We start from the raw sequence: 93,270 nt of genomic DNA, 5'->3' as shown, positions 1-93,270 counted from the left end.
AATAAAGTAAGCACTATTATTGTTGGTAATAAATTCTTTAAATAATATTTAACAACAGATTTAATTTAAGATTGGCTTCTCTATTTGAGTAGAACAACTTATAACTTAATAAACTCGCTCAGGCGGGTTTTTTTATGCCTGGAGAGTATTATGGCAGAACAAATTACATCGCTAACGTTAAAAATTAATGTTAAAAGTGTTACAGAAGTAAATAAAAAATTGGATGATTTTACGAAAAAAGCTGATGCAGCTACCGTAGCATCAGATAGATTCAGTAATGCACAGTTAATGATGAATAGTAAATTTTCTCAAATAACTAAAAGCATTGACTATAGTCGAATTAGTTTAAATGAGTATCAAAAAAGCTTAATTTTTAGCAGTAATACAACAAGAAGTTTAATAGAATTTAATGATAAATTATTTAAAAGCTTTAAAAATCAGATTGATAGTGTAAGAAATCTAACCTCAGCTTCGAAAGAGTTAAAAAATGCCAGAAAAGATCTTTCGGTAACAAACACAAATCAGAGCAAAGAAACCACTCCATCAGTCGGAAATAGTTTTGCTAATAAAATTAAAACCGAAATAGGTAAGTCATTTAATAACTTATTGACCACGATTAACCCAATAAATATTGGTATTTCTGCATTATCTAGTTTTTTAACAGGTTTAGTACCAAAATTATTCGAAACTGAATCAGCAACAGAAAAACTAGCCGCAGCACAAGATCGTTTAAATAAAGTATTGGACACAGATAAAAACACAGGATTTACTTTTTTATCTGATGAAATGATGAATTTACTTGGAAGAAATAGAGCGTTGGTTGAAGCCATGGTTAAATCAAGTAAAATAGATTTAGATACCATTATTTCAGTTATCAAACAACAATTGCATCATGATATAGAGAACGCGACAGATGGCTTAGTTGATCTGGTTAATTCAGCGAATTCAATGGGAATGAGAGCTGAAACAAATTTAAATTCAGTACTTAATAGTATAGATAAACTCAAATCCGGAAGCAAAATTGATTTGGATGAAATTGAAAATATTGAACTAAAAACAAAAAAATTAGCTGAATATTATGGAATGAGTTATGAAGGCGCTAGAAGAGTATTAGAACAATTAGCTGATATAAGGTCTGAAACTGATTCAATTAAAGTAGAAGAAAAAATTAACAATTTAATAGAAGAACTAAGCCATCTTTACCTTACTTCCGAAAATAGTTCAAATAAATTCAAAATGTTGATTGATAGTTTGTTTGAAATTGAAAAAAAAGCGAACGATGCATCACTTAAACTAAAATCTTTAAAATTAATTACAAATTTAGATCAAGCACAAGATCCTAAAAAAAGCCCATTCTATCAATACGAAAGAATGATCATGAATCCACGTCAGCGTACAAAAGCTGAACTTGATGAAATGAATAGACTGGCAGATGCAGCTAATAAAATTTTTAAAAAAGATCAACCTGGTTATGTGACAGAAGATAAAAGAAACGCTGTAGCAGCTGCAATTGAAGCGAGTAATTCGAGCAGAGGAAATTCAACAACAAATTTATTACAAACATCCCAACAGCAAGAAATAAGTCTTAGAAATCAACTTCAAGAATTACAAGAGCAAAGTTTAGCAGTAGAAGCAATTACATCTGAACGTAGAAAATATCTGGATCTACAAAACCAAATTCAAGTATTAGAAAGCAGTAATAATAAAAAGAGACTTACTGAAGAAGAAAAATATGTTTTAGCGCACAAAGAAGCGTTACTTACTCAGTATGCAAAAAATGCGGCTATTGGTGATGAGATTGCTAAATACGAAGCAGCAGCTAAAGCTATTCAAAAAATGAAAGAATATACAGCAAATTTATCTGTTGACGGGCAAATTAAACAAGCAACATTTGGTATGTCATCAAAAGATGCTGCAAGACAAGCTCAATTAAAGCAACTTGATATAAATAAACAAAATGAGTTGGATAAAACAAAAGATCCAAGCCAGATAGAAAATTTAACAAACCAATATGATCAAGCTAAACAGACATTACAAAAAAGTTGGCAGCAAGATGATGCTAATCAAGGTAATTGGTTAATGGGGCTAAAAGTGGGACTTTTAGACTATGCTGATACTGCACAAGACGTATTTAGCGCAGCCAAAGGGTTTGCACAAAATACCATGGGCTCTATGGCAAATATGATGACTCAATTAGTGACGACTGGAAAAGCCAATTTTAACGAGTTTGCCCGTTCTATCTTAATTAATATTATTGAAATTATTAATAAGCTAATACTAGCCAGAGTAATTCAAACTGCTTTAGGGTGGATGAGGTTTGGTGGTGGAGCAAGTAAAGCAACGGGGGGGCTTCAAGATGCTTACAGTGGCGGTGAAATTCGTGGTTATGCAAAGGGTGGTAATGTTGGATATGCGTTAAACCCAGGGGGCTTTACCGGTCGAGGTAATAAATATCAACCAGCCGGTATTGTTCACAAAGGTGAATTTGTTTTCACTAAAGAAGCAACCAAACGTATAGGGGTAAATACTCTTTATGCATTAATGAATGATAAAAAACAAGAGTATGCTAGTGGTGGATATGTTGATGTTGGTCAGGCTTCACCCATTGCTTTTACTCGTCAATCAAATCAATCAACAAGTGCTGTAAATGTATCGGCAAATATTGCTGTTAATATGTCATCAGAAAACAACTCAGTAACAACGACAAAAAATAATATTGATGCAAAAACTGTTGAGGCTCAAGTTGGTGCCGTTATACAGCAACGCATGAATGAGATGATGAAAAAACTTGTTTCACCTGGTGGTGACTTATATAACGTGATGCATGCAAGGTAAGTGATTGGAGAGGTTATGGCAGTAGATAAATTTCAATGGAAAACAATGGGAAATCCAAAAGTTTCGGATCTATCCAATATTAATGAAATTAGTTTTGGTGATGGTTATACACAATTATCAAGTACGGGCATTAATAGTACTACAGAAGAGTGGCAATTGACTTATATGGGGCAACAAAGCGAAGTTAAACAAGTTCGCGCTTTTTTAAATTCTCATATTATCAAATCTTTCAAATGGACTAATCCCTATGGTGAAGAAAAGTTATACCGAGTCGTAAATAAATCTATCGAATCAGAATTTATGGGGGGAAATGTTATTTCACTATCATTCAAATTTATTCAGGCTTATGCACCATAAATTATTATTACCTATTCAATTAACCACCTTAGGTGGTTTTTTTATGTCTGGAGAACATAAATGCCAATAACACAGGACTTACAAGCACTTGAAGGCAACGAGTTAATTCAACTTATTGAACTTGATGGTAAAAAATTTGGATTAGATGAAGTCCTTCGTTTTCATGCGCATAATGTCTCATCAGAGGGTTGGGCCTCTTTTGTTGTTGATAATTTACCTTCTATTAAATGGCAAGGAAAAGAATACTTACCTTACCCTTACGAACTAAAAGGTCTTGAGTTAAGTAGCACAGGCGCCCAACCGACACCAACGTTATCAGTTGGCAATATTGAAGGAAAAGTGACAAGGCTTTGCTTGGATTATGCAGATTTAGTTCAAGCAAAAATCAAAATCCATACCACAATGGCTAAGTATTTGGATGCGGCCAATTGGATTAAAGGTAATCCAAATGCAGATCCAGCTCAAGAACGCGTACAACTATTTTATGTAAATAGCAAAAAAACAGAAACCAAAACTATGGTTGAGTTTGAGTTATGTTCACCTTTTGATATCCAAAATCTACAGCTACCAACAAGGCAAATTACCACTGTTTGCACTTGGTGTATGCGTGGCTGGTATCGAAGCGGTACTGGTTGTGATTATGCTGGTAATAAATATTTCACCAAAACTGGTGATCCAACGGATGATCCAGCAAAAGATGTATGCGGTGGACTTTTAAAAGATTGTAAAGCAAGGCATGGTAATGCTTCGCTTCCTTTCGGTGGTTTTCCAGCAGCTAATTTACAGAGTAAGTAATATGAGACAAAAATTATTAGATGCCATAAAAAATCATGCAGAGAGTCAATACCCAAATGAAGCCTGTGGATTGATTATTGATACGGGTAAATCACAAAAATATGTTCCTTGTCAGAATATTTCTGATAATCCTAAAGAGCATTTTTTGATTGCTGTAGACGAACAATTACAAGCCGAAAAGTTGGGCGAAATTATCATGATTATTCACTCTCATCCTGATGTTGTATCACTAGTGCCATCTGAATTTGACCGTATTCAATGTGATCATTCAGGTATTGAGTGGGGCATTATATCTGTACCCGATGGTGATTTTTGCACAATATCACCGCGCGTAAATCGAGATTATACCGGACGCCAATGGCTACTCGGGCATGCTGATTGTTGGTCACTGATTATGGATTATTATCAGCGAGAATATCATATTGATTTAAATAATTATTCGGTTCCAAGACAGTGGTGGGAAAGCGGAACAGAACATCTTTATGATGAAAATTGGCAAGCTGAAGGATTTGTTGCAGTCAACATCACTGAAATGCAAGTTGGCGATATCATCATGATGCGTATTGGTGCGCAAGTGACCAATCATGCTGCTATTTATGTTGGTGACAATCTTATTTTACATCATTTATACGGTCAATTATCGACTCGTACACCTTACGGTAAATATTTTCGAGATAGAACAGTTCGCATAGTACGACATAAGGAGTTATTTCATGCTCAGTAATTTAACACTAAAAGGTGCAATGGCTAAGCAGTTTGGTAAAAATCATCAATATGATGTACAAAATCTTAAAGAACTATTACGCGCACTATGTGCAACGATCAAAGGATTTGAAAAGTACATGTGTTCAGCACATTTAAAAGGTATTAAGTTCGCTTTTTTTGTTGATGGCAAAAATATTGGTATTGATGAGTTTGATATTAATGCGAATGGTAAAAATTATATGATTATGCCAGTTACACAAGGTGCAAAAAGTGGAGGTATGTTTCAAATTATTATTGGTGCAGTTGCATTAGTTGCCGCTTTTTTTACAGCAGGGGCAACATTAGCTCAGTGGGGAACTCTCTTGACGGCTAGTACGATGAGCGCAACATCTATTCTAACAGGAATTGGTATTAGCATGATGTTGGGGGGCGTGGTTCAACTACTGACTCCACAGCCTAAATTTAATGCAGGTAAATCATCGAGTGCCGAAAATAAACCTAATTATGGATTTGGTGGGCCAGTGAATACTAATGCTGTTGGCTATCCTGTGCCTGTTTTGCTTGGTGAACGTGAAATTGGTGGCGCGGTAATTAATGCCGGTATTTATTCAGAAGACCAACAGTAGGTGAGTTATGCAATTGATAGAAGGGCAAAAAGGCGGAAGTAAAAAACAACATACGCCATATGAACAACCTGATAATTTACTGTCAAACGCCAAACTTAAGTTGTTATTAGCGTTAAGCGAAGGTGAAATTCAGGGGCATTTAACAGAGCAAGATATTTTTATTGATAACACTCCGCTGGCTAATTTAGATGGTTCTCGTAACTTCAAAGGCGTTAATTGGGAGTTTCGCAATGGCTCGCAGACGCAAGACTATATTCAAGGTATACCCGAAATTAGTAATGAATTGCGAGCTGGTTTCACTGTTAAAGCGGATAAACCGTGGGTGCGTGCATTTTCGAATTTAGATCTGGATGCAGTTCGTATTAAATTGAGTTTACCGGCTCACGTTGAGTATAAGGATAATGGTGATTCAGTTGGTACGGTTACCAAATATGCTATCGAATTATCAACTGATGGTGGTGCTTTTCAAACTGTGATAAATGGGACGTTTCAGGGTAAAACCACTTCAGAATATCAGCGTGATCACCGGATTAATTTACCGAAAGCTATGGATGGTTGGGCTATACGAGTAAGACGATTCACTCCTGATTCAAAATCGAGTAAATTGGTTAATGCATTTGGCGTGTCATCCTATGCTGAAATAATTGATAGCAAACTACGCTACCCAAATACGGCTTTACTTTACATCGAATTAGATGCAAGTCAATTTAATGGTTCCATACCTAAAATTAGTTGTAAAGTTAAAGGTAAAGTTGTTCAAGTTCCTGATAATTACGATCCAGTGAGTCGAACATACATTGGCACATGGACAGGTGGCTTTAAAATGGCTTATACCAATAACCCTGCTTGGCTTGCCTATTACTTAATGCGCGATGAAATAGCAGGAATGGGGTTAAGAATTGATGCCAGCATGCTTGATAAATGGTCTATCTATCAACTGGGTCAGTATTGTGATCAGATGGTATCTGATGGGCGAGGCGGAAAAGAACCACGTTTTGTTTGTAATGAATATATACAAAGTCAGGAAGAAGCCTATACTGTTTTAAAAGATCTGGTGGCTTCATTTCGTGGCATACTATTTTGGGGTAACGATCAAATCTGTCTAACGGCGGATATGCCACAAGATGAACCTGATTTTATTTACCATCCTTCAAATGTTGTTGGTGATTTTACCTATTCAAGTGGTTCATATAAAAATCGCTATACATCATGTTTAGTGGCCTATTCAGATCCGAATAACCATTACTGTGACGATGTTGAACCCGTCTGGGATTATGACTTGATGCGTCGTTATGATGTTAATGTCATGAAGTTAACCGCTATAGGCTGTACATCGCAAGCCGAAGCCCAAAGGCGTGGACGATGGGCTTTGCTTTCAAATGCGAAAGATGAAGTGGTTGCGTTTACCGTCGGATTAGATGGTTATATTCCTTTACCAGCCAGAATTATTGGTATCGCCGATCCCTCACGTTCAGGTAAAGAAAACGGCGGACGAATACAATCAGTTACTGGTCGAAAAATCACACTTGATAGAAAGATAGATTATCAAGTCGGAGATCGTTTAGTGATTAATTTGCCCGATGGTACCGCGCAAAGTCGAACGATTAGATCAATTAGTGAAGATCGGCAAACAATTACGGTGACTGCAAACTATAAAATAACACCTGTCGCTGGAGCAATCTGGTGTATTGACAGTGATAATGTTGCTATTCAATATTTTCGGGTTACCTCAATATCGGCAAGTGAAAATGGTAAATTCAACATTACTGCTGTGGAGCATGACCCCAATAAATTCAACTACATTGATAATGGAATCCGAATTGAGCCTAAGCCAATTACTGTGGTACCGCCGACAGCGGTATCATCGCCAAAAAATATTAGTGTTTTTGAAAGTAGCTATATCTCACAAGGACTGTCTATTTCGTGTTTGAATACTCAGTGGGATGCCGTTGAAGGTGCAACAAATTATATTGCCCAATGGCGAAAAGATAATTCATCTTGGATTAATTTTGGCAAAACTAATGGAACTAACTTTTCCATTGAAGGTATTTATTCGGGTACATATGATGTGCGTGTTCGCGCTGTTAATGCGCTTGATACTTCATCACCTTGGGCATATTCACAATCAAAATTCATTAAAGGCAAAGTTGGAACACCCGAAAAACCTGTCGGCTTTAGCGCAAGTGATGATGTGATATTGGGTATAGATTTAACTTGGTCCTTTCCTAAAGGCGCGAGCGATACCAGCCATACCGAAATTCAATATTCCAACAATGAAAATGAAGAAGATGCAAGATTACTTTCTAACGTTAGTTATCCTAGTTGCAGCTATTCACAAATGGGACTTGCAATTGGTCAAACCTTTTTCTATCGTGCTCGTTTAGTTGATAAAATTGGTAATGTGAGTGATTGGACCGATTGGGTGCAAGGTATTTCCAGTACCAATACCAATGACTTAACCGATCATATTTTTGAGGAAATAAAAGAGACTGACGCATGGAACTCATTAGTAGAACAAACAAATAATAACACCAGCTCTATCACAGACCATACTACTATGCTGGCTGAAAATACACGTTTATCAATCGAAAATGCTAAGTCCATTATTGAAAACGCTTTAGCAAATGATGTTGATTCTCAAAGGTGGCGAAAAGAAATCGGTAATGCTCATGCTGAAATAAAAGAAACGAAAGCTTTGGTTGTAAATGAAAGTGAGGCAACCGCAGTTAAATTGACCGAAATCTCATCAAATCTAAATGGTGCCAATGCTAGTATCAATGAACTTAAACAAACGACTGTAAAACAAGGTGAATCGATTGAGTCTCAAAGTAACATTCTAACGCAATTATCATCATCAATAGATAGTGTAAATTATAGTGTTAAAAATAATGCAACAGCCATTAATCAAATGGATACAAAAGTTACTCAACAAGGTAATGTAATTACTTCACAGGCTAATAGTATTAGCTCAATTAATACCAATATCGGTAATGTGTCTGCGCAAGTTAATGATGTGTCAAAAGCCATCCAAGACACCAATGGTAAATTATCTGCCTACCGCACAATGAAAGTGGAGATTGATAATAATGGAAGGCAGTATGTTTCGGGTATGACCATGGGGGTTGAAAATACCTCAGCAGGCATGCAATCAAATGTTATCTTCTTGCAAGATCGATTTTCAATTATGAATCATGCCAACGGTAACCCTCAAATGGTATTTACCACACAGGGCAATCAGGTGGTTATTAATGATGCAGTTATCGGTAATGGAACAATTACTAATGCAAAAATCAGAGATGCGTCAATTGATAGTGCAAAAATTGGTAATGTCATTCAGTCTGATAATTACCAATATGGGGTTTCTGGTTGGCAATTGTCAAAAAACGAAGGGAAACTCACTGCGGTGAATGCTGATATAACAGGAAAGTTAAAGGCAACATCAGGAGAGTTAAATAATGTTGTAATTAATGAAAACTGTAACATAAAAGGTGTTCTCAACGTTAATCAAATTAAAGGGAATATTGTTTCTGCTAAATTTTTCCAAAAAAAAGTTGGTTTGTACGAGCGTAATCCAAACGAAAATAAATTCGTTATGAGTATTGAAGGTAATGGATTACCGCAAACTTTAGCATTTCTTGGTGACATTAAAATTAATGTATACGACCAATTTTCCAGACCCCAAAATTATATCAGAGGTAATATCCGATTATTATTTAATAACCAATACCCATTTAGTTTAAATGAATTTTATCGTGATGGAAAAATTGAAAATTTATGCCTATCAATTCCTCCGTTTAGTTTAGGTGAACGGATCGATGTATCAGTAACAGTCAATAAACCAGATCAAGGAACATTCACATATATTTTTGGCTTTAATTCAGTGGTGTTGCTGACAAATAACTCTAGCGGGTTTATTGATTAACTAACAAAAATTATTAGATTTTTATATTCAAATTTCGAGGAATACTATGTCTTGGTACAAAACAGGTACAATCAATGTAACAAAAGGCAGTAACATCGTGACAGGGATTGGCACTAAATGGGCTAATCAGTTGTTGGGTATTTCTGCTGGTAGAATGTTATTGCTACAATCATCTAATCAAATTGAAATTTATGAGATAACATCCGTACAGTCTGATACGCAATTAACGTTGGCTGATAATTATGGAGGAAATACAGCAAAAGGAATAACATATAAAATTCCAACATCGCCAACCATTTCTATTGAACAGTTTGCGTTGGAAATATCATCTTCACTATCATATTATCAAAAACAATTAGACGGCTGGCAAAAAATTCTAACAGGCACGGGGGATATTGAATTAACTGCCCCCGATGGTAGAGTTGTTACGATAAAATCACAAAAAGCTTTAACAGAAGCTGTTAATAATTCCGTAAAAGTAGGCTCGGAATTTCATTATTACGGTTATCTTGGGGTTACGAACATTAGCAACTTTGGGGGTATTCAAAAAGGAGTTTATTGTCAGAATCTTGGCGAATATGCGCTGTTGACGAGGGGGTATCCGATTCAAGATGCTGGCTCATTAGTTATTTATCCAACTTATGCGATGGGTGATCAGGGGTGCGTTCAAGTATACACAACATTCAAAGGGGCACGGCAATTTATACGTAACTATATAGGCGGTTCGTCAAATGGCTACTGGGAGCCATGGGTAGAGCAAATCACAACGACAAATATTGGAAAATACATTCCGATTGGAGATCAACGTTTAATGCCGTTTCGACGTGATGAATTACCATTTGGTTGGTATTTCCGAAATGGCGATAATTACTTATTAAGTTCACCTCAAGGGCAGGTTTTAAATGGTTTATCCATTAATTATAAAAACGACCATCGCATTACGATTAAAACTATAAATGGACAACAATATATTAATGTGCCAACGGCATTTTCTGCCGATGGGCGTGGTTTTTTTGAGCGAGCCGCTGATGGAGCTAGCCGACAAGTAGGTAGTGTTGAAGATGATGCTATCCGAGAAATTTGGGGGCATTTCGATTCTGGCGTAGTGGCAAATCACAACGAGTATGCGAGAGGTGCATTTAAAGGTACACGAGCAATTAATCCTACAAACGCGGCGTTTTTAACAACTAGAGATTACGAAGTATGGGGGTATGACTTTTATGCATCACGAGTAGTACCAACAGCAAATGAAAATCGCCCACTTAACATTGGTATGACACCTGTAATTTACCTTGGAGTTTGATATGATTAATTATTATTATGATAATACAGATGACCTTAAACCGTACACACATCAATTAGAGGCTAACGACGACACAATGCCACCTGACAATGCGTTACGGATTGCTCCTGAATTTAAAGATGGGTTTTGTCCGTGTGAGCAAGATGGTAAATGGGTTTTAGTCGAAGATAACCGCGAAAAAACAGCCTTTAATATTGAAACAAAAGACGCCGTTAAAATTGACTACCTTGGTGAACTTAAAGCAGGATTTACGTTATTTGAACCATTCGAATTTTGCAAATGGAACGGGAAAAAATGGGTGAAAGATAAAGTAGCTGAAAATAACGCTACCATTGAACAAAATCAAATTATGAAAAATTCACTAATAAATCAAGCCAATGAAAAAATAGCGGTGCTTCAAGATATTATCGATCTAGATATGCAAGAATCTAATGAAGAGGAACAGCTGAAACAATGGAAAAAATATCGCATATTATTAACTCGCATTGATGTATCTGATACGAATATTTCATTTCCAACTAAGCCCGAATAAATTAAACAAACACTACCAATTTTTTCCATTCACCTTATCCTTCCTTTTCTATAATTAAGCAGATAAGCTTTCTTTTTGATTAATCCTATAAATTATCTCGCTTTATTCATTTTATTGATAATAAACAATTAGTTGTAAATATCAGGGCATCATTCCTTTCAAAATTGGTAGTGTATTATTTGTTATCATTTTTACACTTAAAATTCTCCACTACACTAACAGAATAATTATTAATTGATTTACTTGATCTCGATTGAATACCTATTTATCGTTTTTTTGAATAGTGTTACTTGATTTTGTGATTAATTTTGTCACTTTGTTATTAGAATAAACGTCATTATTATTGTAGAAACTTCATTTGATCTGTTTTACAAATTTGCTGATGAAATAGGCAAGTTAGCGTTAAATTTAAACCTATATTTCAAGTGACACTCCTTTATTTAATCGATAAAATAGTCGATATTTATCCAAAATTAAATAATGCTAAGAGTAAATAGGAATGGCAAAGCAAATCAAAATAATTAAGTGCCCAAATTGTGGTAGCATACAAAAAACTGAAATTAAACCCGATCATTATCGTTGTGAAAATTGTCATACTGAATATTTTTTAGATAGTGATGATATTAATGTTAATGTCACTTATGATAATAAACAAACTAATTTAGATAATGAGTATTTTGGTGATTTTAAATTAAAAATAATTGTTATTCTAGGCTGTATCGTGGTTGGCTGCGTTTGTGTTGGTTTGCTCAATATGTTTTTTAAATCGAAGCCTTCTTATGATGCCCCAGCCGCAACTACGCAAATACAACAAAATCAGACTACTACCACGAAATCAGTATCGGCCAATCCGCAAATTGCGCAAAGTAGTGGTACATTGCGTGTTAATTATAATTTTTGCTCATTAGTTTTAGTCGATAATAAACCTTTTGTGATGGGAATCATTAATCGTTCCAATGGGTTACCCTATGAACAAAAGTATTATTTTACTGTGTATGATTTGCTTTCTGAAAAAATTGTGCAAGAAAGCCCAATTGCTAATGTGAAATTTGATAAGTTTGGTAAAGTTAATTGGACTTCATATGACTTTACTAAAGATAAAACCTATCTAGTTGCAAACAAACGCACTGTTTTTTTACTTGATAAAAAGAATTTTACCCTAACTGATGTGACATCTTCGTTATTGCAAAATTATCCTCAATTTGATAAAGGCATTGCCTCAGTCAATATCACGACCGCACAAGGCGTCGTTGGCCACGTTTTACATATACTGACTGATGATGGGCAAAAGATCTATTATTTCCCTTTGCAGGATAAAGCTTTTGTTGATAATAATGATTTTTATATGACAATTAAAGATTTTGAGCGGAGTGCAGATGATACCAGTAAACACACTGCTTTTAGCTTTGCCAATAATTATGGTGAGGATTTTAAGTTAATTAAATTTACTTTTATTAGTCCTGATGGTAAAAGCCATTACACTTTTACATCAGCTAAAGTTGGTGATCAAAATACTGATGGTTCTGGCAAGTCTACTGATGCGGCAAGCGCCTATAATTACAGTCTTCCTTATTACAATAATCCAAAATATCAACTGGTTTCTCATCAAAACCTTACTCCGGATAGACTTTACTTTAATCCTGAAATTATCTATTTTGACGATAATACATTAATTATAAAAACCAGAACTAGTGCAAGTCCTGATTCAAATTATAATTATCAACGATTGGATATTAATAACGGTAAAGTGATTTGGACATTATCAAGTGATGATATCACCATAAAAGAGATCATGCCTTTTAATGATGGATTTATCATTAAACAGAGTTGCGATAAGTATGCGCAAATAGCTTCTGATGGTACTATCATTAAAAAACTAACTTTAGTAAATGAAAAATAATAAGTATGACTAGTATAAGGAATATGATATGGGATTAGGCAACTTTTTTAAAAGACAACTAAAAACAGTAATAGAGTGGAAAAACCAAGAGCAAAATGTTTTATTTTATGAGTTTCCAACTCCAACTAATGAAGTAAAAAATGCCAGTAAATTAATTATCAATCCGGGACAAGGCTGCATTTTAGTTTATAAGGGTGAAGTGATCGATGTGATGACTAAATCGGGTATTTATGAACTTTCTACATCAAATCATCCTTTCATTACTAACTTTGTTAAAATACTACAAAGCTTGGAAAGTGAACATAAAATGCATGTGTATTTTTTCCGTTTAGCAAGTTTGGTTAATCAAAAATGGGGTACATCAACGCCGATAAAATATATTGATAGTGTATATCAATTTCCAATTGAACTTGGTGCTTATGGAACCTATGCAATTAAAATTGAACAAGCTCAGCATTTTTTTACCGAAGTAGTAGGTAGTAAATCAGTTTATACCGCAAACGATCTGAGTCAATTAATGATTTCGCGTATCATTCCAACTATCACCTCACAATTAGCAACGGAAAGTTATTCTTATCAAAATATTGATTCGCAATTGGTTAAATTATCTGACCAAATTAAACATAGTTTGCAAGCTATTTTTGGTAAATTAGGTCTTTTGTTAGAGGATTTTCAAATTGAGTCCGCCACATTTAGTGAAGAGACTTTGGAGCGCATTAGTAAAATAGCTAATTCAAGAACGGATGCATTAGCTGCCAAAGAGGTCGGTTTAGATTATGTCGAGCATGAAAAACTCAAAGCATTACGCGATGCAGCTCAAAATGAAGGGGGACTTGCAGGAGCAGGGTTACAACTTGGTGCAGGTTTAGATTTAGCAAAATCATTTGATTTAAATAAAAATAATGCCACAAATACCGCAGCGTCGGCTAATAATGAACAAATTATTAACCAATTAAAACAGCTCAAACAACTGGTTGATGAAGGTATCTTGACTCAAGATGAATTTAACGCGAAAAAAGCACAGTTATTGGATAAGCTGTAAACTAATATGCTAATTACTAAAACTAGCATTTAATTTACCAGTCATTTATGACTAAAATTTAATGATAACAATTTGCATTGGCTACAGGTTATTATTACCACTAATCAGTGGTCAATTTATTAATAAATGGTACTTAACGCAGTGTTATTGCTAGCTATTTAAAAAGTAGCAATAATGCTTGTTATAAATCGTGATGTTGATAATACGCTTAGAATTTAAATAAAAAAACATTAGCCATATACGCTTATTAAGCTGTAATAAATTTATAACTCAATTACAATTTTTTGTATCATAAAGCTATAAGTTCATCTAACTATATCATTGTTTAACAGTGGTCTAATTTGATATAAATAGGTAATATCAAAAATAGTATGTTTATTGCTGATATTACCTTGTATTGTGATCTATTTGGCAATAATTTCAAAATACTTGAATTTACCTTTACCACTTATTGCTTGTTTTGCTTCGCTGGCAGCAAAAATACCCACTTTCGCACCAACCCATTTGCCTTTGCCTGCCGCAAAATCACGGCTGATCTTTTGCCACGCTTTATTGGTATCTTGATAATAAAATTGGCAAATACCGTTTAATCCGACCTCAACTTTTAATTGGCAATTCGGTGAATCCAGTTCAGTAATCGTTTCTTGATATTCATCAACTATCCCAGCATCTTTCATCCAACCATATCGATAACATAAAAAATAGTGATTATTTTTATAACAGAGGGTTAGGGCCGCATAACGTTCTCCATAAATGATCAAACCTGCAAAATCACCCGAATTGTTTGGATTGAGTTCTAATGCAGTTTCAGCGGTAAATTGCCATGACGAAAATTTTTGTAATAACAAATTAGGAGCGAAATAGAGTGTTTGCTGTTTGTTATGTATTGGTAATGGGTAACAATTTAACGTTAAGCCATCGCTCTGTTCTGCAAGCCAATTTTTTTGAGGATTGGCTTGCCATTGCCACTGTAAACCGATCTTGCCTTGCTTAAAGTCATCGCTCGTTTGCATGGTATAATCATCTGAATTACAAGTGGTTAATGGTTTTGGATATGACACAACAGGTTGACCGCAGTTATCATCGATGGCGGTTCCGATTCTTGGCCAATCATCATCACCCCAGTGCATTGGTTGTAGATGTACGATTCGTCCATATAAATTGGCATCCTGAAAGTGTACAAACCAGCATTGATTATTATCAATTTCAACCCAGCCGCCTTGATGGGGACCGTTAATAGCGGTATTACCTTGAAATAAGACATTACGTGCAGTCCAAGGTCCCTCTAAGTGTTGACTACGCAATACGGTTTGCCAACCGGTTTCAACGCCGCCAGCTGGCGCAAAAATATAATACCAACCGTTTCTTTTATAGAGTTTTGGGCCTTCAAGTGTTGGCAAGTCGGCTGTGCCATCATAAATAATTTTTCCATCGCCAATTAAAGCCGTTCCATCATTAGTCATACGAAATAGCTGTAATTTATGCTTGATGCCAGAACGGCTTTGTGCAAAAGCATGAACTAACCAAGCTTGACCATCATCATCCCAAAATGGACAAGGGTCAATCCAACCTAATGCAGGTTTTACGCAATGTGGTTTGCTCCATTCGCCCCACGGATTATGCGTATTACACATAAATATCCCTTCATCGGGCGTACTGAAAAATACCCAAAATTTTTGATGATGATAACGGATTGATGGTGCCCAAACCCCTTTACCTGGTTGCACACAATCATAACCCGGTAAATCAAGAGACGAAAATACATGATTTATAATTTGCCAATTCACTAAATCTTTAGAATGCAAAATCGGCAGTGCTGGCATATGATTAAAGCTAGATGAAACCATAAAGAAGTCGTCTTTCACTCTAACGATATCTGGATCAGAATAATCAGCACAGATGATGGGATTGTTATAATAATCAGAACGCATATAATTACCTTTTACATTACGCCATTAACGTAACTTTTTATCCTAGTTATTGTTTTCAATATTTTTTTGTCTGGCAAGTAAATCTTGTTGAATTTTTTCCATCATTTTGTCATCTAATTTATAAAAACGCATAAGCCACCAAAGTAACAAATATGAAAACGCAGGCCCTATAGTTAACAGTCCAATAATGCCCATCGTTGCCAGTGGCGTTTGTACTTCAACACCAGCTTGATAACCCAATAAGCCTAAGCAAATACCAACCAATGCGCCCGCAATTGCCATACCTAATTTAAGTGCAAATAAGTTTCCAGAAAAAGACAAGCCTGTTGCGCGTCGACCAAATTTCCATTCACCATAATCGGCCGCATTTGCCATCATATTCCATTTGAATGGTTGATACATTGAATGAAAAAAGCCGATTAAAAAATAAAGAGGAAACACCACCGCTAACCAAACCGGCGGAATAAAAAACATAATTACGCCAATGGCAAATAAAATTAAATTAATATTTTTAAATAATTGAATCGCGGTAAAACGTTTAGCAAAATATCCGGCAGCCATCGCACCTAAAATAGTACCGATTACAGAGGTTGACACAAAAGCAGACTTCATAGCCGTTCCCGCTGCCGAACTAATACCGCCCATCATTAAATAAGTTGCATAATAGAGCGTTGCTGAACTACGCATTACGCCAGCCATGCTTGAAAAGAACGTAATAATGGCAACAATGCACCACTGATCATTAGCTAAAAGGCATTTTAAATCTTTTTTTATGCTGACATTTTTATCTTCAATTGGTGTCACGCGTTCTTTGGTTGTTGCAAAGCAAAACACTAACATTGCAATAGCAATAACGCCCATCACAGCCATTGTCATTTGAAAGCCTAGTTGCTTATTCTCTTTACCAAACCAATCGACCAAAAATAGAGTACCAATTGATACCATTAATCCAGCCGCTGATGAGATGGTAAAACGAAATGATTGTGCAGAAAGACGATCTTTTTCATCACGTGTAATGACTCCACCGAGTGCACAATAAGGAATGTTAATAAAGGTATAGCAAAGCATCAACAACGCATAAGTAATGTAGGCATATAAGAGTTTACCGGAGTAACCAAAGTCAGGTGTAGTATAGGTCATGACTGCAAGTACAGCGTAGGGAATGGCAAACCAAATTAACCAAGGTCGAAATCTTCCCCAGCGAGTTTTAGTTCGATCTGCTACCATACCGGTAATAGGATCGATAATGGCATCAAAAATTCGTGTTGCTAAAAACATGATCCCGACTGCAGCAGCTGATAGTCCATAAATATCGGTATAAAAGTAGGTCAAAAACATGGTGACTGATGAATAAACGATTCCACATGCTGCATCACCCATTCCAAAGCCTATTTTTTCCATGACTGATAATCTTTTATTATCCATCATTATCTCCTTATAATTATATAAACACACTGTTTTCTAAACAGTTTTTAAGCATATTTGTTTCTATTTCGAATTATTGAAAATAAACAACGATGGATTGAGTGTATAAAATTCATTATCAAAACAATATTATGATTTTGCGTACTGAAATTACGATATATGGTTAATGTGATAAATATCACAAATTTTATTGTGATATTTAATTATCTAGCGAATGATAAAAAGTAAAGCTATGGAAAATCATCTAATAACTAATTGAGTAATTGAAGGAATAATCGCGCTTTTTTAACGCTATCAATCCTTGAAAAGTTAGTTATTACAAAAGTTAATTAGTATAAATTTATGCTATTACAATTTTGGGACATTATATTAATGTGAAAAATTTAGCTGTAACGATGCCTTGTGATTTAAAGTGAACCAATTTTAAGGCTTAACTAAATTATCTTCAAATTGACAAACGACAAAAAATTTTTTGTCCATTTCTTGCTTGTAATAGATAATATGTTTTCAGTCGCTTCATCGCTGTGTGTTGAATAGTTGTTTTCGACATAGTTATTTATAAGCCAATAAATCCAGCCGGTAATTAATTTATTTTTTATTACTTAAAAAAGCGTTTTATTCAATGTATTTCGCTTAACAATAGCAGGATTTTTATGTTTGCATTTGATTGGTGATTGAAATATTGGGATTTTTTTATAGGCCTATAATGCTGTTAATTTTGAAAACTGTTGTTAATGTGCTCATAGTCGAAATGATACCAAGATATAAACACAATTTGATATTGATATGATAATTCAACGTTAATTGATGTCTGCCATAGAATACTTCGGATATTATTCATAAAAAATAGGGGTATTCATTGTGCTGCGTTACTAACAATATTTTGCTGGATTTTTATAATTTGAGTATATAAATTTGGTGGACTCCTGATTAACTTGTTACTCACGCAAAGCCCAATAACTGTATTGGGTTTAAATTGTTATTAGCGTGTTGAAAATAAAATAGTAACAAAATGTGTGATGAAAAACTTATTTAATCAAAAAATGATTTATTTAAAACGATAACTTATGTTACCTTTGAACAGAGTTTTACTAGTGGTTAATAACAAATTTTGATAACAAAATTCAAATACCTTTAGCTGATAATTATATAGTCGTTAGTTAAATCCTAATTAAAGCAGTCGTTATCATGAACAATTAAAATAGTTTAATTAGATAACTTATAGTGAATTGTGTTTTTGATGTCGCCATAGCCATTTACCACTGACTAATCGATAGTAGAAAAATATACTTCTAATGATCCAATCAAGAAACATTCCAAACCACACGCCAATTACGCCAAAGCCAAAATAAACACCAAATAGATAACCAACGACAATTCGGCACATCCACATACTACCGATTGCGACCCACATAGTATAACTGGCATCTTTGGCACCTTTAAACCCATAAGGTAACACAAAAGAAGAGGCCCAAAATGGGGTAAATAGAGCATTTAACCACAATAAATGTTTTGATATTTGGATCACTTCAGGATCATTGGTGTAGAGTGAACTGAGAAGGCCAGCAAAGGGCATTGTTACAAATGCAATCAAACAGAGTAATATATTGGTAAACTGAAAAATAAATTTTAGTTGTCTGGTTGGTTGGTAGATTTGCCCCATACCAAGGCGTTTACCAACAATAATGGTTGAGGTTGCTCCTAAAGTCCCTCCCGGCAAATTAAGCAGTCCTGCAATGGAAAATGCGATAAAGTTAGCGGCAATAGTTGATGTGCCCATACCGGCAACAAACGTTTGCGTCAGTAATTTGCCAACATTAAACATAACTGATTCAACACTAGCTGGAATACCGATGCTGAGAATATCAACCAAAATTTTAGCATTGAATGAATGGAAGTAACTTCTAAATGGAATAAATAGTGCTCGACTTGGCTTAATAGTTAGTACTAATAATATAAAAAACATACCACAATAACGTGAGGTGGTCAGACCAATGCCAGCACCGATAAAACCTAAACCTTGCCAACCGCCTATACCATAGATAAGTACATAACTAATCGAGATATTCAGAATATTCATAATGATGTTTAGGTACATTGGCAGTTTGGTATTGCCTGCGCCTCTTAATGCACCACATCCCACTAAAATAAACGCTAAAGCTGGGTAACCTAAAACTGTTAGCCTAAGAAAAGTTAATGTCAGATTTTTAACTTCGGGATCAGCTTTTCCAGCAATGATATCAACAATCCAATAGCCCGAAAATTCGACAAAAACAAATAGTAACACGGATACTAATACCAATAGGGTAATGGATTGTCTGGCGGCGAAAACCGCTTTTTTACGATTATGACGACCTAAGCTAAACGCAACGACTACAGAGGTTCCTAATGCTACAGCCATAAAAAATGACATGATAATCATATTAAAGCTTTCAGCTAAACCGACAGCTGCCATTTGTGCTTTACCTATCCAGCTAACTAAAAAAGTACTAAAAATACCCATCAATATCACTGAAAGATTTTCTATAAAGATTGGCATAGCTAATGGGTAAATTTCACGCCATAGTAGTACACTATTTGAATGTCTTTTTTTATATAATTGCAGGTTTTTTAAACGGTTAATGAGTTGAACATTCAATTGGAAGCCTAAATCTTATAACTGAAAATTATTGTGATAATTATAACTCCTTTATTGAACAAAAATGAATGCGTGTTTTAAAAAATAACATAATAATAAAACTAACTTTTATTATATTGACGCTAAAAAGAATTAAATGCATGCTTGGATTAAGAAAGCGATATTTTTAATAAGTTATTTTTTTCATCTTTTATACTATTTTGATGACTGGAGATGTAATAACAAATAGTGTAGCTGTTAATCAGTGTTTACTATTACTGATAACGGTTACCGATTTATTTCTTGTTCATTGGCAGTTAAAGTTTGGTAGTCTTGCTAGTTTTAGGGTAAAGCGTGTTAAGTCGAAAAAAGATAAGGAAAAGTATGAAAATTCTTCATAATGATGATTTAAAAAATGCATTATTAAAAAAGGGCAATAAAAAAATCAGCATTGTTTCTGCTTTTGCCGTTCATACCGAAATGGTAGTAGAACAGTTACTTGAAGATAACAATATCGAGTTGGAACTGATTATTAGTACCATTAATGCTTTTAACTCGTTTGATTTTATTAAGTTTTGCCAGCAAAAAGCGCAAGATTGTGATAAATTCAGTTTTTATGTGGATTTTCGCTATAATCAAAGTGTCCATTGGAAACTCTATTTGATTCAGGCTGAAGCAGAGCCTGAAACGGTGATTATTGGTAGTGCAAATTTTACTAACACAGGTATCGGACTTACTCGTGACACATGTGTAATGATACAAAACAAAAAACTGTATGCAGATTATTTAGTTGATGTCGAACAATTCAAACAATTACCAGAAGTGGTAAAGTCAAGTGATCAAAAATTTGATCGATATTTACAGAATTATAAAACCCTACATCAAAGTATTACAAAAGCATCAATTCCAACTTTAGCCAATTATTTAGCAATAAATCCACTGATTGAATTAGGACTTTTGGTTTGGGATTCTTATCTAAGCGATGAGGATGAACAAGTGGCTGAAGAAGTCGTCGCCAGAGAGCATCCAACTATAAAATTTGATATGAACCGCGATTGCTTACTAGTTGAAAAAAAATATGAAAAGGATTTTAGCGTAAATCAGCTAATTTTATGTATGAATAACCAAGGTAAAGAGATTGAGTTTTTTTATTGTCTAGGCATCTATCCTAGCCAATCGCAAAAAGATGTGTTTCTTTTTAATTTTTCAAAAAAAGCCATTCGTCCATTTAAATTAAGTCGATCACTCAAAACAGCATTGGCAAAGCAAGCGGCAAGCTGGTGTAAAAGCAATAAGCATAAGTTAACTTATGAAGATCTATTAGCACTATGCGAAAATAGTTAACAAATATTGAACTCACTTTAGGTAATAAATTTGCCGGAAAGTTTAAGGAAATATATGTGTTTCAGTATAAAAACTGGTGTGTTTATCTTGACGTAAATCTATAACGCTATATTATAGCGACCAATAATGACTACTATCATCAAAATAATAAATGAGTCCTCATGTTAATTAATGCGAAAACAATTCTTGATAAATTAAATCCACATAATAAAGTTAATTATGATTCCGTTTTAAAAGAAGTCATTGCCGATTGGCAGTCTGGTGCGGTTCGTCCTAAATTATTAATTCACAGCTGTTGTGCGCCTTGTAGTACTTATGTGCTGGAGTATTTGGCACAATATGCGGATATTACTATCTATTTTGCTAATTCTAATATTCATCCACGCGTTGAATATGAATATCGAAGTGTGGTGCAACAAAAATTTATTGCTGATTTTAATCAAAAGACGGGAAATAACGTGCAATTTTTAGAAGCACCTTATCAGCCAGCAGAGTTTATTAAGCAGGTTGGTCATTTGCGAGATGCCCCCGAAGGCGGTGAGCGTTGCCATATTTGTTATAAAATGCGTTTAGATTTGGCGGCAATTAAGGCGCAAGAGTTAGGATTTGACTATTTTGCTAGTGCATTGACGCTCAGTCCTAAAAAGAATAGTCAAAAAATTAATGAATTAGGATTTGAGATCCAAGAGATCTTTTCTGTTAATTATCTCCCTTCTGATTTTAAAAAGAACAATGGCTATAAACGTTCTATTGAGTTATGCAAAGAATACGATGTTTATCGTCAATGTTATTGTGGCTGTATTTTTGCTGCTAAAGCTCAAGGTGTCGATTTAAAAAATGTGATTACCATTGCTAAACAAGGTTTAGAAAAAGCGCTTTAAGCCGTTGCAAACTCATTAGATTACTGATTATTTTATATTTGTTATGACCTGTATTTGTATGATATGGGTTAGATTCCGATTAGTTTTAGACAGAATTACAAATCACATCAAGCCTTCTTAAGATAAATTATTATTGTGTATTACTTTTGTTTTAGGGGATTTTTTATCCATCCCTATTAAAAAGAACCAAGAATTGGTTATAATGATTTATATAAAAATAAAATTAATAATTTGAGATTTATTACATATCTTGTAATAAATTAAATCTAAATTAATAAGATGTGAGTTTATTATGTCAAAAATATATAGGCTCGGATTGGATGTGGGTTCAACTACAGCAAAATGCGTTGTGTTAGATGAGCATGACAATTTTGTTTATACTAATTATGTGCGCCATAATACGCATATTGTGGCAACAGTACTTGAATTGCTGAGTGAAATTAAACAGAAGCTTGGCGATGATATACTCCTTTCCGTAAAAGTGACGGGTTCTGCCGGGATGGGCATTTCCGAAAAAGCCGATATCGCTTTTATTCAAGAGGTGGTTGCGGCATCGGAAGTGGTACAACGCAAATATCCTGAAGTACGAACGTTGATAGATATTGGTGGTGAAGATAGTAAGATGATCTTCTTTTTTCCTGATCGACCACCCGATATTCGAATGAATGGTAGCTGTGCAGGGGGAACCGGCGCATTTATCGATCAGATGGCAACTTTGCTTAATACGCCTGTTCAGCAGTTTGATGCGCTTGCTCAAAATCATGACCAAATTTTTCCTATCGCTTCTCGTTGTGGTGTTTTTGCCAAAACCGATGTCCAAAATTTAATTAGCCGTAATGTCTCGAAAGAAAACATCGCTTATTCGGTTTTACATGCTGTATGTATTCAGCTAGTCAACACTTTGGCTCGTGGCTATGATATTGTGCCAAAAGTGATGTTAATTGGTGGTCCTTTCTCATTTATCCCAACGTTAGGTAAAGCAGCACTAAATACGTTAAAATTAACGGATGATCAGGTTGTTACCACTGATCATCCGACCTTACTTTCCGCTTGGGGGGCGGCAATTCATATTATTGAGCGAACCGAGCTTTCGTTGACAGATTTTATTGCACGATTAAATGCTTCTACTCAAATTAAAGTTAATGAATCATTTAGATTAAAACCGCTGTTTAATGAGTCGTTGTCATTTGATAATTGGAAAAAGAAGCGCAAATATATCGAAATTGCTAGATGCAATTTAGCCGATTATCAAAAACAGAATGCTTTTTTAGGCATTGACAGTGGCTCTACTACCACCAAAATTACGCTTGTTAGTGAAGACAATGAGTTGTTATTTACACATTATGCACCAAACAATGGCCAGTCGATTAGCGCTTTAATTCATGGCTTAACTAAATTAAAAGATGAAATTACTGCATCAGGTAAAGAGATTATTATTGCTCGCACAGGTGTGACCGGTTATGGTGAAGAACTATTAAAAGCCGCTTTTGCTATTGATGACGGTTTGGTCGAAACCATGGCGCATTTTGCTGCGGCTAAACATATCGATCCTGATGTCAGTTTTGTGATGGATATTGGCGGTCAAGATATGAAAGCCATTTTTATTGCTAATGGTGTGGTTAATCATATCGAATTAAACGAAGCTTGTTCATCGGGTTGTGGATCGTTTATTGAGACTTTTGCCAAATCACTTAACTCTAATACTATTGATTTTGCTGATGCCGCGTGTAAATCTTCTAATCCATGCGATTTAGGTACACGCTGTACTGTTTTTATGAATTCTAAAGTGAAGCAGGCATTGCGTGAAAATGCCTCCATGGGTGATATTTCGGCAGGACTGGCGTTTTCTGTGATTAAAAATGCCATTCATAAAGTGCTGAAACTGCATGATATGCGTAAACTGGGTGATCATATTGTGGTGCAGGGCGGTACTTTTAAAAATCCTGCAGTATTTAGAGCATTAGAACAGTTAACTGGTGCGCAAATTACCAGTTCTAATATTCCTGAGTTAATGGGGGCTTATGGGGCAGCGTTGGTCGCTAAAAACCATTATCTAGCGCAACCTACAGCTTCGCAATTTATTGGTTTAGATAATCTGCACAAAGCTGAAGACAATAAAGCTAAACCGTCTCGCTGCAAAGGTTGTGAAAATAAATGCGATATTATCATCTATCGATTTGCCAATGGTCAACGTTACTATTCAGGTAATAAATGTGAACGTTTTTTAAGTAATAATCAATATCGCGATAATAGCTCGTTTAATATGTTTGATTATAAAAATGATCTGCTATTTAAACGTACTAATGTGGTTAATGCAGATGCTAAAATTAATATTGGTATTCCTCGTGTATTAGGACAATATGAAAACTTCCCTTTTTGGCATACATTATTGACACAAAGTGGTATAAACGTGACACTTTCACCTTTTTCGACACAAAATATTTATGAAAAAGGGGCTGGAACGGTAATGTCTGATAGTATTTGCTTTCCGGCAAAATTAGTGCACGGTCATATCATGGAGTTGATTGAGCAGAAAGTCGATCGTATTTTTATGCCGATGGTTGTGTTTGAATCAGCCCAGTTTGACAATGCTGTGAATAGCTATAATTGTCCAATTGTCAGTAGTTATGCTGAAGTGATTCACAGTGCGATCAATCCCGAAGAAAAATTTAACATACCATTAGATTATCCAGTTATTAACTTTACCAATAGTAAGTTACTTAGAAAAGGCTGTATCAATTATTTAACTTCGTTAGGTATCGACAAGAAAGTTGCCAACAAAGCGTTTGAAGCTGCATTAATTGCGCAAGCTGAGTTTAAACATGATTTATACAGCAAAGCGGTTGAAGTACTCAATAATGCCAAACAAACCGGGCGCTATGTCTTTATTTTAGCTGGACGACCTTATCATAGTGATAGTTTAATTAATCATAAAACACCAGAAATTTTAAATGCGCTCGGCTGTGATGTCATTACCGAAGATTCGGTATTAGGGGCCATTAATCAATTATCGCCAGAACTGCAAATTTGTTCGCAATGGAGCTATCCAAACCGTTTATATGCTGCGGCTTCATTTGTTGCACAGCAACCGAGTAATATTCAATTTGTACAACTCAATTCATTTGGTTGTGGGCCTGATGCGATTGTCACTGATGAGTGTAAAGCAATTTTAGAATCGAAAGGGAAAACTTGCACCATTATTCGTGTAGATGAGATCACCGCAACGGGTTCTGTCCGTTTACGCTTACGATCGATTATCGAATCAATTCGTATGAATCAACATCAACCATTGAAAACCGTAGAACGTAAAAAAACGGCAGTTTTCAGTAAAAAGGATAAACAGCGTCGTACTATTTTAGCGCCATTTATTTCTGATTTTTATTCACCATTGTTACCGCCGATTTTTGCATTATCAGGTTATAAGCTAGAAACTTTGCCAAAACCAGATAAAAGCTCGGTTGAATGGGGATTAAAGTACTGTAATAACGAAATTTGCTACCCTGCAACGATTATTGTTGGCGATGTGATAAAAGCGTTACGATCAGGTAAATATAATCGTGATGAAGTGGCAATCGGTATTACGCAAACGGGTGGACAGTGTCGAGCGAGCAGTTATCTATCATTGATCAAAAAAGCCATGATTAGTAATGGTTTTGAAGATGTGCCGATTGTGTCACTTAGTACCGATAATATGAATGCAAGTGAACAACCTGGCTTTAAAATTAATTGGCTTAAAACTTTGCCAACTACTTTTTTTGCTATGCTATTTGCTGATTCACTATCGAAAATGTATTACGCAGTCGCACCTAGAGCCAAAGTAAAACAACAGGCTAATCAACTCAAAGAGCTGTATCTTAGAAAGCTAGAGCAGCTACTTAATGAGCAGAAAGGGCATAAAGCGATTTATGCGTTATTGGCGCAAGCTGTTGAGCATTTTAATCAGGTTGAAACCGTCAATAAAGATTGCCCACAAATAGGGATTGTTGGTGAAATCTATGTAAAATATAACAGCTTTGGTAATCAGCATAGTGTCGAATGGTTAGTCGATCAGGGGATTGAGCCAGTAATTCCACCCATGATTGAATTTTTTGCTCAAGTGTTTGTCAATTATGACAGTAATATTGATAATCATCTTTTACCAAAAAGTTATCTATCATCTTTATTGTTCTTTTTTGAAAAAGTGGCTCAACGCTATATTAATAAAACTAATCAAATTTTATCGCATTTTAAATATTATCAGCCGTTTCATAATATTCGTGATATCGCTAAAAAAGCCGAGCAAATTCTTAACTTGGCCAATCAATTTGGCGAAGGTTGGTTGATTCCTGCCGGTATTATGACTTTTGCTGAATATGGCATTAATAATGTCATTAGCTTTCAACCATTTGGTTGTATTGCTAATCATGTGGTGTCAAAAGGTGTTGAAAAACGGATGCGCGATTTTAATCCTAAGCTTAATTTGCTCTATTTGGATTTTGATGACGGCGCCGGTGAAGTCAATGTACTCAATCGTTTGCATTTTATGGTGAGTTCGTTAAAGTATACACAATTGCAAAGAATTGTTTAATAGATATAAATAAATTGTTATTAAGGGTTTTGGGTATTAAATAAAGCACTTATTAAGCATTCAAAACCAGAAATACTTTAGTCTTATTGTTTTTAAAATCGTGACTCGTAACTGTCTGTGATAAAACGATGCCTCATTATTATGACGACACTTTATTTAGATAAAGTGTCTTTTTTCAATTGTTTTAATTTCAATTATCGCGTAAAAATGAACAAATAGCTTTAATACAATCATTTGTATAGCTCTATTTATGGAGCTCAAAAGCATTGATTATTTATGATGATATTTAAAATTCTGGCAAAAATATAATTTTAATCGATATACTACTTAGTCTAATCGTTTCTCTTTTTTGATATATTGAATTTAACAAAATACTAAAACACAGATAAGCGTACAATTTCGCTATATAATTAATATAGATTTTAGCTGATCATCGTATAGTTAATTTTTTAATTTTTTTATCAAAATTTGTATGCAAAAAAAGAGCAAAATAACTCAATTTATGATATAAATACCATTCATTGTATTAACGTAAAGATATAAATAAGGACTTTAGTATGTTAAAAGAACAAATGGTAGTAAAAAATTCAACTGGTCTTCATGCTCGCCCTGTTACCACGCTTGTTAAATTAGCAGGTCGTTACAAATCATCAATTGAACTTGTTTATAATGACAAAGCAATCAAATTAAAAAGCATGATGGGATTACTTGGTGCTGGCGTTAAAGGTGGTTCAACTGTTGAAATTATTTGTGATGGTGAAGACGAACAAGCCGCAATGGATGAAATTCGTGAATTATTTGCTAGTGGTTTTGGTGAGTAATCGGTTAAACAAATAGTCACGATTACAAGATTATTATTCCGTCGACTTAAGTCGACGGAGTTGTTTTAAAAGGGCAGTAACTAGATACTTTAAAGTAGACCAATTTATAAGAACTTAATCTTTGATGATTGAATTTAATTCATGATGATCAATCGATGGCAATAAAGCAGTAAAGCCTTTAGTTAGATAAAGTAGATAGAAAAATCCAATTGCTAACCAAACTAAACCAACAATCATCGCCGTTGCATCAAGGCTGGTCCATAGCCATAGTGAAAGTAAAACACCAATTGCAGGCAATAATCCATATTTAAATAGCAGTAATACTGTTTTCGCTTTTGAATCACCTAAGTAACTTTTAATCACGCATAAATTGACAAAGGTAAAAGCCACTAATGCACCAAAGCTTATCATCGAAACCACTAAACTAAGATCTAATACTAGCGCTAACAATGAAAAACAGGCGACAAAAATAATCGATAAATAAGGTGTTCTATAGCGAGGATGAATTTTATAAAAGATTTTTTTAGGCAAAACACCCTCACGTCCCATCGCATAAAAAATTCTTGATACACTGGTTTGCGCTGTCATGGCTGATGCAAAAACACCAGTTAAGTATGCAGCTTGGAAGAAGTTATACATAAAATTACCGCCTAATTGGCTTATATCACCCACTCGACGAACGACGACTAAGCTGGCTGTATCTTTATTATCTACAAAATCTGTCCACATAGGATAAGCTAGATGAGCACAATACGATACAACTAGAAAAATACAACCAGCAATTAGGACTGTCCAGATAATTGCTCTTGGTAATGATTTTTGTGCATCGTTAGATTCTTCGGCTAAAGTTGCTATGGCATCAAAACCTAAAAAGGCAAGACATAATATTGCCGCTCCAGACATTAAGCCACTAAAATCTCCAGCATTAACTTGCAGAGGTTTCATCATTGCCTCAGGAGTAAGATTAACATTAGTTAAAGTTAAAAAGATAAATAACCCTATAAAAATCATTTGTACAATAATCAATGTAAAGTTTACAGAGTTAATCAGCTTAATCCCCAAATAATTTAAAAAGCTTACACTGATTAATGAACCCAATACAAACACATAAGCAGGAATGCTTGGAAATGCTTCATTCAGGTAGATACCTAAAACCAAATAATTCAATATTGGTAAAAATAGGTAATCAAGGATTTGTGCCCATCCCACCAAAAATCCAACTTTTCCACCAAAAGTATGTTGTACATACGAATAGGCAGAGCCAGCAATCGGCAGTTTATTTGCCATTCGACAATAACTCAATGCTGTAAAAAAGATCATGGCTAAGGTGATGATGTAGGCTATAGGTAAGTGACCATTACTATCAACAGTGACTTCCCCATAAGTGGTAAAGATCCCCAAAGGAACCATATAAGCTAAACCAAATGCAATTAATGCAGGTGTGGTTAAAACTCGTTTCATTTTTATTGCGGACATGACTTTGCTCCTCTGTCCCAAAAAACAATAAAAAACTACTAAGTATAGTTTTGCCTTTTTACCCGCTCAAAGCGGCAAGGAATTCTGCCACATTATCATAATTATGCAAGCTAATTTTTAGTAAAAAGGTACTAAAGCGAGCGATTTATAGACTTTAACACACATTAGTCATTATTTTTAAGTTGTTTAGACTGGAATAGCTCGTTAAAACGTAAAATTTAATTATGCATATTTGTGATCTTGCTCTAACTCTTGATAAGACAAAATTAGTGTCACTGAAAATATTTCATTGTATATTTAATACACATAAATGATAAAAATCAGTCGGTTTGAATATCTATATTTAATTAAAGAGGATCTGTTTATGCAGTCAATACCTGTTTTATCGGTTGAGCTTACCAGTGATATCGTTAATCAAAAATCATCGGTTATTCATTTAATGTCCGATGCTAGCCAAAACTATTTAACCAATGTAAAAACTTTTTTTGATGATGTCATGGCTCATGAACAAGAGATGGAAACCGATGTGTTACCCGATGTTGCTTTGCCTCATGCCAAAAGTAGCGCAGTAAAAACGCCATTTATTGTGGTGGGAAAATATCTTGATGGCATCATTTGGAATAATGGCAACCAAGTGAAGTTGGTGATTTTGATTGGTGCACCAGAACATGCCGATAAGGCGCATTTAGCAATTATTGCGAAATTAGCGGCTCATTTAGCTGATGATGATTTTATTGCAACTTTACTTAATAGTGATACCCAGTCATTAGTAGATAAAGTACGAGGTTTGTATGAATAATGGTGCTATTAACAAAAAGAAGATTGTTGCAATTTGTGCCTGTACTGCTGGTATGGCTCACACTTATATTGCTAAGCAAAAGATTGAAAATGAAGCCAAAAAACGGGGATGGGATTGTAAAGTCGAAACTCAAGGCGCTGCTGGTATTGATAATCCATTAACCGAACAAGATTTAAAAACAGCAGATGTGATCATATTAGCCACTGACATTTCAATTGAAAATGCCGAGCGGTTAGAACCGTATAAAAACGTCATTAAAGTAAGCACAGGCGAAGCCGTGAAAAATACGGTCAACATTTTCAATAATGCCGAACAAATGTCAACTAAAGTAGTGAAAGACAGTATTGGTAAAGAAATATTTCGTGCATTAAATACCGGAATCAGCAAATTTTTACCCGTTATTATTGCTTCAGGTATTCTTTTTTCGATTGTCTTAATGACGGGGAATGTAACCAACGATACGATTTTGCCAAGTAATCAGTTTTTTGCTGATTTACAGCAAGTAGCTATTTATGGGTTTGCTATGATGGTACCTGTGCTTGCAGCTTATATGGCGTATTCTATTGGCGGTAATGCGGCGTTGGCGCCTGCGTTTATTATGGGTTATGTCGTTAATAACCCAATTGGCGCTAATCATGTTAGTACGGGTTTTATTGGCGCGATGATTTTTGGTGTTTTGATTGGTTACTTTGTTAAATGGTTTAAAACCGTTAAAGTCCATCCTGTCATTGCATCAGTAATGCCTGTCATGATTATTCCAACAGTGACCATATTGGTGATGGCGCCCATTTATATTTACGGACTATCTTACCCGTTAGATTGGTTCGTAAAAGCAATGGTTACTACGTTAAAAGGCATGTCAGAAGTCAATGCAGCGTTTTTAGGCATTGGTATTGGTATTCTTGCAGCACTAGATATGGGGGGACCATGTAGTAAAGCGGCAACGGCCTTTACTTTGGCTGCTATGGCGGAAGGTGTTTATGGACCAAATGGTGTGTTTCGTATGTGCTGCGCAATTCCACCATTAGGATTAGCTATTTCATCATTAATTATTTCTCGTTCTAAATACACTAAAGAAGAGAAAGAGTTTGGCATTACCGCTTTCTTTTTATCATTAGCCGGTATAACCGAAGGTGCAATCCCATTTGCCGCTAAAGATCCGAAACGTGTGATTATCGCTATTGTTGTCGGTACGGCAGTGGCAGGTATGTTAGGCATGATTAATGGCATTGAGTCATTAGTTGCGTTTGGTGGACTGGTTGCCTTGGGCGGCGTAACCAAAGGCGCAATGTGGTATGTTATTGATATGTTTATTGGCGCATTGATTATTGCTGCAATACTGCATTTTACTAAAAAGAGAGCCGTAGAAAGTGCAGAGCCAATTGAAATCGAAGCTGAATAATTGCTTATCACGACGCTACCGTTTTATTGGCGTCGTGATAAATAACTCAACTTTTTAGATTAACAATTACGATGCTTGATATACCGTTTTACCACCAACGATAGTGGTTAATACTTTAACATTTTGTATATCGGTTGCCGGTATGGTAAATGGATTACGATCTAAAATAATCATATCGGCAAATTTACCTTTTTCGATTGAACCAATGTATTGCTCTTGCTTCAATATATAAGCGGCTCCAATAGTTGCACAACGCAGCACTTCTGTTACCGTTAAATTACGATCACTGTTTAAACGAGGGTGGTCTGTATCTATTTGTCGGGTCATCGCCACTTGGAAATCGTACCATTCATTTAATGGATCGATTGGCCAATCACTACCAAATGCACAATTCACACCAGCATCGATATACTGGCCATGTGCTTCTAATCCATTATAACGTTCTGGACCAAAAAGCGTATGATATTGTTCAACCATTGTTGCGCTGCATCCAGCCCATTGGAACGAAAACACCACACAAGCTTTTAACTTTTGATAACGTGCAAATTGATGTGCAGCACTAAGCTCATTGTGAGCAGTACTTGGTCTTATATCTGCATCAGGCAATGCTTTTCGCATTTTTTCAATAGCATTAAGTACCACTTCAATTGCACCTTCTCCTACTGTATGCATATGTGGGTGAAAGCCTGCTTTTGCTGATTCAAGGATTAACGCATCGAGCATTTCTGTTGAATAGTAAAGATCGCCGTAACGATCTTTTTCGTGTTCAAGTTGATAAGGTTTTAACAGCCGTGCTGTCATCAATGGTGCTTGCATAACACCATCAACAAACAATTTAGTATGCGAAATTTTAATACCTGGTTTCGGTTGCCAGTTTTTATCATCATAATGGTGAGCAAATTCCTTAACTTTGTCCAATAACAGCGGAATTTGATTTATTGAGGATACATCATCGGGCGGTAACTCATGTGCACCAAATAGGCGTATTGAAAGTGCGTCTTGTTGCTTAAGGGTCAAAAAAGCATCAGCAATGGTTTCGGTAATGCGAGCATCCATCACTGCCGTTACTCCTTGTTTATTCAATTCTGCTTGTGATAATTTTGCAATATTCACTGCTTGCTTATCGGTCAGTTTAGATATGCTGTCAAATGCACGCATCGCCGGTGCATCTTCTAAAATGCCATTAAGTTCGCCATTATTAGTTCGACCAATCTTACCATCTGATGGCTCAGGCGTATCTTTATTAAGACCAAATTTTTCTAATGCCAGACTATTGGCAACGAGTGTATGGCAATCATTTGAAAACAAAATTACCGGGCGCTGGGTATTAAGTTTATCGAGATCGAAACGTGTAATATCGGTACCTATTGGCAACACTTCTTGACGTAGCCATCCTCGTACTTGTAACCAATTAGTCTCATTATCGTTTGAGTCCTGATCTAAATATTTTTGAATAATAGCTAAAGTTTGGTCAACGGTTAAACTTTGATAATTTAAATTACAAGAAGAGAGCTGCATTCCACCCCAAAAAGTATGCAAATGTGCATCTATAAGACCGGGAATCATCGTTTTTCCTTGTAAATCGTAAACTGTCGTATTATTATCGACATACTGACTGCTATTTATTTGTTGCGTGCTCCCCGTTGCAATAATATAGCCATTTTCGATAGCAATAGCCTGACAAACACTGTCTTGTTTGTCTGCAGTATAAATATAGCCATTAATATAAATAACATCAGCTTTAGCCATTATTGGTGATTTCCTTAAATCAAGTTCTAAATAAAAGTGAACGATAGCAGATTTATAAAAAATTTGTCAAATGCAATAATTTTCTTTATTGTGTGATGAGATTATGCTACAACTACAACCTTTAGTTACAGCGTCACAAGGTGAACAGATGAAATATCAACAACTCGAAAACCTTGAATGTGGATGGAAATGGCACTATCTTGTGAAAAGGCATTTAGAAGGCGAATTGATTACTCGTTATATCGAAAAGAGTGCAGCTCAGCACGCCGTAAATGAATTATTACTTTTAGAACATAATCCAATAGGTGTTGTTGAATGGATAAAACAGCATTTAAACCCTGATTTAGATAATCGCATGAAGCAGACCATTCGTGCGAAACGAAAACGACATTTTAACGCTGAACAACAAAATACACGAAAAAAGTCTATTGATTTGGAATTTTTAGTTTGGCAACGTTTAGCTAATTTGGCAAAACGCCGAGGTTGCACGTTGTCGCAAACCATTACACAACTCATTGAGGATGCTGAGCAAAAAGAGCAATATGCAACGAAAGTATCGACAATAAAAGATGATTTACTGTCATTACTTGATGTGAAGCAAGACAGTAAATAACGTAAATTACAGGATAAAATAGGTTTAATTATGGGAAAATCCCTTGTTATTGTGGAATCACCAGCCAAAGCAAAAACAATAAATAAATATCTTGGCAAAGATTTTGTGGTTAAATCAAGCGTAGGGCATATTCGCGATCTTCCAGTAAGTGGTAGTAGCAATCGAGTTGAAAAAACCACCAAAGATAAAGCTGAAAAAAAAGTAAAACGTTCCGAAAAACAGGTCTTAGTTGATCGTATGAGCGTTGATCCGTATAACGGTTGGAAAGCTCACTACGAAATTTTACCTGGTAAAGAGCGAGTTGTTGCAGAACTAAAAAAACTCGCTAAAGATGCCGATATGATCTACCTCGCAACCGACTTGGATAGAGAAGGGGAAGCGATTGCTTGGCATCTTAAAGATGTTATTGGTGGTGAAGATAGCAAATATCGTCGTGTAGTATTTAACGAAATTACCAAGACAGCAATCAAAAATGCGTTTAATCATCCTTCCATGCTAGATATGGATAGAGTTAATGCCCAGCAAGCTCGTCGATTTATGGATCGCGTGGTTGGTTTTATGCTATCACCTTTACTTTGGAAAAAAGTTGCCAGAGGATTATCAGCAGGTCGTGTTCAATCAGTTGCCGTTCGACTTGTGGTTGAACGCGAACGTGAAATTCACGCCTTTATTCCTGAAGAGTATTGGGATCTTTTTGCTGATTTAAGTACAGCAAACAACGAGCAACTAACTTTACAAGTTACTCATTATCAAGATGAAGCGTTTGAACCTAAAGATAAAGTCGCCATTGATATAGCACTTGCTGAATTAAACAACAGCCAATATCAAGTTACCAATATCGAAGAAAAACCAACTAAGAGTAATCCAACAGCGCCATTTATTACGTCAACTTTGCAACAAGCAGCCAGTACACGCTTAGGTTTTGGCGTCAAAAAAACGATGATGCTTGCGCAGCGTCTTTATGAAGCTGGTTATATTACTTACATGCGTACCGATTCGACTAATTTAAGCCAAGATGCATTATCCATGGTACGTGATTATATTGGCAAAAATTTTGGTGATAAATATTTGCCTAAATCGCCAAATGTTTACAGTAGCAAGAAGAACTCTCAAGAGGCGCACGAAGCAATTCGCCCATCAGACGTTAAATTACTGGCGGATAATATTAGTGATGTCGAAGCTGATGCTTGTAAACTTTATCAATTGATTTGGCGTCAATTTGTTGCCTGTCAAATGACTTCAGCCGAATATAACTCGACCACAATTACCGTTAAATCTGGTGATTTCTTATTAAAAGCTAAAGGACGTACCTTGCGTTTTGATGGTTGGACTAAAGTGCAACCGCAATTGGCCAAAAATAATGATGATAAAATTTTACCAGCGGTATCAATTAACGATAAGTTGGACTTGATTACGCTTAATCCTAATCAGCATTTTACTAAACCACCAGCACGTTATAATGAAGCATCGTTAGTCAAAGAGTTAGAAAAACGTGAAATAGGTCGCCCATCGACTTATGCAACGATTATTTCGACCATTCAAGATCGTGGTTATGTGCGTTTAGATAATCGCCGCTTTTATGCCGAAAAAATTGGTGAAATTGTTACTGATCGTTTGAATGAAAATTTCAATGATCTCATGAGTTATGACTTTACCGCTCGTATGGAAGATGCACTCGATCAGATTGCTAATAAAAAACAAGAGTGGCGAGAAGTGCTCGATCAGTTTTTTAGTGATTTTAGTAAACATCTTGAAGTGGCAGAGCAATCTCCTGATAAAGGTGGTATGCAACTTAATCCTTTGGTGCTCACCCCTGAAATTAAGTGTCCTCATTGTGGGCGCGAAATGGGCATTAAAACAGCAGGAACGGGCGTATTTTTAGCGTGTTCAGGCTATGCACTACCGCCTAAAGAGCGTTGTAAACAAACGATTAATTTAATTCCAGAGCACGAAACTCTCAATATTTTAGAAGAGTCGGAAACCGCTGAAACCGATGCATTAAGAGCCCGTAAGCGTTGTCCAAAATGTCATACCGCAATGGATAGCTATTTACTTGATAATGAACGTAAATTACATATTTGTGGTAACAACCCAATTTGTGATGGTTTTATTGTTGAAAAAGGTCACTTTAAAGTAAAAAGTTATGAAGGTCCGATTATTGAATGTGAAAAATGTGGATCTGAGATGCATTTAAAATCAGGGCGTTTTGGGTTATATATGGGCTGTACTAATCCTGATTGTAAAAATACCCGTAAAATTTTAAAAAATGGTGATGTTGCGCCCCCTAAAGAAGATCCAGTCGATTTGCCTGAACTTAAATGTAGCAAATCTGACGCTCATTTTGTATTACGTGATGGCGCATCAGGTATCTTTTTGGCTGCACATAATTTTCCAAAATCAAGAGAAACGCGCGCACCATTGATAGAAGAGTTACAACGTTTTAAAGATCGGTTGCCTGAAAAGTTTATCTATTTGACGCAAGCACCGAATAAAGATCCGGATGGTAATTCAGCCATTGTTCGTTTCAGTCGTAAAAGCAAACAACAATATGTCACATCTGAAGTCAATGGAAAATCGACAGGTTGGGTGATGCAATACGTTGACGGTCAATGGATAAAGAGTAAAAAATAGGTAACAAAACCTGATATGTTTACCAAGTTGTTTTAGGTAATGCATGCGTTTTAGTATAAAAGTGAGTTTAAGTTTGTGCTAAAGTGTGAAAGGAGTTATTTTGTCCCTTTACCTCTTTGTTAATCAAAAGGGTGAAGGGAATAAAAAGAAAGGAACCTTTGTCATGAAATTGCAACAACTGCGTTATATAGTTGAGGTTGTTAATAATGATCTCAACGTATCGTTAACATCGGAAAAACTGTATACTTCACAGCCTGGTATTAGTAAACAGATTAAGTTATTAGAAGATGAACTTGGTGTGCAAATTTTTACCCGCGTCGGCAAGCACCTTTCCGAAGTCACTGATGTTGGCGAACAGATTATAAGTTTGGCGAAAGAAATTCTAAATAAATCCAATGATATTAAAATTGTTGCCAAAGAGTATAGTCAGCCAAATCAGGGTACCTTGACCATCACCACCACTTATACACAAGCTCGTTATACACTTCCGGTTGTCATTCAGCAGTTCATGAAACAATATCCCAATATTACGTTACATATGGAGCAGGGATCATCACCACAATGTCTATTGCAAGCGCAAACAGGACAAGCAGATTTTGCTATTGTGACGGATCTATCTCAATTAACTGAAGATATGATTGCACTGCCTTGTTACCACTGGAATCAGGCCGTTATTGTTATGAAAGATCATCCTTTAGCAAAAAGTAGTTTGATTTCGATTGCTGAGTTATCTAAATACCCATTAGTCAGTTATGATTTTTCGAATGATGGGTCTGATTTGAATCAGGCTTTTAATAAAGCTAATCAATCACCTAATATTGTATTTAGTACAACGGATGCCGATTTGATTAAAACCTATGTTAAATTGGGGGTTGGTGTTGGCATTGTTGCCAAAATGGCAGTCAGTCAAAATGTGGATAATGATTTTGTGGTACTGAGTGCAGGGCATATCTTTCCTTATAGTACAACGTATATTGCATTTTCACGCTCACTGTTTTTGCGCAGTTACATGTATGATTTTATACAGCAATTTTCTCCACATTTAAATAAATCAACCGTAGATCGTCTTATTTTGTGCGAAAATAACGTTGATGTTCAAACCATGTTTAATGGGGTGAAATTACCGATTCGTTAATAAGATTGAAATAATAGCGCTATCTGTTTAAGTCAGTATTAATGAGATCAAATAAAGTGCGAAATAATTCGCACTTTTTCGTTTAGCACTATTTTTTATGGCGTGCTTTTAAAATACCTATCACATCTTGTAGTGATAGATTTTGATCTTGTAATAAGACGAGTAAATGGTAAATCAAATCAGCTGATTCATTTTTTAACTCTTCTTTATCATGAACGGTAGCCGCTAAAGCAGTTTCAACGCCTTCTTCACCTACTTTTTGTGCAATGCGTTTTGTTCCATCATGATATAATTTAGCTGTATAGGATGATTTTGGATCAGCACTTTTACGCGCTGCAAGCAGCTGTTCTAGTTCGAATAAAAATCCCCATGTCGTTTGTGCCTGAGCAAAACAGCTGTTAGTACCTGTGTGACAAGTTGGACCAACAGGATCAACTAAAATGAGTAATGTATCGTTATCACAATCTGTTGAAATACTTTTTACATTTAAAAAATTGCCAGATGTTTCACCTTTAGTCCATAGACGCTGTTTAGTGCGTGAATAAAAGGTTACTTTGCCACTATTTTGTGTTTGTGTTAGTGCATCTTGATTCATATAGCCAAGCATTAAGACATCACCCGAGACATAATGTTGGATGATAACAGGCATTAAATTATCCACTTTTTGCCAATCAAGTTTGCTTAAGTCTAATTTCGTATCGGAATTTGGAATTAGCATAATCGAATTTCTACTCCATGTTGAGCTAAATACTGTTTAAGTTCACCAATATTGATAATTTGTTTATGAAAAACGGAAGCGGCTAAAGCGCCATCGACATTTGCGTCCCTGAACGCTTGTAAAAAATGTGCCATTGTGCCTGCGCCACCTGAGGCGATTAAAGGTACATGACAAACATCACGCACAGCTTGTAATTGTGTCAAATCATAACCATTACGCACACCATCTTGGTTCATCATATTCAATACGATTTCACCAGCACCGCGTTTTTGTACCTCTTTTACCCAATCTAAGGTATTCCATTTGGTCGCAACTGTACGCTTTTCATCACCTGTAAATTGATAAACATGATAATTTTGAGATTGTTGGTCATACCAAGTATCAATTCCAACAACAATACATTGCACACCATAACAATCTGCTAATTCAGTAATTAAATCTGGATTAGCTAATGCCGGTGAGTTGATCGAAATTTTATCGGCACCAAATGTTAATATCTGTCCTGCATCTTCAACCGTTTTTATCCCTCCAGCAACGCAAAAAGGAATATCAATAACTTCTGCAACTTTTGCCACCCAACTTTTATCAACAACTCGACCATCAGATGAGGCTGTAATATCATAAAATACCAGCTCGTCAGCGCCTTCTTCGGCATATCTTTTAGCTAAAGGTACGATATCACCAATAATTTCGTGATTGCGAAACTGTACACCTTTTACCACTTGACCATCACGAACATCTAAACAAGGGATTATCCTTTTTGCCAGCATGAAATTGCCTCCTGAACTGTAAATTTACCTTCAAGTAATGCTCGCCCAACAATTACGCCTGCTACACCACTGTTTTGTAATGCTTTAACATCGTCTAATTGACCAATACCACCTGAGGCTTGAAACTCGATTTGTGGGTATTTTTGGCTGATTTCTTGGTATAACTCAACATTTGAACCGCTTAAGGTTCCGTCTTTTGAAATATCGGTACACAATACGTGCTTTAAACCAAAAGGTAGATAATTATCAATAACCTGCTCCAGTTTTTGCTTTGAGTCCTCTTGCCAGCCATGTATTGCAACGTATTTATCACCTTGGCTGTCAATTCGTACATCGAGTGCCAATACCAAAGCTTCAGGACCATAATGCTCAAACCACTGTTTAACCATTTCTGGTTGCGTTATTGCTGTCGAGCCGATAACCACCCGAGTAGCCCCAGCAGCGAGTAGGGCTTTAACATCTTCTTGTGTGCGAATGCCACCTCCGATTTGTACCGGTACGTTAACGCCACTTATTAACGTTTTAATCAATGCTATCTGCCGTGCGTTTGGATCTTTGGCGCCGGTTAAATCAACAAGATGTAGTAATTTTGCACCTTGCTTTTCATAAGACTGTAACCGAGTTAAAGGGTCGTTACCGTAATTGCGTTTTTGATCATAATCACCTTGATGTAAACGGACAACTGAACCATCGATTAAATCAAGGGCCGGTATAATATTTGGAAATGTTGACATTGTTATATCTCCAAAAAGTTTTTTAGCAAAGTTGCACCGACCGAGCCAGAACGCTCGGGATGAAACTGTACGCCGTAAAAGTTGTCTTTTTGTACGGCAGCGGTAAAGCTTTCGCCGTAATTGGTTTCTGCAATAGTTGCTGAGCATAATGGCATCGCGTATCCATGTACAAAATAAAAATAAGCACCATCTGGAATATCACGAAACAGATGATGTCCGGCTTTAGGATAGACTTGATTCCATCCCATATGAGGTAGAGGTAATCCGCGATCAGGTATTTCAGTTACTGTTTCATGGATAATACCTAAAGTATGAACATGTCCTTCATGGCTAAAATCAGCTAAAAGTTGCATACCAAGGCAAATACCTAATACTGGTTGGGTGCAAACTTTAATGAGATCAATTAAATCACGATCTTTGAGTTTTTGCATTGCTGATGAAGCCGAGCCGACACCAGGTAAAAGCAGTTTATCTGAATTAAGTACCACATTAGGATCAAGACTGATTATCGATTTATAACCTAATCGATCTATGGCATATTTTACTGATGAAAGGTTAGCACAACCGGTATCTAAAATGACAATATTCATTACAGGACTCCTTTTGAGCTTGGTAATCTGTCACTTTCAATCTTAATAGCTTGTTTTAATGTTCTGGCAAAAGCTTTAAACAAGCTTTCTACTTTATGATGATCGTTAACACCTTCAGTTTCGATATGTAAAGTAATTGCCATTGCATAACTTAGTGAGTAAAAAAAGTGTTCAACCATTTGAGTACTCATATCGCCAACTTTTGGTGTAGTAAAATGTGCTGAGAAAACAAGATATGGTCGTCCCGAGATATCCATCGCGCATTTTGCTAAACATTCATCCATTGGAATGACCGAAGCATAACGTGTGATACCTCGTTTATCACCTAGAGCTTGTTTTAAGGCTTCGCCTAAGGCAAGTCCAGTATCTTCAATAGTATGATGATCGTCAACATGTAAATCACCTTGTACTTGAATATTGAGTTTAATTCCACCATGCGTCGCTATTTGATCTAACATATGGTCAAAAAAACCAATACCGGTGTTGATTTGACTACCACCTTGACGATCAAGCCAGACTTCAACTAATATTTTAGTTTCCTTAGTATTACGTTCAACTTTAGCATAACGATCAGCTGTGGTTAGCCTTTGGGCTATTTCAGTCCAATTAAGTGTTTCGGGATTATAGTGCAATCCTTTTATTTGCATATTTTCGGCAAGTTGCATGTCGGTAAGTCTGTCACCAATTACATAACTATGCTCTTTATCTAATTTGCCACTGGTAAGATAAGGAAGAACCAGTTGTATTTTAGGTTTACGACACTGACAATTATCTTCAGGGAAATGTGGGCAGATCAAGACTTCTTCGAAGTTTACTCCTTGTGATGTAAATATTTGCATCATTAAATTATGCGGTCCATCAAAATCTTGTTGCGGATAACTTTTAGTGCCAAGTCCGTCTTGATTTGTGACCATGACTAATTTATAGCCTGCTGATTGGAGTTTAAGTAGGGCAGGAATAACATTAGGTTCAAAAGCCAATTTTTCAAAACGATCGACTTGAAAGTCAATAGGTGGTTCGGTAATTAATGTACCATCACGATCAATAAATAAATATTTTTGTAACATTATTGCTCCTATTTTATCGCTTTGAGTGCTGATATTACAGCTTCACATTCGGCTTGTGTGCCAATAGATATTCGAATAATATTTTTTTGTCCAATGGATTTGCTTTGATCTCGCAAAATGATACCTTGATTCCAAAGGATGTTAAATACATCTTTATCATCTTGGAATTTAACACATAAATAATTAGATCGACTAGGATAAACTTTTTCTACAATCGATAATTGATTCAGTGCGTTTGCAAATTTTTCTTTTTGGTTATTGAGATTGATAACGTGAAGTTTCATGGTATTTATGCCGTCTTTACTTAAAGCTTGAGCGGCAATGTCTGCTACTGGGGTGGCTAACGGATAGGGAGCAATGACCTTTTGTAAAGCATCGATCACCGGTTTATTAGCGATGGTAAACCCGCAGCGTAATCCTGCCAAAGCAAATGCTTTAGATAAAGTCCGTAAAATCACTAAATGTGGATAGGTAGCTAACCATTTGATTACAGAAGATTCAGGTGAAAACTCGATATAAGCCTCATCAATGACAACCAGCGCACGGTCTTTTGCCATATTAAGTAATGATTTAATATCATCAGGATTAATTAAGTTGCCAGTTGGATTATTTGGTGAACAGACATAAATTAATTTTACGCTATCAAGATTTTGTTTAATTGCGTCAAGATCGAGTTGCCAATCTGCTTTAGTAGGGACTGTTTTGGTTTGAATTCCGAGTGTTTCAGCGCTAACTTGATACATACCATAAGTTGGCGGGCAATATAAAATACTATCTTGTTTTGGCTCACAAAATGCTCGCATTAAAAGTTCAATCGCTTCATCTGCCCCTCGACTGACAATTAATTGTTCATTAGTGACTCCTGCATACTGCGCATATCGGCTAATTACCTGTTCAGGTTGTGGTTCTGGATAGCGATTTAAGGTTTGTTCAGTTAATTCAAAATGAGGCGCAACAGGGTATTCGTTAGCGTTAAGCCATACATCACCTTTACCACCAATACGACGGGCGGATTGATATGGGGTCAGTTTTTGCACATTTTTTCTGACTAGTTGATTAATATCCATTGTTTATCCCTAATTTTACTTGGTTGTATTTAGTGTCGCTAATCGTAAACTAACAGCTTGTTTATGAGCGGTAAGCTGCTCTGCTTCTGCCATGAGTTCAACGGCATGACCAATTTCTTTCAATCCTTCTTGAGTGAGTTTTTGCACTGTCATGCGTTTTTGAAAATCAGCCAGTCCAAGGCTTGAGTAAGTTGCTGTGTAACCATAAGTGGGCAGTACGTGGTTGGTACCCGATGCATAATCACCAGCAGATTCAGGCGACCAATCACCTAAAAAGATTGAGCCAGCACTGTTTATTTTATCAACTAAGTCATCTGCATTTCGGGTTTGTATAATTAAGTGTTCTGGCCCATAGCGATTACTAATTGTTACACATTCTTCTAAATCTTTAGTCACAATCAAACGGCTTTCTTGTAAAGCTTTTTGGGCGATCTCATGTCGTGATAATGTACTAAGTTGTTTGTCCACTTCAGTGGATACTGCTTGTGCGATTTTTTCATCAGGGGTAAGCAAAACCACTTGTGAATCCGGGCCATGCTCTGCTTGAGATAATAGATCGGCTGCGATAAAGGCTGGATTAGCCAAACTATCAGCAATAACCAAAACCTCAGAAGGGCCTGCTGGCATATCAATAGCAGCACCATCAAGGCGTTGACTCACTTGGCGTTTAGCTTCGGTCACAAAAGCATTACCGGGTCCAAAAAGTTTATCAACTTTAGGGACTGATTCTGTGCCAAATGCCATTGCCGCGATAGCTTGAGCTCCACCTAATTGATAAATTTCACTTATGCCACAAAGTTCAGCAGCATATAAAATTTCGTCAGCGATTGGGGGGGGTGAACATAAAATTACTTTACGACATCCGGCAATTTTTGCTGGAGTGGCCAACATTAATACCGTTGAAAATAAGGGGGCTGAACCACCTGGGATATATAACCCTACTGAATCAATAGGTCGAGTGACTAGTTGACATTTTATGCCTGGCATCGTTTCAACATTGATGACAGGTTTAACTTGGGCTTGATGGAACTTTTTGATATTTGATACAGCTAACTGCATGGCTTGTTTCAGTTCTTGATTCACTCGAGCAGTTGCCGCTTTTATTTCAGCTTCAGTTAATTTTATTTGTTTAATTTGGACTTTATCAAATTTATTACTAAGTGCTATTAGCGCCTTATCACCGTCTTGTTTTACTTGTTCTAAAATTGTCGTAACGGCTTGACTGATAGTATCTGATGCAGCAATGGCAGGTCGCATGAGTAGTGCTTGCTGTTGTTTATCTGAACATTGTTGCCAATATGAGATTTTCATTTTATTACTCCATCATTTTTTCAATTGGTAATACCAGAATAGAGCTGGCGCCTAATGCTTTTAGTTTTTCCATGGTTTCCCAAAACAGTGACTCACTGCTAACCATGTGCAGCGCAACTCGATTTTGTTCGCCTGTCAGCGGGAGGATTGTTGGATTTTCCGCGCCTGGTAACAGGGCGACAACTTGGTCTAACACTTCAGTTGGAGCATGTAACATTATATATTTTGATTCTCGTGCTTGAATAACACCCTGAATGCGTGTCATTATTTTATCGATTAAGGCTTGTTTGACTTGTGGCATTTCACCTTGTCGCTGAATCAGGCACGCTTTAGATTGGTAAATAATTTCAATTTCTTGTAGACCGTTAGCTTCTAATGTGGCGCCACTAGAGACAAGATCGCAAATCACATCGGCAAGCCCAGCGCGTGGTGCGACTTCGACCGAACCATTTAGCAAGCAAGTTTTAAAGTTGACGTTGTACTGAGATAGATAACGACGTAATAAGTGTGGGTAAGTAGTGGCAATTCGCAAATCATTTAAACATTCAGGACCAGTATAGTCAAAATCACGCGGCGCGGCGATTGATAAACGGCAGCCCCCAAAATCTAAACGACGTAATTTTTTATATTGTGGATTTTCACCTTCTGCTTGACGGTCGAGTACTTCTTCCTCTAAAACGTTTTCACCAACAATACCAATATCTACGACTCCATCAATTACCAAACCAGGTATATCGTCATCACGAACACGTAAAATATCAATTGGCATATTTTCAGCAAAAGCAATTAGACGTTGTTCTTGAAGATTAATTTTAATACCACACTGTGCAAGCAATTTTTTTGACTCATCACTTAAGCGTCCCGATTTCTGCATAGCAATGCGTAAACGTGAATTATCCAACATATTTATTCTCCAACTTAACCAAAATTTATCAACTAAAAACAAAAAAACCCTCGGAAGTTTGATCTTCCGAGGGTTTTCTATTTGCTTTTGCGTTATCACCGGAAGATCAAATGTCTTCCAGCACCTATCGCCCGAAGACTGTTCAGGAATGATGATGGTGATGATGTTTAATAACTAAAGCGCAAAAACAATTCATAAAATAAACCAATAATTTAATTGACTATAAATACTGTTGTACAAAATATAACAGTTTTTGCTTACTGGCAACTGTTTTTTTAGTTTTGATCAAAAAAATCTAAAAAAAATTTACTTTAAGGTCGATTTGACATGTTTAGTGTGAATAAACATGACCATTTTATATAATATTTTTTAGCTGGTGACTGACCTTATAACGACAAAAATATTCTAATTTTTCTAAAAAAGTTGTTAGTGCTTGGGTATCAAAACAACTTTTTATAAAATAACAGCCATCTCCAGTAATTTTATAAAATTCAATTATTTCGTGATAAGATTTAATTAGCTGCTCGAAAGATTCAAATTGATTCGTGTTCATGTAAATAGTGATGAATTGCAGATGTTTGGTTTTTTCTTTGATTGTAAATTTTTCAATGATACCTTTAATTTGTAACTCTACTACTCGTTGACCTACTGCTTGACCAGACAGATAGATTTTTTCACCAATCTCTTTCCAGGATTGTCGACTGTTATTTTTAAGTTCATTTAAAATAGCTCGATCTTTTTTATCCATTTTTTCACGCTGAAAGTTAATTTATCTAAATGCTTTCAATACACTATGTTCGGCAATGACAAATTATCGCATAATTTAGTTGTATAAAACAATGACAGGAGAAAACAGTGAAACAAGGATTAGTAATTATTGATGTACAAAATGACTATTTTCCGCAAGGTAAATTTACATTAGTTGATACTGAACGTGTTTTAAACAACATCTTAACAATACAAAAATATTTTACCGAAAATGGCTTACCCATTTTTTATATTCAACATATTAAATTAGATCCTAATGCAACTTTTTTTGCCAAAGGGAGTCATGGTGCCGAAATTCACCCAGATTTGCTAGCTTCGAGCAATCAATATAAGCAAATTATACAAAAGTCTTATCCAAATAGTTTTTTTCAAACCGATTTACAACAAAAATTACAGCAGCAAAATATTAAACAATTAGTTATTTGTGGCATGATGAGTCATATGTGTATTGACTCCACGACACGTTGTGCCAGCGAATTAGGTTATCAACCAATATTGATTGATGATGCTTGTACTACTCGAGATATTGAGTTCAATGGTGAATTGATACCGGCTAAAACTGTCCACAACAGTTTTATGTCTGCTTTAATGAATTTTGCATCTGTAATGAGTTGTAAAAAGTTTATTCAGATTAGTTAAAGTTATAGAATAAATAATCATTAAATCGATTCTTTTGATGCTTCTATTGAATTTTATTGTTTATTTGCAATGTGATATAATTTAACTATATGAAAATAGGTTATTTGTTATAAGAATTCGTCATGTTGCATCCTTCAGATCATACCGATAGCTATATATTCGTATGGTTATTTATGTTTCCTTTATTTTATTTACCGTATTTAAGTGCTTTTTTGTTTTTTGGGATTAGATATCATTGGTTTGTTAAATATTGTTTAGTCATTTTTATTGGTTTACTTTGCTTTGACTTGTTTGATTATATCTATATGGATATTGGTGTGATGGTATTAGTACTGTTATCCATTTTTACTATTCTTTTTCCGATCACAATTCGATACCATCGTGCTCACAGATTAAATAAATCTAATAACTATAAAGTTGATTTGTATCGTTGTACTCAAGTTGCGACATTAATTATCATTGGCTGGTTATCATATAGTCTATGTTATAGGGAATTTTCGCTTTTATTATTTCCAACGACAGGTATTCTTTTTGTCTTTGCAATTCGATATTATCAATTACATAGAAAAACGTACCAAGGTAAAAAACAAAAATTTTTTGATGTGATCTATTCTATCTTACCGTTTTTGTCTACATGCTTTTGGCCTGTTTATCTGATTATCCCTACTATGATTGAGTAAACTTCTAAATAATGCATGTAAACAAAGTAGCGGTTAGTCTTTTTCTAACGATACGATTTATCGTATTTATCAAGTAGGGTTATGATGCAAAGTTTGGGATAAATTATATCGATGTTTCAACTGTCAATTTTTGTGATTCGCTAACCACAGTAAATCAAAAAAATTATTGTAATAACTTGGTAATATAAGGGGATAAACCTAAGCAATTAAGCTTAAATTGTCCCATGATATTGCCCACAGTAATTGGGCATGAACAACGTGGTAAAGTGATTAAAAAAAGCACATAAAGCACACAAAATTGTTAGCGCTATTATTGAAGAGATGAGCGTAAATTAATTTCCTTAATATTTTCATCTCAACTGTATTAGGAAAGGCAATAAGCTTGTTGCTTAATTTTGCCTTTTCCCCTGTTTTTTCTTATTAACTTTTTAATTTATTGTTTGATTTTTATAGCTGATTGATTAATTTATACCTTTTAGGTAAAAGGCTAAAGCATCCACTACCTAATAGCAATAAACTTAATGCTGTCATTGCCATAAATGCAGGGTATTCAAAGCCGCCACCCGTATTAGTAAACATCCAACCATTTGCTGAATGAATATAAGTAATAACAACCATCTGAATTACGGCTAAAAAGCTGACTAAGCGTGTTAAGATCCCTAACAATAATAAAACACCACTCCCAATTTCAAACAAAATAGTTAAATACCCCACAAAACCAGGAAAACCTAGTGACTCAAAATATTGGGCAGTGCCAGCAGGGGTAAACACAACTAATTTAGTAAAACCATGCGCTAAAAACATGACACCAAGCGTAATGCGTAAAATAAGTGAGGCTAAATCAATTCGATATTGTTTCATTTTATTTTTCCTATATGTTAACAATTATTATCATTTAAATGGTAAGTTCATCATAATAGTTATTTATTTGTAGATAAATAAGCTATTATGTGACTTATTGTCTCATTAAGTGGAACAATTACTTGACTAGGTGAAAATGGATGAATAAATCAAATAAATTTTTGGAGATGACAGTTTTTGTCACCGTTGTTGATTGTAACAGTTTTATTGAAGCAGCGGGTAAATTAAATTTGTCTAAACAAGCGGTATCGCGTTATATTCAAGCTTTAGAAGATCGCCTACAAGTAAGATTATTACAACGTACAACACGTAATATGGTTGTAACTAATGAAGGACAAACCTTTTACTGGCAAGCAAAAGCCATTATTAATGCTACACTAGAAGCAGAAGAAAGTCTGAGTTTAAAGCAAGCTAGCCCACAAGGTATTTTACGCGTTAATGTTCCTGTTAGTTTTGGTGTTTTGCATTTAGCACCATTATGGCAAAAATTTAGCAAAAAATATCCTCAAATCATTTTAGATATCACTCTATCCGATCGCTTTGTTAACTTATTGGAAGAGGGATATGACCTAGCTATTCGAATTGGTAATTTAGACAATTCTTCTTTAATTAGTCGTAAATTAGCTACAACTAAAATGATTGTAGCGGCTTCCCCTGATTATATTGCTCATTATGGCATGCCAATTAATCCAGATGATCTTAAACAACATAAAATTATTATGTACAGTCACTGGGCAAAAAAAGAGCAATGGAATTTTTATCAAAATAATCGCTGTTATTCGGTAAATTTGAGTGCAAATGTCTATTGTAATAATGGCGATACATGCCGACAAATAATACTTCAAGGTGGTGGTATTTCAAAGCAGCCAGACTTCATTATTGGTCAAGATGTTAAAGCCGGCCAGTTAGTTTCGGTTTTAACTAATTATTATGTTGAAGATTATAATATTTATGCAATGTATCCAAGCCGTAAATTATTGCCACTTCGTACTCGTTGCTTAATCGACTTTTTAATCAGTGAGCTTGAACATGTACAGTGGTAAAGTTGTTGTTGAAAAAAATAGATAAATAATATAATGTATACATAAAATGATTAAAGTCATATTTTGTTATAAATAATGTTATAACACAACAATGTATTAGGAAATTTTCATGAGTATTTTGTCTAGACTGTTTACTTTTAAAAAAAGTAATGTAGCGCAATCAGACAGTGTGATCATTGAAAATTCCGCTATAAAAAATCCGCTTTCATTAACTATTTTAGTTGATCGTACTCTCTCTTTTGATTTCAATAAATTAACTCGATCTCTAGGCAAAGTTGATTCTTCAATGAAGAAAGTCAAGTTCCAGTCTTTGCCTTGTGGCAAGGGTGAAGCATTTAATGCTTTAGCGAGTTGGAATCAACATTTAATCAAAGTTGTTGGTTTTGATACGGCTTGCTCTGCTGAGGTAGTAAAGCAAAGTATTGAATTTGCAAAGGATAATCAATATTTAATTGAAACGATTAAAAAACATAATAGTCATATTGTAATTTCTTATCATGGTTATGAAGAAGATCCTATTAAACAATATTTGATTTTAACTCAGTTTGCTAATGGCTTTGAAAATTTCAACATGGTAGCACTACTTAATCTAAAAGCACATCATGTTTTGCCAACTCATGTGTCTAGTGCACTAGTAGAAAGTGATCAGGGTATTGAATTACTCTGTGGATGCTTACCCTTGTTTTTTGTCGGATTTGAAGCCATTAAAGTTGATATTCATACCGGCATATGTATGCGAACTTATGGTGCAAGTCAACTAGGATTACCCGATTTTGCTTCATTTGCTGAAAGTTTTGAGGAACAAGATAAATATCTAAACATCTTTAATAATGTATTACACTACTTGAATCAAACTCATGTAAATATTGCGGCAGGCGATACCATAGAAGATGATCAAGGTAAAAAGATGATCCTGCGTGAACCTTCAGCAGAAGAAGGCTTTTTAAAAGATGGAAGCTCAGTATTTGTAGTGCAATATCCTCAAGAGTAATTATCACATATTGTAATTAAGATATTTGTGATGTTATTTCTATATTTTGATATTGGTATATTCTTTAATTATATATTGTAAAGGTAAATGTATATGAATTTTTTTTCACGTCTCTTGGGTAAAAGAAAACAATTAGGTCAGGTAGGTAATAAGTTAGTGGCCAATCCTGATATTGAAGCTCCGATTTGCCTTAGTGTTGTATTTAAAGGTAAATTAAATATTAATGAAAATGAATTGAAACAAGCGTTATCTAAAATTGATCCTTCTATTAAAGACATCCAGTATGAATCACCATTTGGGCAATTAGATGAGCACCTTTATGCGGTAATTGGCTGGGATAAACACGTTATAAAATTAGTGGGGTTGAATGCTCCTTATCCTACTGATGCGTTAGAGCCTTGTGTTGCACCAGCACATTACGATGAAGATATCAAAGAACAAGTTCGCCATAACGATAGTCATGTATTGTTATATTATAATGGTTATGAGCAAGATGTCCTCGAACAATATTTAGCATTGACGCGTTTAGCGGCGAGTTTTGCACAGTTTAATGCTTTAGCCGTAATTAATGGAGAGGCTCATACTTCTTTACCAATTGAAGGCGTGTGTGAACTAATCACTAGTGAAGATGGCATTGATTTATTATCCACTTCTTTACCAACATTGTTCTGTGGGTTTGTAAAATATCAAGTTGAAAACGTTGACGGTGTTTGGATGCGTACCTATGGTGCCGATGTGTTTGGGTTACCTAACTTGGCGGCATTAGCGAAAAGTAATGATGATTGCGAACACTATTTTTCGTTATTTAGTAATGTGCTCAATTATTTACGTGAAAGTGGTGCAACCATGGTTGCGGGCGATACAATGGAATGTGGCGATGACAAAATGATGTCTCTACGCGCACCAAATGACGATGAATATTTCTTAAAAGATGAAGGTAATGTGCTCGTTGTTGAAATCCATAATAATCGAGTTAATTCTTAATTGAATGACTCACGCATTTGCGATGACATTATCAACGTAATGGTTTTTATCATTTTTAATTTCATTATCTATGATTAAATAAATTAAAAAATCATTATAAATTTATGAAAAATGATATCACTTAGCATTGATATCATTTTTTCATGGTAATGACAATATCGCCAGGACTAAGTCGAATATGTTTGCCATGATATTGGTATTCTATCCATAAATTCGGATTGTTCGATTCACAATCATTCATGATTCGGAATTCACTGTAACCGGTGTGCTGATCCAAAATGGGCAAAATGTTGTCAATATGACCTTGAAAATCATGTTTATCGAGATAAATAATTAACTGTTTTATTAACGCTAACTTTCGATCAAATACAGAATGATGTTTCTGATATGATTCAATAAAATTAAGAATGTCTAGCATTTGCTACCTTTATACGAAGTTAAATCAAGTTATTATGTGTAGTTATACTTGGCCTTTTATCTATTATCAATTATTTTGTCAAATTTGATTAAATCTTTATCTCGATCTTTTGGATACTATGGCTATACGTATTTTATAAAGAATATTGCTTGAGGTATTTAATGTTAAAGTAACGGCTCTAGGATGATTGAGCCGTTCTTTAATAATTTTGTGCAGTTTTTGGCGATTATAGATTAACGACGAATTGCTTTAAATTGCTGGGTGGTCTGTTTTAGAGCAATTTCGGTCGGTAAACGTTCCATTGAGCTTGCACCATAGAATCCATTACAATCTGGACAATTTTGTAAAATATACTCAGCATCTTCAGGGGTTGCAATTGGACCACCATGACATAGTATGATGATATCAGGTCGAATTGCTTTCGCTGCTTTTGCCCATTGATTAATTAGTGGTACACAGTCAGCAAGTTTTAGTGCAGTTTCTGCCCCGATACTTCCGCCGGTTGTTAGTCCCATATGAGGTACTAAAATATCTGCGCCGGCTTTTGCCATATCAATAGCATTTTGTTCACTAAATACATAAGGTGTTGTCAGTAAATCTTTTTGATTTGCTTGACGAATCATCTCAACTTCTAACGCATACCCCATGCCTGTTTCTTCAAGATTTGCCCTAAAGTTACCATCGATCAAACCAACAGTAGGAAAGTTTTGTACTCCCGCAAAACCGGTTTCTTTTAATTTATCTAAAAACTGATCAAATTGACAAAATGGGTCTGTACCATTTACACCAGCTAGCACAGGGGTATTTTTAACTACCGGTAACACTTCTTTTGCCATATCCATAACAATTTCGTTGGCATTACCATAAGCAAGTAAACCTGCTAGCGAGCCACGACCCGCCATACGATAACGACCAGAATTATAGATAACAATGAGATCGATGCCTCCTGCTTCTTCACATTTTGCCGATAATCCTGTACCTGCTCCTCCACCTATGATTGGTTGACCTTTAGCAATCATATCGTGAAATTTTTTTAATAACTGTGCGCGTTTACTTGTCATAATTCTCTCCATTTATTTCATTATTTTTTTAAATTCATTGATAATTAGATCACAAAACTGTGGTGAGTTTATGTGATAAGGAACTTTAATTAATCGTCTTTTTTCAGTGACCATATACGTTTTTTCGAACTCTTCAATAAAGGCTTTATTAGCGTCAGGTGACCAAAACGCACCGCCTTTTATATCTAAGGCTGAAAATCCTTCTTCGGGGATGATAAAGGTGACATATCCTTGGCATTGGTTAAGTTTATTTGCAATCCAATTCGCCATTTGTTGATTTTCTTCTGGTGTAGTTCTCATTAATGTTACTTGCGGATTGTGTGGATAGAACAATCGATTTTGATATTTTTCAGGAATGGTATCAGGGCTTGCAAAATTAACCATATCGAGTGCCCCACAAGATCCAATATAAGGTATTTGGCTTCTAGCTATCGCATCAAAACGATCATCATCGCAAGCCAATACACCGCCAAATAAATAGTCGCATACTTCGGTTGTTGTAATGTCAAGCACGCCATGTAAAAGGTGGCTATCGGCTAATTTTTCCATTGCCTTTCCACCACTACCAGTGGCATGAAAAATTAAGCAATCATATTGATCATGAAGCTGAGCTGAAACAGTTTGTACACATGGCGTTGTCACACCGAACATCGTTAACCCTATCGCTGGTTTATCTTCGACCACTTCTTGCTTTTTAAATAATATTGAACCAGCGATAAAGTTTGCTGCATTGCTTAAAATTTTTCTTGAGATAACGTTTATCCCGGCAATATCAGTAACTGAGTACATCATGGCAATATCACTAGCACCGATATAACCCGAAATGTCACCCGATGCCATGGTTGAAACCATCAATTTAGGTATACCAATTGCTAATGACTGCATAGCCGGTGTGATTAATGCTGTGCCGCCTGAACCGCCCAACCCCAGTATTGCACCAATATCGTTTTGTTTAGATAAAAATAGCTCAAAAGCTTTCGCCATTGCGACAATGGCTTTTCCTCTATCTCCACAAAAAACAGCACCACTACCTTCAGGATGAAAACTAGCAATCAGACTGGCACTGACATCAGCCAGATGATTAAAAGCATGGGGCTGCGTTGATAAGTCGACAATTTTACAGCTTAAATTTTTTTCAGCGAGCAGGTTTTTAATATAAACAATTTCTTCCCCTTTGGTATCAAGTGTCGATACTAAATAAATCATATTGTTAGATGTCATTTATCCCTCCTTTATGGATAAATTAAAATTCGATACTTTGACCTATGGGGTGATAGTCTGCCACATATTATAAATCAAAAATGAGACTTTAGTCTCATTTTTGTTAAATCATAAAATTTATTGAATACCGAAAATTGAAGTATGATATATACATTAAAAATGTAATTAGAAAATTGACCGTATGACTCATAACAGCTTAGCTTCATCACCTAAATATAGCGGTGTGAAAAAACGAACGTTTGATCGTTTAATCAATACTGCACTAAATGCCCTAGAGCAGGGGTGTGAACTGACGATTACTGAACTTGCAGATAAATCGGGCATATCTAGAGCCACAGCTTATCGTTACTTTCCAACTCAAAGCGACTTAATTGCTGCTGTTGTAGAAAGCGCGTTAGAGCCGATCTTTAACTGGCAATCAGATAATCAAGATCCTGACCAACAACTATTGGATTTTTTAGCTTTTGCTTTTCCACAAATGTTAAAACATGAAGGGGCACTTCGTGCAGCGTTAAGAATTTCATTACAACAATGGGCAGCAGAAAGAACGACTTTATCTCAACAGAGTGATAAATTAGTTCGAGGAAATCGAAAAGAAATTTTATCAACTATTCTAAAACCGCTTAAATCTCAAATGCCTGAACAAATCTATAATAATGTTCTGCATGCGATTTCGGTTATTTATGGATCAGAAATATTTTTAGTGCTTAAAGATATCTGGAAACTTGATAATCAGCAGGTAGTATCTTTGTCACAATGGATGGCTAAAGCGGTGATTAACCAGGCTAAACAAGATGCGCTAAAAATTCAATAAACGCAGTATGTTATCTGCTCAACTTTCTAATTAATGGAGCTACATTAAAGTTTATTGAATATGTTGATAATGATATTAATCTACAATAAAAGTGTATTATTAGCGCAAAGTAAAATGATAAAAAATACCTTAGTCTTATCTGCACCTATCAAAGTGAGAACATCAACTTAGCTTAATTAAAACAAACAAGAACGTTAAAAGCTTATTGGAAAACAGATAGTGCTTATTGCCTTATCTTTTTCCAACAATAAAATTGAAAATAGTATTGAGTATGTAATGCTGATTACCTCTAAACTTAAAGTGCTATGATTTATTATCCAGCGTGTTTATATGTAGACCAACCTAAAATAACTAGACGAACTAGGCTTTTATCCGCAAAAATGATAATGACAAGTAAAACGCTAGCACGCTAAAACTGAGTACAGACTATTATTCAATAGTGTTTGATGAAGAAGAGAAAAAAATTAAAAATAAATCTGTGGGATTTGCCTCATCCGGTTGTTGTTTTTTATTAAGTTGTTTAATCGACTATGGCTAACTTGTTATATAGCACAAGTTTAATGATTACCGTCTAACAATTTTGATAGCATTTGATGAAAAATTGCAGTGTTATTGCCCAATACCGAAAAAAATTGATTATCGATCTCTTCTACTAAAGATACTGTTTCATTGGCTTTATCTAAACCACTTTGTGTCAAATTAATACGTTTTGCTCGGCTATCTTTGATTGAGGTGGATCGGTTTACTAACCCTTTTTTTTCTAAATTATCTAAAATTTGCGAAATTGTCATGACATCAATATTGGTTTTGGTCGCTAATATTACTTGGGTTATTTCGTCATCAGATTGGGAAAGATAAGCAAGTGTTGCCAGTACAATAAATTGGGGGTGAGTAATCGCGTATTTTTTTAGACATTGTTTAATTTTGGTCTGCCAGGACGAATAAGTTCGCATAAAGACAAATCCTAATGAGTCAGCGTCTTTTACAAATTGTGTGTGAAACTTATTGTCCTGAATCATCATTTACCTTTCAACTAAATTTTTTAATGCATATGTTTTGTCAATAATATCATCAGACAGTTGTTTTATGAAATGATAAGATGCACTATCCGCTACGTTTTGATTAGGCTTTAATGATATTTCTGATTTTAATGCATATTGATTTGTTGCAATTGACACAATTTGATGTGAAAAATAGAAAACACCCATATCAGGCATCATAAATTGTTCAGTAAATTCTTGATTAACGATAACCTTTGATAAAGTAACGGGCATTTCTGGTGTATTTTGTAATTTAAATATACCTTCTGCACCCGTTTTCATCTCACCGAATAATTTAAAATCCTCCAGATCGGTTTCCCACAATTTTCTTAAAGATAAATCAACATAATATTGCCATACGTGTTCAGGTTTAGCCGTAGTAGGGAGTAAAAACGAGGTTGTAATAGTATTCATAGTGTTCTTCCATGATTTTAATAAGTGTTATTATTATAAGTGTACATATTAAATTAGTAAAGTATATTCTTGGAAATTTTTATTATTAATAACGGTACAATAATTGATTGATTAATTCGTTGAATACCAGCTAGATTTTTGCCGTAGCGATTTATTTATCATTTAGGTTTTAAATCAAATTATCTACGGCATACTCATGTTTGCCTATCTAAACGTGTTATTTTGTTAATTAAGGCTTTTATAATGTAAATTAAATGGTTTTTATGGTGGAAAACTCTTGTAAAGAGTAATGGTTAAAAAAATGGTTAACATTTGATTTTAAATGTTTTATAGGTAGATTGCACGATAAGTGTCATGCATGTCATTATCCATTCTATTTAATAAACAGTACTAAATAGCTGACAAGTATTGATTAATAGTTTTGGTTTTTAGCACTTTTATCGTAGAATGCCCAGCAATATTTTAACTATATATACCTAGTGATGAATCTAATTATGTTAAGCATTCATTATGCTAGTTAGACTTTCACTTTATCAAATCAGATTTGCTTTTAAACTTAGTAATTCGTAATAAAATTGTTTTATTGATCAAATAAGACAAATATTAAGCTCATCAAAATCGTTGATCTTTGCTTAGTATTTGAAAGCAATACATTTTAAATAGTACTTTAATATCAGTTGTAGATTATCCCTATTAATTTTATGTTCAACGTGAACTAAAAATGTTAATTGTCAATTTTTTTGAAATATCCTAGGAGATAAGCAATGAGAGAGGATAGTAGTATCTATAATGGTATAAGCCAAATTTTACTTAATGTCGCGCCAATAGAAGCGAAAAAAGTGATTATGAAAGCTAAATTCTTATCAAATGATCAGAGTTGCCATTATGAATATGATTATATCAACGATCTTAATGAAAGAAATTGGTTTACGACCCCAAGATATGTGAATCTAGGAATATTAAGTTATCTAATCAAATTAAGGCAATTTCATCTCGATAATAATTTAACTAACGGTAAGACAATATGGACAGGATGTGAATTGATGATTGATTTAGATAAAAATAGAGTAAATATTAATTTTATGTACGATTAAATGACCAAGCAACTAAAAAGATCCCAAAAAAAGATCTTTTTAGTTGTTTAAACTCACCCTTGTATGATGTTAACGCTATATTTATTGATTTAACTTTGTTTGCATAAAATAAATATTCGCAGTTAACTATGAATTTTCTTCAAACTTGTCATTAAACAGCTAATAGTAAACTTGGTAATTTAATGACCAAATAAGGTTACACCGGTTAAACTCAAAATGATTAATGATATTGTATCTGCTGCTGATATTGTTGATCATTAACTAATAATAAGCATGTATCACTTTCTGAAACAGCTTTTTGTAAGCGCTGTTTATCTTGTTCATTCAAATTATGAATACAAGCAGCAATATAGCTACAAGTTTTGCTTTGCAGGGCTTTTTCGATAGTTGCAATTAAATTTTCATTTTTCAAATTTGCTAATTGAATTACTTTTTGTTTATCAAGCCCAGCTGTATTAAACCATGAACGTTTTAACATCGGTCTATCTGAAAGCCATAATTGCCATTTTTTGGCTTTATTTAATGATTTTAATAAAGATTGCTGTTGTTGTAATAATTGTTGAAAAGGTGATTCAAAATCAACCGCAATAAGTTGTGGAGTTGAATGTTCAATAAACATAATAACCTCTAAACTGTATTTATATACAGTGTATATTAATACAGTATTTTGCGGTTGTAAACTCTGTTTGATGATTCTTTTAAGGTAAATTTATTAAAATACAAATCAAGAACGAAAATATTGATAAGACAAAATACCTAAAAAAGTCATTAATATTGAACCAATAACGTGAACAGCAATGGTTGTTAGTGCCCAAGTTATTTTACCTTCTTGTATAAAGTTAACTATTTCGGCTGAAAATGTTGAAAAGGTCGATAAACCACCACAAAAACCAGTAATAACCAGTAGTCGCCATTCTGCTGAAAGATGACTATGCGTAAAAAAAGCAATAGCAAAACCGATAACGTAACCAGCAATCAGATTAGACAATAAGGTACCAATAGGAATGGCAAAGGCAATCACATTTAATTTTAATGATAAAAACCATCTCAATAATCCTCCAGCCACAGAACCAACTGAAATAGCTAAAATAAGTTTTAACATATAAATATCCTTACAAATTCGATAGTTTTATTTAATGATGCTTTATCTGTTTTGTTGACAATAGTGATTAACTATAACCGAGATCATAACAAAATGTATACCACGGGTTATAATCTTATTATTAGCTAAGCAATAAAATTATATGAGACTTTATTTCGATGATTTAATAATCTTCAGGACCAATAATTCAATGACAATTAAGGCAAATAGCTGTCTATAAATAAGCTTTATTTTATTTTCATAGTATTACTATCCTATTTAGCCAATTTATTACTATTTTCAGTCAAAAATATGCAATTAAGCTTGTTTTTATACCATAAATGACGCATGGATTAGTGACAAAATATTTAAACATATTATTTTATAGGGCTTTCGAACTCGGTTAACTATGCTAATTCTAGCTAATTTTGTACTAAATAAGTTAAAATAATAACGAATAACCGTTTTTTATTAAGGATACATTATGTTTACAGGAATTGTGCAAGGTGTGGGGCAAATTATTGATATTATCGATCACGATAAACTACGCACTTATAAAGTAAAATTGCCTGATGAGCTAAATCACACTTTGAAAATTGGCGCGTCTATTGCCAATGATGGTTGTTGCTTAACTGTGACCGGTTTTGAACAAGATTGGGTGTCATTTGACATTATGCAAGAAACCTTAGCACTTACCACATTGGGCGCTAAAAAAATTAATGATTACGTTAATATTGAGCGTAGTGCAAAATATGGTGATGAAATAGGAGGGCATGTTATGTCCGGACATATTTCTTGCGTAGCAACCATTACCGATATTCAAAAAACAGCAACTAATTGTCAAATGACTTTAGCTATGCCAGCCCAATTTATGAAATATGTGCTCTATAAAGGATTTATTGGTGTTGATGGTGCCAGCTTAACTGTTGGTGATATACAGCAAAATTGTTTTAATTTACATCTTATTCCTGAAACATTAGCAATCACCACGTTAGATAGCAAAAAAATAGGTGATCATGTCAATATTGAAATAGATTCGCAAACACAAGCAATTGTTGATACCGTCGAACGAGTTCTAGCGGCAAGAACTTAAAACTAAGCCCATTTATTGTTGATATAAACCCATCAAATCCCTATTGATGGGCGATAAAACTTTACAATATTCATCTATCACATTTATCAATAGGTTTTATAAGCTTAATGGTTTATTGATGATTTAATAACGCTGTTATTTCTACAATATCCTTTGGTGTGGTTTGGCAACATCCACCGATTAATTTTGCACCGAGTTTTGTCCATATATCAATTTGATTTGCAAAGTTACAGCAATGTTGATGGTTTTTATGCCATTGCTTGGTGTTAGGATCGTATTGTTCACCAGAATTAGGGTAAACAATAATAGGCTTAGTTGTAAGCTTACTCATTACCGCTAATGCTGGTGTGACTTTTTCTAACGCGATGCAATTAATGCCAACACTCACAATCTGATCGACGTTATTTAAATAGTTAATCACCTTTGATATAGGAGTACCATCACTTAAATGATTTTCATCTTTTAACGTTAAAGAAAACCAACAAGTTATAGTTGGGAATTGTGCAATAAGCTTGGTTAACGCTTGAATTTCAGGAAAAGAGGGTAACGTTTCACAAGCAAGAATATCGACTTTAGCCTCAATTAACGCTTTAATTCGCTCAAAATGGAATTGAATAAATTGCTGTTCAGTTAGTTGATAATCGCCGGTATATTCTGAACCATCCGCCAAATAAGCACCATAAGGGCCGACTGAGCCTGCAATTAGCAGTGGCTTATTATCAGTTAGCTCATTTAAATAACGTTGTTTGGCTTGCTTAGCAAGTTCAACACTTGTTTTGATTAAGGCTATGGACTGTTTTAAATCAAGGCCTTTTTTTGCAAACCCGAGCGGAGTAGCTTGATAACTCGCCGTGATAGCACAATCAGCGCCAGCTTTAAAATATTCATAATGGACTTGACTGATTAATTCGGGTTGCTCAATGAGCACTTTAGCAGACCACAAACTATCATTTAAATCACAACCACGGCGTTGTAGTTCGCTGGCAAGCGCACCATCAATAACAATATATTTTTTCTGCTTTAACAAAGCAGCTATTGGATTACAACTATTCATTGGTATGACTCTTTTTTTGATATTTTTCAGTGAAATGATGCGCAATAAAACAAACAATAACAAAAGGAATACCACAATATAATGCAATACGTTGCTCTGGATCGAAGGCGAGCCCCACACAGGCAATTAAGCATAATATAAAACCTAATATAGGCACAATTGGGTATAGTGGGGCTTTATATTTTAATGTTTTTAGCTCGGCGGCTGAAAGTTGTTTTCTAAAAAAGTAGTGTGAAGCACAAATGCTTAACCACACTGCAACTACAGCAAATCCGGAAATAGCAGTTAGTGCAACAAATACCGTATCGGGCGCAATAACACTTGAAAATAGTGCTAACAGCCCACCTAGCATACTGACGGCGATAGCAATAGTTGGAATACCTTTACGGGTTAATTTGCTAAAGCATTTTGGCAAGGTACCTTGATTTGAAAGTGACCAAAGCATACGTCCCGATGCATAAAGCCCAGAGTTTGCTGCTGACAAAATTGCGGTTAAGATAACAAAATTAAAGAGATCAGCTGCATAAGGTAAACCAATATTTTCAAATACCATAACGAATGGACTTTTAATTACGCCAGCTTGATCCATTGGTAATAATGCGGCTAACACAAAAATAGTGCCGACAAAAAAGATAATCAATCTTAAAATTGTGGTTTTAATTGCTAACGGTATGCTCTTTTCAGGATTATGCGTTTCGCCAGCGGCAATGCCTATTAATTCGGTGCCAGAAAAAGCAAAATTAACTGAAACCATTGTCATAATAATCGGAATAATTCCATTTGGAAACCAGCCATTATCAGTTATATTATGTAAAAAAGGCGCTGGCATGTCGTTTTTCATTGGAATAAAACCAAATATTGCAGCTGAGCCAGCAATAATAAAGATAATAATGGTGACCACTTTAATTATTGAAAACCAAAATTCACTCTCCGCAAAAAATTGAGCAGTAATAATATTTAGAGCAAAAATCACGACACAAAAAATTAGACACCAAATCCAAACCGAAACATTAGGAAACCAATACTGCATACATAGGCCAGCAGCAGTAAAGCTAGAACCTAATGCTACAGTCCAAGTTAACCAATAAAGCCAAGCAACAGTGTAGCCTGTGCCAGGACTGATAAATCGCGACGCATAAGTATGAAATGCGCCTGTTTCGGGCATGGCAACAGCCAGTTCGCCAAGACATAGCATGACTAAATAAACAACTAAAGCACCAATTAAATAGGCGATGATTGCGCCAACTGCGCCGGCTGTTGCGATAATATAACCTGTATTAAAAAATAACCCTGTACCAATCACGCCACCTAGCGATAGCATTATTAAATGCCGAGTTTTCATGGTACGTTTAAATTGATTTTCATTGTGAGAAGGGGAGTTTGTGTTCATAACCTGTTTTTACTTAATGATTTAAAAAACATTGCGCCAGAATTGACCGGCGCAATAGCTTATCTGTTATCAGATTTTATGTGATAGGTAATTATAGATTATTTAAAAATTCATCTTTAGCAATTGCTTTACCATTCACTAAAACCTCATCTTTATCTTTAGAAAAATCTATGTCAGAGAATACGCCTTTGATGTTGTCTTTATTAAATACGAATGAATCAGAACCACTTAAGAACATTTTTGCCATGATTTGAACTGTTTGGTTGGCTTTAGATAGTTGATCTGGCGTGACTTCGTTGCTTTTCGGGTTATCCATTTGTGCAGCAAAACGGGCCATGACATCAAATGGTGCATATAGGCTAAATTGCAATGCATTAATATTATCAATATCGCTGATGGTTAAATCATCACTGTCAACACCAGAAATATCAATATTTGCGGTCATATTTATGTCGCCACTAGCATTGTGAAAATTAAACTTATTCAACGTTACTTTAGTATTAGCTGGATTGCTAGAAGCGTCACTATTATAATTATATAAGCCATTTATATTTGAAAAAATAAATCTTTTATCAACACCTTTAAAATCCAGATCTAAAAGGGTTGAGCCTAAGTTTTGTTGACCAAAAATGATAGAACCAATTGTTGATTTTGTTGAACCATCGACAGTATTGGTTGAGTTAACTGAGGATTTTTGCTTCAAATCAAATTTTTGCAGTTCAACTTGTGACATTAAATTTGAATATTTGTCAGTTGGTATAAAGGTAAATTTATCAAACGTTGTTTCGATATCCATATTAACATCATTCGAATCAATGACACCTTTGCTATTAACATTACTGACTTCAACATTGCCCTGTATATCAAAATCATCCATAATAGTTTTAAAGTTATCAAAGCTAATCTCGTAATTTATCTTGCCTTTCTCACTATTTGGCTGTGCTGATAATTTTAATTTATTTAGTGAAATTGAATTATTATCATTTAATTGATAAACAAATTTGTCTAAATTAGCCGTACTTTTAATGCTTGATGCATCACTATTACTTTCAAATGTGTAGTTTCCTTCAGAAATATCGAGTTTACCGTCAAGCCCATCCCATTGAGCATTGGTCATGGTAATGGCTTTATTGGCCAATGCAACAGTCAAATATTGACCATAACTTACACCAGCATGCCCTGTAATAAGTGGCTTGTCACCAGCAAGTTTCCAAAGTTCAGGGTAGGCCTGTTCGGTCATTGTATAATCTATCCAAGCCATCTGTGGTGTTAAACAACCTTTGCTTAGCGCGGCAATTGGGAATGGACCATGATGGATGGTAATATCATCATTAAATAAATTGATGCTATCATTAGGGGAATCGATAGGCGATAGGGTAATGGTTAAATGCATTTTAGTTGAAAAAATATGCTTTTCATAATTGCTGTAAGCAAATTTCACGGTAAAATCATCTTGATATTTATTGGCAATTTCTGTTATTTGTTCTAACTTACTATCGATGTCTCTTTCAATGATATTACCTGTATACCATGCTGTGCCAACGTATCCAATTCCTAATATTGCAATAATACCAACTGCCAGTGTGCTTTTTTTCATTATATTTCTCTTTTAAATTAATGATGAATTATGTTGTTAAGCTTGATGTTTAGCAAAATCAACCAATAAATTTTTAATATATTCAATACGTTCAAGACGTTGTAATTCTGATTTCAACAATTTTAATCGATTTGTGCCCTCTAGGCGATAATTTTTTGGCTCTTTTTGAATCATTTCTATTAAATAATCGACCGAAATTTTATTGTTAGGGCCAAACTCGATGAAACCGCCTTTTTCACCCAATTCAATTTTAGTAATGCCAAGCTGGCTTGCATGATGACGAATTTTAGTAATGTCTAATAAAAACAAAACAGCATCGGGTAATTGACCAAAGCGATCGCGCATTTCCACTTGAATATCGGTTAATTCATCTAAATCATCGACACTTGCGATGCGTTTATACAGAGATAGACGTGTGTTAACATCGGGAATAAAATCATCAGGAATTAATGTTGGTAAGCGTAATTCTATCTCGGTTTGTTGATTATTCAGTAAAGATTCGAGTGTTGGTTCTTTACCTTCTTTTAATGATTTAACGGCATCTTCAAGCAATTCGATATACAAATTAAAGCCAATGGTTTCAATTTGCCCACTTTGATCACTGCCGAGCAATTCACCGGCACCACGAATCTCAAGATCGTGCGTTGCGAGGGCAAAACCTGCACCTAAATCTTCTAATGTGGCGATAGCGTCAAGCCGTTTTTTAGCATCTTTACTTAGTAATTTAGGGTGCGGCGTTAACAGATAAGCGTAAGCTTGATGGTAAGAACGTCCAACGCGTCCGCGCAGTTGGTGTAATTGTGCCAGACCAAATTTATCTGCACGTTCAATGATAATGGTATTGGCGTTAGGAATATCAATACCTGTTTCGACAATAGTTGTGCAGACTAGAAGATTAAATCGTTGATGATGAAAATCATTCATTATTCTTTCAAGATCGCGTTCATGCATTTGTCCATGACCAATTGCAATTCGGGCTTCCGGTACCAGTTCGGCTAGTTTTTCAGCGACTGCTTCGATATCTGATACATCATTATGTAAATAGTAGATCTGACCACCACGTAAAATTTCTCGTAAAATGGCTTCACGAATAACTAAATCGTCGTATTCCCGGACAAACGTTTTTACAGCTAAACGGCGAGCTGGTGGCGTTGCAATAATCGAGAGATCGCGCATACCACTCATTGCCATGTTAAGCGTTCTAGGAATTGGCGTTGCAGTCAATGTTAAAATATCAATATTGGCACGCATAGCCTTGATCCGCTCTTTTTGTCGAACCCCAAACCGATGTTCTTCATCAACAATAAGTAAGCCTAAATCTTTCCATTTAACGTCTTCTTGCAGTAATTTATGTGTACCGATGACAATATCTACTTTGCCTTCAGCAAGTGCTTGAATTACTGCTTGTTGCTGTTTTGCTGTTTTAAAGCGGGATAAACTTTCAATACGTATTGGCCAATTGGCAAAACGATCGCAAAAATTTTCATAGTGTTGCTGTGCTAATAGCGTTGTAGGTACTAAAACTGCGGCTTGTTTATGATTAATTACCGCTAAAAAAGCCGCTCGAATGGCAACTTCGGTTTTGCCAAATCCTACATCCCCACATACCAATCTGTCCATAGCATAAGGGGAGCACATATCACCAATAACAGCACCAATGGCATTTTGTTGATCTTCCGTTTCTTGATAAGGAAAAGCTTCACAAAAGAGTTTGTATTGTTCACGATCTTGTTTAAATTCAAAACCAGGTTTGCTTTCACGCTCAGCATAGATATCGAGTAATTCAGCTGCCACATCGCGGACTTTTTCAGCCGCTTTTTGCCGTGCTTTACTCCACGCATCGGTACCCAGTTTATTTAAGGGCGCATTTTCTTCATCGCCACCTGAATAACGACTAATTAGGTTCAGCGATGAAACAGGTACATAAAGTTTAGTCTCGTTAGCATAGAGTAAAATAAGATATTCTGCTGTAATACCACCCGTTTCAAGTGTGGTTAATCCTGCATATCGTCCAACCCCATGTTCTAAATGTACTACTGGTTTACCCGGTGTTAATTCAGCTAAACTACGAATTAAAGAATCAGTATTAATTGATTGTTTTGACTCTTTTTTACGGCGGATGATTCGTCGTCCTAGCAATTCGTTTTCTGTGATAAACGCAAAATTGTGCTGTAAATCTATAAATCCTTGTTCGCTTGCGCCAATGATGACAAAAAAGCGATTATCGATATTGTCTAGTTGATCTAATTGGGTAATTGTTGTGGGATAAATACGTAGCCGGCCAAGTATTTCTTGAAGCGCTTCTTTACGTCCTTCTGATTCGACTGAAAAAATAATTTTACCCGCAAATTGCTGACTAAATTGTTCAAAATGAAAATAAGGATCTTTATGTTGAATTTGTATTGCAACATCAGGCAATGCACTAAAAGGTAAGTTAATATTTTTAGTTGATTGATTAACGGCTTCGTTTGCTACAATAAGTCGCGGATAATGTTTAAATTGCGCAAATATTTCATCGGTTTTAGACCAAATAACCGAGGGTGATAATAGTGGACGCATTGGATCAACTTGGCGACTTTCGTATCGCTGATTAATGTCTTGCCAATATTTATTGGCAAACTGTTCAATATTTGCCGTATTAATGATCAAAGTATTATCTAAAAAATATGAAAACAGCGGCACCAACGGCTCATTAAAGAATAACGCTTGCCAATATTCAATACCTGTTGGTAGGATGTTTTTACTGACTTGCTGATAAATGCTTTCTGGCTCTAATCTTACTGCAAATTGTTCACGCCATTGACTACGAAATAGCTCAATAGCTGCTTTATCAAATGGAAATTCATGTGCAGGTAACAGTTGAATTTGCTCAATTTCTTCAAAAGTGCGTTGGCTTTCAACATCAAAAGTTCGAATGCTATCAATTTCATCATCAAAAAAATCAATACGATAAGGTTTATCACTGCCCATTGGAAAAATATCAAATAATGCACCTCGTGTGGCATATTCACCATGTTCCATTACTTGACTTACTGAGCGATACCCCGCATTTTCTAATTGTAAACGTAGGTGTTCACGGCTTATCTGTAGACCTTTTTTCATCATGAATACATGCCCACCTAAAAAGCTTTGCGGGCAAACTTTTTGCATTAATGTATTAATTGGTAAGATCAGAGCACCTTTGGTTAAATGACCAAGGTGATATAAGCAAGATAAGCGTGCCGATACAATGTCTTGATGTGGGGAAAAACTGTCATAAGGTAAGGTTTCCCAATCTGGGAAAAAAATAGACGGAAAGGGCGAAAATTGTTTTAGTTCTTCGTGTATGCGTGAGGTTTGTTGCATATCATCGGTAATAATCACCACTAATCCGTTATGAGCTTGAATTGCTTGCGCACAAAATAGTGATAAAGCTGAGCCAACTAGTTGACCACAGTGTTTTATTTCCCCAGGCTTTTGTGGAATAAGTGTTGATATATTGATTGTTTTAGGCATAGGAATTTTTTTTGATATCAAAAAAAGTTATCGAAAGATTATAGCGTAATTACGTGGTTGTTTTCTATAATTGTTTAATCCTGTATGATAAGCAAATTCTATTTAACGAGTAAACTTCATTAAAAGTTTTAGGTAATATATACGTTTATGTCAAAAATATTTCGCCCATTAGTTTTTTATATCGGTTTACGCTATGTTTATGGTCAAAAAACAGATGGCTTTGGTCGTTTTGTCTCTTGGTTATCGATGATAGGGATTATGCTAGGCTCGATTGGCTTAATTGTCGTGTTGTCGGTAATGAATGGGCTAGAAAATCAAATGCAAAATAGTATTTTAAAATTCTTCCCCCAAGCACAAATTACTTCAACGCAAGGTCGAATCGATCCTAATCTCACGCCAAGCACGCTTTTTAATAGTATTAAGGGCATCAATCGAATCACACCATTAGTGACTGGCGATGTAATATTACAAAGTGAACAAAGTATTACCGTAAGCACATTAATGGGCATTACAGCAGAAGATGAAGATCCTATCAATGATTATATTTATAGTGGCTCAATAGCTGATCTACAAGCTGGGCAATATAACGTGATTTTAGGGCAGACATTAGCAAATCAATTGGGGGTGACAGTTGGTGATAAAATTCGTTTGATGGTCACAGATGCCAGTCAGATTACCCCAGTAGGGCGGATCCCTTCTCAGCGTTTATTCAATATTGTTGGGTTATTTTCGGTCAATCATGATATCAATCAAGCGCTAATTTATATTAACCAATCCGATGCAAGAAATCTGTTACGTTATCCCGCTAATATGATTACAAGCTGGCGTCTATTTTTAGATAACCCTCTAAATATCGCAGTGGTAACAAATACGCCTTTACCCGATGGTTTGATATTTAATGATTGGCGTGCCAAACGCGGGGAGTTATTTCAGGCTATAAAAATGGAAAAGAATGTGATGGGCTTATTGATAAGCTTAATTGTTATTGTCGCTGCATTTAATATCATCACTTCGTTAAGTTTATTAGTGATGGAAAAACAAGGTGAAGTTGCAATCCTGAAAACTCAAGGATTATCACGATTTAAAATTATGCTGATTTTTATTATTCAAGGTGCCAGTTCGGGCGTGATGGGGACGTTATTAGGCAGTATTATTGGCCTGTTACTTGCTTTGAATTTGAATGAACTTATGCAAGTTTTGGGGTTATCATTTGCAGGTATTGAGTTACCTTCGTTGGTTGAACCATCACAAATTATATTTATTATCATTGGATTGCTTATGTTATCGCTAATTTCAACTATCTATCCTGCTTATCGTGCAGCCAATATTCAACCTGCCGAGGCTTTACGTTATGAATAATTCAGAAATACTACTTTGCGCTAAAAATCTTTATAAAACCTATAAAGAAGGCAAAATGGTGACCGAAGTGTTAAAAAATGTATCATTTGATATCTATCGTAGCGATATGTTAGCTATTATTGGAAGCTCTGGCTCGGGTAAAAGTACACTTTTACATTTGCTCGGTGGCTTAGATAAACCAACATCTGGCGAAATCTTATTTAAATCACAACAACTTAATCAATTGTCTGAAGTGCAAAAAGCGCATTTACGTAATCAAGAAATTGGTTTTGTTTATCAGTTTCATCACCTTTTACCCGATTTTACTGCACTTGAAAATGTGGCGATGCCGTTATTAATTGGTGGTGTTTCGGCTAACGAAGCTAAAAAACGGGCAATGGCAATGTTAGAATCGGTTAACTTAGTGAAACGAGCAAACCATCGACCGGCTGAACTTTCGGGTGGGGAACGCCAACGAGTCGCTATTGGCCGTGCATTAATCAATAATCCTGCATTAGTGATGGCGGATGAACCAACAGGAAATCTCGATAAATCAACTGCCGATACTATTTTTGATTTGTTAATTCGATTAAATCGTGAACACGGCACCGCTTTTTTAGTGGTTACGCATGATTTAAGTTTGGCCAAAAAGCTGGATAAACAGTTAATTATGAGTGATGGGCAATTGTTGAGTAATTGTGAGTCAAACAAACCGTTACTGGAAAATTAACTATGAATTTATCATTAATAACGGCTATTAAATTTCGAAAAGGTCGGCGTAAAAGTGGCATGCTGTCTTTAATCTCGATTATCTCAACAATGAGTATCGCTATTGGTATTGCTGCTTTAATAATTGGCTTAAGTGCGATGAATGGTTTTGAACGCGAATTACATAATCGTGTTTTATCGGTTGTACCGCATGGACAATTATATCCGCAATATGGCAATTTAGAACAATGGCGTCAGGTGCAAAAAGAGTTAAAAGAAAATAAGGATATTGTTTCAGCAGTGCCTTTTGTCAATTTTACTGGTTTGATTGAAAATGGTAGCAAACTTGGTGCGGTTGAAGTACAAGGTATCGATCCTGAACAAGAAAGCCAAACAAGCGCGCTGCCTAAATTTGTATTGAATAACAAATGGCAAGAATTTAAATCTGATAGTCAACAGGTGATTATTGGTGCAGGATTAGCCAAAACATTATCAATAAAAGAGGGCAGCTGGGTTTCGTTATTACTTCCAGTATCAACCAATGGCTCAACTCAACTTAAACAACCAAAGCGCGTACGTTTACACGTTATTGGTATTTTAGATTTAAGTGGTAGCTTAAGTAATAATGTGGCTTTAGTGCCTCTAGCTGATGCACAAAAGTTGCTGGACATGGGTGACAGTGTCACGGGTGTTATGGTTAATGTCGATAAAGTATTCGATGCAAGCCGTATTATTGCTCAAGCTACATTGGGTTTGAATATGAATTTGTCTTTTAATAGTTGGGAAAACGCTTATGGTTTTATGTACCGAGATATTCAGATGATAAGACAAATTATGTATCTGGCGATGATTGTAGTTATTGGCGTTGCTTGTTTTAATATTGTATCTACACTTGTTATTGCTGTGAAAGATAAGCAACGTGATATTGCTATACTTAAAACGCTTGGTGCAACCAATGGCCTGATCAAACATATCTTTATTTGGTATGGCATTATTTCTGGATTGATTGGGAGTTTAATGGGCGTAATATTAGGTGTTGTAATTGCATGGCAATTATCAAATATTATGAAAGTAGTCGAATCACTGATGGGACATAAAATTTTAAATAGCCATATCTATTTTGTCGATTTTTTACCCTCAGAAATTCATTTTACCGATGTCGCTATAGTATTTGTTACAGCTATGTTATTAAGCTTAGTTGCGAGTTATTATCCTGCTAAGCGAGCTTGTAAAGTCGATCCTGCTCGTATTTTAAATAGTTTTTAGCGATATATTTTCATTACAAAAGCGCGGTATGAAATGAATCATTCGCGCTTTTTTTCAGTCATTTTTATGATATAGCTCCAGATATTTGTAAAATAATTCTTCATATGGGGTTAATTCATAGACCAATAAAACGAATATAGCCGCTACAATTACAAGTAAAGTTAAAAGCAGTATCATGCCTAATTTACTTGGATAATGGGCCAATTTAAGACAAGTAAAGAGAGCAAAGCTTATGATAAATCCGCTAATCGCGCCCGCTACATGGGCAATATTATTAATAGACGGTAACAATCCCAGTCCTGCGGTTAAGACTAAACTAATTAAGATAGCTTTGATTGGCATTTCTTCGAAATTAGTTTTAAATACTAAACTATAAGCTAATAGTGAGGTGATAACACCAATAATGGCGCCCGACGCACCGCAGCTAACCACATGTTGATAAAGTAAAAAAAAGTCACTGATTAAGTTAGCAAACAAACCGGAAAACAAGTAGATCCCAATATACACAAAAGTTGGTATGCGTTTTTCTAAAATAGGGCCTACGCTCCATAAGGCAAGCATGTTCATTACTAAATGTGTCAAATCAGCATGCACAAACATACTGGTAAATAAGCGCCAATATTCATGGTAAAATAAGGTTAATTCCGCATTATCTGCTCCCCAAAGAATAAGGAATTGTTCATCAGTCATATAGGTTAATGTAGTGAAACCTAATAATCGTGATACCACAAAATAACCCACATTTAACATTATTAAAACATTTGTGATTTTAGCTTGTGATGTAAGTATTTTTAATACATTGACTATGCGCATTAAAAAAAGATCCTTTATAACAGTAGGGAATAATGAGTAATGATGAAAATCAGGGCAATCGCTTACCAAGTATAATTAAGTCACGTTGAACGCCATCAAGCTCAGCAATATTGGGAAATAGTCCCCATTGTTGATATTGCATTTTTTTAAACAACGCTAAGCTTGGAATATTATGACCAAAGATATAGCTCATAATAGCTGTTATACCTATTTTTTGAGCAAATTGCTCAATATGTTTTACTGTATCTTGACCAATTTGTTTACCACGAAAATCTTGGTGGATATAAAGACTAATTTCGACTGTTTTATTATAGGCAGGTCGTCCATAAAAGGATGATAAACTAACCCAACCGCATGGTTGATTATGGTATTGAATTAACCAAAGTGGGCGGTTTTGAGGGTTATGTTGTTCAAACCATGCCACTTTGCTTTGTACTGAAACAGTTTTTGTATCAGCTGTCACCATGCGGCTAGCAATGGTTGAATTGTAGACATCAACGATAAAAGGTAAATCAGCTAAAGTGGCATCGCGGTAGGTGATCATATTTTCAATTATTAAAGACTATTTTCACATCATTGTAATGAGATTATCTATATCAAGCAACTATTGAATTGTACTAATCTATACTGAAAAAATGAACAAAAATACTTTTCAAGATGATAGCTTACGACAAAGAGTTTCGCAGTAAATAATCGTTATATAACGATTAAATTCTTTATATTTTTTAGTCAACAGAACAACCTGTCAAAAAATTCAATAGCCATTTTCGCAAAATAATATTATTTTATGAAAAATATTTTGATTTTTTACAAAAAAGACAATTAAAATCTAAATAAAATAGTAATAAGGAAAAAATAATGAAAAAACAGGTAAAAGAACCATATATTGCTTTTGATCCTGAACAGGCAACATTTTTATTTGATCGCCATTTTAAATTACAATCACGCGATGAAATCCTCCCCAAAATTGCTAAAATGATTCACCACATGTTTCTCCCTAAAAAAAGGTTTTTATGTTTAGGTGGATCGATCGTTGCTTTTATCCTCATTGTTTTAATTACGGCAACATTTCGTCTGCCAATGAAAATGATGACTAGTGTGGCATTTATTATTATGCTCTTTGGAATTGGTATGGTGTTCTCTTTAATTAGCCATTATATAGCTGTCTTTTCCGAAATAAGACGATTAAAAAAACTTTACAAAAATGCACAATGGCCATGTGAGTCATACTGTGCTTTTTATGAAGAAGGCTTCTATTATAAAGCAATGGACATGGAAGGGGTTTTCTACTGGGAGGACTTTATGTGTATTATGGTAACGCATGAAGTACTCTCTTTCAACTTTTGCCCAGCCGAAACACCAAAAGGCAAAGAAATGAAAAAATTCTATCCGCGCTTAGATACCTTTTATATGTTCATTCATGGCGATCGGCAAATACTAGAACTGATGATAATCCTCAGCCAAGAAATTGGTGATCTGGTTGAGTTTAGGTAGACATAGGAGATTTTGGGTTAGTTTGGTTTTTGGATGTAATTATCGTTATGAAAAAACATTAAACTATTAACGTCTGAAATTCTACCTAATCCAAATTATGCGAGTTTTTAACCCTTTTTTTTGACCTTATTTTAAATCAAATAAAATCAATAATTTACAAGTTCATTAAAAAAAAGGGGTTGAACCACCCAAAACACTATTTACCTTTGTCCAAACACAGTTTATAGTATTTGACACGCTAGTTCACTGCCGTGTAGGTAGTTTAGAAAGCTGTCATTAATGCAAATGAACGGGTTTTAGCGTTCACTGCCGTGTAGGTAGTTTAGAAATATTGTCGGTGCGCCTAAACAACGTTTGCAAGGTTCACTGCCGTGTAGGTAGTTAAATAATCCTCTCAGACTAAAAGTCTACCCAAAATCCAAGGACAGGCGTGCGTTTTCGTATAGCCTTCCTAAAATGACAAAGTCTATTAAAAGATCTAAAATAGTTCCACTCACAAATATAAAAATAGATAAATAAGTTATTGATATTGTTAAATTTAATATTTGCACAATGATAAAACGCTGACAAATGAGAGTAGTGCATGTCTATAGGATGTTAGGTAAGGTACGGCCTTTGTTAGCAACAAATCAGCAAACTACACAACGCGAAGAACAAGGGACGTTGCAGACCCCCTTTCTAGCATTTTGTGGCGCACATTTTTATGGAAAAAATTTGAACAGATGATGGTTCGAAGAGGTAAGTATCCTAGATGACACAGGTAGCTTCGGGGGATTTTTCACAAATCTCCCAATTCGGGCGTTTTTACTGAAAAGAAAAATCACCCAATTATTAGTGCCCAAAAATTAAGAATTAAAGAAACGAATTTCTTAATAAATAGAAACAATTCTTTCTTAGACGTTGAAGTAAAGTGGGCATTTTAGTATAAACCTCAATATCGCCAAACCATTAATGTCCTAAATCATAAAAAATAGTAACATAACATTTTCAGAATGTTATTTCTCTATCACCACTCTACCACGTGTTATATCACTGATATTTTTTTGTAATGTTGCTATTTTATCTTGGGTGATTGCTAATCTAACTTCTACGCCTTCGGCGTCAAAATCTTGATGTTCGATAATGGCATCAAGTTCTTTTAGGCGATTTTCAATAATCGGCCATTCGTTATAGTAGCAGTGAAATTGTAGAGGAATACGGGTTATGAGTTCGATCAACTGGGCTTGTTGTAAGCAGTGGCTGGCGCTGCCACCGTAAGCACGAATTAATCCACCTGTACCTAATTTTATGCCACCAAAATAGCGCGTAACCACTACCACGACTTGATCGCAATCCTGTCCTTCAATTGCTGATAGAATAGGGCGACCTGCGGTGCTGGTGGGTTCGCCATCGTCATTGAAGCGGTAGTGTTGACCGATTTTCCATGCCCAGCAGTTGTGGGTAGCATTAATATCGCTAACTTGTTCAATAAATTGGCTTGCCTGATCGGCAGTGGTGACGGGCGCAGCATTGACGATAAAACGGCTTTTTTTTATTTCTTCAGTCAATTCAACTGGATTTGTTAATGTATATGGCATACTAATTCTGTTAAAATCACTTTATTGCCGATAATAATACCCAGCAGAATAAAAATGTCTATCAATTTAGCACAATTAAAGCAATCCCAGCAAAGCTTAGCCAATCAGGTAAAATTGGTTGATGATTTTAATCCCACAATAAAGTTAGTGGGGGGGACCGATGTTGGATTTGAAGATGACGGTCATGTCACTCGAGCGGCTATTGTCATTTTAACTTATCCTGATTTTAAAGTAGTTGAGTATCATATTGCACGCTTAAAAACTGAATTTCCTTATATTCCCGGTTATTTATCGTTTCGTGAATATCCCGCTTTACTTAGCGCTTGGGAGCAAGTGAAGCATAAACCAGATCTTTTATTGGTCGATGGTCAAGGTGTTGCGCATCCGAGGCGTTTGGGTATTGCCAGCCATTTAGGATTATTGTTAGATATGCCAACTATTGGTGTGGCAAAAAAACGCTTATGTGGTCAATTTTCTCCGATTCCTAAAATAGCGGGTCAAGTTACCCCATTAGTTGATAAGCAACAACAAATTGGTTGGGTGTTACAAAGTAAAAATAATTGTAATCCATTATTCATCTCGCCGGGTCATCGTGTTAGCCAAGATAGTGCGTTAGAATGGGTAACACGCTGTTTACGTGGTTATCGTTTGCCTGAACCGACGCGTTGGGCTGATGCCATTGCTTCGAATAAACCGTTATTTAAAAAGAGTCTTGATGCCAAATAATCATTTATCACTCAAAAAAGGTGGTTTTACCTTTAAACATTTTTTTGTCGCTCATGATAAAAGCCCGATGAAAGTAACAACCGATAGTTGTTTATTAGGCGCCTGGGCACCGATTGCACATGCACCTAAACAGGTACTTGATATTGGCACGGGTTGTGGTGTGATTGCTTTAATGTTAGCCGCGCGCCTTATTAATCATGATTGTCAGGTTGATGCTATTGATATTGATAAACAAGCTGTAAACCAGTGTCAGCAAAATGCCTTTTCTGCTGATTTTAGCAAGGTTAACGCCATTGAGGGAGATATCAATCAATTTAGAACAGAGTCATCTGGTTGTTATGATCTGATTGTTACCAATCCTCCCTATTTTGAATCAGCCGTTGATTGCCGTGATCGTCAAAGGCAATTAGCTCGGTATACTGAAAGTTTGAGCTATCAACAGCTTCTTGATGTTGTAAAACGGTTATTAAGCATAAAGGGTAGGTTTTGTTTGGTTTTGCCTTATCACTTATCCAATCAATTTAAGTTATTAGCTAAGTCTAATCATTTATATTTACAGCAAGAACTCAAAGTTAAGTACTCTGCCAACAAATCCTTTTCTTTGTCATTAATGACTTTTGCTTTTCAGCCTTGTGATGCTGTTTTGGAACAGCATCTTTGTATGCGAGATGAGGATGGGCGCTATTCCGATGATTTTCGAGCTTTATTGGTCGATTTTTATCTGTTTCGAAAATAATGCTTGATAATTCGTTTAATAGCTTTACACATAAAAATATAGAATCGCAGTCATCCCTAATATGACAATAGTTATGGCATAGATTTTGTCATGTAAAAAACTAAAAGCTGGAAGTGATCGTTGTTTTCTTGCATAGAGATAAAATAATAAACCTACACTGTATAAAATCATAGAGAGTAATAAGTAAACAATGCCTCCAGCATAAATCAACCAAAATCCATAAATTGAACCAATACTACCAATAAAAATTAAGTAGGTTTTTCGTTGTTTAACCGCCAATTTAAAAACAAATAGCGCCGAAAGTAAGTAGGGGATTAACACCATTGATGTTGAGAGTTGAATTAGGGTGTTATAACCAGATTGATAGAAGTGGGCAAGAATGATTAAAACACTAATTAGCACGGTGGTAAGCCACAATGCATTAACAGGTGTGCCGTTTTTATTGATCTTACCAAAATAACTCGGTACAGTGTGTCTGCTGCCATGTCCGGTTAAAAATAGCATTTCAGCTGCGAGTAATAACCAAGAGAGTAACCCGCCACTGACCGAAACAATTAAACCAATATTTATAAATGTCGCTCCCCAACTGCCAACCACTCGTTCGATCACCCAAGCCATGGATGGATTTTTCATTTCGGCAAGTTCTTGTTGGGGTACGATTCCTAGCGATAAAACCGAAACGCATACTAATAATAGGCTAGTAATTGCAAAGCCAAAAAAGGTTGCTCGGCTAATGCTTAAAATTGTTTTCGCCCGTGACGCATAAACCGTCGCACTTTCGATACCTAAATAAACCCATACCGTGTAGAGCATGGTATGTTTGACCTGATCAATGACCGATCCTAATTGTGGTGTTCCCCAAAAATTGGTGTCAAAGGTATCGATTTTAAATGCAAGAATCACGCAAATAATAAACAAACCAATGGGCACAATTTTAGCCAGAGTAACTAAACAATTTAATAAAAATGCGCGATAAATTCCCTTTAAAATAAAAGTATGGACAATCCATAAAAAAAGCAAACCACCCATGACAGCTGGCAATGTGGTACCATTGCCAAAAAAACTCAAACAGTCAAACGAGCCTAATGCACTGAATAAAATGACTAAATAGCTGGCACAAGACATCCAGGCGGATATCCAATATCCCCATGCTGCATTAAAGCCGATATAGTCACCAAAACCTTCACGAACATAGCCGTATAATCCATCATTGATTTTGTAAAATCGAATCGATAAATATTGAAAGATTCGTGTTAGCATTAACATGCCAATTAAGGTTATTACCCAAGCAATTAAAATTGATCCGGCGCCCGATGCTTCGGCCATATTTTGCGGCAAACTAAAAATACCACTGCCAACAATACTGCCTACCACTAACAAGGTTAGTGGCAAAATACCAAGTTTTGTTTTTGTAGGTGTATTCATGTTGTTATCTTTTTTAAAGGGTTAAAAATAGCGTCATTTAATACATCAACATTAAAATCGTAGTGACATGCAGCTAACCCCCCCGTCAACTTTACGATATTCAGATGTATCGACTTCGATGACTTGATAACCTAATGCTTCGATTTTTGTTTTTGTGATCGGATAACCGGCTGGCATAATGACGCGATCATTAACCCAAATACAGTTAGCGGCATAGCTTTCTTGCTCAGGAATTTCAATGATATTAAGGTGTTGAAATTCAGGTTTAGTGATAAATTCGCCAGCTGCAAGTAAATTATTATTTTCCAAATAGGCAAGGCCTGTTTTTAAATGGAGAACCTTTTCTAAAGTAACAACTGATCCTGTCATGCCATATTTTTTTAATATGGCAATCATTTGATCGGCACCAGCTTGATTGGTACGCGCCGATAAACCAATATAATAATGATCACCAACCATCATAATATCGCCAGCTTCAACCGTTCCCGGTGCTGTAATGGCTTCGACTTTATTTGGATAAAAACGTTCAATGGTATCGGCAATGATAGTTGTTTCATCTCGTCGACTTTCGGCACCAGGTCTTGTGATTATTGCACAATGCGGCGTACAAAGTACGGCATCTTCAACAAATACAGAATCAGGAAAACGTTCATCAGCGGGAAGAATGGTGATGTCAACATCGCATTGCTGTAAAGCGCGAATGTAATCATTATGCTGATCTAAGGCTTTTTGATAATCGGGCTTACCTAAATTAGCTGATGTTAGCCCATTAATTAGTGATTTAGCGGGTGTTCTGGCAATAATATGACTAAATTTTTTCATTTTTTATTTATTTCCTTTTTTAATAATTATGCTTTATTTTTGAATAATAATTCACATTAAATGCTTAATCAAGTGTTAATTTGATTTTTTATGCAATTATTTTGTTTGTTTAATTGTTGTTAGTAAAATTTGAGATTATGACTTTCACGGGTTTTTTAATGATAGAACGTAACAATTTAGTCATTTGAGTACTTGGTTTTGTGATACTTAGCTTTGTTTTGATAGTATCAGTAATCGAACAGGGCTAATCACTGTTGCCTAAGGGTATTGTAATTGTCATAAAATTATTACGGTTGGTTATCGCTATTGCTATTAACAAATTAATTCTATTCTTCTTTATTAAGCTATTGGTATCGAATTGAATGAGTTATCGCTTTTTTAATTTTGTCGCCAGTATTGATAAATGCCTTAAAATATTTGCCTTCCAGCGCGACTGTTTTTTGTCCAATATAGATCAGTAATTCATCCCCTAATTCGGATATTGAACCCACGGCGTGTTTGCTATGAAATAGTCCATTCACTATGTCATCAAAAGGCACATAAATGGGGGCTTCAAGTGGTTTAATGGCAATACCTTTACCAATCTTCTTCAAGGAAGATAGTGTCAGGGCTTTTTTAATTGATTTAACTGTCCTCAATTGGTGAATAGATGACTTATTGATTGTTTGTAATGTGGCGCAGTACGTTTTGAACAATGTCATTCAATAATTATTATGTAGGGCGTTATTGACTAATTTATCATGTATAGCAAGGTTATTTTCAACAATTGAAATTGCATTTTGATATCTATCCCAATAGTAGGATAATCCCTTTGACATCGAGAGCAGTCTAAGTATTGCATCAATAAGTGGATTTTTTGAGCGGGCTCGATATATAAAAAATTATTTGGATTTTTCAATGATATCATTGATGAAAAAATAGGAGCCTGCCAAGTACAATAGGGCGAAAGTTTCGCCCTAATATTAAGGTGGATTATTTTCCTTCGAAATCAACGAGTGTAAAACAATTAATACCAGCTTGAGTTAATTTGGTTTTACCTTGTAAATCAGGTAAGTTGATAACAAAAGCGGCATCTTCTGCAATACCACCACATCTCTGTATTAATTTTGCTGTTGCTGCAACTGTGCCACCCGTAGCCAACAGATCATCAATTATCAATACGCGCTCTCCAGAATTGATCGCATCGGAATGAATTTCGAGCGTATCTGTACCATATTCAAGTTGATATTCTTCTTTAAATACATGGCGAGGTAGCTTATTTGGTTTTCTAACCGGCACAAAACCAACACCTAAAGCTAACGCAATGGGTGCAGCGAAGATAAAGCCTCGCGCTTCAGTACCCACAACTTTATCGATTTTTTTATCTTTATAATGATCAATTAATAGATCAACAGAAGTCTTAAACGCGATAGGATCTTCTAATAAGCTGGTAATATCGCGAAATAAAATGCCTTTTTTAGGGTAGTCTGGAATAGTGATAATACTGTTTTTAATCAGTGTAAGTTTTTCTTGTATATGAGTCATGTTAGATGTTCTCTACATTTTTCTATAACAATGGCTAATCTTCTATTATATACCTTTGCGCTCAATGCTGGCAATAATCAATGAGTCTTTAGCACTTTAGTAACTATCATTTTATTCATATCTAATACTCAATATTTTATTAAGTAAAGATTATGTAAATTTAGACATTTTGGAAATTTTATTCGTACAGTTGTTTTAATTAACTGCTACAAACACACTTAGTTAAACTAATAATCTTGATTATTTTATTATATTGAAAAATCTAAGCAATTTACTTGTTAAATAATTGAGTGATATATTTTGTAAAATTAACTTACGAACTAATAAATGATAACCAAACACTATTTTTCTTTTTCTTTATAAATAATTTATACATCATTTATAGCTATTTATTTTTTTGTTATGATCGCCTATGATAGACGAACCTATTAATAGCTTGCCTATTAGAAGAGTGATCTATTATTTTCTTTGTGGTTCAATACATTGTCATAGATCTAAATTAGTTGTAATAATTAGGTTATCAAGTTATATCATCAACTAATTGAAAATGTGTCAAATTTAATAGAAATTGACTACAATCGAAAATAATATGTAAATCTAACGAAATGATTTCAATATTATAATTGATTTTGACATAACTTCTCGTAATTTGATTAATATAATGAGCAGTATATATGCATTATTTGTATTGATGATATCAAAATGTATGTTACAAATTATCAGTAATTTTTTTAACAAATATTCAAAGTAATATAACTAAAATTTAAAATTATTGTTAATAATAAAAACATGTTCCAATAATTTTTTGTAAATGGCTTTTTTACAATTTTTTGCAATTAAATACAAAAAATAGACAGTTTAATTAACAAAAAGATGATAATTGCACAAATTTTTCACAAAAATAAAATTATAAGGTTAATTATCAAAAATAAGTTGTTGCTTAGCTTTTTATGGTTATTTTTATCCAAAAAATAAGGTTAAACCTTAATTTGTTTGATGTCGGTATTGCTTAATTCAAATAAGTGATAGGTTTATGAATTTAGCTTTAGTAATTGAACTTTAATCTCCATTACTCTATGGATATCTTAAAAAGATTAAAAAATTCATAGTAGTTTTGGGTGTTAAGCACCTGTGGAAGTTATTTTTTATTTGGTAATTTATATTGAAAGTGGTGTGACGTTTATCGTAAAAACATCAATGAAAACAATGTTAATTTAAACAGTTTGCTATTATAAAAATTAATTTATGAAAACATTAACAGCAATTTTATCAATTTTTATATTTATTATTGCTATTAGCTATTTAAGTTGGTGGAGTACTGAAAATAAAGGTTTTATAACTCCAAATAACCGACAAAAACTAGTGCAGACTTGCTTCGAAAATGTAAATACTATGATTGAATCTTGTTTTAGCCAATGTTCAATGCATTTTGATCGTTTTAATTTGGATTTAAAAAATAAAGAAAATGATATTGAACGTTTGCTGGAAACTCAAAATAGTATACAAAACTACTTGGAAATTGAGAGAAATAAAATTAGCTGTTTAATTAGTCCAAATCATAAATATTGGACTAAATTAACAGAACCAATCAAATATGAGAAAACTACTTTAAGTAATCACAATATCATATCAGAATTATTTCCAGCTAAATTTAGCTTGTACCAAGATTATAATCATATACTCTATTGGTTAATTGAGGATAATACCATAATTGGTTCAGAGTTTTATTCAATAGATAAAGGCATTGAAAATCCATTCTTTGCTGATAAAGTATCAATAGGTAATAATTTTACCTTACTTAATCATGATAAGCAGATCCATTCAAAAGAGAAACTATATAGCAATAATATCAAAATTAATCTTGATTATCTTTCCCCATTTTGGAAAGTACTCTATTATTTTGAAATAAAATCTTTAACTTACTCTTATGCGTTTTTTATTTTTTTAATTATTTTGTTTACTATATTACTTATTCTGACAATTATATATTTTTATCGAAAATACTTTCAAACCTTATGTAAGGCTGAGCCAAAACTAAATTTAGCAGATCAACTTTCCCACGAGTTTAAGATCCCTTTAACTAATATCATACTATATAGCGAAATATTAAAAGAAAAATTAAGTAATGAACCTTGTCAACTCATTGATTATATCGATGTTATTATTTGCGAAAGTAAAAGGTTAACACGGTTAGTCCAAAATGTTTTGACTTTTAATAAGATGATAAAACTGAATATAAAGTCTGTAAATATAACAAAGCTTGTTCGACAAGTTTATTCTACATTTAAACCAGTTTTTGACAGTAAATCGTTACAATTCAATCTAATTATAAACTCTAAAAAAGAGTGTTTTATCGATACTGATGAAGATAGTGTTGTGCATATAATCTGCAATTTTCTAAATAATGCTGAAAAATATGCATCGGATGGTAAAAAAGTTGATTTAGTATTAAATAAACAAAAAAGTAAAATTGTGGTTACTGTTCGTGATTATGGGAAAGGTATTCCTAATCATTTATTAGAACAGATGTTTAGACCATTTTATAGCATAAATTTATCATCTGCAGAAGAATATTCTGGCACAGGTATTGGACTTACAATTGCTAAGCAATTAGCAAATAATTTGAATGCAACTATTGAAGTAACTAATCAAAAACCAGGTGTTGCTTTCTCATTGATTTTGACGGAGTAAACATGAAGATTCTAATTGCTGAAGATGATAAAAATATTCGTACGGTGATTGCGGATATTTTAAAACAAGAAGGCTATAAAGTTATAGAAGCCGCCAATGGTAAAATTGCTTTGAAATTATTCAAGCAGAGCCTCCCTGATTTTATTATTTTGGATATCATGATGCCAGAGCTTGATGGTTATTCAGTTTGCCGTGAAGTTCGTAAATCTGACGAAGATATTCCAATTTTATTTTTGTCAGTTAAAAATGAAGAGATAGATAGAGTAATTGGTTTAGAACTAGGTGCAGATGATTATATGGGCAAACCATTTGGCGTTCATGAATTACGGGCTAGAATTAAAACTATAGTTAAACGTTGCTTAAAATCCAAGCAATCTAGTCAACTCGTTAATGATTTTTTTCCTTTTGGGGATTTAAAAATCTATCCCGTTGAATTATGTGCTAAGCGTAATAATCAGATTATCGAACTTTCATTACGTGAAATCAGAATATTAGAATGCTTATATCAGCATAAAAATCAAGTTGTGACTCGAGACACGTTATTTGATTATGTTTGGGGATATGATTACTCGCCAAATAGTCGAACTATAGATCAACACATTTCTAAATTGCGCAAACAAATTGAAATTAATCCTTTAAACCCTTGTTTGATTAAAACAATTCATGGTATTGGTTATAGGTATTAAAAGCATTGGTTCTGTATGCAATTCAATAGATCCAATATGTTTGGGAATTTATCCTATGGATTTTTCCTAATTTTCTATATTCAATTTTTGCCTATCTTTAGTTCTTACAGGGCTTAGAGCGGCATAAATAAACTTCAAGAACTCAAACTATAATGTTTTTGGGGAAGAAAATAGGGTAATCATTAAGTTTATCCTAGTTATGCTATTAAATTTCATTAAGATCAATTCTTGCTTCCTTTGTTTGATAAATTGCTATAAAAACAACAGTGATAGGTAGTAAGCATCGTTTTTCAATAAAATCTATGGTGATGATAGCTTTTGCTTTATGTGATTTAATAATCATAAAATAATCTAGCTGACTATCAAAAACTCACAGTTATTCATCCAAAAGTCTAAAAACAAACTAATACAGGGTGATAAAATTGATTGCTAAATGGCTTAATATCCAATCTAATAGTAAAGTCGAAGTAAATTAACTATTGAAAGTAAATCTTTCTAGATGAAATTAATTGATTTAATTTGTCTTATTTATGTTTTATTTGGATCTAACAGGTTATTAAAAGGAATAATTAGATGAAAAAGTTAACTGCCATTATGGCATTATTGCTTTGCTCGGGACTTGCTCAAGCTCGTACTTATGATGAAATCATCAGCTCAAAAACAATTCGAATTGGTGTGCCTGCTGATTATGCACCACTTGCTTTCTATGATAATCAAGATTCGTTGGTTGGTTTTGATATTGATATGGCAAAAGATTTAGCTAAAAAATTAAATGTTACACCTGAATTTTATATTACAAGCTGGCCCACACTTTCCCAAGATTTAGCTGCTGATAAGTATGATGTTGCAATGGGTGGCGTGACCTATACCAAAGATCGTGCAGCTAAATTTTTACTATCTGACCAAGTTGTTCCTAATGGTAAGATTGCGTTAGCCGCATGTGATATGGCACCTCAATTATCAAATTTAGACGCGATTAACCAACCCAATGTTAAAGTTGTCGTTAACCCTGGAGGGACCAATGAAAGCTTTGTTAATCAAAATATTCATACTGCACAAATCATTCGTGTAAAAAATAATATTGATAACCTTCAAGCGTTACGAGATAAAACCGCTGATATGATGGTGACAGATCTGATTGAAGGTCATTATTATGAAAACAAAGAGCCTAATGTCTTATGTTTAGCGACAGTTAAGCCATTTGAAGGTACCGAAAGTTATAAAGCTTACATGGTACAGTTGAATAATAAAAAATTAATTGATGAAATTAATAATTGGTTACCAAATTCAAATAAAGAACAACTTGCAATAAAATGGGGTGTCGTTACGCATCTTAATTAATCATTAAATTTACTTCTTTCAGTTGATAGCGAAGGTTATAAAAATAAAGTGAAATTCAGCTTTAAATCTCTGTTTTAAGCTGAATAACTTTTTCGTTGTTTGTGTAATTTTGGCAATATCATTATAAGGGTGATACAAGTATGAATTATCATGATTTTTTAGTTATTGCATTTAAATTACTGGTTGTTTTTATTTGTATAATTTTATTTTTAAAAATAACCGGCAAAACTTCGTTATCTCAAATGTCGAGCATTGATTTTATCGGTAATATGATTTTAGGTGGTATTGCTGGTGGTATTATTTATAATCCTAAATTAACAGTATTTGATTTTTTAGTGGTATTGTTGATGTGGACAACTATTATGTATACCTCTAATTATCTAAAGAAAAGAAGTCAAAATGCAAAAGCTTTTATTGTCGGTAATCCAATCATATTAATGGATAAAGGTAAAATTAAGTTAGATGCTTTTGCTGGTGTAAATATTGATTTTGCTAGCTTTGCAGTATTATTAAGGATGAAAAATATTTTTACTATTAATGCTGTTGAAAAAGCAATTCTTGAGCCTAATGGTCAGTTAACTATTGTGAAAAAGGGTGATAAAGATATATCTGTTATTGTTCTTGAAAACGAAAAACCCAATGATGAAGCATTACAATCGATTGATAAAAATGAAGATTGGTTGAAAGCCAAATTGAACGAGCAAGGCTATACCAGCTATGAAGGATTATATTGCGTTGAATATTATGATAAACATCTATTTATTATTCCCGTTGAATCGGTCAAGCAATAAAAATTAACAGTGGCGTTTTTAAACTGAGTTTTTGTTTGAATAAACCTTAACCTTATAGTGAAGGTTAAGGTATTTTAACCGATAATGTTCTGAAAATTGTAGATAATTATTGATATAACGGTGAGGTATTTAGCGATCGTGTAATAAAACTTTCTACCGAAAAGTTATTAAGTTTTGATTGTATTTCTTGCGCTTGCTGCTGTGAGTGACATAAGCTAAATACACAAGCTCCAGTACCTGTCAGTTTGGTCGGCGCAAATTGCGATAGGTAGCTAATAATTTGATGTACTTTAGGATAACGTTTACCGACAATATTTTCGCAATCATTGCTGAACGCCTCGAATGGTTGAGAAAGCAGTTGCTCAATAGTGCGAACAGGGGTATCACGTTTTAGTTCAGGATCATTAAAGATTTCGACTGTCGAAATCTCAATATTTGGGTAAGTAATTAAATACCAATTTTCTTGATAATCAACAGATTGTAGCTGGTCACCAATTCCCTCAGCAAATGCTGCATGCCCATAGATAAAAATAGGCACATCTGCACCAAGCTTTCGTCCTAGATTAATTAATGTTTCAATTGGTAAAGCGAGTTGCCATAACTCATTGAGCGCAACTAATACTGTGGCTGCATTTGATGAGGCGCCACCTAGCCCTCCACCCATAGGTATTTTCTTGTTGATGGTAATATCAATGCCTAGATCGAGGCGTTGAGTATAGTTTTTTAAACACTGTGCAGCAATAACGATTAAATTTTTATCATAAGGAACGTTATCAAAAGGCGTTAATAAATTAATTTTATTATCTTTACGCAAGGTAAAAGTGAGAGTGTCGCATAAATCAATAAATTGAAACAGAGTTTGTAAATTATGGTAATTATCTGGACGACGACCAGTTATATATAAAAATAAATTCAGTTTTGCAGGCGATAACCACTGTTTCATTATTATTACCTATTATCGTAAGATCCAATTACTAATTTTTAAACGAATTAGCTCATCATTATGATTTAGCTCAATTGACGAAGGTAGATCAATTTTCTTATTTTTAAAAGTATACGTTGAGTAACTTGGAATCTTTAACTGCCATTTATTATTATTCTGTATAAATTCAGTCGCGGTTAATCTGCCTGATTTATCTAATTTATCGGCAGAACTATTATTAGAATAACCTTTTAACCAATTATGAAGAGAGTTTAATGGAATATTAACGTTAGACACCTTACTCATCAAATCTTCGATATTATTGCCATTGTAGTTATTACCATCTTTATCAATAAGTTGTGCATAATTAGGTTCTACTTTTAGGCTCAATATGCTAGTTCCAACAGGTGTAGTCAATTTTATGTCGAAACGATCATCTGATTGTTGGTTAATTAAAAAGCGACCATAACTACGGGTTTTGTTGCTGAAATGAGCAATACTTCCATTAACTTGAAACGTATTTATCTGTTCAAGATCGTGCTGATGATTTTGCCATTGGTTTACAATAGATGTCGAGTTTTGTTGTTTGCTGACTTGGCAAGCGGTCATAAACAAAGATAAAACGATAATAAATAGATAATTGATTTTAGTCATGAATTAGCCCATTAAAATTGCCTAATATAAATTTATTATAACTGAAAATCGTTAGAATAAGAAAAAGTAACTGTAATTAAACTTTATTGTTTTTTTATGTATAATAAAAACAACAAAACGCTTAATAATAACGTTATATCACTCATAATAGAAAAAAAGCAATGTCAATTACAATATTAGGTGTTAACCATAAAACTGCACCACTTTCGTTAAGGGAAAAAATCGCTTTTCCCAATGAAATTGTGGATAAAGCATTATATAGCCTTTATCAACATCCTTTAGTTGAAGGGTGTGTTATTGTGTCTACGTGTAACCGCACAGAAATCTATTTAGGTTACGAGCATGATACTGATTTTCTAAAATTAAAACAGTCTGTTGAGATTTGGTTAGGTCAATTTCATCATGTTGATATAGCTCAGTATCAAAACGCCATTTATTGGTATGAAGGTCGACAAGCGGTTGAACATTTGATGTCGGTTGCAAGTGGCATCGATTCCATGATTATTGGTGAACCACAAATTTTAGGACAAGTTAAAACTGCGTATATGCAGGCGCAAAAAAATCATTGTTTGTCGTTAACATTAGAAAAATTATTTCAAAAAATTTTTCATGTTGCCAAAACTGTTCGTAGTGAAACTAATATTGGTGCTAATACTGCTTCTGTTGCTTATGCTGCTTGTTTAATTGCTAGAAATCTTTTTACTGATACTCCACAATTAAATGTGATGTTAGTTGGGGCAGGAGAGACCATCGAGCTTATTTCTCGGTACTTAAAACCGCATGGTTTTAATCATGTTATTGTTGCAAATCGTACCCGTGAAAAAGCATTAAAACTTGCCTCGCTAATTGATGCAGAAATTATTTCATTACCAGATATTGCCAATCGACTTAAAGATGTTGATATTGTAATCAGTTCAACGGCAAGCCCTTTACCTATTATTGGTAAAGGCATGGTTGAGCGGACATTGTTAGCAAGAAATAACCGCAAAATGTTATTTATAGACTTAGCTGTTCCTCGTGATGTAGAAGAAGAGATTAATCAACTTAACCATGTTCATCTTTATACCATTGATGATCTCCAAAAAACGGTTGAAAGTAATTTACAGCAGCGCTCAATTGCGGCTAAGCAGGCACAATATATTATTCAAGAACAAGCTGAACAATTTATCGATTGGCTTAAAGCTAGGCAGGCTGTTAATTTTGTTAAGCAATATCGTAATAATGCCGAACATATTAAGAAAGAATTAGAATATAAAGCACTCAATGCCATTAAGCAAGGTGCCAATATAGATGAAGTTTTTGCTGAATTTTCGCATAAATTAACGAATAAACTTATTCATGCACCAACGCAAACCTTGCTACAAGCAGCGACACATGATTGTGATGATTGCTTTAAAGTATTAAGTAAAGGTTTAGGTTTGAAAGAGCATTAATCAGTTTCTGATCTCGATTGATAAATATCATCACTCTTCAAATTCGGTTATCGCTGCTGACTAAATTTTGAATTGAATTTTCTCATGATTTCATTGAGATGATCAAATAAAAAGTAACCCTTGCTAATAAAGTTAGTAATGGCTGAATTATATTTTGTAAAAAATAATTTTTAATATCTAACCTATTGATTAAGATAGGTAAAATCTTTGCTTGCCTAAACTAATTATATTTTTATTAACAATAAAACATAACCATTATATTAAATCAGTCAATTTTATTTTTATTGTCTATTGCTTCACGGTGTCTTGTAATCGACTTAAACTCGGAGTAGCATTTTCAACATTGTATTGAAAACAAAATTTTTAATTTTTTAATCATTCAAACGAGATGTTGCTATGAAAATGTGTATTGCTTGTGGCATGCCAATGACAACTATTGGTGATTATCCATTGCACGATATGTCTAAAAATTATTGTAAACACTGTGCACATCAAGATGGTAGTATGAAATCGTTTGACGAAAAATGGCAAGAAGTCACATTACGTTATGCAAAAAATCACAATATAGATTATTCTGTTGCTAAGCAAACCGCTTATATAATCTTAAAAAAACTTCCAGCATGGAAACGTCGGTAATAGTTGGAATTTTAGGCAACTAAAACAGTTTGTAAGAATAACTGTTGCAGATATTGTAAAGCTTAGTATAATGCCAACGTTTACTTCTTTACACATTAAGTGCCAGTGTGGCGAAATTGGTAGACGCAGCGGATTCAAAATCCGCCGCCCTTAAAAGCGTGTCGGTTCGAGTCCGACCACTGGCACCAAGCTAGCTAATATCACTCCAGTTAAAAATTGATTTATATTTAAAAACTATTTCGAACAGGTCTATCAATTCGCTTTTTTATCAATCAACTTTCACCAATATTAAATCAAATCAAGTACAATATTGAATACACAGACAGGTACATTGGCTTCAATAATGGCATGCATCGGTAATATGGCTTTAATGCCTTTATATATTAAGGTTAATAAGCATGACAAGAACCTTACTGACTTAAGTCTATTTTTATACTTTCTCGCAATTTTAGTTAAATAACTTATAAGCAGAAATTAATAACTTTCATATAGTAATAACATTCCCTATTAATTTACCATTCTTTACAAATAATCGCCGTTAATCGGTAGTTAAATTTTACTAAGATGCTATACTTTGAGCGTTAAATTAATCGTTTAGTTTTTTTGCGCACCAAAATGGAAAAGTGTAAATAAAACAAAAAGTTGTTTAAAGGATTGTGCGTTATGCTTTATAAAGACACAAGGCATTGGCAGCCTTACGTCAAAAATCTATATCAACACACCTTAGTTGATTTATTACACCTAAAGCTTAATTTAAAACTTAGTTTAGTATTCGATTTAGTCCCTCGTTTTCTGCTCAAATTAAAGTGTGATTGCGTATCTAATTTTAGGCAGAGGTTGCTATGTGGTTTAGTATCGCACGTTCGCCAACCCAGCTCCCAACATCATTGTCGACGACAGCTATCATTGGTTAATCTTCCGCCATATATTGTTTTCAATATAAAGCGCTATTTAGCGTTAATACTGTTGTTAATATTGCCCTATACCACTACTACTCAAGCGCTATCGGCCGTTACAGTGCAGGTAATTAATGGTAATGAACCTTATTTGACTCTTGATAATGGTATAACTAAAATTACCACTAGTGATGGGTTGCTTGGTATTACCTTATCCGATGGTACGCGCATCACTCCAGCTAATAACACATCAAGCAAAGCTAAACCAATAATACTCCCAGAACTTAACCAGAGCTTTGCCGATATTGATATGTTGGTACCTACCGATGCCGATTCCATTGACTTAAGTGCTTTTATTGGCGAACCTTATCATTATTGGGGGGATGATGATGGTGATGGCCAGGGTGCTAATGGCGTTACAATTACGGGTAGCTTAAGTGTCAATATTACTAATAAATATCTGTTTCAAAGTAATCGTAATGAAATATTAAATATCTGTGATGCGCCTTACTCATTAGAATTAACTAGTACTGATGTTAGTTTAACTACGCAGTATGGGGTACCAAATAATCGTAGTTTCGCGGGTAGTAGTGCCACTTATTATATTAATTCTAAAGGTACTCCGACCATTTGTGCCATTAGACCAACTACAGATTTGATGAGCTATCCTGAAAATTTATACGGTCCGACCAATATCTGGGATTTGTATAAAGGTTTTTTTGTACAATCAACTGAGCCAGCAAGCTACAGTCGTAATTTTCCTACAACCGGTGCTGATGAACTATCTTTTTATATTGACTTAGGTGGTATTGATGTCGCATCATTAACGTGGCCACCCGTTTCTCATGGTGAGATTACCGCCAATATGATAACAGATCCAAATTTTCCATATTATATTCAAGTCACTCTCAATGGTCCGACGGCAACAATCGCCCAACAGAATTCAGCATCGCCAGGTTCTATTGCTACTCCTAGTTTACCACAAACCTTTGAAATAGTCGGTTATGATAGTAATAATATAGCGGTATTAAAATATGGTTTTGTATTAAAGCAGTGGTTTATCCTGCGATTCAGTAAAGGTGTTTCCTTTGTGAATCAAAATTCCTGGTGTTCAGCAATGATAGGCTATCGTATGCCAAAGATAAAAGATTTAACAAACGCCACCGGAGGATCCTGGACTGGTGGGGTACCATCATCAGTAACAGGTAACTATTCAAATCGTAATATTGGTGCAGGTTTGATCCCTGAATGGGGAAATAACCTGAATAATTATTCTTACGGCTCTATTTGGGCAATTGACAATGACAATTCTCAAAGCTTTATTGTTAAGACTACCGATGGTAGTGTTCTCGCTCGAGGCGACGGTCCTCGCAACTTTTATTTTGGGGTTTGCGCTTATCCTTAATCTTCAAATTACTGGAAGGCAATAAGAGGTAATTAAGGCTAAGCTGCCAATGTAAAGTCGCAGCGGCAGGGGTAACCCGAGCCGACAGAGTTGGTGAGCAAAAATGGACGATACGAGTAATTTGGGGGAAGGGCACATAAACCGCTCTTTACTCGGGCGTTTTCACCGAAAATAAAACGTTACAAACCAAGCAACGTCCGAAATTTTATCCCATTTAAATTCCATAAAATCTATTCAGAACTTTAATAAACAAGCGGGTGATATATTTTCGAATAGAAAATAATCCGTTATATTTCAAAGATATCTGACTATTTAAAGGCTATTAGCGTTTATTATTTATGGTATTATTTACATTTCTTTACAAATAATTCGGCTGAATGAGTGACTTTTTTTTATCATAGCCTTATAATTCCAAAAAATTAAGCTTATTTGAGCTTGATTTATAGCCATTTAACATAAAAAATCAAATAAAATAACAGATTAGTTGACGGATGGAACGCTATGCAGTATAATTATAGACACCAGACACCAGACACCAGCGCTGGCAAAACAATGTTTTAAAAACTCCCCAATCTCTCTTTAGGTTAAAGCTTAATTCAACTCTTACTTCTACACTTAACTTATTTCATCGAAGCAAGGTAACTCACCATCGTTTTTCAGCAATCAGAGTAAGCAAAAGATGTACATTTAGTTTAGCGTTATGCTATCGCTTAATTAAAGCGATAAATTTAAGGTTAATCTTACGTCCAACCCTGTTTTTTACGCAAATTCAAGCATCAGGCCCGTTATCTAAACTGGCTTTAGCATCGATACCATGGTTATTATTGCTGTATGCCGCTACGACTCAAGCATTGTCGGCAACGACGGCGCAAGTCATTCATGGTAGTGCGCCCTATTTAACTTTTGATAATGGTAAGACTAAAGTCACCACGACTGAGGGACTGTTAAGTATTACTTTATCCGACGGTACACAATACACACCTTCAACCAACCCTTCAACTGTAACACCAATCGTCTTACCTGATGCAGATCAGAGTTTTGCTGATATAGGGATGTTGGTTCCTACTGATACTAATTCCGTCGATTTAAATACTCTTATTGATTCAAATTATAATTATTGGGGAGATGATGATGGTGATTCTGATGTTACAGCTACAGGCAGTCTAAGTTTGTCTATTGTTGATAAAAATAATAGAACTGTATCACGAAATACTGTACCAATGTATTGTAACGCGCCTTATAAAGCTACATTAACTAGTACCGAAAGCACATTGACCACTCGTTATGGCTTTCCTAATAGCATTAAGTTCGGTGCAGGTAATGTTAGCTATTATTTTAATCCTAAAGAATCACCAGGGGTTTGTTTTGCTAAACCGAGTAATTTGGTATATAACATAGGTATCTATGCAGGTCCCGAAAATATCTGGCATTATAATAAAGGTTTCCTAACTCAAACAGCTACACCATCATCTTATAGTTCAAATTTCCCGACTACTGGAGCTAATGGTTTGTTCTTTGATTTAGATATTAGCAATACTGATCAGGCATTAACTTGGGAGCCGGTTTCTCATAGTGGAATTACAGCGACGATGACTAATTCAACGAATACTAGTGTTCGCGTTACCTTAACTGGTCCTGCTGCAACCTCATCACAATGGAGTTCTCGAGAGCCGGATAAAATAGCTAAACCATCTTTACCCCAGACATTCGAGTTAGTTGGTCGTGACAGTAGTGGTAACGCTGTCGCTAAATATGGATTTGAATTAAAGCAGTGGTTTGTCAATCGTGGAACCGTTATGGGAAATTACAACGACCAACTATCTTGGTGTAAAAATATAGGTTATCAACTTCCTAATATAAGGGATTTAACCAATGCTGTTTATCCATCAGATGACGATATAATTACTGCTACACCTGTATCATCGGGGAATTATTTCCAACGACACATCGGGGCCGGTCTTTTTTCTGAGTGGGGTTATATGCTATATTACACTAATGCTAACTTTTATTGGTATTATTGGACTAACGACAAATACTCCCATGGTGACTACTGGTATTATGCGCACGGCGACTACGGACTTATTCATTGGGTAACGCCTGCAGGTTTGTACTACGGGATTTGTGCTTCAGAACTCAAACCTTAGTTCTTATTTTGGGGGGGAGAGTAAAATAGCGTAGATTTTCCAAAACTTTATGATGTCGAAACTTAACCCATTCGCCTCGATTGAGGCGAATGGGTTGTGTGTTTATCGCAAGAAAGTTGAGTAGCGGGGATAGAAGGTCCTAAATTCCGCTTAAAAATTATTAAATGATCAAAACCACGATTTTAAAGACTAAAATAAATTTTTTAGGAAAAATAATCTTAATTTTAAAGATTTATAATGGAAATATATTCATTTAAAAAAGTAACTAACTGATTATATTTTAGATATTTCTTACAAACGTTAACGTTATTGAGTGAAAAAAGTGTTGCATTGTGTTTCTTCAGTTATTTTACTTTTTACATCGTTTTAGATGAACGACTAAAAATCAACCTAAATCAATAAAATTAATCAATTAATCAAATGATTAATTGATATGGTTGTCACATGGGTATTATAATTTTCTACAGATCAAAACGATAATTTAAATTTGTTAAAGTTAAGATCACAAAATACATTTTCCACAGAATTCTATTTTTACACGAAGATAAGTAAAATATCACGAGCTTTCGTGCGATCGTTTTTCCTATTCTTGCGTCAATCTTTTTATCAAACCAAATTATCCTGACAGATCTTTTTAGTGCTATTGCTTGTTTTTTGCTTGTAACTTCCTATTTTAGCCAAGCGTTAACGTCTAGAACATCAAATTAATTCTTAAATTATGGATAGTACATAAGAGGTAATAAAGGCTAAGCTGCTAATGTAAAATTGCTGCGGAAAGGGTAACCCGAACCGACAGAGTTAGTTAGCAAAAATGGATGGTGCGAGTAATTTGGGGAAGATCACATAAACCTCTCTTTACTCGGGCGTTTTCACCGAAAAGAAAACGTTACAAAACAAGCAACGTACGAAATTTCAATCCATCTAAATTCCATAAA

Annotated in this window: 76 protein-coding genes, 1 tRNA gene and 1 other annotated feature; of the genes, 42 read left to right on the top strand and 35 right to left on the bottom strand. The window is 34.8% G+C overall.

From position 1 onward, the window contains the following. The first annotated feature begins 150 nt into the window (after positions 1-150). From A9G09_RS09880 to A9G09_RS09835, 10 genes are all read left to right on the top strand, one after another. Positions 151-2,835, top strand: a complete 2,685-nt coding sequence (locus tag A9G09_RS09880; protein ID WP_065634666.1) for a phage tail tape measure protein — start codon at positions 151-153, stop codon at positions 2,833-2,835. Positions 2,836-2,850: 15 nt separating this feature from the next. Continuing rightward, on the top strand, positions 2,851-3,192 hold the full coding sequence (locus tag A9G09_RS09875) for a phage tail protein (protein ID WP_065634665.1): 342 nt from the start codon (positions 2,851-2,853) through the stop codon (positions 3,190-3,192). Positions 3,193-3,252: 60 nt separating this feature from the next. Beyond that, the gene (locus A9G09_RS09870; RefSeq protein ID WP_065634664.1) at positions 3,253-3,987 is read left to right on the top strand and encodes a phage minor tail protein L; all 735 of its coding nucleotides are present in this window, start codon (positions 3,253-3,255) and stop codon (positions 3,985-3,987) included. Position 3,988: 1 nt separating this feature from the next. Then, a complete protein-coding gene (locus tag A9G09_RS09865) occupies positions 3,989-4,711 on the top strand; it encodes a C40 family peptidase (RefSeq protein ID WP_065634663.1) in 723 nt (240 codons plus the stop codon). Continuing rightward, positions 4,701-5,318, top strand: coding sequence for a tail assembly protein (locus A9G09_RS09860; protein ID WP_065634662.1), 618 nt, complete (start codon positions 4,701-4,703; stop codon positions 5,316-5,318). The genes A9G09_RS09865 and A9G09_RS09860 overlap by 11 nt, the downstream gene beginning before the upstream one ends. 7 nt (positions 5,319-5,325) lie before the next feature. After that, positions 5,326-9,240 (top strand): DUF1983 domain-containing protein, encoded by a 3,915-nt coding sequence (locus tag A9G09_RS09855; protein ID WP_065634661.1) that lies wholly within the window; start codon positions 5,326-5,328, stop codon positions 9,238-9,240. Positions 9,241-9,286: 46 nt separating this feature from the next. Next, the gene (locus A9G09_RS13030) at positions 9,287-10,543 is read left to right on the top strand and encodes a pyocin knob domain-containing protein (RefSeq protein ID WP_218056889.1); all 1,257 of its coding nucleotides are present in this window, start codon (positions 9,287-9,289) and stop codon (positions 10,541-10,543) included. A gap of 1 nt (position 10,544) precedes the next feature. Next, complete coding sequence (locus A9G09_RS09845) at positions 10,545-11,075, top strand: tail fiber assembly protein (RefSeq protein WP_065634660.1); 531 nt, start codon at positions 10,545-10,547, stop codon at positions 11,073-11,075. Positions 11,076-11,574: 499 nt separating this feature from the next. Continuing rightward, on the top strand, positions 11,575-12,975 hold the full coding sequence (locus tag A9G09_RS09840; RefSeq protein WP_065634659.1) for a hypothetical protein: 1,401 nt from the start codon (positions 11,575-11,577) through the stop codon (positions 12,973-12,975). A gap of 28 nt (positions 12,976-13,003) precedes the next feature. Further along, complete coding sequence (locus tag A9G09_RS09835; protein WP_065634658.1) at positions 13,004-14,017, top strand: SPFH domain-containing protein; 1,014 nt, start codon at positions 13,004-13,006, stop codon at positions 14,015-14,017. A 404-nt stretch (positions 14,018-14,421) separates the two neighbouring features. Here A9G09_RS09835 and A9G09_RS09830 read toward each other — a convergent pair whose 3' ends face one another. The 3 genes from A9G09_RS09830 to A9G09_RS09820 form a co-directional block, all read right to left on the bottom strand. Beyond that, positions 14,422-15,948 carry a glycoside hydrolase 43 family protein gene (locus tag A9G09_RS09830; protein WP_065634657.1) on the bottom strand — a complete coding sequence of 509 codons (1,527 nt, stop codon included), beginning with the start codon at positions 15,946-15,948 and terminating at the stop codon, positions 14,422-14,424. 42 nt (positions 15,949-15,990) lie between these two features. Then, positions 15,991-17,376: an MFS transporter gene (locus tag A9G09_RS09825; protein WP_065634656.1), complete on the bottom strand. Its 1,386-nt coding sequence runs from the start codon at positions 17,374-17,376 to the stop codon at positions 15,991-15,993. A 1,216-nt stretch (positions 17,377-18,592) separates the two neighbouring features. Next, positions 18,593-20,011: an EmmdR/YeeO family multidrug/toxin efflux MATE transporter gene (locus A9G09_RS09820; protein ID WP_218056887.1), complete on the bottom strand. Its 1,419-nt coding sequence runs from the start codon at positions 20,009-20,011 to the stop codon at positions 18,593-18,595. A gap of 363 nt (positions 20,012-20,374) precedes the next feature. Here A9G09_RS09820 and A9G09_RS09815 point away from each other — a divergent pair, with 363 nt between their 5' ends. The 4 genes from A9G09_RS09815 to A9G09_RS09800 all read left to right on the top strand — a co-directional run bounded on the left by A9G09_RS09815 (position 20,375) and on the right by A9G09_RS09800 (position 27,603). Beyond that, a complete protein-coding gene (locus A9G09_RS09815; protein WP_065634655.1) occupies positions 20,375-21,334 on the top strand; it encodes a phospholipase D family protein in 960 nt (319 codons plus the stop codon). Positions 21,335-21,495: 161 nt separating this feature from the next. After that, positions 21,496-22,215 (top strand): epoxyqueuosine reductase QueH, encoded by a 720-nt coding sequence (locus tag A9G09_RS09810; RefSeq protein WP_065634654.1) that lies wholly within the window; start codon positions 21,496-21,498, stop codon positions 22,213-22,215. A 292-nt stretch (positions 22,216-22,507) separates the two neighbouring features. After that, complete coding sequence (locus A9G09_RS09805; RefSeq protein WP_065634653.1) at positions 22,508-26,782, top strand: acyl-CoA dehydratase activase-related protein; 4,275 nt, start codon at positions 22,508-22,510, stop codon at positions 26,780-26,782. A gap of 557 nt (positions 26,783-27,339) precedes the next feature. Continuing rightward, a complete protein-coding gene (locus A9G09_RS09800; RefSeq protein ID WP_065634652.1) occupies positions 27,340-27,603 on the top strand; it encodes an HPr family phosphocarrier protein in 264 nt (87 codons plus the stop codon). Between the two features lie 114 nt (positions 27,604-27,717). On the opposite strand, the gene A9G09_RS09795 is transcribed toward A9G09_RS09800, so the two are convergent. Beyond that, positions 27,718-29,079, bottom strand: a complete 1,362-nt coding sequence (locus tag A9G09_RS09795) for an APC family permease (protein WP_065634651.1) — start codon at positions 29,077-29,079, stop codon at positions 27,718-27,720. Between the two features lie 364 nt (positions 29,080-29,443). Here A9G09_RS09795 and A9G09_RS09790 point away from each other — a divergent pair, with 364 nt between their 5' ends. Then, complete coding sequence (locus A9G09_RS09790) at positions 29,444-29,878, top strand: PTS sugar transporter subunit IIA (RefSeq protein WP_065634650.1); 435 nt, start codon at positions 29,444-29,446, stop codon at positions 29,876-29,878. Then, a complete protein-coding gene (locus tag A9G09_RS09785) occupies positions 29,871-31,280 on the top strand; it encodes a PTS fructose transporter subunit IIC (RefSeq protein WP_065634649.1) in 1,410 nt (469 codons plus the stop codon). The genes A9G09_RS09790 and A9G09_RS09785 overlap by 8 nt, the downstream gene beginning before the upstream one ends. Before the next feature lie 66 nt (positions 31,281-31,346). On the opposite strand, the gene A9G09_RS09780 is transcribed toward A9G09_RS09785, so the two are convergent. Beyond that, positions 31,347-33,029 carry an amidohydrolase gene (locus A9G09_RS09780; protein ID WP_065634648.1) on the bottom strand — a complete coding sequence of 561 codons (1,683 nt, stop codon included), beginning with the start codon at positions 33,027-33,029 and terminating at the stop codon, positions 31,347-31,349. Positions 33,030-33,177: 148 nt separating this feature from the next. On the opposite strand from A9G09_RS09780, the gene matP reads away from it, so the two are divergent. The 3 genes from matP to cysB all read left to right on the top strand — a co-directional run bounded on the left by matP (position 33,178) and on the right by cysB (position 37,408). Next, positions 33,178-33,642 (top strand): macrodomain Ter protein MatP, encoded by a 465-nt coding sequence (gene matP, locus A9G09_RS09775; RefSeq protein ID WP_065634669.1) that lies wholly within the window; start codon positions 33,178-33,180, stop codon positions 33,640-33,642. A 30-nt stretch (positions 33,643-33,672) separates the two neighbouring features. Then, positions 33,673-36,273 (top strand): type I DNA topoisomerase, encoded by a 2,601-nt coding sequence (gene topA / locus A9G09_RS09770; RefSeq protein WP_065634647.1) that lies wholly within the window; start codon positions 33,673-33,675, stop codon positions 36,271-36,273. A 163-nt stretch (positions 36,274-36,436) separates the two neighbouring features. After that, the gene (gene cysB, locus A9G09_RS09765) at positions 36,437-37,408 is read left to right on the top strand and encodes an HTH-type transcriptional regulator CysB (RefSeq protein WP_065634646.1); all 972 of its coding nucleotides are present in this window, start codon (positions 36,437-36,439) and stop codon (positions 37,406-37,408) included. Between the two features lie 88 nt (positions 37,409-37,496). On the opposite strand, the gene hisIE is transcribed toward cysB, so the two are convergent. The 9 genes from hisIE to A9G09_RS09720 all read right to left on the bottom strand — a co-directional run bounded on the left by hisIE (position 37,497) and on the right by A9G09_RS09720 (position 45,317). Then, positions 37,497-38,126 (bottom strand): bifunctional phosphoribosyl-AMP cyclohydrolase/phosphoribosyl-ATP diphosphatase HisIE, encoded by a 630-nt coding sequence (gene hisIE / locus A9G09_RS09760; RefSeq protein ID WP_065634645.1) that lies wholly within the window; start codon positions 38,124-38,126, stop codon positions 37,497-37,499. Further along, complete coding sequence (gene hisF, locus A9G09_RS09755) at positions 38,120-38,896, bottom strand: imidazole glycerol phosphate synthase subunit HisF (RefSeq protein WP_065634644.1); 777 nt, start codon at positions 38,894-38,896, stop codon at positions 38,120-38,122. Before hisF ends, hisIE begins: the two co-directional genes overlap by 7 nt. Next, positions 38,878-39,630: a 1-(5-phosphoribosyl)-5-[(5-phosphoribosylamino)methylideneamino]imidazole-4-carboxamide isomerase gene (hisA, locus tag A9G09_RS09750; RefSeq protein WP_065634643.1), complete on the bottom strand. Its 753-nt coding sequence runs from the start codon at positions 39,628-39,630 to the stop codon at positions 38,878-38,880. Before hisA ends, hisF begins: the two co-directional genes overlap by 19 nt. Before the next feature lie 2 nt (positions 39,631-39,632). Next, on the bottom strand, positions 39,633-40,220 hold the full coding sequence (hisH, locus tag A9G09_RS09745) for an imidazole glycerol phosphate synthase subunit HisH (protein ID WP_065634642.1): 588 nt from the start codon (positions 40,218-40,220) through the stop codon (positions 39,633-39,635). After that, complete coding sequence (gene hisB / locus A9G09_RS09740; protein WP_065634641.1) at positions 40,220-41,287, bottom strand: bifunctional histidinol-phosphatase/imidazoleglycerol-phosphate dehydratase HisB; 1,068 nt, start codon at positions 41,285-41,287, stop codon at positions 40,220-40,222. Before hisB ends, hisH begins: the two co-directional genes overlap by 1 nt. 8 nt (positions 41,288-41,295) lie before the next feature. Further along, a complete protein-coding gene (hisC, locus tag A9G09_RS09735) occupies positions 41,296-42,354 on the bottom strand; it encodes a histidinol-phosphate transaminase (protein ID WP_065634640.1) in 1,059 nt (352 codons plus the stop codon). A 15-nt stretch (positions 42,355-42,369) separates the two neighbouring features. Further along, positions 42,370-43,665: a histidinol dehydrogenase gene (hisD, locus tag A9G09_RS09730; protein ID WP_065634639.1), complete on the bottom strand. Its 1,296-nt coding sequence runs from the start codon at positions 43,663-43,665 to the stop codon at positions 42,370-42,372. A gap of 4 nt (positions 43,666-43,669) precedes the next feature. Continuing rightward, positions 43,670-44,569, bottom strand: a complete 900-nt coding sequence (hisG, locus tag A9G09_RS09725; RefSeq protein ID WP_065634638.1) for an ATP phosphoribosyltransferase — start codon at positions 44,567-44,569, stop codon at positions 43,670-43,672. A gap of 38 nt (positions 44,570-44,607) precedes the next feature. Continuing rightward, positions 44,608-44,733: a sequence feature (His leader region), on the bottom strand. Between the two features lie 191 nt (positions 44,734-44,924). After that, entirely contained in the window at positions 44,925-45,317 is a 393-nt protein-coding gene (locus tag A9G09_RS09720) for an Lrp/AsnC family transcriptional regulator (RefSeq protein ID WP_065634637.1), read from the bottom strand. A 107-nt stretch (positions 45,318-45,424) separates the two neighbouring features. On the opposite strand from A9G09_RS09720, the gene A9G09_RS09715 reads away from it, so the two are divergent. Further along, positions 45,425-45,976, top strand: coding sequence for a cysteine hydrolase family protein (locus A9G09_RS09715; RefSeq protein WP_065634636.1), 552 nt, complete (start codon positions 45,425-45,427; stop codon positions 45,974-45,976). A gap of 173 nt (positions 45,977-46,149) precedes the next feature. After that, entirely contained in the window at positions 46,150-46,656 is a 507-nt protein-coding gene (locus tag A9G09_RS09710; RefSeq protein WP_176700972.1) for a hypothetical protein, read from the top strand. A gap of 447 nt (positions 46,657-47,103) precedes the next feature. Here A9G09_RS09710 and A9G09_RS09705 read toward each other — a convergent pair whose 3' ends face one another. Then, positions 47,104-47,517 carry a DoxX family protein gene (locus tag A9G09_RS09705; RefSeq protein ID WP_065634634.1) on the bottom strand — a complete coding sequence of 138 codons (414 nt, stop codon included), beginning with the start codon at positions 47,515-47,517 and terminating at the stop codon, positions 47,104-47,106. Between the two features lie 140 nt (positions 47,518-47,657). On the opposite strand from A9G09_RS09705, the gene A9G09_RS09700 reads away from it, so the two are divergent. The 3 genes from A9G09_RS09700 (at position 47,658) to A9G09_RS09690 (ending at position 50,535) form a co-directional block, all read left to right on the top strand. Then, positions 47,658-48,560: a LysR family transcriptional regulator gene (locus tag A9G09_RS09700; RefSeq protein WP_065634633.1), complete on the top strand. Its 903-nt coding sequence runs from the start codon at positions 47,658-47,660 to the stop codon at positions 48,558-48,560. 109 nt (positions 48,561-48,669) lie between these two features. Further along, positions 48,670-49,551: a DUF4261 domain-containing protein gene (locus A9G09_RS09695; RefSeq protein WP_065634632.1), complete on the top strand. Its 882-nt coding sequence runs from the start codon at positions 48,670-48,672 to the stop codon at positions 49,549-49,551. Positions 49,552-49,644: 93 nt separating this feature from the next. Further along, complete coding sequence (locus A9G09_RS09690) at positions 49,645-50,535, top strand: DUF4261 domain-containing protein (RefSeq protein WP_065634631.1); 891 nt, start codon at positions 49,645-49,647, stop codon at positions 50,533-50,535. 133 nt (positions 50,536-50,668) lie between these two features. On the opposite strand, the gene A9G09_RS09685 is transcribed toward A9G09_RS09690, so the two are convergent. The 3 genes from A9G09_RS09685 to A9G09_RS09675 form a co-directional block, all read right to left on the bottom strand. Continuing rightward, positions 50,669-50,953, bottom strand: a complete 285-nt coding sequence (locus A9G09_RS09685; RefSeq protein WP_065634630.1) for a hypothetical protein — start codon at positions 50,951-50,953, stop codon at positions 50,669-50,671. A 233-nt stretch (positions 50,954-51,186) separates the two neighbouring features. Further along, positions 51,187-52,014 (bottom strand): phosphoenolpyruvate hydrolase family protein, encoded by an 828-nt coding sequence (locus A9G09_RS09680; protein ID WP_065634629.1) that lies wholly within the window; start codon positions 52,012-52,014, stop codon positions 51,187-51,189. A 12-nt stretch (positions 52,015-52,026) separates the two neighbouring features. Continuing rightward, positions 52,027-53,235, bottom strand: coding sequence for a Tm-1-like ATP-binding domain-containing protein (locus tag A9G09_RS09675; protein WP_065634628.1), 1,209 nt, complete (start codon positions 53,233-53,235; stop codon positions 52,027-52,029). A gap of 181 nt (positions 53,236-53,416) precedes the next feature. On the opposite strand from A9G09_RS09675, the gene A9G09_RS09670 reads away from it, so the two are divergent. After that, the gene (locus A9G09_RS09670; protein WP_065634627.1) at positions 53,417-54,049 is read left to right on the top strand and encodes a TetR/AcrR family transcriptional regulator; all 633 of its coding nucleotides are present in this window, start codon (positions 53,417-53,419) and stop codon (positions 54,047-54,049) included. 557 nt (positions 54,050-54,606) lie between these two features. Here A9G09_RS09670 and A9G09_RS09665 read toward each other — a convergent pair. Continuing rightward, complete coding sequence (locus A9G09_RS09665; RefSeq protein ID WP_065634626.1) at positions 54,607-55,068, bottom strand: MarR family winged helix-turn-helix transcriptional regulator; 462 nt, start codon at positions 55,066-55,068, stop codon at positions 54,607-54,609. 3 nt (positions 55,069-55,071) lie between these two features. Beyond that, entirely contained in the window at positions 55,072-55,503 is a 432-nt protein-coding gene (locus tag A9G09_RS09660; protein WP_065634625.1) for a hypothetical protein, read from the bottom strand. A gap of 764 nt (positions 55,504-56,267) precedes the next feature. Here A9G09_RS09660 and A9G09_RS09655 point away from each other — a divergent pair. Then, positions 56,268-56,597 (top strand): hypothetical protein, encoded by a 330-nt coding sequence (locus A9G09_RS09655; protein ID WP_065634624.1) that lies wholly within the window; start codon positions 56,268-56,270, stop codon positions 56,595-56,597. Between the two features lie 220 nt (positions 56,598-56,817). Here the strand turns inward: A9G09_RS09655 and A9G09_RS09650 are convergent, their stop codons facing one another. Beyond that, entirely contained in the window at positions 56,818-57,216 is a 399-nt protein-coding gene (locus A9G09_RS09650; RefSeq protein WP_065634623.1) for a SulA-like leucine-rich domain-containing protein, read from the bottom strand. 105 nt (positions 57,217-57,321) lie between these two features. Then, positions 57,322-57,699, bottom strand: a complete 378-nt coding sequence (gene crcB, locus A9G09_RS09645; RefSeq protein ID WP_065634622.1) for a fluoride efflux transporter CrcB — start codon at positions 57,697-57,699, stop codon at positions 57,322-57,324. Between the two features lie 463 nt (positions 57,700-58,162). On the opposite strand from crcB, the gene A9G09_RS09640 reads away from it, so the two are divergent. Further along, positions 58,163-58,771 carry a riboflavin synthase gene (locus A9G09_RS09640; RefSeq protein ID WP_065634621.1) on the top strand — a complete coding sequence of 203 codons (609 nt, stop codon included), beginning with the start codon at positions 58,163-58,165 and terminating at the stop codon, positions 58,769-58,771. A 112-nt stretch (positions 58,772-58,883) separates the two neighbouring features. On the opposite strand, the gene mmuM is transcribed toward A9G09_RS09640, so the two are convergent. The 4 genes from mmuM to mfd all read right to left on the bottom strand — a co-directional run bounded on the left by mmuM (position 58,884) and on the right by mfd (position 66,307). Beyond that, a complete protein-coding gene (mmuM, locus tag A9G09_RS09635; RefSeq protein ID WP_065634620.1) occupies positions 58,884-59,825 on the bottom strand; it encodes a homocysteine S-methyltransferase in 942 nt (313 codons plus the stop codon). After that, entirely contained in the window at positions 59,818-61,215 is a 1,398-nt protein-coding gene (mmuP, locus tag A9G09_RS09630; RefSeq protein WP_065634619.1) for an S-methylmethionine permease, read from the bottom strand. The genes mmuM and mmuP overlap by 8 nt, the downstream gene beginning before the upstream one ends. Positions 61,216-61,306: 91 nt before the next feature. After that, positions 61,307-62,812: a YdgA family protein gene (locus A9G09_RS09625; protein ID WP_065634618.1), complete on the bottom strand. Its 1,506-nt coding sequence runs from the start codon at positions 62,810-62,812 to the stop codon at positions 61,307-61,309. A gap of 36 nt (positions 62,813-62,848) precedes the next feature. Further along, positions 62,849-66,307 (bottom strand): transcription-repair coupling factor, encoded by a 3,459-nt coding sequence (mfd, locus tag A9G09_RS09620; RefSeq protein WP_065634668.1) that lies wholly within the window; start codon positions 66,305-66,307, stop codon positions 62,849-62,851. Between the two features lie 156 nt (positions 66,308-66,463). Here mfd and lolC point away from each other — a divergent pair, with 156 nt between their 5' ends. From lolC to lolE, 3 genes are read left to right on the top strand one after another with little or no spacing between them, the layout of a single operon-like run. Further along, the gene (gene lolC, locus A9G09_RS09615) at positions 66,464-67,666 is read left to right on the top strand and encodes a lipoprotein-releasing ABC transporter permease subunit LolC (protein ID WP_065634667.1); all 1,203 of its coding nucleotides are present in this window, start codon (positions 66,464-66,466) and stop codon (positions 67,664-67,666) included. After that, complete coding sequence (gene lolD / locus A9G09_RS09610; protein WP_065634617.1) at positions 67,659-68,375, top strand: lipoprotein-releasing ABC transporter ATP-binding protein LolD; 717 nt, start codon at positions 67,659-67,661, stop codon at positions 68,373-68,375. Before lolC ends, lolD begins: the two co-directional genes overlap by 8 nt. 2 nt (positions 68,376-68,377) lie before the next feature. Continuing rightward, complete coding sequence (gene lolE / locus A9G09_RS09605; protein WP_065634616.1) at positions 68,378-69,619, top strand: lipoprotein-releasing ABC transporter permease subunit LolE; 1,242 nt, start codon at positions 68,378-68,380, stop codon at positions 69,617-69,619. A 54-nt stretch (positions 69,620-69,673) separates the two neighbouring features. Here lolE and A9G09_RS09600 read toward each other — a convergent pair whose 3' ends face one another. Beyond that, positions 69,674-70,432 carry a rhomboid family intramembrane serine protease gene (locus A9G09_RS09600; RefSeq protein ID WP_065634615.1) on the bottom strand — a complete coding sequence of 253 codons (759 nt, stop codon included), beginning with the start codon at positions 70,430-70,432 and terminating at the stop codon, positions 69,674-69,676. Positions 70,433-70,481: 49 nt separating this feature from the next. Next, on the bottom strand, positions 70,482-70,976 hold the full coding sequence (locus A9G09_RS09595; protein WP_065634614.1) for a GNAT family N-acetyltransferase: 495 nt from the start codon (positions 70,974-70,976) through the stop codon (positions 70,482-70,484). Positions 70,977-71,290: 314 nt separating this feature from the next. Between A9G09_RS09595 and A9G09_RS09590 the strand changes: the two genes are divergently transcribed. Continuing rightward, positions 71,291-71,926, top strand: a complete 636-nt coding sequence (locus tag A9G09_RS09590; RefSeq protein ID WP_065634613.1) for a hypothetical protein — start codon at positions 71,291-71,293, stop codon at positions 71,924-71,926. Positions 71,927-72,921: 995 nt separating this feature from the next. On the opposite strand, the gene A9G09_RS09585 is transcribed toward A9G09_RS09590, so the two are convergent. Continuing rightward, positions 72,922-73,503, bottom strand: a complete 582-nt coding sequence (locus tag A9G09_RS09585; protein ID WP_065634612.1) for a YigZ family protein — start codon at positions 73,501-73,503, stop codon at positions 72,922-72,924. 54 nt (positions 73,504-73,557) lie between these two features. Here A9G09_RS09585 and nfi point away from each other — a divergent pair, with 54 nt between their 5' ends. Then, positions 73,558-74,229 (top strand): deoxyribonuclease V, encoded by a 672-nt coding sequence (nfi, locus tag A9G09_RS09580; protein WP_065634611.1) that lies wholly within the window; start codon positions 73,558-73,560, stop codon positions 74,227-74,229. Further along, the gene (locus A9G09_RS09575; protein ID WP_065634610.1) at positions 74,219-74,965 is read left to right on the top strand and encodes a tRNA1(Val) (adenine(37)-N6)-methyltransferase; all 747 of its coding nucleotides are present in this window, start codon (positions 74,219-74,221) and stop codon (positions 74,963-74,965) included. Before nfi ends, A9G09_RS09575 begins: the two co-directional genes overlap by 11 nt. 24 nt (positions 74,966-74,989) lie before the next feature. Here the strand turns inward: A9G09_RS09575 and A9G09_RS09570 are convergent, their stop codons facing one another. The 4 genes from A9G09_RS09570 to apt all read right to left on the bottom strand — a co-directional run bounded on the left by A9G09_RS09570 (position 74,990) and on the right by apt (position 78,736). Next, positions 74,990-76,390 carry a basic amino acid/polyamine antiporter gene (locus tag A9G09_RS09570; protein WP_065634609.1) on the bottom strand — a complete coding sequence of 467 codons (1,401 nt, stop codon included), beginning with the start codon at positions 76,388-76,390 and terminating at the stop codon, positions 74,990-74,992. Positions 76,391-76,441: 51 nt separating this feature from the next. Then, a complete protein-coding gene (gene ddaH, locus A9G09_RS09565) occupies positions 76,442-77,212 on the bottom strand; it encodes a dimethylargininase (RefSeq protein ID WP_065634608.1) in 771 nt (256 codons plus the stop codon). A gap of 344 nt (positions 77,213-77,556) precedes the next feature. Beyond that, positions 77,557-77,913 carry a PTS glucose transporter subunit IIA gene (locus A9G09_RS09560; protein WP_081297541.1) on the bottom strand — a complete coding sequence of 119 codons (357 nt, stop codon included), beginning with the start codon at positions 77,911-77,913 and terminating at the stop codon, positions 77,557-77,559. Between the two features lie 271 nt (positions 77,914-78,184). Continuing rightward, positions 78,185-78,736, bottom strand: a complete 552-nt coding sequence (gene apt, locus A9G09_RS09555; RefSeq protein ID WP_065634606.1) for an adenine phosphoribosyltransferase — start codon at positions 78,734-78,736, stop codon at positions 78,185-78,187. A 1,245-nt stretch (positions 78,737-79,981) separates the two neighbouring features. Between apt and A9G09_RS09550 the strand changes: the two genes are divergently transcribed. From A9G09_RS09550 to A9G09_RS09535, 4 genes are all read left to right on the top strand, one after another. Continuing rightward, a complete protein-coding gene (locus A9G09_RS09550; RefSeq protein WP_065634605.1) occupies positions 79,982-81,427 on the top strand; it encodes a sensor histidine kinase KdpD in 1,446 nt (481 codons plus the stop codon). Positions 81,428-81,429: 2 nt separating this feature from the next. Next, complete coding sequence (locus A9G09_RS09545) at positions 81,430-82,113, top strand: response regulator transcription factor (RefSeq protein WP_065634604.1); 684 nt, start codon at positions 81,430-81,432, stop codon at positions 82,111-82,113. 573 nt (positions 82,114-82,686) lie between these two features. Next, positions 82,687-83,454 carry a transporter substrate-binding domain-containing protein gene (locus A9G09_RS09540; protein WP_065634603.1) on the top strand — a complete coding sequence of 256 codons (768 nt, stop codon included), beginning with the start codon at positions 82,687-82,689 and terminating at the stop codon, positions 83,452-83,454. 140 nt (positions 83,455-83,594) lie between these two features. Next, entirely contained in the window at positions 83,595-84,245 is a 651-nt protein-coding gene (locus A9G09_RS09535; RefSeq protein ID WP_065634602.1) for a DUF421 domain-containing protein, read from the top strand. A 106-nt stretch (positions 84,246-84,351) separates the two neighbouring features. Here A9G09_RS09535 and ispE read toward each other — a convergent pair whose 3' ends face one another. Together ispE and lolB are read right to left on the bottom strand one after the other, a co-directional pair. Further along, the gene (ispE, locus tag A9G09_RS09530) at positions 84,352-85,191 is read right to left on the bottom strand and encodes a 4-(cytidine 5'-diphospho)-2-C-methyl-D-erythritol kinase (protein WP_176700973.1); all 840 of its coding nucleotides are present in this window, start codon (positions 85,189-85,191) and stop codon (positions 84,352-84,354) included. Between the two features lie 9 nt (positions 85,192-85,200). Then, complete coding sequence (lolB, locus tag A9G09_RS09525) at positions 85,201-85,821, bottom strand: lipoprotein insertase outer membrane protein LolB (RefSeq protein ID WP_065634600.1); 621 nt, start codon at positions 85,819-85,821, stop codon at positions 85,201-85,203. Positions 85,822-85,982: 161 nt separating this feature from the next. On the opposite strand from lolB, the gene hemA reads away from it, so the two are divergent. From hemA to A9G09_RS09500, 5 genes are all read left to right on the top strand, one after another. After that, positions 85,983-87,254 (top strand): glutamyl-tRNA reductase, encoded by a 1,272-nt coding sequence (hemA, locus tag A9G09_RS09520; protein WP_065634599.1) that lies wholly within the window; start codon positions 85,983-85,985, stop codon positions 87,252-87,254. 396 nt (positions 87,255-87,650) lie between these two features. Beyond that, positions 87,651-87,890, top strand: a complete 240-nt coding sequence (locus A9G09_RS09515; protein WP_065634598.1) for a zinc ribbon domain-containing protein — start codon at positions 87,651-87,653, stop codon at positions 87,888-87,890. Between the two features lie 101 nt (positions 87,891-87,991). Then, a tRNA-Leu gene (locus A9G09_RS09510) sits at positions 87,992-88,078 on the top strand. Between the two features lie 475 nt (positions 88,079-88,553). Further along, complete coding sequence (locus A9G09_RS09505; RefSeq protein WP_065634597.1) at positions 88,554-90,191, top strand: hypothetical protein; 1,638 nt, start codon at positions 88,554-88,556, stop codon at positions 90,189-90,191. Positions 90,192-91,015: 824 nt separating this feature from the next. Beyond that, on the top strand, positions 91,016-92,335 hold the full coding sequence (locus tag A9G09_RS09500) for a hypothetical protein (protein WP_065634596.1): 1,320 nt from the start codon (positions 91,016-91,018) through the stop codon (positions 92,333-92,335). Positions 92,336-93,270: the final 935 nt, after the last annotated feature.

Source organism: Gilliamella sp. wkB292 (assembly GCF_001690235.1).
Classification (GTDB): Bacteria; Pseudomonadota; Gammaproteobacteria; order Enterobacterales; family Orbaceae; genus Gilliamella; species Gilliamella apicola_F.
The sequence above is the reverse complement of the archived record's forward strand: the minus strand, read 5'-3'. Positions and strand labels throughout refer to the sequence as shown.

Coding starts and splice junctions, on each gene's coding strand:
- A9G09_RS09595 (WP_065634614.1), bottom strand. CDS start 70,976: ATGATCACCTACCGCGATGCCACTTTAGCTGATTTACCTTTTATCGTT.
- A9G09_RS09875 (WP_065634665.1), top strand. CDS start 2,851: ATGGCAGTAGATAAATTTCAATGGAAAACAATGGGAAATCCAAAAGTT.
- A9G09_RS09680 (WP_065634629.1), bottom strand. CDS start 52,014: ATGACAAGTAAACGCGCACAGTTATTAAAAAAATTTCACGATATGATT.
- A9G09_RS09870 (WP_065634664.1), top strand. CDS start 3,253: ATGCCAATAACACAGGACTTACAAGCACTTGAAGGCAACGAGTTAATT.
- A9G09_RS09665 (WP_065634626.1), bottom strand. CDS start 55,068: ATGATTCAGGACAATAAGTTTCACACACAATTTGTAAAAGACGCTGAC.
- hemA (WP_065634599.1), top strand. CDS start 85,983: ATGTCAATTACAATATTAGGTGTTAACCATAAAACTGCACCACTTTCG.
- lolD (WP_065634617.1), top strand. CDS start 67,659: ATGAATAATTCAGAAATACTACTTTGCGCTAAAAATCTTTATAAAACC.
- A9G09_RS09515 (WP_065634598.1), top strand. CDS start 87,651: ATGAAAATGTGTATTGCTTGTGGCATGCCAATGACAACTATTGGTGAT.
- A9G09_RS09800 (WP_065634652.1), top strand. CDS start 27,340: ATGTTAAAAGAACAAATGGTAGTAAAAAATTCAACTGGTCTTCATGCT.
- hisB (WP_065634641.1), bottom strand. CDS start 41,287: ATGTTACAAAAATATTTATTTATTGATCGTGATGGTACATTAATTACC.
- A9G09_RS09670 (WP_065634627.1), top strand. CDS start 53,417: ATGACTCATAACAGCTTAGCTTCATCACCTAAATATAGCGGTGTGAAA.
- A9G09_RS09815 (WP_065634655.1), top strand. CDS start 20,375: ATGAAAATTCTTCATAATGATGATTTAAAAAATGCATTATTAAAAAAG.
- A9G09_RS09830 (WP_065634657.1), bottom strand. CDS start 15,948: ATGCGTTCTGATTATTATAACAATCCCATCATCTGTGCTGATTATTCT.
- A9G09_RS09675 (WP_065634628.1), bottom strand. CDS start 53,235: ATGACATCTAACAATATGATTTATTTAGTATCGACACTTGATACCAAA.
- A9G09_RS09810 (WP_065634654.1), top strand. CDS start 21,496: ATGTTAATTAATGCGAAAACAATTCTTGATAAATTAAATCCACATAAT.
- A9G09_RS09535 (WP_065634602.1), top strand. CDS start 83,595: ATGAATTATCATGATTTTTTAGTTATTGCATTTAAATTACTGGTTGTT.
- mmuP (WP_065634619.1), bottom strand. CDS start 61,215: ATGAACACAAACTCCCCTTCTCACAATGAAAATCAATTTAAACGTACC.
- A9G09_RS09795 (WP_065634651.1), bottom strand. CDS start 29,079: ATGTCCGCAATAAAAATGAAACGAGTTTTAACCACACCTGCATTAATT.
- lolE (WP_065634616.1), top strand. CDS start 68,378: ATGAATTTATCATTAATAACGGCTATTAAATTTCGAAAAGGTCGGCGT.
- A9G09_RS09835 (WP_065634658.1), top strand. CDS start 13,004: ATGGGATTAGGCAACTTTTTTAAAAGACAACTAAAAACAGTAATAGAG.
- A9G09_RS09660 (WP_065634625.1), bottom strand. CDS start 55,503: ATGAATACTATTACAACCTCGTTTTTACTCCCTACTACGGCTAAACCT.
- hisH (WP_065634642.1), bottom strand. CDS start 40,220: ATGAATATTGTCATTTTAGATACCGGTTGTGCTAACCTTTCATCAGTA.
- A9G09_RS09590 (WP_065634613.1), top strand. CDS start 71,291: ATGAAAAAACAGGTAAAAGAACCATATATTGCTTTTGATCCTGAACAG.
- A9G09_RS09695 (WP_065634632.1), top strand. CDS start 48,670: ATGAGTATTTTGTCTAGACTGTTTACTTTTAAAAAAAGTAATGTAGCG.
- A9G09_RS09655 (WP_065634624.1), top strand. CDS start 56,268: ATGAGAGAGGATAGTAGTATCTATAATGGTATAAGCCAAATTTTACTT.
- A9G09_RS09560 (WP_081297541.1), bottom strand. CDS start 77,913: ATGACATTGTTCAAAACGTACTGCGCCACATTACAAACAATCAATAAG.
- A9G09_RS09640 (WP_065634621.1), top strand. CDS start 58,163: ATGTTTACAGGAATTGTGCAAGGTGTGGGGCAAATTATTGATATTATC.
- A9G09_RS09805 (WP_065634653.1), top strand. CDS start 22,508: ATGTCAAAAATATATAGGCTCGGATTGGATGTGGGTTCAACTACAGCA.
- A9G09_RS09700 (WP_065634633.1), top strand. CDS start 47,658: ATGAATAAATCAAATAAATTTTTGGAGATGACAGTTTTTGTCACCGTT.
- A9G09_RS09790 (WP_065634650.1), top strand. CDS start 29,444: ATGCAGTCAATACCTGTTTTATCGGTTGAGCTTACCAGTGATATCGTT.
- mmuM (WP_065634620.1), bottom strand. CDS start 59,825: ATGAATAGTTGTAATCCAATAGCTGCTTTGTTAAAGCAGAAAAAATAT.
- A9G09_RS09600 (WP_065634615.1), bottom strand. CDS start 70,432: ATGCGCATAGTCAATGTATTAAAAATACTTACATCACAAGCTAAAATC.
- A9G09_RS09545 (WP_065634604.1), top strand. CDS start 81,430: ATGAAGATTCTAATTGCTGAAGATGATAAAAATATTCGTACGGTGATT.
- A9G09_RS09785 (WP_065634649.1), top strand. CDS start 29,871: ATGAATAATGGTGCTATTAACAAAAAGAAGATTGTTGCAATTTGTGCC.
- A9G09_RS09685 (WP_065634630.1), bottom strand. CDS start 50,953: ATGCTAGACATTCTTAATTTTATTGAATCATATCAGAAACATCATTCT.
- A9G09_RS09710 (WP_176700972.1), top strand. CDS start 46,150: ATGTTTCCTTTATTTTATTTACCGTATTTAAGTGCTTTTTTGTTTTTT.
- A9G09_RS09840 (WP_065634659.1), top strand. CDS start 11,575: ATGGCAAAGCAAATCAAAATAATTAAGTGCCCAAATTGTGGTAGCATA.
- A9G09_RS09540 (WP_065634603.1), top strand. CDS start 82,687: ATGAAAAAGTTAACTGCCATTATGGCATTATTGCTTTGCTCGGGACTT.
- A9G09_RS09865 (WP_065634663.1), top strand. CDS start 3,989: ATGAGACAAAAATTATTAGATGCCATAAAAAATCATGCAGAGAGTCAA.
- A9G09_RS09575 (WP_065634610.1), top strand. CDS start 74,219: ATGCCAAATAATCATTTATCACTCAAAAAAGGTGGTTTTACCTTTAAA.
- A9G09_RS09845 (WP_065634660.1), top strand. CDS start 10,545: ATGATTAATTATTATTATGATAATACAGATGACCTTAAACCGTACACA.
- lolB (WP_065634600.1), bottom strand. CDS start 85,821: ATGACTAAAATCAATTATCTATTTATTATCGTTTTATCTTTGTTTATG.
- A9G09_RS09505 (WP_065634597.1), top strand. CDS start 88,554: ATGCTTTATAAAGACACAAGGCATTGGCAGCCTTACGTCAAAAATCTA.
- A9G09_RS09650 (WP_065634623.1), bottom strand. CDS start 57,216: ATGTTTATTGAACATTCAACTCCACAACTTATTGCGGTTGATTTTGAA.
- matP (WP_065634669.1), top strand. CDS start 33,178: ATGAAATATCAACAACTCGAAAACCTTGAATGTGGATGGAAATGGCAC.
- ddaH (WP_065634608.1), bottom strand. CDS start 77,212: ATGAAAAAATTTAGTCATATTATTGCCAGAACACCCGCTAAATCACTA.
- A9G09_RS09585 (WP_065634612.1), bottom strand. CDS start 73,503: ATGCCATATACATTAACAAATCCAGTTGAATTGACTGAAGAAATAAAA.
- hisIE (WP_065634645.1), bottom strand. CDS start 38,126: ATGCTAATTCCAAATTCCGATACGAAATTAGACTTAAGCAAACTTGAT.
- A9G09_RS09880 (WP_065634666.1), top strand. CDS start 151: ATGGCAGAACAAATTACATCGCTAACGTTAAAAATTAATGTTAAAAGT.
- A9G09_RS13030 (WP_218056889.1), top strand. CDS start 9,287: ATGTCTTGGTACAAAACAGGTACAATCAATGTAACAAAAGGCAGTAAC.
- A9G09_RS09705 (WP_065634634.1), bottom strand. CDS start 47,517: ATGAAACAATATCGAATTGATTTAGCCTCACTTATTTTACGCATTACG.
- hisC (WP_065634640.1), bottom strand. CDS start 42,354: ATGGATATTAATCAACTAGTCAGAAAAAATGTGCAAAAACTGACCCCA.
- A9G09_RS09780 (WP_065634648.1), bottom strand. CDS start 33,029: ATGGCTAAAGCTGATGTTATTTATATTAATGGCTATATTTATACTGCA.
- A9G09_RS09690 (WP_065634631.1), top strand. CDS start 49,645: ATGAATTTTTTTTCACGTCTCTTGGGTAAAAGAAAACAATTAGGTCAG.
- A9G09_RS09625 (WP_065634618.1), bottom strand. CDS start 62,812: ATGAAAAAAAGCACACTGGCAGTTGGTATTATTGCAATATTAGGAATT.
- A9G09_RS09720 (WP_065634637.1), bottom strand. CDS start 45,317: ATGGATAAAAAAGATCGAGCTATTTTAAATGAACTTAAAAATAACAGT.
- hisF (WP_065634644.1), bottom strand. CDS start 38,896: ATGCTGGCAAAAAGGATAATCCCTTGTTTAGATGTTCGTGATGGTCAA.
- crcB (WP_065634622.1), bottom strand. CDS start 57,699: ATGTTAAAACTTATTTTAGCTATTTCAGTTGGTTCTGTGGCTGGAGGA.
- A9G09_RS09860 (WP_065634662.1), top strand. CDS start 4,701: ATGCTCAGTAATTTAACACTAAAAGGTGCAATGGCTAAGCAGTTTGGT.
- apt (WP_065634606.1), bottom strand. CDS start 78,736: ATGACTCATATACAAGAAAAACTTACACTGATTAAAAACAGTATTATC.
- hisD (WP_065634639.1), bottom strand. CDS start 43,665: ATGAAAATCTCATATTGGCAACAATGTTCAGATAAACAACAGCAAGCA.
- hisG (WP_065634638.1), bottom strand. CDS start 44,569: ATGTTGGATAATTCACGTTTACGCATTGCTATGCAGAAATCGGGACGC.
- A9G09_RS09550 (WP_065634605.1), top strand. CDS start 79,982: ATGAAAACATTAACAGCAATTTTATCAATTTTTATATTTATTATTGCT.
- topA (WP_065634647.1), top strand. CDS start 33,673: ATGGGAAAATCCCTTGTTATTGTGGAATCACCAGCCAAAGCAAAAACA.
- A9G09_RS09570 (WP_065634609.1), bottom strand. CDS start 76,390: ATGAATACACCTACAAAAACAAAACTTGGTATTTTGCCACTAACCTTG.
- mfd (WP_065634668.1), bottom strand. CDS start 66,307: ATGCCTAAAACAATCAATATATCAACACTTATTCCACAAAAGCCTGGG.
- nfi (WP_065634611.1), top strand. CDS start 73,558: ATGTCTATCAATTTAGCACAATTAAAGCAATCCCAGCAAAGCTTAGCC.
- A9G09_RS09855 (WP_065634661.1), top strand. CDS start 5,326: ATGCAATTGATAGAAGGGCAAAAAGGCGGAAGTAAAAAACAACATACG.
- A9G09_RS09825 (WP_065634656.1), bottom strand. CDS start 17,376: ATGATGGATAATAAAAGATTATCAGTCATGGAAAAAATAGGCTTTGGA.
- hisA (WP_065634643.1), bottom strand. CDS start 39,630: ATGTCAACATTTCCAAATATTATACCGGCCCTTGATTTAATCGATGGT.
- cysB (WP_065634646.1), top strand. CDS start 36,437: ATGAAATTGCAACAACTGCGTTATATAGTTGAGGTTGTTAATAATGAT.